This is a genomic window from Acidovorax sp. GW821-FHT11A03, assembly GCF_058809075.1.
Genome location: NZ_JBXASG010000001.1, coordinates 1 through 111,744 on the forward strand (window position 1 = coordinate 1; position 111,744 = coordinate 111,744).

General features: G+C 67.8%; 101 protein-coding genes, 2 tRNA genes, 1 pseudogene and 1 riboswitch. Of the genes and pseudogenes, 42 read left to right on the forward strand and 62 right to left on the reverse strand.

The window, feature by feature from the left end; translation table 11 throughout:
• A pseudogene (locus tag AC1RVY_RS00005) lies at nt 1-325 on the forward strand (methyl-accepting chemotaxis protein); the annotation flags it as partial.
• A gap of 58 nt (nt 326-383) precedes the next feature.
• Here the strand turns inward: AC1RVY_RS00005 and AC1RVY_RS00010 are convergent.
• Nucleotides 384-1,643, reverse strand: a complete 1,260-nt coding sequence (locus AC1RVY_RS00010) for a GNAT family N-acetyltransferase (protein WP_218294488.1) — start codon at nt 1,641-1,643, stop codon at nt 384-386.
• 80 nt (nt 1,644-1,723) lie between these two features.
• On the opposite strand from AC1RVY_RS00010, the gene AC1RVY_RS00015 reads away from it, so the two are divergent.
• Together AC1RVY_RS00015 and AC1RVY_RS00020 are read left to right on the forward strand one after the other, a co-directional pair.
• Nucleotides 1,724-3,382, forward strand: a complete 1,659-nt coding sequence (locus AC1RVY_RS00015; protein WP_492804740.1) for an NAD+ synthase — start codon at nt 1,724-1,726, stop codon at nt 3,380-3,382.
• 55 nt (nt 3,383-3,437) lie between these two features.
• A complete protein-coding gene (locus AC1RVY_RS00020; RefSeq protein WP_218294490.1) occupies nt 3,438-3,776 on the forward strand; it encodes a P-II family nitrogen regulator in 339 nt (112 codons plus the stop codon).
• A 226-nt stretch (nt 3,777-4,002) separates the two neighbouring features.
• Here the strand turns inward: AC1RVY_RS00020 and AC1RVY_RS00025 are convergent, their stop codons facing one another.
• The 6 genes from AC1RVY_RS00025 to AC1RVY_RS00050 are packed head-to-tail and all read right to left on the reverse strand — an operon-like array spanning nt 4,003 to nt 7,600.
• Entirely contained in the window at nt 4,003-4,596 is a 594-nt protein-coding gene (locus AC1RVY_RS00025; protein ID WP_218294491.1) for an LOG family protein, read from the reverse strand.
• On the reverse strand, nt 4,589-4,999 hold the full coding sequence (locus AC1RVY_RS00030; protein WP_218294492.1) for a diacylglycerol kinase: 411 nt from the start codon (nt 4,997-4,999) through the stop codon (nt 4,589-4,591). The genes AC1RVY_RS00025 and AC1RVY_RS00030 overlap by 8 nt, the downstream gene beginning before the upstream one ends.
• Nucleotides 5,000-5,057: 58 nt before the next feature.
• Nucleotides 5,058-5,612 carry an RDD family protein gene (locus AC1RVY_RS00035; protein WP_369642751.1) on the reverse strand — a complete coding sequence of 185 codons (555 nt, stop codon included), beginning with the start codon at nt 5,610-5,612 and terminating at the stop codon, nt 5,058-5,060.
• A gap of 52 nt (nt 5,613-5,664) precedes the next feature.
• Entirely contained in the window at nt 5,665-6,555 is an 891-nt protein-coding gene (locus AC1RVY_RS00040) for a DUF3106 domain-containing protein (protein ID WP_218340963.1), read from the reverse strand.
• 20 nt (nt 6,556-6,575) lie between these two features.
• Nucleotides 6,576-7,034 (reverse strand): DUF3619 family protein, encoded by a 459-nt coding sequence (locus AC1RVY_RS00045; protein ID WP_218294495.1) that lies wholly within the window; start codon nt 7,032-7,034, stop codon nt 6,576-6,578.
• Nucleotides 7,031-7,600, reverse strand: coding sequence for an RNA polymerase sigma factor (locus AC1RVY_RS00050; protein ID WP_218294496.1), 570 nt, complete (start codon nt 7,598-7,600; stop codon nt 7,031-7,033). Before AC1RVY_RS00050 ends, AC1RVY_RS00045 begins: the two co-directional genes overlap by 4 nt.
• Nucleotides 7,601-7,894: 294 nt before the next feature.
• On the opposite strand from AC1RVY_RS00050, the gene AC1RVY_RS00055 reads away from it, so the two are divergent.
• The 6 genes from AC1RVY_RS00055 to pbpG all read left to right on the forward strand — a co-directional run bounded on the left by AC1RVY_RS00055 (nt 7,895) and on the right by pbpG (nt 15,470).
• A complete protein-coding gene (locus tag AC1RVY_RS00055) occupies nt 7,895-9,688 on the forward strand; it encodes an acetolactate synthase 3 catalytic subunit (RefSeq protein ID WP_218294497.1) in 1,794 nt (597 codons plus the stop codon).
• Between the two features lie 143 nt (nt 9,689-9,831).
• The gene (ilvN, locus tag AC1RVY_RS00060) at nt 9,832-10,323 is read left to right on the forward strand and encodes an acetolactate synthase small subunit (RefSeq protein WP_492804743.1); all 492 of its coding nucleotides are present in this window, start codon (nt 9,832-9,834) and stop codon (nt 10,321-10,323) included.
• A 79-nt stretch (nt 10,324-10,402) separates the two neighbouring features.
• Complete coding sequence (ilvC, locus tag AC1RVY_RS00065; protein ID WP_218294499.1) at nt 10,403-11,419, forward strand: ketol-acid reductoisomerase; 1,017 nt, start codon at nt 10,403-10,405, stop codon at nt 11,417-11,419.
• A 273-nt stretch (nt 11,420-11,692) separates the two neighbouring features.
• The gene (gene pssA, locus AC1RVY_RS00070; RefSeq protein WP_218294500.1) at nt 11,693-12,526 is read left to right on the forward strand and encodes a CDP-diacylglycerol--serine O-phosphatidyltransferase; all 834 of its coding nucleotides are present in this window, start codon (nt 11,693-11,695) and stop codon (nt 12,524-12,526) included.
• 209 nt (nt 12,527-12,735) lie between these two features.
• Nucleotides 12,736-14,274, forward strand: coding sequence for a 2-isopropylmalate synthase (locus AC1RVY_RS00075; RefSeq protein ID WP_218340965.1), 1,539 nt, complete (start codon nt 12,736-12,738; stop codon nt 14,272-14,274).
• Between the two features lie 116 nt (nt 14,275-14,390).
• A complete protein-coding gene (pbpG, locus tag AC1RVY_RS00080; protein WP_218294502.1) occupies nt 14,391-15,470 on the forward strand; it encodes a D-alanyl-D-alanine endopeptidase in 1,080 nt (359 codons plus the stop codon).
• Between the two features lie 149 nt (nt 15,471-15,619).
• On the opposite strand, the gene AC1RVY_RS00085 is transcribed toward pbpG, so the two are convergent.
• From AC1RVY_RS00085 to AC1RVY_RS00110, 6 genes are all read right to left on the reverse strand, one after another.
• Nucleotides 15,620-16,450 carry an IclR family transcriptional regulator gene (locus tag AC1RVY_RS00085; protein WP_218294503.1) on the reverse strand — a complete coding sequence of 277 codons (831 nt, stop codon included), beginning with the start codon at nt 16,448-16,450 and terminating at the stop codon, nt 15,620-15,622.
• A gap of 56 nt (nt 16,451-16,506) precedes the next feature.
• Nucleotides 16,507-17,265, reverse strand: coding sequence for an arginyltransferase (locus tag AC1RVY_RS00090; protein WP_492804745.1), 759 nt, complete (start codon nt 17,263-17,265; stop codon nt 16,507-16,509).
• Complete coding sequence (gene aat / locus AC1RVY_RS00095; protein WP_218294505.1) at nt 17,262-18,017, reverse strand: leucyl/phenylalanyl-tRNA--protein transferase; 756 nt, start codon at nt 18,015-18,017, stop codon at nt 17,262-17,264. The genes AC1RVY_RS00090 and aat overlap by 4 nt, the downstream gene beginning before the upstream one ends.
• Nucleotides 18,018-18,149: 132 nt before the next feature.
• A tRNA-Asn gene (locus tag AC1RVY_RS00100) sits at nt 18,150-18,225 on the reverse strand.
• 51 nt (nt 18,226-18,276) lie between these two features.
• Nucleotides 18,277-18,352, reverse strand: a tRNA-Asn gene (locus AC1RVY_RS00105).
• 125 nt (nt 18,353-18,477) lie between these two features.
• Entirely contained in the window at nt 18,478-18,900 is a 423-nt protein-coding gene (locus AC1RVY_RS00110) for a YbaN family protein (RefSeq protein WP_369642748.1), read from the reverse strand.
• A gap of 102 nt (nt 18,901-19,002) precedes the next feature.
• Between AC1RVY_RS00110 and def the strand changes: the two genes are divergently transcribed.
• A complete protein-coding gene (gene def / locus AC1RVY_RS00115; protein ID WP_218294564.1) occupies nt 19,003-19,542 on the forward strand; it encodes a peptide deformylase in 540 nt (179 codons plus the stop codon).
• 27 nt (nt 19,543-19,569) lie between these two features.
• Here def and AC1RVY_RS00120 read toward each other — a convergent pair whose 3' ends face one another.
• The 3 genes from AC1RVY_RS00120 to map all read right to left on the reverse strand — a co-directional run bounded on the left by AC1RVY_RS00120 (nt 19,570) and on the right by map (nt 23,848).
• Nucleotides 19,570-20,007 (reverse strand): universal stress protein, encoded by a 438-nt coding sequence (locus AC1RVY_RS00120; protein ID WP_218294565.1) that lies wholly within the window; start codon nt 20,005-20,007, stop codon nt 19,570-19,572.
• Between the two features lie 334 nt (nt 20,008-20,341).
• Nucleotides 20,342-22,933 (reverse strand): [protein-PII] uridylyltransferase, encoded by a 2,592-nt coding sequence (locus AC1RVY_RS00125; RefSeq protein WP_369642747.1) that lies wholly within the window; start codon nt 22,931-22,933, stop codon nt 20,342-20,344.
• 99 nt (nt 22,934-23,032) lie between these two features.
• Entirely contained in the window at nt 23,033-23,848 is an 816-nt protein-coding gene (gene map / locus AC1RVY_RS00130) for a type I methionyl aminopeptidase (RefSeq protein ID WP_492804748.1), read from the reverse strand.
• A gap of 159 nt (nt 23,849-24,007) precedes the next feature.
• On the opposite strand from map, the gene purL reads away from it, so the two are divergent.
• Entirely contained in the window at nt 24,008-28,015 is a 4,008-nt protein-coding gene (purL, locus tag AC1RVY_RS00135) for a phosphoribosylformylglycinamidine synthase (RefSeq protein ID WP_492804749.1), read from the forward strand.
• A 204-nt stretch (nt 28,016-28,219) separates the two neighbouring features.
• Here purL and AC1RVY_RS00140 read toward each other — a convergent pair whose 3' ends face one another.
• Nucleotides 28,220-28,909 carry a class I SAM-dependent methyltransferase gene (locus AC1RVY_RS00140; protein ID WP_492804750.1) on the reverse strand — a complete coding sequence of 230 codons (690 nt, stop codon included), beginning with the start codon at nt 28,907-28,909 and terminating at the stop codon, nt 28,220-28,222.
• A gap of 248 nt (nt 28,910-29,157) precedes the next feature.
• Between AC1RVY_RS00140 and AC1RVY_RS00145 the strand changes: the two genes are divergently transcribed.
• Together AC1RVY_RS00145 and AC1RVY_RS00150 are read left to right on the forward strand one after the other, a co-directional pair.
• The gene (locus AC1RVY_RS00145; protein WP_218294570.1) at nt 29,158-30,147 is read left to right on the forward strand and encodes a DUF808 domain-containing protein; all 990 of its coding nucleotides are present in this window, start codon (nt 29,158-29,160) and stop codon (nt 30,145-30,147) included.
• 136 nt (nt 30,148-30,283) lie between these two features.
• Nucleotides 30,284-30,874, forward strand: coding sequence for an OmpW/AlkL family protein (locus AC1RVY_RS00150; protein ID WP_218294571.1), 591 nt, complete (start codon nt 30,284-30,286; stop codon nt 30,872-30,874).
• A gap of 125 nt (nt 30,875-30,999) precedes the next feature.
• On the opposite strand, the gene AC1RVY_RS00155 is transcribed toward AC1RVY_RS00150, so the two are convergent.
• A complete protein-coding gene (locus AC1RVY_RS00155) occupies nt 31,000-31,632 on the reverse strand; it encodes a LysE family translocator (RefSeq protein ID WP_492804751.1) in 633 nt (210 codons plus the stop codon).
• Nucleotides 31,629-31,877: a DUF1272 domain-containing protein gene (locus AC1RVY_RS00160; RefSeq protein ID WP_218340971.1), complete on the reverse strand. Its 249-nt coding sequence runs from the start codon at nt 31,875-31,877 to the stop codon at nt 31,629-31,631. The genes AC1RVY_RS00155 and AC1RVY_RS00160 overlap by 4 nt, the downstream gene beginning before the upstream one ends.
• A gap of 327 nt (nt 31,878-32,204) precedes the next feature.
• Between AC1RVY_RS00160 and egtD the strand changes: the two genes are divergently transcribed.
• Both egtD and egtB read left to right on the forward strand, forming a co-directional pair.
• Nucleotides 32,205-33,125: an L-histidine N(alpha)-methyltransferase gene (egtD, locus tag AC1RVY_RS00165; RefSeq protein ID WP_218340972.1), complete on the forward strand. Its 921-nt coding sequence runs from the start codon at nt 32,205-32,207 to the stop codon at nt 33,123-33,125.
• A gap of 8 nt (nt 33,126-33,133) precedes the next feature.
• Nucleotides 33,134-34,369, forward strand: a complete 1,236-nt coding sequence (egtB, locus tag AC1RVY_RS00170) for an ergothioneine biosynthesis protein EgtB (RefSeq protein ID WP_492804752.1) — start codon at nt 33,134-33,136, stop codon at nt 34,367-34,369.
• A gap of 27 nt (nt 34,370-34,396) precedes the next feature.
• Here egtB and AC1RVY_RS00175 read toward each other — a convergent pair whose 3' ends face one another.
• From AC1RVY_RS00175 to AC1RVY_RS00190, 4 genes are all read right to left on the reverse strand, one after another.
• Nucleotides 34,397-34,846, reverse strand: coding sequence for an energy transducer TonB (locus AC1RVY_RS00175; protein WP_218294576.1), 450 nt, complete (start codon nt 34,844-34,846; stop codon nt 34,397-34,399).
• Nucleotides 34,847-34,931: 85 nt separating this feature from the next.
• Nucleotides 34,932-36,215 carry an O-acetylhomoserine aminocarboxypropyltransferase/cysteine synthase family protein gene (locus tag AC1RVY_RS00180; protein WP_492804755.1) on the reverse strand — a complete coding sequence of 428 codons (1,284 nt, stop codon included), beginning with the start codon at nt 36,213-36,215 and terminating at the stop codon, nt 34,932-34,934.
• A gap of 168 nt (nt 36,216-36,383) precedes the next feature.
• Complete coding sequence (locus AC1RVY_RS00185; protein ID WP_492804757.1) at nt 36,384-39,077, reverse strand: cation-translocating P-type ATPase; 2,694 nt, start codon at nt 39,075-39,077, stop codon at nt 36,384-36,386.
• Between the two features lie 55 nt (nt 39,078-39,132).
• Complete coding sequence (locus AC1RVY_RS00190; protein ID WP_492804759.1) at nt 39,133-41,136, reverse strand: peptidase U32 family protein; 2,004 nt, start codon at nt 41,134-41,136, stop codon at nt 39,133-39,135.
• Between the two features lie 222 nt (nt 41,137-41,358).
• Here AC1RVY_RS00190 and AC1RVY_RS00195 point away from each other — a divergent pair, with 222 nt between their 5' ends.
• From AC1RVY_RS00195 to AC1RVY_RS00215, 5 genes are all read left to right on the forward strand, one after another.
• Nucleotides 41,359-42,033: a hypothetical protein gene (locus AC1RVY_RS00195; protein WP_492804760.1), complete on the forward strand. Its 675-nt coding sequence runs from the start codon at nt 41,359-41,361 to the stop codon at nt 42,031-42,033.
• A gap of 200 nt (nt 42,034-42,233) precedes the next feature.
• On the forward strand, nt 42,234-43,406 hold the full coding sequence (locus AC1RVY_RS00200) for a branched-chain amino acid ABC transporter substrate-binding protein (protein WP_492804761.1): 1,173 nt from the start codon (nt 42,234-42,236) through the stop codon (nt 43,404-43,406).
• 161 nt (nt 43,407-43,567) lie between these two features.
• Nucleotides 43,568-43,822 (forward strand): hypothetical protein, encoded by a 255-nt coding sequence (locus AC1RVY_RS00205; protein ID WP_218294581.1) that lies wholly within the window; start codon nt 43,568-43,570, stop codon nt 43,820-43,822.
• A gap of 59 nt (nt 43,823-43,881) precedes the next feature.
• Nucleotides 43,882-45,297 carry a tRNA adenosine(34) deaminase TadA gene (gene tadA, locus AC1RVY_RS00210; RefSeq protein WP_492804763.1) on the forward strand — a complete coding sequence of 472 codons (1,416 nt, stop codon included), beginning with the start codon at nt 43,882-43,884 and terminating at the stop codon, nt 45,295-45,297.
• Between the two features lie 58 nt (nt 45,298-45,355).
• The gene (locus AC1RVY_RS00215; protein WP_492804765.1) at nt 45,356-46,354 is read left to right on the forward strand and encodes an LD-carboxypeptidase; all 999 of its coding nucleotides are present in this window, start codon (nt 45,356-45,358) and stop codon (nt 46,352-46,354) included.
• Nucleotides 46,355-46,465: 111 nt separating this feature from the next.
• Here AC1RVY_RS00215 and AC1RVY_RS00220 read toward each other — a convergent pair whose 3' ends face one another.
• Nucleotides 46,466-46,834, reverse strand: a complete 369-nt coding sequence (locus tag AC1RVY_RS00220) for a hypothetical protein (RefSeq protein WP_369642735.1) — start codon at nt 46,832-46,834, stop codon at nt 46,466-46,468.
• Nucleotides 46,835-47,181: 347 nt separating this feature from the next.
• Between AC1RVY_RS00220 and AC1RVY_RS00225 the strand changes: the two genes are divergently transcribed.
• From AC1RVY_RS00225 to AC1RVY_RS00235, 3 genes are all read left to right on the forward strand, one after another.
• Nucleotides 47,182-48,111, forward strand: a complete 930-nt coding sequence (locus tag AC1RVY_RS00225) for an adenylate/guanylate cyclase domain-containing protein (RefSeq protein WP_218294584.1) — start codon at nt 47,182-47,184, stop codon at nt 48,109-48,111.
• A 118-nt stretch (nt 48,112-48,229) separates the two neighbouring features.
• A complete protein-coding gene (locus AC1RVY_RS00230) occupies nt 48,230-50,812 on the forward strand; it encodes a penicillin acylase family protein (RefSeq protein ID WP_492804768.1) in 2,583 nt (860 codons plus the stop codon).
• Nucleotides 50,813-50,835: 23 nt separating this feature from the next.
• Entirely contained in the window at nt 50,836-51,849 is a 1,014-nt protein-coding gene (locus tag AC1RVY_RS00235) for an asparaginase (protein WP_492804769.1), read from the forward strand.
• Between the two features lie 76 nt (nt 51,850-51,925).
• Here the strand turns inward: AC1RVY_RS00235 and AC1RVY_RS00240 are convergent, their stop codons facing one another.
• Nucleotides 51,926-52,567 carry a hypothetical protein gene (locus tag AC1RVY_RS00240; protein WP_218340981.1) on the reverse strand — a complete coding sequence of 214 codons (642 nt, stop codon included), beginning with the start codon at nt 52,565-52,567 and terminating at the stop codon, nt 51,926-51,928.
• Nucleotides 52,568-52,795: 228 nt separating this feature from the next.
• Between AC1RVY_RS00240 and AC1RVY_RS00245 the strand changes: the two genes are divergently transcribed.
• Complete coding sequence (locus tag AC1RVY_RS00245) at nt 52,796-53,527, forward strand: hypothetical protein (RefSeq protein WP_492804771.1); 732 nt, start codon at nt 52,796-52,798, stop codon at nt 53,525-53,527.
• A 239-nt stretch (nt 53,528-53,766) separates the two neighbouring features.
• Here AC1RVY_RS00245 and AC1RVY_RS00250 read toward each other — a convergent pair whose 3' ends face one another.
• From AC1RVY_RS00250 to AC1RVY_RS00270, 5 genes are all read right to left on the reverse strand, one after another.
• Nucleotides 53,767-55,041: an acyl-CoA dehydrogenase family protein gene (locus AC1RVY_RS00250; RefSeq protein ID WP_218294589.1), complete on the reverse strand. Its 1,275-nt coding sequence runs from the start codon at nt 55,039-55,041 to the stop codon at nt 53,767-53,769.
• Nucleotides 55,042-55,074: 33 nt separating this feature from the next.
• Complete coding sequence (locus AC1RVY_RS00255; RefSeq protein WP_492804774.1) at nt 55,075-56,160, reverse strand: phosphotransferase; 1,086 nt, start codon at nt 56,158-56,160, stop codon at nt 55,075-55,077.
• Between the two features lie 23 nt (nt 56,161-56,183).
• Entirely contained in the window at nt 56,184-56,903 is a 720-nt protein-coding gene (locus AC1RVY_RS00260) for a Crp/Fnr family transcriptional regulator (RefSeq protein WP_218294591.1), read from the reverse strand.
• 193 nt (nt 56,904-57,096) lie between these two features.
• Nucleotides 57,097-57,876, reverse strand: a complete 780-nt coding sequence (locus AC1RVY_RS00265; protein ID WP_218340984.1) for an oxepin-CoA hydrolase, alternative type — start codon at nt 57,874-57,876, stop codon at nt 57,097-57,099.
• 132 nt (nt 57,877-58,008) lie between these two features.
• Nucleotides 58,009-59,529 carry a 3-hydroxyacyl-CoA dehydrogenase gene (locus AC1RVY_RS00270; RefSeq protein WP_492804776.1) on the reverse strand — a complete coding sequence of 507 codons (1,521 nt, stop codon included), beginning with the start codon at nt 59,527-59,529 and terminating at the stop codon, nt 58,009-58,011.
• A gap of 72 nt (nt 59,530-59,601) precedes the next feature.
• Between AC1RVY_RS00270 and AC1RVY_RS00275 the strand changes: the two genes are divergently transcribed.
• Nucleotides 59,602-61,803, forward strand: a complete 2,202-nt coding sequence (locus AC1RVY_RS00275) for a hypothetical protein (RefSeq protein ID WP_492804778.1) — start codon at nt 59,602-59,604, stop codon at nt 61,801-61,803.
• Between the two features lie 39 nt (nt 61,804-61,842).
• Here the strand turns inward: AC1RVY_RS00275 and thiE are convergent, their stop codons facing one another.
• From thiE to AC1RVY_RS00295, 4 genes are all read right to left on the reverse strand, one after another.
• A complete protein-coding gene (thiE, locus tag AC1RVY_RS00280) occupies nt 61,843-62,745 on the reverse strand; it encodes a thiamine phosphate synthase (RefSeq protein ID WP_492805357.1) in 903 nt (300 codons plus the stop codon).
• Nucleotides 62,738-63,550 carry a thiazole synthase gene (locus AC1RVY_RS00285; protein ID WP_492804779.1) on the reverse strand — a complete coding sequence of 271 codons (813 nt, stop codon included), beginning with the start codon at nt 63,548-63,550 and terminating at the stop codon, nt 62,738-62,740. The genes thiE and AC1RVY_RS00285 overlap by 8 nt, the downstream gene beginning before the upstream one ends.
• 83 nt (nt 63,551-63,633) lie before the next feature.
• Nucleotides 63,634-63,831: a sulfur carrier protein ThiS gene (gene thiS / locus AC1RVY_RS00290; protein WP_057272784.1), complete on the reverse strand. Its 198-nt coding sequence runs from the start codon at nt 63,829-63,831 to the stop codon at nt 63,634-63,636.
• Nucleotides 63,828-64,952 carry an FAD-dependent oxidoreductase gene (locus AC1RVY_RS00295; RefSeq protein ID WP_218294596.1) on the reverse strand — a complete coding sequence of 375 codons (1,125 nt, stop codon included), beginning with the start codon at nt 64,950-64,952 and terminating at the stop codon, nt 63,828-63,830. The genes thiS and AC1RVY_RS00295 overlap by 4 nt, the downstream gene beginning before the upstream one ends.
• Nucleotides 64,953-65,239: 287 nt before the next feature.
• Here AC1RVY_RS00295 and thiD point away from each other — a divergent pair, with 287 nt between their 5' ends.
• Nucleotides 65,240-66,088 carry a bifunctional hydroxymethylpyrimidine kinase/phosphomethylpyrimidine kinase gene (gene thiD / locus AC1RVY_RS00300; RefSeq protein ID WP_369642727.1) on the forward strand — a complete coding sequence of 283 codons (849 nt, stop codon included), beginning with the start codon at nt 65,240-65,242 and terminating at the stop codon, nt 66,086-66,088.
• Between the two features lie 68 nt (nt 66,089-66,156).
• Here the strand turns inward: thiD and AC1RVY_RS00305 are convergent, their stop codons facing one another.
• The 13 genes from AC1RVY_RS00305 to AC1RVY_RS00365 form a co-directional block, all read right to left on the reverse strand.
• On the reverse strand, nt 66,157-67,437 hold the full coding sequence (locus AC1RVY_RS00305) for a purine-cytosine permease family protein (RefSeq protein ID WP_492245499.1): 1,281 nt from the start codon (nt 67,435-67,437) through the stop codon (nt 66,157-66,159).
• Between the two features lie 72 nt (nt 67,438-67,509).
• A riboswitch (TPP riboswitch) is annotated at nt 67,510-67,614 on the reverse strand.
• 36 nt (nt 67,615-67,650) lie between these two features.
• Entirely contained in the window at nt 67,651-68,532 is an 882-nt protein-coding gene (locus AC1RVY_RS00310) for a GyrI-like domain-containing protein (protein WP_492804781.1), read from the reverse strand.
• Nucleotides 68,533-68,544: 12 nt separating this feature from the next.
• Nucleotides 68,545-68,904: a nuclear transport factor 2 family protein gene (locus AC1RVY_RS00315; RefSeq protein WP_492804783.1), complete on the reverse strand. Its 360-nt coding sequence runs from the start codon at nt 68,902-68,904 to the stop codon at nt 68,545-68,547.
• Between the two features lie 126 nt (nt 68,905-69,030).
• Nucleotides 69,031-70,086: an NAD(P)/FAD-dependent oxidoreductase gene (locus AC1RVY_RS00320; protein WP_492804785.1), complete on the reverse strand. Its 1,056-nt coding sequence runs from the start codon at nt 70,084-70,086 to the stop codon at nt 69,031-69,033.
• Between the two features lie 124 nt (nt 70,087-70,210).
• Entirely contained in the window at nt 70,211-70,540 is a 330-nt protein-coding gene (gene fdxA / locus AC1RVY_RS00325; RefSeq protein ID WP_055393870.1) for a ferredoxin FdxA, read from the reverse strand.
• Between the two features lie 113 nt (nt 70,541-70,653).
• Complete coding sequence (locus AC1RVY_RS00330; protein ID WP_369642723.1) at nt 70,654-72,021, reverse strand: sulfate adenylyltransferase subunit 1; 1,368 nt, start codon at nt 72,019-72,021, stop codon at nt 70,654-70,656.
• Nucleotides 72,021-72,986, reverse strand: coding sequence for a sulfate adenylyltransferase subunit CysD (cysD, locus tag AC1RVY_RS00335; protein ID WP_492804788.1), 966 nt, complete (start codon nt 72,984-72,986; stop codon nt 72,021-72,023). Before cysD ends, AC1RVY_RS00330 begins: the two co-directional genes overlap by 1 nt.
• Before the next feature lie 162 nt (nt 72,987-73,148).
• Nucleotides 73,149-73,772, reverse strand: coding sequence for a phosphoadenosine phosphosulfate reductase domain-containing protein (locus AC1RVY_RS00340; protein WP_218340993.1), 624 nt, complete (start codon nt 73,770-73,772; stop codon nt 73,149-73,151).
• Between the two features lie 44 nt (nt 73,773-73,816).
• Nucleotides 73,817-74,206, reverse strand: coding sequence for a DUF934 domain-containing protein (locus AC1RVY_RS00345; RefSeq protein WP_218294605.1), 390 nt, complete (start codon nt 74,204-74,206; stop codon nt 73,817-73,819).
• Between the two features lie 29 nt (nt 74,207-74,235).
• On the reverse strand, nt 74,236-76,023 hold the full coding sequence (locus AC1RVY_RS00350; protein WP_492804789.1) for a nitrite/sulfite reductase: 1,788 nt from the start codon (nt 76,021-76,023) through the stop codon (nt 74,236-74,238).
• Nucleotides 76,024-76,033: 10 nt separating this feature from the next.
• Nucleotides 76,034-76,837, reverse strand: a complete 804-nt coding sequence (locus AC1RVY_RS00355) for a sulfite exporter TauE/SafE family protein (RefSeq protein ID WP_492804791.1) — start codon at nt 76,835-76,837, stop codon at nt 76,034-76,036.
• 146 nt (nt 76,838-76,983) lie between these two features.
• Nucleotides 76,984-78,897, reverse strand: a complete 1,914-nt coding sequence (gene mnmC / locus AC1RVY_RS00360) for a bifunctional tRNA (5-methylaminomethyl-2-thiouridine)(34)-methyltransferase MnmC2/FAD-dependent 5-carboxymethylaminomethyl-2-thiouridine(34) oxidoreductase MnmC1 (protein WP_492805358.1) — start codon at nt 78,895-78,897, stop codon at nt 76,984-76,986.
• Between the two features lie 270 nt (nt 78,898-79,167).
• Nucleotides 79,168-79,443 (reverse strand): oxidative damage protection protein, encoded by a 276-nt coding sequence (locus AC1RVY_RS00365; RefSeq protein WP_218294608.1) that lies wholly within the window; start codon nt 79,441-79,443, stop codon nt 79,168-79,170.
• Nucleotides 79,444-79,609: 166 nt separating this feature from the next.
• On the opposite strand from AC1RVY_RS00365, the gene AC1RVY_RS00370 reads away from it, so the two are divergent.
• From AC1RVY_RS00370 to AC1RVY_RS00445, 16 genes are all read left to right on the forward strand, one after another.
• Entirely contained in the window at nt 79,610-80,635 is a 1,026-nt protein-coding gene (locus tag AC1RVY_RS00370) for a sulfate ABC transporter substrate-binding protein (RefSeq protein ID WP_492804792.1), read from the forward strand.
• Nucleotides 80,636-80,748: 113 nt separating this feature from the next.
• Nucleotides 80,749-81,339 (forward strand): NADPH-dependent FMN reductase, encoded by a 591-nt coding sequence (ssuE, locus tag AC1RVY_RS00375; protein WP_218294609.1) that lies wholly within the window; start codon nt 80,749-80,751, stop codon nt 81,337-81,339.
• Between the two features lie 257 nt (nt 81,340-81,596).
• Complete coding sequence (locus AC1RVY_RS00380) at nt 81,597-82,553, forward strand: sulfonate ABC transporter substrate-binding protein (RefSeq protein ID WP_492805360.1); 957 nt, start codon at nt 81,597-81,599, stop codon at nt 82,551-82,553.
• Between the two features lie 43 nt (nt 82,554-82,596).
• Nucleotides 82,597-83,553 carry a sulfonate ABC transporter substrate-binding protein gene (locus tag AC1RVY_RS00385; RefSeq protein WP_492804794.1) on the forward strand — a complete coding sequence of 319 codons (957 nt, stop codon included), beginning with the start codon at nt 82,597-82,599 and terminating at the stop codon, nt 83,551-83,553.
• Between the two features lie 172 nt (nt 83,554-83,725).
• The gene (locus AC1RVY_RS00390) at nt 83,726-83,947 is read left to right on the forward strand and encodes a hypothetical protein (protein ID WP_492253426.1); all 222 of its coding nucleotides are present in this window, start codon (nt 83,726-83,728) and stop codon (nt 83,945-83,947) included.
• A gap of 26 nt (nt 83,948-83,973) precedes the next feature.
• Nucleotides 83,974-85,137 (forward strand): FMNH2-dependent alkanesulfonate monooxygenase, encoded by a 1,164-nt coding sequence (gene ssuD, locus AC1RVY_RS00395; protein WP_492804796.1) that lies wholly within the window; start codon nt 83,974-83,976, stop codon nt 85,135-85,137.
• A gap of 23 nt (nt 85,138-85,160) precedes the next feature.
• Entirely contained in the window at nt 85,161-85,535 is a 375-nt protein-coding gene (locus tag AC1RVY_RS00400) for a VOC family protein (protein WP_218294613.1), read from the forward strand.
• Nucleotides 85,532-86,404 carry an aliphatic sulfonate ABC transporter permease SsuC gene (gene ssuC / locus AC1RVY_RS00405; RefSeq protein WP_492804798.1) on the forward strand — a complete coding sequence of 291 codons (873 nt, stop codon included), beginning with the start codon at nt 85,532-85,534 and terminating at the stop codon, nt 86,402-86,404. The genes AC1RVY_RS00400 and ssuC overlap by 4 nt, the downstream gene beginning before the upstream one ends.
• Before the next feature lie 186 nt (nt 86,405-86,590).
• Nucleotides 86,591-87,562 carry an aliphatic sulfonate ABC transporter substrate-binding protein gene (locus AC1RVY_RS00410; RefSeq protein ID WP_492804799.1) on the forward strand — a complete coding sequence of 324 codons (972 nt, stop codon included), beginning with the start codon at nt 86,591-86,593 and terminating at the stop codon, nt 87,560-87,562.
• A 4-nt stretch (nt 87,563-87,566) separates the two neighbouring features.
• Nucleotides 87,567-88,379: an ATP-binding cassette domain-containing protein gene (locus AC1RVY_RS00415; RefSeq protein WP_218341002.1), complete on the forward strand. Its 813-nt coding sequence runs from the start codon at nt 87,567-87,569 to the stop codon at nt 88,377-88,379.
• A gap of 85 nt (nt 88,380-88,464) precedes the next feature.
• Complete coding sequence (locus tag AC1RVY_RS00420; protein ID WP_007857120.1) at nt 88,465-88,680, forward strand: TOBE domain-containing protein; 216 nt, start codon at nt 88,465-88,467, stop codon at nt 88,678-88,680.
• A 234-nt stretch (nt 88,681-88,914) separates the two neighbouring features.
• Nucleotides 88,915-89,571 (forward strand): TetR/AcrR family transcriptional regulator, encoded by a 657-nt coding sequence (locus AC1RVY_RS00425; protein ID WP_492804801.1) that lies wholly within the window; start codon nt 88,915-88,917, stop codon nt 89,569-89,571.
• 106 nt (nt 89,572-89,677) lie between these two features.
• The gene (locus AC1RVY_RS00430; RefSeq protein WP_492804803.1) at nt 89,678-90,679 is read left to right on the forward strand and encodes an NADP-dependent oxidoreductase; all 1,002 of its coding nucleotides are present in this window, start codon (nt 89,678-89,680) and stop codon (nt 90,677-90,679) included.
• An 89-nt stretch (nt 90,680-90,768) separates the two neighbouring features.
• Complete coding sequence (locus AC1RVY_RS00435) at nt 90,769-91,476, forward strand: SDR family oxidoreductase (protein ID WP_218294619.1); 708 nt, start codon at nt 90,769-90,771, stop codon at nt 91,474-91,476.
• A 350-nt stretch (nt 91,477-91,826) separates the two neighbouring features.
• Nucleotides 91,827-92,042 carry a TOBE domain-containing protein gene (locus tag AC1RVY_RS00440; RefSeq protein ID WP_492804805.1) on the forward strand — a complete coding sequence of 72 codons (216 nt, stop codon included), beginning with the start codon at nt 91,827-91,829 and terminating at the stop codon, nt 92,040-92,042.
• Nucleotides 92,043-92,257: 215 nt separating this feature from the next.
• Entirely contained in the window at nt 92,258-93,223 is a 966-nt protein-coding gene (locus AC1RVY_RS00445; RefSeq protein ID WP_218294620.1) for a CysB family HTH-type transcriptional regulator, read from the forward strand.
• A 37-nt stretch (nt 93,224-93,260) separates the two neighbouring features.
• On the opposite strand, the gene AC1RVY_RS00450 is transcribed toward AC1RVY_RS00445, so the two are convergent.
• From AC1RVY_RS00450 to AC1RVY_RS00520, 15 genes are all read right to left on the reverse strand, one after another.
• Nucleotides 93,261-93,797 carry a hypothetical protein gene (locus AC1RVY_RS00450; protein ID WP_492244910.1) on the reverse strand — a complete coding sequence of 179 codons (537 nt, stop codon included), beginning with the start codon at nt 93,795-93,797 and terminating at the stop codon, nt 93,261-93,263.
• A gap of 71 nt (nt 93,798-93,868) precedes the next feature.
• A complete protein-coding gene (locus tag AC1RVY_RS00455; RefSeq protein WP_492804808.1) occupies nt 93,869-96,226 on the reverse strand; it encodes an ATP-dependent DNA helicase in 2,358 nt (785 codons plus the stop codon).
• A complete protein-coding gene (locus AC1RVY_RS00460) occupies nt 96,223-97,044 on the reverse strand; it encodes a hypothetical protein (RefSeq protein ID WP_492804810.1) in 822 nt (273 codons plus the stop codon). The genes AC1RVY_RS00455 and AC1RVY_RS00460 overlap by 4 nt, the downstream gene beginning before the upstream one ends.
• Before the next feature lie 96 nt (nt 97,045-97,140).
• Entirely contained in the window at nt 97,141-98,289 is a 1,149-nt protein-coding gene (gene dgoD / locus AC1RVY_RS00465) for a galactonate dehydratase (RefSeq protein WP_218341009.1), read from the reverse strand.
• Complete coding sequence (locus tag AC1RVY_RS00470; RefSeq protein ID WP_492804812.1) at nt 98,286-98,975, reverse strand: 2-dehydro-3-deoxy-6-phosphogalactonate aldolase; 690 nt, start codon at nt 98,973-98,975, stop codon at nt 98,286-98,288. Before AC1RVY_RS00470 ends, dgoD begins: the two co-directional genes overlap by 4 nt.
• Entirely contained in the window at nt 98,972-100,018 is a 1,047-nt protein-coding gene (locus AC1RVY_RS00475; RefSeq protein WP_492804814.1) for a 2-dehydro-3-deoxygalactonokinase, read from the reverse strand. The genes AC1RVY_RS00470 and AC1RVY_RS00475 overlap by 4 nt, the downstream gene beginning before the upstream one ends.
• A gap of 7 nt (nt 100,019-100,025) precedes the next feature.
• Entirely contained in the window at nt 100,026-100,964 is a 939-nt protein-coding gene (locus AC1RVY_RS00480) for a dihydrodipicolinate synthase family protein (protein ID WP_492804816.1), read from the reverse strand.
• A gap of 109 nt (nt 100,965-101,073) precedes the next feature.
• A complete protein-coding gene (locus tag AC1RVY_RS00485; RefSeq protein WP_492244905.1) occupies nt 101,074-102,807 on the reverse strand; it encodes an IlvD/Edd family dehydratase in 1,734 nt (577 codons plus the stop codon).
• A gap of 35 nt (nt 102,808-102,842) precedes the next feature.
• Nucleotides 102,843-103,895, reverse strand: a complete 1,053-nt coding sequence (gene yjfF, locus AC1RVY_RS00490; RefSeq protein ID WP_492804819.1) for a galactofuranose ABC transporter, permease protein YjfF — start codon at nt 103,893-103,895, stop codon at nt 102,843-102,845.
• Nucleotides 103,892-104,944 carry an ABC transporter permease gene (locus tag AC1RVY_RS00495; protein WP_492804821.1) on the reverse strand — a complete coding sequence of 351 codons (1,053 nt, stop codon included), beginning with the start codon at nt 104,942-104,944 and terminating at the stop codon, nt 103,892-103,894. The genes yjfF and AC1RVY_RS00495 overlap by 4 nt, the downstream gene beginning before the upstream one ends.
• Nucleotides 104,937-106,472 carry a sugar ABC transporter ATP-binding protein gene (locus tag AC1RVY_RS00500; protein ID WP_492804823.1) on the reverse strand — a complete coding sequence of 512 codons (1,536 nt, stop codon included), beginning with the start codon at nt 106,470-106,472 and terminating at the stop codon, nt 104,937-104,939. The genes AC1RVY_RS00495 and AC1RVY_RS00500 overlap by 8 nt, the downstream gene beginning before the upstream one ends.
• Nucleotides 106,473-106,477: 5 nt before the next feature.
• On the reverse strand, nt 106,478-107,713 hold the full coding sequence (gene mmsB, locus AC1RVY_RS00505; RefSeq protein WP_492804825.1) for a multiple monosaccharide ABC transporter permease: 1,236 nt from the start codon (nt 107,711-107,713) through the stop codon (nt 106,478-106,480).
• Between the two features lie 177 nt (nt 107,714-107,890).
• A complete protein-coding gene (gene mmsA, locus AC1RVY_RS00510) occupies nt 107,891-109,402 on the reverse strand; it encodes a multiple monosaccharide ABC transporter ATP-binding protein (RefSeq protein WP_492804827.1) in 1,512 nt (503 codons plus the stop codon).
• A 109-nt stretch (nt 109,403-109,511) separates the two neighbouring features.
• Nucleotides 109,512-110,582: a multiple monosaccharide ABC transporter substrate-binding protein gene (chvE, locus tag AC1RVY_RS00515; RefSeq protein WP_492804829.1), complete on the reverse strand. Its 1,071-nt coding sequence runs from the start codon at nt 110,580-110,582 to the stop codon at nt 109,512-109,514.
• A gap of 140 nt (nt 110,583-110,722) precedes the next feature.
• Nucleotides 110,723-111,688, reverse strand: coding sequence for an ABC transporter substrate-binding protein (locus AC1RVY_RS00520; RefSeq protein WP_369642702.1), 966 nt, complete (start codon nt 111,686-111,688; stop codon nt 110,723-110,725).
• Between the last annotated feature and the right edge of the window lie 56 nt (nt 111,689-111,744).

Here is a 111,744-nt window from a genome sequence, read left to right on the forward strand (position 1 = left end):
CCAGGTGACGCAGCAGAACGCGGCCCTGGTGGAGGAAATGGCCGCGGCCGCCAGCAGCCTGAGCCAGCAGGCCCAGGCGCTGGTGGGCGCGGTGGCGGTGTTCAAGCTCTCGTCCGACCAGTCCCGGCCCGTGGCCGCCGCTGCTGCCGCCGCCGTCGCGGCGCCGCCCCGGCCCGCCCTGCGGGCGGCGGGTGCCGCGATGCGCCCCGCCGGCGGCAAGGCGGCCCCCGCCGCGCGGCCACCTTCCATCGCGGCGGCCAGGCCGAAGGCGCCCGCACCGCAGCCCGTGGCGGCGGGCGCGGAGGATGACTGGGAGAGCTTCTGACACGCGCCCGGGCTGGAAGGGGCCGGAAGGAGACGGGGCTGGGGCTGCGGCCTTTCCCTCAGCCCGTGCCGGCGCCGTGCGGAGCCAAGGCGGCCCTGGCCTCAGCCCCCGGCGGCGCCTGCCTGAATGGGCTGCGCTCCTGCAGTTCGTCCAGGTAGTGCTGGACGCCTTCGCTTTCGCGCGCCAGGAACCGCTCCACCGCTTCGGCGAAGGCCGGGTGCGCCAGCCAGTGGGCACTGGTGGCCTGCACCGGCAGCAGCGCGCGGGCCATCTTGTGTTCACCCTGGGCACCGCCTTCAAAGCGCCGCGCGCCGTGTTCGATGCACCACTGCAGGGGCTGGTAGTAGCAGGCCTCGAAATGCAGGCAGTCCACGCGCTCCAGCGCCCCCCAGTAGCGGCCATACGCCACGGGTTCATGGGCGTTTGGGCCGCTGGCGCTTGATGAATCCGCGCCGACAGCTATCAGACTGCTGGCAATGGGCCGCCCGTTGCGTTCGGCGATGAAAAGCAGCCAGGCGCCGGGCAGCTGCGCGGCCATGCGCGCGAAGAAGTCGCGCGTGAGGTAGGGCGGGTTGCCGTGCTCGAGGTAGGTGCGCTCGTAGCAGCGGTAGAAGAAATCCCAGTCCGCCTGCGGGATGTCCGTGCCGCGCGCCCACCGGAACGTAACGCCCGCATCGGCCACGCGGCGGCGTTCCTGGCGGATCTTCTTGCGTTTTTCCTGGGACAGGCTGGCGAGGAATTCGTCGAAGCTGCGGTAGCCGTCCCCGCCGCCGGGCGCGGGAGCCTGGTTCTTCCAGTGGAATTGCACGGTGTGCCGCAGCATCAGGTCGCGCCCCGCGCAGGTCCGCGCGTCGTCGTCGCTGGCAAACAGCACATGCACGGAAGAGACGTTTTCCTCCCCGCACCACTGGCACACGGCCTGCACCAGCAGCGCGCGCGTGGCCTCGTCGCGCGCCATCAGGCGCGTACCGGGCACGGGCGTGAAAGGCACGGCCACGACGGCCTTGGGGTAGTACGGCACGCCGTGCTGCTCATACGCGCTGGCCCACGCCCAGTCGAACACATACTCTCCGTACGAATGGCTCTTGAGGTACAGGGGGCAGGCCGCGATCAGCGTGCCGTCCTCCCACAGGGTCATGAACCGGGGGGCCCAGCCGGTGCGTGGCGTGGCGCTGCCGCTTTCGTGCAGGGCGGCCAGGTATTCGTGCCGCATGAAGGGCGTGGGGTGGCTTTGCCGGGCGAGCAGGGCGTTCCAGGCGTCGGCCCCGACGTCGAGCGGGGATGCGAGTACGCGGGCGATAATGGCGGCTTCAGCCATGCGATCCCCCGCTCCACCCCCGGTGCCGCGGGTCCGCAGTGGCGGTATTCAACCTGGCCGCAGGGGCCGATTCCAGTTCCATGACGCTCTCCATTTGCACTGCGCAGCTCAACTTTGTCGTGGGCGACATGCCCCAGAACGCGCAGAAGATCATTGCCGCGGCCCGCGAAGCCCATGCCCGGGGTGCCCGGCTGCTGCTCACGCCCGAACTCGCCATCTGTGGCTATGCCGCCGAAGACCTGTTCCTGCGCCCGGCCTTCATCGCGGCCTGCGATGATGCCGTGAAAACCGTGGCCCGCGAGACGGCAGGGTTGAAAGGCCTGGCCATCGTGCTGGGCCATCCGCAGGCGGTGTCGCCCGATGCGCCTGCGTTCAGCGCCTGCCTCAATGCCGCCAGCGTGCTGCGCGAGGGCCGCATCGAGCAGACCTACGCCAAGCGCGAGCTGCCCAACTACCAGGTGTTCGACGAGCGCCGCTACTTCGTGGCGGGCAGCGCGCCCTGCGTGTTCGAGGTGGAGGGCGTGCGGGTGGGCCTGCTGGTCTGCGAGGACGCCTGGTTCGCCGCGCCGGCGCACGATGCGGCGGCCGCGGGCGCGCAGCTGCTGGCGGTCATCAATGCATCGCCCTTCCACCTGGGCAAGAGCGCCGAACGCGAGCAGACCATGCGCGAACGCGTGGCCGAGACCGGCCTGCCGCTGGTGTACGCCCACCTGGTGGGCGGGCAGGACGAGGTGGTGTTCGAGGGCCGCTCTTTCGCGCTCAACGCCGACGGCTCGGTGGCTGGTCGTGGTCCTGGGTTTGAAGAAAAACTGGTCTTTGCGCAAGTCCAGAAAGCGCAGGATGCTATCAAAATTGAAGCAGACATCGCGCCGGAGAAAAGCCTGGAGGCGGACCTGTGGGACGCCCTGGTGCTGGGGGTGCGGGACTATGTGGGCAAGAACGGATTTCCGGGCGCGCTGCTGGGGCTCTCGGGCGGCATCGACTCGGCCCTGGTGCTGGCCATTGCCGTGGACGCGCTGGGCGCCGACAAGGTGCGCACGGTGATGATGCCGTCGCCCTACACGGCCGACATCAGCTGGATCGATGCGCGCGACATGGCTGCCCGCCTGGGCGTGCGCTACGACGAGATCTCCATCAAGCCGCAGTTCGAGGCCTTCAAGGCCGCGCTGGCGAGCGACTTCGCGGGTCTGGCCGAGGACACCACCGAGGAAAATCTGCAGGCGCGCATCCGGGGCACGCTGCTCATGGCGCTGTCCAACAAGTTCGGCGCCATCGTGCTCACCACGGGCAACAAGAGCGAGATGTCCACGGGCTACTGCACGCTGTATGGCGACATGGCGGGTGGCTTCGCGGTGATCAAGGACGTGGCCAAGACACGGGTGTTCGACCTGGCGCGCTGGCGCAACGCCAACGATCCGTACGGCACGGGCGCCAGTCCCATTCCCGAGCGCATCATCACCCGCCCGCCCAGCGCCGAGCTACGCCCCGACCAGAAAGACCAGGACAGCCTGCCGCCCTACGAAGTGCTGGACGCCATCGTGGCGCGCTACATGGAGAACGATGAGCCCATCGAGTCCATCATCGCCAGCGGTTTTGCGCGCGCCGATGTGGAGCGTGTGACGCGCCTCATCAAGCTCAACGAGTACAAGCGCCGCCAGGCTCCCGTAGGGATTCGCGTCACGCGCCGCAGCTTCGGCAAGGACTGGCGTTACCCTATCACCAGCAAATTCAGGGCGTGACGCTTCCGCGCTGCGCTTTCAGCCCCCATTTTTTGCATCCTCCAGGAGACCCGCCATGAAAATGATCACCGCCGTCATCAAGCCCTTCAAGCTCGAAGAAGTCCGCGAAGCCCTGGCTGAATGTGGCGTGACCGGCCTCACCGTGACCGAGGTGAAGGGCTTTGGCCGCCAGAAGGGACACACCGAGCTGTACCGGGGCGCTGAATACGTGGTGGACTTCCTGCCCAAGGTGAAGGTCGAGGTCGTCGTGAAGAGCGAAGACGTGGACCGCTGCGTGGATGCCATCGTGAGCGTCGCGCGCACGGGCAAGATCGGCGACGGCAAGATCTTCGTCACCTCGGTGGAGCGCGTGGTGCGCATCCGCACCGGCGACCTGGACGACGCCGCGGTCTGAGGGGTCGCGCCCGCCTGGCCGGGGCCGCACGGGCTCCCGCAAGGAAAAGGCACGCAAGACACACAAGGACAAGGCACGCAAGACACACAAGGACAAGGCACGCAAGACACACAAGGACAAGGCACAAAGCGAAAGGGGCGGAAAACCGCCCCTTTCGCTTTTGTTTTGTTGTGTGGGTGCCGGCAGCGCGATGCGGGGGTGACCCCGTACCCGCGCGGCCCGGCCGTCAGATCACGGCACGCAGCGGCACCGGCGCCTGACCGGGGCCGGCGGACTGCACCAGCGTGCGCAGCAGCGCATCGGCGTCGGCGGACGCATGCAGCAGTCCCATCTGCCATTCGCCCATGAAGCCGCTGGCCACGCTGTGGTCCAGGAAGCCCATCAGCGCGTCGTAGTAGCCCGCGACATTGAGCAGGCCCAGCGGCTTGTCGTGGTAGCCCAGCTGGCGCCAGGTCCACACCTCGAACAGCTCTTCGAAGGTGCCGATGCCGCCGGGCAGGGCTAGGAAGGCGTCGCTGCGCTCGGCCATCATCGCCTTGCGCTCGTGCATGGTCTGCACGATGTGAAGCTCGTCGCACAGGCGGTTGGCCAGCTCCTTGTCCACCAGCGCCTGCGGAATCACGCCCACCACGCGCCCGCCCGCCACGCGGGTGGCCTCGGCCACCGTGCCCATCAGTCCGCTGCGCCCACCGCCATACACCAGCTGCCCGCCACGTTGGCCGATCCACTGGCCCACGGCCTTGGCGGCCTGGGCGAAGGCCGGGTTCTCGCCAGGGCGCGAGCCGCAGTACACACACACTGAAAATGCCGGTTCAACCATGGAAGATCCTCTGAAAAACAGCCGCGCCCCAGATGCCCATGCACAGCAGCAGCGCCAGCAGCACGGCGGCGCTGCCCATGTCCTTGGCGCGTTTTGAAAGGTCGTGCCATTCGGGGCCGATGCGGTCGATGGCGGTCTCGATGCCAGTGTTGAGCAGCTCCACGATCATCACGATCACCACGGAGCCTGCCAGCAGCGCCACCTCCACCCAGCTGCGCCCCAGCCACAGCGACAGGGGCAGCAGCACCATGGCGGCAATGGCCTCCTGGCGGAACGCCTTTTCGTTCCAGCCCGCGCGCAGGCCTTCCAGCGAATAGCCGGCGGCGTGCCAGATGCGGTTCAGGCCCGAGCGGGCTTTCTGGGGGTTGGCGGGCGCGACGGGCTGCGGCGGAGATAGGGACATGGTCCGGGCATTGTCTCGCACCCGCGTGACAGCTGGCACGGCGAAGGGGTGGCGGGGGCTACTTTTTTGGCAGCTCGAAGTGCACCAGGCGGGTGCCGGCCAGCGCGTCATGCCAGAACTGCCGCTGGGGATGAAACCGGCTCAGGATGGCCCAGATGGCGACCCAGCCGAACAGCAGCACCAGCACCTCGAGGGCGGGCACGCCGAACAGGTAGGCGGCCAGCGGCGGCAGGAACCAGACCCAGCTGAGCAGGTAGCGCAGCAGGGCGCGCGCCTGGGTGATGGGGCGCCCTGCGGTGTCCACCACGCGGATGAGCCAGGTCTTCTGGGCCAGGGTCTGGCCCTTGGCCCAGAACCAGGTGAAATAGATGCCAAACACCACGAACAGGAAGGCCTGCAGGGCATGCCGGTTGTCCAGCGCGTGGCGGGTCTGGCTCAGGGTGCCGAACAGGTAGCCTGCGATGAAGACCACCCCGAACATCAGCATGCCCTCGTACAGCCAGCACGCCATGCGGCGCCACAGGTTGGGCGTCGTCGCGCCGATGCCGGCGGCTGAAGGCGCAGGGGAGGCGGGGGCGGCCGGCGGCGTGCGGGCGGGAGGGGAGGCGGTCATTCCAGGGGGCGAAAGCGAGGCAGGAGCAAGGCGGGAAAGGCCGGCCGGCGGTCTACTGAGGATACAGGCCGGAATTGTCGGGTGTGACGATGGGAGCCGGGGCGGCGGGTGCTTCCGCGGAGCCTGCGCCCAGCGGTGCCAGCGCCGCCGGAACCGCCACGGGCACCGAGATGGGCGCGGTCTCCACCACCGTGGAGGCCGGATTCTGCGTGGGCACGCCCGATGCGGGTGGCGCCGCGGGCGTCACCGGCGCTGCCACGCGCGGGAGGCTGTGGTCCAGCACGGGGGGAATCTTGGGCGCATTCGGACGGCTGGGGTTGGCCTGCGTGGCCGCTGGCACCTGGGCCAGTTTCTTGGGCGACACGGGCCGCAGCGCCGTGGCGGCGCCCTTGGGCTTGGGCGCCGCACGGGCCGCCAGCGCGCGTTTTTCTTCCTCGGACAGGGCCAGGTAGGCCTCCCACTGGGCGCGCTTGTCGTCGGGGGCGAGGCGATTGGTGACCGCGTAGTTCAACCGGGCCTGGTTGCGCTGCTGGGCACTCAGGCTGGCCCAGTCCGCCATGCGGTCGTGGAACTTGGCCTGTTCTTCCTCGGGGAGCGCGGAGAAATTGGCCGCCAGCGCGAGCCAGCGGCGTTTTTGCGCCTCGCTGATCAGCGCCCAACGCTCTGCGAGCGGGTACAGCGCCAGCTTCTGGGGCGTGGTCAAGGTCTCCCAGCCCGGACCGGTCTCGACCTGCGGCACCATCGAGGTGCCATGGCGCGTGGGCGAGCGCGCGTTGTTGGGGCTGGCCACGGCCGCTTCCGCGCCGGCGGGCAGCAGGGTGCCGGGTGCCATGCGCATCTGCACCAGCACCTGGCCACCCACCGCCGCGAGCACGCCCAAGAGCGCCAAAGCCAGCACGAAGGCTGGCAGGGCGGGGGAAGCGTCAGAAGGGCTTGGGTGCATGCAGTACGGTGTCGGGCAGCTCAGTTCGGCTGCGCGGAGGTCTTGAGAAATTGTACGAAGCCCGGGTCTGCGTAGGCTGCGGGTGGCAGATCATCGGTCAGCAGCGCGGCATCCACCTCGGCCACGTCATTGGCACTGCTTTCGTCCTGGGCAATGTTGATCACGACCAGGCCCACCACCAGGGCCATCAGGGGAACGGCGGAAACCAGCGCACTCCACCAGCCACCGCCTTCACTGCCGCCGCGGCCCAGCGTGGCGCTGCCGCCCGCGCCGTGGATGACGGCCGCAGGGGCCGCCAGGCGCACCGGCACGATGTCTTTCTTGCGCTTGGCCAGCGCCTGCACGCGCGAGGCGCGCAGCCGCTCGGAAATGTCATAAGGCAATTCGGCGGTGCCGCTGGACAACCGCGACGCGACGCGCAGCGCAAAGCGCTCTGCCGCAGCTTCTGCCTGTGTCGATGGGGTCTGTACAGTGTTCATGGCTCGATTCCTTTGGCCTTCAGTGCCTTGCTGAGGGTTTGTATGGCACGAAAACAGTGCGTCTTGACACTGCCTTCGGAGCAGCCCATGGCGGCCGCCGTTTCTGCAACATCCATTTCTTCCCAGTAACGCATGAGGAACGCTTCCCGTTGACGTGGCGGAAGCTCGGCGATTTCAGCCTCGATACCGTGGAAGATCTGCGCCCGGCGGGTCAGATCCTCGGCGCTCTCCGCCCGTTCTCCACCATCCGGTCCTGAATACGCCTCCAGCAGATCAAAATCCATGCCATCTTCGCCGGGGCCCTCGAAGTCGCTCATGCTCGAAAACAGTGCATTGCGGGTCTTCTGGCGCCGGAACCAGTCCAGGGTGCAGTTGGACAGGATCCGCTGGTACAGCATGGGCAGCTCCGCCGCCGGCTTGTCGCCGTAGTGCTCCGCCAGCTTGAGCATGCTGTCCTGCACGATGTCGAGCGCCGCTTCCTCATTGCGAACGTGGTAGACCGAACGCTTGAAAGCGCGCTTTTCTACACTTTTGAGGAAGTCGGAGAGTTCTTGTTCGGTTGCCAAGACGGGTCAGCCCGGGAGGGGATCGGTGCCGGTGAGAGCGCAAAAATGTGGCTATCCGGCACGTGGAGCCTTTGATTATCGCATCCGCCGGGGTTTTTTTAGGCTGCCTGCGGTTTTACATGTGTTGCAGTGCGATAATCGCTGCTGCAATTCAAAAGGCAAACGGGTCACGGTCCGGCGCGGCAATCATCCCGCCCATGTCCTTGGCCTCAAGTTCCAAGCTGGCTTCACAAGAGCGCGTGCGAGGGGCACCCAAGGTTTTTCGTCAGAGAAATTCACAAAGGTTGATCGATCATGGAAATCTCCAAGGCTGAACTCACTTCAGCTGCCGCTGCCACGCAGGGCAATGCTTCTCCCAATTCCGGCTCGCAGGACCTCATGGGTTCCGAGATCCTCATCAAGTCGCTCCAGGCCGAGAACGTCCAGTACATCTGGGGCTATCCTGGCGGCGCCGTCCTCTATATCTACGACGCGCTCTACAAGCAAGACACCATCCAGCACGTGCTGGTGCGCCACGAACAGGCCGCCGTGCACGCCGCCGACGGCTATGCGCGCGCCACCGGCGAAGTCGGCGTGGCCCTGGTCACTTCGGGCCCCGGCCTGACCAATGCGGTCACCGGCATCGCCACGGCGTACATGGATTCGATCCCCATGGTGATCATCTCCGGCCAGGTGCCCACGCCCGCCATCGGGCTGGACGCCTTCCAGGAGTGCGACACGGTCGGTATCACCCGCCCCATCGTCAAGCACAACTTCCTCGTCAAGGACCCGCGCGATCTGGCCATGACGATGAAGAAGGCCTTCCACATCGCCCGCACCGGCCGCCCCGGCCCCGTGGTGGTGGACGTGCCCAAGGACGTTTCGTTCAAGAAGGTGCCCTACAGCGGCTACCCGCAGTCGGTGGAAATGCGCTCGTACAACCCCGTGCGCAAGGGCCACGGCGGCCAGATCCGCAAGGCGCTGCAGTTGCTGCTGGCTGCCAAGCGCCCCTACATCTACACCGGCGGCGGCGTGCTGCTGGGCAATGCCACCAATGAGCTGCGCACGCTGGTGGACATGCTGGGCTATCCGGTCACCAACACGCTGATGGGCCTGGGCGCCTATCCCGCGTCGGACCGCAAGTTCCTGGGCATGCTGGGCATGCACGGCACCATCGAGGCCAACAACGCGATGCAGAACTGCGACGTGCTGCTGGCCGTGGGCGCGCGCTTCGACGACCGCGTGATCGGCAACCCCAAGCATTTCGCGCAGAACGACCGCAAGATCATCCACGTGGACATCGACCCGTCGAGCATCTCCAAGCGCGTGAAGGTGGACATCCCGATCGTCGGCGACGTGAAGGACGTGCTCACCGAGCTGATCTCCATGATCCGCGAGAGCAGCACGCGCCCTGACGCAGGTGCTCTGGCCGCCTGGTGGGACACCATCGAAGGCTGGCGCAAGCGCGATTGCCTCAAGTACAGCATGGGCAGCAGCGACGTCATCAAGCCACAGTATGTGGTCGAGACGCTGTGGAACATGACCAAGGATGCGGACACCTACATCACGTCCGACGTGGGCCAGCACCAGATGTGGGCCGCGCAGTACTACCGTTTCGACGAGCCGCGCCGCTGGATCAATTCGGGCGGCCTGGGCACCATGGGCGTGGGCATTCCCTACGCCATGGGCATCAAGCTGGCCAAGCCGGACTCCGAGGTCTTCTGCATCACGGGCGAAGGCTCGGTGCAGATGAACATCCAGGAGCTGTCCACCTGCCTGCAGTACAACACGCCGATCAAGATCTGCTCGCTGAACAACCGCTACCTGGGCATGGTGCGCCAGTGGCAGGAGATCGAGTACTCCGGCCGCTACAGCCACAGCTACATGGACGCGCTGCCCAACTTCGTGAAGCTGGCCGAGGCCTACGGCCATGTGGGCATGCTCATCGAGCATCCCAAGGACGTGGAGCCCGCGCTGCGCGAAGCCCGCAAGCTCAAGGACCGCACGGTGTTCATGGACTTCCGCACCGACCCCACCGAGAACGTGTTCCCGATGGTGCAGGCCGGCAAGGGCATCACCGAAATGCTGCTGGGGTCGGAAGACCTTTAAGCAAAATCGGGCTCCAGCGCTTGATTGGCAAGCGCAAGCAGCTATCAATTTGATAGCTATCACTTTTTGACGAATCTATTGCCTGCCAAGCCCGTGCATTACCGTGCACGGGGGAGGGCAGCGAAAAGAGGAATCTCTTCATCATGAAACACATCATTGCCGTTCTGCTGGAAAACGAACCCGGCGCGCTCTCGCGCGTGGTGGGCCTGTTCTCCGCCCGTGGCTACAACATCGAATCGCTCACCGTGGCGCCCACCGAGGATCCATCGCTCTCGCGCATGACGATCCAGACCACGGGCTCCGACGACGTGATCGAGCAGATCACCAAGCACCTGAACCGCCTCATCGAGGTGGTCAAGGTGGTCGACCTCACCGAAGGCGCCTACACCGAGCGCGAGCTCATGATGGTGAAGGTGCGCGCCGTGGGCAAGGAGCGCGAGGAGATGAAGCGCATGGCCGACATCTTCCGTGGCCGCATCATCGACGTGACCGAGAAGAGCTACACCATCGAGCTCACCGGCGACCAGGCCAAGAACGATGCCTTCCTGCAGGCCATCGACCGCACGGCCATCCTGGAAACCGTGCGCACCGGTGCCAGCGGCATCGGCCGAGGCGAACGCATCCTGCGTGTCTGAAAAGGCGCCTGAGCGCTTTCCAGGACAATACCCCGTTTTATTTTTCAACCCGAACAACGCATTTCAACCGGAGCAACCCATGAAAGTTTTCTACGACAAAGACTGTGACCTGAGCCTGATCAAGGGCAAGACCGTTGCCATCATCGGCTACGGCTCGCAGGGCCACGCCCATGCACAGAACCTGAACGACAGCGGCGTGAAGGTGGTGGTCGGCCTGCGCAAGGGCGGTGCCTCGTGGGACAAGGTTGGCAAGGCCGGCCTGAACGTGATGGAAGTGAACGACGCCGTCAAGGCCGCCGACGTGGTCATGATCCTGCTGCCCGACGAGCAGATCGCCGAGGTCTACACCAACAACGTGGCCCCGAACATCAAGCAGGGCGCCTCGCTGGCCTTTGCCCACGGCTTCAACGTGCACTACAACCAGGTCGTGCCCCGTGCCGACCTGGACGTGTGGATGGTCGCTCCCAAGGCCCCTGGCCACACCGTGCGCAACACCTACACCCAGGGCGGCGGCGTGCCCCACCTGGTGGCCGTGCACCAGGACAAGTCCGGCAAGGCCCGCGACCTGGCCCTGTCGTACGCCATGGCCAATGGTGGCGGCAAGGCCGGCATCATCGAGACCAACTTCAAGGAAGAAACCGAGACCGACCTGTTCGGCGAGCAGGCCGTGCTGTGCGGCGGCGCCGTCGAGCTGATCAAGATGGGCTATGAAACCCTGGTCGAAGCCGGCTATGCCCCCGAGATGGCCTACTTCGAATGCCTGCACGAACTCAAGCTCATCGTGGACCTGATCTACGAAGGCGGCATCGCCAACATGAACTACTCGATCTCGAACAACGCCGAGTACGGCGAGTACGTGACCGGCCCCGAAGTGATCAACGAGCAGTCGCGCGCCGCCATGCGCAATGCCTTGAAGCGCATCCAGAACGGCGACTACGCCAAGATGTTCATCCAGGAAGGCCGCCTGAACTACCCGAGCATGACGGCCCGCCGCCGCAACACCGCCGACCACAGCATCGAAGTGGTGGGCGGCAAGCTGCGCGCCATGATGCCCTGGATCGCCAAGAACAAGCTGGTCGACCAGACCCGCAACTGATCTCCTGTGCGAAGCACGAAAAGGCCACTTCACAGTGGCCTTTTTTGTTGCCGGGCCACCCCCTGGCGCAAAGCCCGCCCGCTGCTTGGGCGCGCGCTCACCTGTGCCGGGGGCTGGGGCGCTTCCTTTGGCGGGACGCCGTGTTGGCAGGCGCTACACTGCGGCCTTCGCCTTTTGCGCGTGCGGCGCGCCGCCTGTTCCGTGGGTCAGGGTTGAAAACTATAAATTTAATAGCAGCTTGCGCAATATAGGCAAGCGCTGGAGGTCTATCTGATGCATGACGGCAATGAATCCACCGACAACCCCGGTGTGATGGTGCGCAAGCGGCGCAAAGGCATCTACATCCTGCCCAACCTGTTCACGCTGGCGGCCCTGTTCGGTGGTTTCTATTCGATCGTGATGGCCATGAACGGCCGGTTCGACATGGCGGCGGTGGGCGTCTTCTGCGCCATGGTGCTGGACAGCCTGGACGGGCGCGTGGCGCGCATGACCAATACGCAGAGCGCGTTTGGCGAGCAGATGGATTCGCTGTCCGACATGGTCTCGTTTGGGGCGGCGCCCGCGCTGATCGCCTATGAGTGGTCGCTCCAGGGCCTGGGCCGCTGGGGCTGGATCGCCGCGTTCGTGTACTGCGCCTGCGCGGCCTTGCGCCTTGCGCGCTTCAATGTGAATACCAGCGTGGTGGACAAGCGCTACTTCCAGGGACTGCCTTCGCCAGCCGCCGCCGCCCTGGTGGCCGGCTTCATCTGGCTCATGACGGAGCTGGGGGTGCATCCGGGAGAAGACCTGTGGCTGACCTGGACGCAGACCACCTGGGTCATGTTCGCCTTCACGCTGTATGCGGGACTCACCATGGTGACCAACGTGCCGTTCTACAGCTTCAAGGACGTGCAGATGAAGAAGAGCGTGCCCTTTGCCGCCATCGTGCTGATAGCGCTGGGCATCGCGGTCATCAACATTCATCCCCCCATCGTGCTTTTCGGCGTGTTCGTCTGCTATGGGCTGAGCGGCTACGGCGTCTATGCCTGGCGCAAGGCCAAGGGCCAGCACAGCAGCGTGATCAGCACGTCGACCGATGAACCCGATGAGCGCGGACTCCACAAGTGACCACGGCGGCGGGTCGTGACTTGTGCTACATTGCATCGCATGAACACGTTTGCACTGGCCCTACTGCTACCTCCCCACGGGCGGAGACAGTAAGCGCACGCGCACACTTTTTCCACACAGGCCCGTATGCACCCGCAGCGGGCCTTTTGTTTTGGGCGCCAGATTTTTGACGTTGCGGGAACCCCACCCACCGATACCAGGAGAACAACATGGCTGACAAACTGATCATTTTCGACACCACCTTGCGCGATGGCGAGCAATCCCCCGGCGCCTCGATGACCAAGGACGAGAAGCTGCGCATCGCGCGCCAGCTCGAGCGCCTGAAGGTGGACGTGATCGAAGCCGGTTTCGCGGCCAGCTCCAACGGCGACTTCGAAGCCGTGCAGGCCATCGCCAATGCGATCAGGGAATCGACCATCTGCTCGCTGTCGCGCGCCAACGACCGCGACATCGCGCGCGCGGCGGAGGCCCTGGCGGGCGCCAACAGCGCGCGCATCCATACCTTCATCGCCACGAGCCCGCTGCACATGGAGAAGAAGCTGCGCATGACGCCCGAGCAGGTGCTGGAGCAGGCCAAGCAGTCGGTGCGTTTCGCCCGCAACCTGGTGGCCGACATCGAGTTCAGCCCCGAGGATGGCTACCGCAGCGATCCCGATTTCCTGTGCCGGGTGCTGGAGGCCGTGATCGCGGAAGGCGCCACCACCATCAACGTGCCCGACACCGTGGGCTACGCCATCCCCGAGCTCTATGGCAACTTCATCAAGACGCTGCGCGAGCGCATCCCCAACAGCGACAAGGCCGTCTGGTCCGTGCACTGCCACAACGACCTGGGCATGGCGGTGGCCAACTCGCTCGCTGGCGTGAAGATCGGCGGTGCGCGCCAGGTGGAGTGCACGATCAACGGCCTGGGCGAGCGCGCGGGCAACTGCTCGCTCGAAGAGGTGGTGATGGCGGTCAAGACCCGCCGGGACTATTTCAACCTCGACCTCAACATCGACACGCAGCACATCGTGGCCGCCAGCCGCATGGTCAGCCAGACCACCGGTTTCGTGGTGCAGCCCAACAAGGCCGTGGTGGGCGCCAACGCGTTCGCACATGCCTCGGGCATCCACCAGGATGGCGTGCTCAAGGCGCGCGACACCTACGAGATCATGCGCGCCGAGGACGTGGGCTGGAGCGCCAACAAGATCGTGCTGGGCAAGCTGAGCGGCCGCAATGCCTTCAAGCAGCGCCTGCAGGAACTGGGCGTGAGCCTGGAGAGCGAAACCGAGGTCAATACGGCGTTCACCCGCTTCAAGGAGTTGGCGGACCGCAAGAGCGAAATCTTCGATGAGGACATCCTGGCGCTGGTCAGCGACGAGAGCGTGACCAGCGAGAAGGAGCAGTACGGCTTTGTCTCCCTTTTCCAGCAGAGCGAAACGGGTGAGCACCCCCGCGCGCGCATCGTCTTCACGGTCGACGGCCATGAGGTGCGCGGCGAATCCGAAGGCAACGGCCCCGTGGACGCCTCGCTCAAGGCCATTGAATCGCACGTCAAGAGCGGGGCGGAGATGGTGCTGTACTCGGTCAATGCCATCAGCGGCTCGACCGAGAGCCAGGGCGAGGTCACGGTGCGCCTGCAAAACAGCGGCCGCGTGGTCAATGGCGTGGGCGCGGATCCGGACATCGTGGTGGCTTCGGCCAAGGCATACCTCAGCGCGCTGAACAAGTTACAAAGTAAAGCTGACCGGGTGGCTGCACAAGGCTGAATGAACAATTTATAATTTCATTCACTTTCTCGGAAAGTCGCGCAAGGCATTGATCTTGCGCGACTTTTTTTGATTCTGTACACTGCTCAACACCTATTACCGTTTGGAGCACTTTGATGCACCATCGCCACCGCGCCGCAGTGAGCCGTTTCTTTCAAATTTTGAGCGTTGTCGCCGTGAGCGCCGTCCTGGCTGCCCCGGCCGCGCACGCAGGCGAGCGCAAGAAAGCCTCGGACAAAAAACAGCAGATCAGCACGGCCACTGCCAAACGGGGCGTTGCGCCCCGCAAGGTGGCTGCTGCCTCCACCAGGGCCGTGCGCGTGACGGCCAAGACCTCCAAGGCCGCCACCCGCGTGGCGTTCGTGCCGGCCAAGCAGTCCTTCGGGCAGATGGCGGGCCTGCACGAGGTCAACGATCCATTGGATCTGAAGTCGAGTGTGGCCCTGGTCATCGACCAGGACACGCACGAGGTCCTGCTGAGCAAGAATGACCATGCGGTGCTGCCCATCGCGTCCCTGACCAAGCTCATGACCGGGATGCTCATTTCCCAGGCCAAGCTGCCGATGGATGAACCGATCACCATCACGCAGGACGACGTCGATACGGAAAAGGGCAGCCGCTCGCGCCTGACGGTGGGTTCCACGCTGACCCGGGGCGAGATGCTGCATCTGGCCCTCATGTCCAGCGAGAACCGGGCTGCGCATGCGCTGGGCCGTACCTATCCTGGTGGCCTGGAGGCTTTCGTGGCGCAGATGAACGCCAAGGCCCGTTTGCTGGGCATGACCGACACCCGCTATGTGGAGCCCACGGGGCTGTCGAGCCGCAACCAGTCCAGCGCCCGGGACCTGGCCACCTTGGTGAATGTGGCGCACAGCGATCCCTTGCTGCGCGAGCTGTCCACGTCTCCGGGCTATGAGGTGGCCGTGGGCCCGAGAACGCTGCAGTACAACAATACCAACGGGCTGGTAAAGAACCCCACCTGGGATATCGGACTGCAAAAGACGGGCTATATCTCCGAGGCGGGCCGCTGCCTTGTGATGCAGACGCAGATCGCCGGGCGCAAGCTCATCATGGTGTTTCTGGATTCCGCGGGCAAGTTCAGCCGGCTGGGGGATGCGGAGCGCGTGCGCCACTGGGTGGAGTCGATGCCATCCCTGGCGACCCCGTTGCAGGCCCGGGCCGGAAGCAATGGCTAGCCGATAGCGGCAGCTAGCTTCCCTCGCCAGCGGCCCCGCCGGGGCCGTGGTGCCATCGAAGCGCATTGATCATCCATGGGCCGACCAGGCATTGCCCGCCTGTGTCGGCTTTTTCATGCGTGGTGGCTTCTGGGGTCGTGGTGCGCCGCTCAGCGAAGGCCTGCACGCAAGCCGGCTTCGCTGGATGCCGATGCCTCGGTGCTGGTGGGTACGTGGCCCAGCGCGAGCGAGATCTCGTTGGCCGTGGCTTGCAATTTGGGCAGCCACCCTTCGTCCAGCCGGTCCGCCGGGGCCGATATCGACAGACCCGCCACCAGCTTGCCCTGGTCGTCATAGACGCCGGCGGCCATGCAGCGCACGCCCAGCTCCAGTTCCTCGTTGTCGCGGGCAATCCCGTACTGCCGTGCCTTGGCGAGTTCGCGCTCAAGGTTGGGCAGCTGGGTGATGCTGTTGCGCGTGTGTCCCGCCAGCCCGGTGCGCGTGGCGTAGGCCCGCACGCGCTGGGGATCGTCCAGGGCCAGGAAGAGCTTGCCCGTCGATGTCAGGTGCAGGGGGGCGCGCCCGCCGATGGCGCGTACCACCTGCATGCCCGAGCGCTCGCTGTAGGCGCGCTCCACGTAGACAATCTCATCCCCCTGCCGCATGCTCAGATTGACCGGTTGCTGGATCAGCTTGTGCAGGTTGCGCATGGGGGTCAGGGCGGCATCGCGCACGCTCAGGCGCGCCTTGACGAGGTTGCCTAGTTCCAGCAGGCGCATGCCCAGCCGGTAGCTGCCGGATTCCGGCCGGTCCACGAAGCGGCCGATCGTGAGGTCGTTCAAGATGCGGTGCGTGGTGGAGGGGTGCAGCCCCGTCTTCTCGCTGATTTCCTTGAGGGAGATCGCCTCCTCGCGCGACGCCAGCACATCGATCAGCGTAAACATGCGTTCAAGCACCTGAACGCTGGGTTTGGCAGGAATGCTGGGATCGATTTTTTTCATGGGCGGCGATGCAATGAGGGCCGCAGCATTTTATCTTGTGAAATTCAATCCTGCATTCAGGCGCCTTGTTCCGCATGGCGGCCGGCGCGGTGCCACGCGCCATCGGTGCGGACTTCGTGGGGGTGAAAGCGGGCCTTGTAGTTCATCTTGGGGCTGGCTTCGATCCAGTAGCCCAGATAGACATGGGGGAGCCCCAGGGAGCGCGCCTGCGCGATCTGCCACATCACGTTGTAGGTGCCGTAGCTGCAGTGGGGCTCGGGCTCGTAGAAGGTGTAGACCGCGGAAAGCCCGTCGTCGAGCACATCCAGGATGGATACCATCTTGAGCGCGCCGGGCTCGCCGCTGGCATCCGTTTCGCGGAACTCCACGAGGCGCGAATTCACCCGGCTTTGCAGCAGGAACTGGGTGTACTGGTCGATGCTGTCATGGTCCATGCCGCCGCCCGCGTGGCGGCCATTCTGGTAGCGCAGGTAGAGCTGGTAGTGCTCGGGCACGAAGCACAGGCGCAGCACGCGCGCCTGCAGGCCGCCATGTCGAACGGTCGCTCGCCGCTGGCTTCGATCGGGTTGGAACTCATTCACGAGCACGCGCAGCGGAGTGCAGGCCTGGCAGCCATCGCAGTAGGGACGGTAGGTGAACATGCCGCTGCGCCGGAACCCCTTGGCGACGAGGTCGGAATACATGTCGCTCTGAATCAGGTGGCTGGGCGTGGCCACCTGCGACCGAGCCTGTCTGTCCGGCAGGTAGCTGCAGGGGTAGGGGGCTGTCGCATAGAACTGCAGGGTTTGCAGTGGAAGGTCGTTGAGTTGCGTCATGCCGTGGACACGGTGGAGGGCAGCAGCCCGTTCCAGTATACGGGGTCGAAGGCCCAGGGCGGTGGCGGAAGGTGCTGGGTCTTCTGGATCTCGGCCAGGAACTGCGCGCGGGGAATCTCCCGGGCTCCCAGGGAGGCGAGGTGGCGCGTGTTCTGCTGGCAGTCGATCATCGCAACGCCGTGGTGGCGGCACAGGCCCACCAGGGCCGCGAGCGCGATCTTCGATGCGTCCGTGGCGTGGGCGAACATCGATTCGCCGAACACTGCCTGGCCGAGGGCCACGCAGTACAGGCCGCCCACCAGCCGTCCTTCAACCCAGGTCTCGACGCTGTGGGCATACCCTGCCGCATGGAGGCGGATGTAGGCTTCGATCATCTCGGGCACGATCCAGGTGCCCACTTGGCCATCGCGTTCCTTGGTGGCGCAGGCCGTGATGACTTCCCGGAAAGCATGGTCCACGCGGATCTGGCAGGCTGCATCGGTGCGGAATGCCTGCAGCGTCCTGCGCAGGGAGCGGTGCAGCCTGAACTCCGCGGTGGGCAGCACCATGCGGGGATCGGGGGCCCACCACAGGATGGGCTGCCCCGGGCCGTACCAGGGAAAGGTGCCCTGGGCGTATGCCGCCCGCAACTGCGCCACCGCCAGCGCGCCACCTGCCGCCAGGAGCCCGGGTGCGGGGTCCTGCGGTCCCCATGCGGTCGCGGGATGCGGCAGACGGTCTTCGGGTTCCAGCCAGGGCAATTGCGGGGGCATGGGATGGTGCGCGGGTAAACAACAACAACGACAAGGAGACTGGCTTATTGTCCGGCAACCCGGGCGTGCGCGGCGCGGATGAAGCCGGCGACAAAAAAGCCCACCATGCGTGGGCATGGTGGGCTTTCTGAGTGGCTCCTCGACCTGGGCTCGAACCAGGGACCTACGGATTAACAGTCCGGCGCTCTACCGACTGAGCTATCGAGGAATGATCGGTATGTAAAAGGCCCCGCGTACACATGCAGGGCCTGCAAATTCTTGGCTCCTCGACCTGGGCTCGAACCAGGGACCTACGGATTAACAGTCCGGCGCTCTACCGACTGAGCTATCGAGGAACAAGACTTAGATTATATACATAAAAATTGGGCTCCAGCCGCTTCGCGGATGTGCCTGACGATTTGCATGGTGCCCCGGCCGGGAGTGCGGGGCGCATGCCTGGCTGTCGATGCTGCCCATTCGCTCACTGCGGCTCGGGCCTGCGCCACAGCCAGGCCAGCACGCACGCCATGCAGGTGATGGCGAGCACGGCGATCCAGGTGCGCGTGCCCGTCGCAAACAGCACGATCCCACTCAGCGCCATGAGGCACGTGGCGCTCCATTTGGCGCGCCGGCTCACGCAGCCTCCCTGGGCCCAGTTGCGCAAGAGCGGGCCGAACAGGCGGTGGTTCCAGAGCCAGCGGTACAGCCGGGGCGAACTGCGGGCCGCAGCCCATGCGGCCATGAGAATGAACACCGTGGTGGGCAGCCCGGGAACGATGACGCCGATGATGCCCATCGCCAGGCACGCCACGGCAAAGACCAGCAGCAGCCAGCGGGCGGGCCATGGCAAGGGGCGCAGGGGCGGGGCCGTGTCGGTGGAGGCCTGGTCTGGAGGAGAGTCCATGCCGGTATTGTGAATGGGCGCGGCCGCTGCGCGGCGCGCCGACACGCGCTATGCTGCCGCAGGCTGGCGCGCGCCAGCCGCTTTCGCAGAAATTTCACACCGATGACCATCCACACCATCCTGAAGATGGGCGATCCGCGCCTGCTGCGCGTTGCCCAGCCCGTGACTGCATTCGATACAGACGATCTTCATCTTCTGGTGCGGGACATGTTCGACACCATGCGCTCCGTCAATGGGGCGGGGCTTGCCGCGCCGCAGATCGGCGTGGATCTGCAGCTCGTGATCTTTGGCTCCGGCGAACGCAATCCGCGCTACCCCGAGCGCCCGGTGATTCCTCCCACCGTCCTGCTCAATCCCGTCATCACGCCGCTGGGCGATGAAGAAGAGGAGGACTGGGAAGGCTGCCTTTCCGTGCCGGGGCTGCGCGGCAAGGTCCCCCGGTGGGCGCGCATCCGCTACACGGGGTTCGATCCTTACGGCGACCGCATAGACCGCACGGTGGACGGCTTTCATGCCCGTGTGGTGCAGCACGAGTGCGACCACCTCGTTGGCAAGCTGTACCCGATGCGGGTGCGCGATTTCACGCAGTTCGGCTTCACGGAAGTGCTCTTCCCCGACATTAGCGCCGCCGAGGACGACTGACGGGCGGAACCAGCGCCCGCTTTGGGGTCAACGGTGCACGAGCACCGGGATCTTGCTGTGCGTGAGGACCTTGAGGGTCTCGCTTCCCAGCAGGATGCCCTGGAGGCCGCGGCGGCCATGCGAGGCCATCAGGATCAGGTCGCAGCCCTGCGCGTGCGCGGCGTCGATGATGGCTTCGTACGGATGGTCGCTGATGCTGGTCAGGGTGTCGCATGGCACGCTGTACTGTGCCGCGGTCTCCCGGATGTAGTTCAGGACCTCCTCGGCCCTCGCCCGGGCCTGGTCTTCCTGGCTCTTGCGCGTGTGTTCCAGCATGGCGGTGTGGTACGCAAGTGCATGGAATTCGGGCAGGGCATAAAAGCCGGTGACCTTGGCGTGGGCTTCGCGGGCAAAGCGCATGCCGCGCAGGATGGCCGCTTCCGACAGCGCCGTACCGTCGGAGGGCATCAGGATGTGCTTGTACATGCTGGCTCCTTGGGGGCTGCGTGGGCAGTCCCGGCAGGGCGCCGGGTCGCCTGCCCGGGTGCGGTGGCGCAACGCGGCTGGCAGGCACCGTGGGCGCCATGAACGCGCCACATGCATGTGGCTGTTATAGGCTCAAGATGGGCGCAAGGCAAGCGCTAGCCTTGGCGCACTTCAGCATTCGGCAACAGGGGGAAATGCGCCCTGGCGCTTGATTGGCATGCGATGGATGCTATCAATGGAATAGCATCTTGGCGCGCAGCCTTCTCGTGAGGGGATCCACTGCCCGCCCGGAGGCCGGAGACGGGATGCGGTAGGCCGCTAGTCAGTCAGTCAGTCAGTCAGCCAGCTCGCGCAGCAGTTCGGTTTCGATCTCGATCTGGCGTGCATTGTTCTGCAGTTCGGGGCCCTGGACCAGGAAGGTGTCTTCGACACGTTCGCCCAGGGTGCTGACCTTGGCCAACTGCACGCTCAGGTGGTGCTGCGCCAGGATGCGCGCCACCAGGTACAGCAGGCCCGCACGGTCGCTGGCGGAGATGGCCAGCAGCCAGCGCTGCGCCTTTTCGTCGGGGCGCAGCGTGACGCGCGGGGCCACCGGAAAGCTCTTCACGCGGCGTGACACCCGCCGGCGCGCGGGTTCGGGCAGCGGCCCGCCCGCCTCGATCACGCGCACCAGGTCGCTTTCGACCATATGGGTCAGTTCGCGGTAGTGCCCCGCCTGCGACGAGGCCACCACCTGGAAGGTGTCGAGCGCATAGCCGTTGTTCGCGGTGTGCACGCGCGCATCCAGGATGCTGAAGCCCGCGCGGTCGAAATAGCCGCAGATGCGCGCGAACAGGTCCGCCTGGTCGGCGGCATACACCATCACCTGCAGGCCATCGCCCGCCAGCGACTGGCGCGCGCGCACCACGGGCCTGGCCGTGCCCACATGGCGCGACAGGTGGCGCGTGTGCCAGGCGATGTCCGCCGCTTCGTGGCGCATGAAGTAGCTCACATCCAGCGTGGCCCACAGGGCCTTGTGGGCCTCGAAGGGCAGGGCGCTCAGGGCCAGCAGCACCAGCGCCTCGCGCTTGCGCGCTTCGATCTCGGCGGCGGCATCCGGCGCCCGGCCACCCAGCGTGCGCAGCGTGGCGCGGTACAGGTCTTCGAGGAGCTTGCCCTTCCAGGCGTTCCAGACCTTGGGGCTGGTGCCCCGGATATCGGCCACCGTGAGCAGGTACAGCGCGGTCAGGTAGCGTTCGTTGCCCACGCGCTGGGCGAATGCCGCGATCACGTCCGGGTCGGAGAGGTCCTCCTTCTGGGCGATCCGGCTCATCGACAGGTGTTCGCTGACCAGGAACTCGATGAGCCTGGCGTCTTCACGGTCCACGCCATGCTGGCGGCAGAAGCGCCGCACCTCGACGGCGCCGATCTGCGAATGGTCGCCGCCGCGGCCCTTGCCGATGTCGTGGAACAGCGCCGCGACGTACAGGATCCACGGCTTGTCCCACCCGCCCGCGAGCTGCGAGCAGAACGGGTATTCGTGCGCGTGCTCGGCCATGAAGAAACGGCGCACGTTGCGCAGCACCATGAGGATGTGCTGGTCGACCGTGTACACATGGAACAGGTCGTGCTGCATCTGCCCCACGATGCCCCGGAAGACCCACAGGTAGCGCCCGAGCACCGAGGTCTGGTTCATGAGGCGCATGGCATGCGTGATGCCCGAGGGCTGCTGCAGGATGCGCATGAAGTTGGCGCGATTGACCGGGTCGCGGCGGAACGCTCCGTCCATCACGCCGCGTGCGTTGTACAGCGCGCGCAGCGTGCGCGCCGACAGGTCCTTGAGCCCCACGGTGGTCTGGTAGAGCAGGAAGGTTTCGAGGATGGCGTGCGGGTCGCGCTCGTACAGGTCGTCGCTGGCCACCTCGATCAGGCCGGCCTTCTCGAAGAAGCGCTCGTTGATGGGGCGCGGCTCGTGGGTCGAGGGGTTCAGGCGTTCCTCGATGTTCAGCAGCAGGATCTGGCTGAGCTGCGACACGGCCTTGGCCGCCCAGTAGTAGCGCCGCATCAGGCTTTCGCTGGCGCGCATGGGCAGGCGCGAGCCGTCGGGCGCCTGCGAGCGGTAGCCGAAGGACTCGGCCACGGCGGTCTGCAGGTCGAACACCAGGCGGTCCTCATGCCGCCCGGCGGCTGCATGCAGGCGCGCGCGGATGAGGCAGAGCACTGCCTCGTTGCGCTCGATCTGGCGCACCTCGAAGGCGGTGGCCATGCCGCTGGCGGCCAGTTCCTTCCAGTTGCGGCCCAGGCCCGCGGCCTGCGCCACCCACAGGATCATCTGCAGGTCGCGCAGCCCGCCGGGCGACTCCTTGCAGTTGGGCTCCAGCGAGTAGGGCGTGTTCTCGTACTTGTTGTGGCGCTGGCGCATCTCCAGCGTCTTGGCTACCAGGAAGGCCTGCGGGTTCATCTGCAGGCGGTACTGGCGCTGGAATTCGGCGAACAGCGCCGCGTTGCCGCACACCAGGCGCGATTCGAGCAACGATGTCTGCACGGTGACATCGCCCGCGCTTTCGGCCAGGCATTCGGCCACGGTGCGTACGCTGGAGCCGATCTCCAGGCCCGCATCCCAGCAGCTGCCGATGAAGCCCTCCAGCCGCGTGCGCAGCTCGCTGCCGGCCTCGGGGGCGCTTCCATCGGGCATCAGCAGCAGGACGTCGACATCCGAATAGGGGAAAAGCTGGTCGCGCCCGAAGCCCCCCACGGCCACCAGCGCCATGTCCGCTGGGAGCTGCGCCCGCTGCCACAGCGTGTGCAGCAGGGCGCCGGCCAGCGTGGAGAGCTTGCGCAGCAGCACGCGGATGCCACGCGTGGAGGCGCCCGTGGCCTGCAGGGCGGCGAGCAGGGCGGCTTTGTCGCTGCGGTAGGCGTCCCGCAGGGCATGGAGTTCGGTCATGGTCGTGGTGCGCGCGGATAAGGTGCCATGAAAAAAGCCATGCAAGAGTTGTGCGAGCCAGTGTGAATGCCGGTCGCGCAGGCGTTGCCGGGCCGGCCGTCAGGTGGCCGTGGCCGTCACGAAGGCGGGCAGCGCGGGCGAGCCGGCCGACAGGGTCATCACCTCATAGCCCGTCTCGGTCACCAGCACGGTGTGTTCCCACTGCGCCGACAGGCTGTGGTCCTTGGTCACGATGGTCCAGCCGTCGTTGCCGAACTCCTTCACCTCGCGGCGGCCGGCGTTGATCATGGGCTCGATCGTGAAGACCATGCCGGGCACCAGTTCTTCCAGCGTGCCGGGGCGGCCGTAGTGCAGCACCTGGGGTTCTTCGTGGAATTTCTGGCCGATGCCGTGGCCGCAGAACTCGCGCACGATGGAGAAACCCTGGCCTTCGGCGAATTTCTGGATGGCGTGACCCACGTCGCCCAGGTGGGCGCCAGGCTTCACCTGCAGGATGCCGTGCCACATGGCGTCGAAGGTGATCGCGCACAGGCGCTTGGCGGCAATGGAGCACTCGCCGATCTGGTACATGCGGCTGTTGTCGCCGTACCAGCCGTCCTTGGTGATCACGGTCACGTCCACGTTGACGATGTCGCCCTTCTTGAGCGGCTTGTCGTTGGGGATGCCGTGGCACACCACATGGTTGACCGAGGTGCACAGCGAGGCGGGGTAGGGCGGGTAGCCGGGCGGCTGGTAGCCCACGGTGGCCGAGATGGTGCCCTGCTGGGCCATGCATTCGGCACCCAGGCGGTCGATTTCCTTGGTGGTGATGCCGGGCTTGATGTGGGGGGCGACGTAGTCCAGCACTTCGGAGGCCAGGCGGCACGCGAGGCGCATGCCGGCAATGTCTTCTGCGCTTTTGATGGTGATGCTCATGGCGTAATTATCCCATCGCCCCCCGCCGGCTGCTTGGAGGCGGGCGGCGGCCCTGGTCCGCCCGGTAAAATGCCGGGCTGTCCACCCACATGCCCAGGCCAGAGCCCGGGCCCGGGTCGGCGCCTCGACCGTACCCCTCACACCCAACAGGCCGCTACCGTGACCTTGCACATGACCACGCTGGCGGGCGGCAACGCCCTCAGCACCTTCCGCGCCCAGCAACTCCAACCCGCCCTGGAGGCCATCCACCCCAAGATCAGCGGCATTGCAGCGCGCTTCGTGCACCTTGTCGCCACCGACGCGCCCCCCACGCCCGCCGACCATGAGCGCCTGGCCGCCCTGCTGACCTATGGCGACCCCTATGCGGGCCCCGCCGAGGGCACCGCCATCATCGTCACCCCCCGCCTGGGCACGCTGTCGCCCTGGGCGTCCAAGGCGACCGACATCGCCCGCAACTGCGGCATCGCCATCCGCCGCGTGGAGCGCATCACCGAATACCGCATCAGCCTCAAGGCCGGCCTGCTGGGCAAGGCGCCCGAGCTGACGGCCGAGCAACTGGCCCAGGTGGCCGCCCTGCTGCACGACCGCATGACCGAGTCCGTGGTGGCCGACCGCGCCGCCGCCGCCGCGCTGTTCACCGAACTGCAGCCCGCGCCCATGGAGCACGTCAACGTGCTCGGCGGCGGCCGCGCCGCGCTGGAGGCGGCCAACACCCGTTTCGGCCTGGCCCTGGCCGACGACGAGATCGACTACCTGGTCAACGCCTTCACGGGCCTGGCGCGCAACCCCACCGACGTGGAGCTGATGATGTTCGCCCAGGCCAACAGCGAACACTGCCGCCACAAGATCTTCAACGCCCAGTTCACCATCGACGGCGTGGCGCAGGACAAATCGCTGTTCGGCATGATCCGCAACACCCACCAGCTGGCGCCCCAGCACACGGTGATCGCGTATTCGGACAACGCCTCGGTCATGGAAGGCGGCGAGGTCGAGCGGTTCGTGGCCAAAATGGCCTCTACCGCTGATTCAGCGGGCGCTACCAGCTATCAAAAAAGTAGCGCCACCCAGCACGTGCTGATGAAGGTGGAAACGCACAACCACCCCACCGCCATCTCTCCCTTCCCGGGCGCATCCACCGGCGCGGGTGGCGAGATCCGCGACGAAGGCGCCACCGGGCGGGGCTCCAAGCCCAAGGCCGGCCTCACGGGGTTCACCGTGTCCAAGCTCTGGGGCAGCACGGTCGGCAAGCCCGAGCACATCGCCAGCCCGCTGCAGATCATGGTGGAAGGGCCCCTGGGTGGCGCGGCGTTCAACAACGAATTCGGCCGTCCCAACCTGGCGGGCTACTTCCGCGAGTACGAGCAGGAAGTCGCTGGCGTGCAGCGCGGCTACCACAAGCCCATCATGATCGCCGGCGGCGTGGGCGTGATCGACGCGGGCCTGACGACAAAGATCGAGTTCCCCGCTGGCTCGCTGCTCATCCAGCTGGGCGGCCCGGGCATGCGCATCGGCATGGGCGGCAGTGCCGCCAGCTCCATGGCCAGCGGCACCAACGCCGCCGAACTGGACTTCGACTCCGTGCAGCGCGGCAACCCCGAGATCGAGCGCCGCGCCCAGGAGGTCATCAACCACTGCTGGGCGCAGGGCGCCGCCAACCCCATCCTCGCCATCCACGACGTGGGTGCGGGCGGCCTCTCGAACGCCTTCCCCGAGCTCACGAACGACGCCGGCCGTGGCGCTCGCTTCGACCTGCGCGCCGTGCCGCTCGAAGAATCGGGCATGGCGCCCAAGGAAATCTGGAGCAACGAAAGCCAGGAGCGCTACGTGCTGGCCATCGCGCCCGAGTCGTTGCCGCTGTTCAAGGCGTTCTGCGAGCGCGAGCGCTGCCCCTTCGCCGTGATCGGCACGGCCACCGAGGAACGCCAGCTGGTGCTGCAGGACACCGCCGTGGAGGCGGGCGACCAGAAGCTGCCGGTGGACATGCCCATGAACGTGCTGCTGGGCAAGCCGCCCAAGATGCACCGCGACGTGGCCACGGTGCAGCGCCAGTTCGCGCCCATCGACCTGACCGGCGTCCCGCTGCAAAAGGCCGTGATCGACGTGCTGGCCCATCCCACGGTGGCGTCCAAGCGTTTTCTCATCACCATCGGCGACCGCACCGTGGGTGGCCTGTCGCACCGCGACCAGATGGTCGGCCCCTGGCAGGTGCCGGTGGCGGACTGCGCGGTGACGCTGGCCGACTACAAGGGCTTTGCGGGCGAGGCGATGAGCATGGGCGAGCGCACGCCGCTGGCCGCGATCAACGCACCCGCATCGGGCCGCATGGCCGTGGCCGAGGCCATCACCAACCTGCTGGCGGCGCCCATCGAGCTGCCGCGTGTGAAGCTGTCCGCCAACTGGATGGCCGCGTGTGGCGAGCCCGGCGAAGACGCTGCCTTGTACGAGACCGTGAAGGCCGTGGGCATGGAGCTGTGCCCGGCGCTGGGCGTCTCCATCCCCGTGGGCAAGGACAGCCTGTCGATGCGCACGCAGTGGAACGACGGCAGCGACAAGAAAAAGGTCACGTCCCCCGTGAGCCTGATCGTGAGCGCGTTCGCGTCGCTCTCCGACGTGCGCGGCACGCTCACGCCCCAGCTCGATGCCACCGAGGATGACACCACCCTGGTGCTGATCGATCTGGGCAAGGGCCAGAACCGCATGGGCGGCAGCATCCTGGGCCAGACGCTGGAACAAAGCGGCGACGTGGTGCCCGACGTGGACGATCCGCAGGACCTGGTGAACCTGGTCAACGCCGTGAACGCGCTGCGCGCCAAGGGCCATGTCCTGGCCTACCACGACCGCAGCGACGGCGGCCTGCTGGCGGCGGCGGCCGAGATGGCCTTTGCGGGCCATGTGGGCGTGGCGCTCAATGTGGACATGCTCGTGACCGAAGGCGACGGCATCAGCGACAGCCGCATGGAGACCGGGGATGCCAAGAACTGGGCGCAGCAGGTCAGCGCACGCCGTGAAGAACTCACGCTCAAGGCCTTGTTCAACGAAGAACTGGGCGTGCTGCTGCAGGTGCGCACCGCAGAGCGCAACGATGTGATGCAGGTGCTGCGCGAGCACGGCCTGTCCAGATTCAGCCACTTCGTCGGCAAGACGCGTCCGCAATCGTCGAGCATCGACGCCGGCAAGGGCGAGCTGCAGGTCTGGCGCGATGCCAAGGCCGTGTTCAGCGCCAAGCTCACCGACCTGCACCAGGTGTGGGATGCCGTGAGCTGGAAAATCTGCCAGCAGCGCGACAACCCCGCGACCGCGGACTCCGAGCACGCCGCCGCGGGCGCGGCCGCCGACCCCGGGATGCACGTGCACCTCACGTTCGACGCGGCCGACAACGTGGCGGCGCCGTTCCTGAACCTGGCCAAACCCCGGGTCGCGATCCTGCGCGAGCAGGGCGTCAATTCGCACATCGAGATGGCCTACACCTTCACCGAGGCCGGCTTCGAGGCCTACGACGTGCACATGACCGACCTGCAGACCGGCCGCGTCAAGCTCGAAGACTTCAAGGGCGTGGTCGCCTGCGGCGGCTTCAGCTACGGCGACACGCTGGGGGCCGGCATCGGCTGGGCGCGCAGCATCACCTTCAACCCCGTGCTGGCCGAGCAGTTCCAGGGCTTCTTCGGCCGCACCGACACCTTTGGCCTCGGGGTGTGCAACGGATGCCAGATGTTTGCCGAGCTGGCGGACATCATCCCGGGCGCGCAGGACTGGCCACGCTTCACCACCAACCAGAGCGAGCGCTTCGAGGCCCGCCTGTCGATGGTGGAGGTGCTGGAGTCTCCCAGCCTGTTCTTCGCGGGCATGGCGGGCAGCCGCCTGCCGATCGCCGTGGCGCACGGCGAGGGCTATGCCAACTTCAAGTACCGCGGCAACGCCGGCGCGGCCATCGCCGCGATGCGTTTCGTGGACAACCAAGGCGCGCCCACCGAGCAATACCCGTTCAACCCGAACGGCAGCACGGGTGGCATGACCGGCGTGACCACGGCGGACGGCCGTTTCACGGCCATCATGCCGCACCCCGAGCGCGTGTTCCGCAACGTGCAGATGAGCTGGACCTCGGGCGATCGCAGCGAACTCAGTCCCTGGATGCGCATCTGGCGCAATGCCCGCAAGTGGGTGGGGTGACGTAGCACATCCTGCGGAGTCGCTTCGCGCCTTCCCCCTTCTCTCAATGGCTTGCCATGCGGGAAGGGGCGCAGCCGGTGCACGCCCGCAAAGCGCCGCATACGCAGCTTGGCGGCCCTTGCACGGCCGCACGGGCGTTTGGGCTGCGCGGGCCCGGCGGGCTGCTGGCGGCGCTGTCGCGCCGGGCTGCCCGGCAAGTCCTGCTCAGGCCACTGCAGGGGCGCGCTGATACACCAGCAGCCGCCCTTTGTACGCCGGAACATCGGCCAGCGCGGGGTGGTCCAGGCGCTCTTCCACCACGTCAAAACGCAGCGCGGCCATCTGCTTGCTGAAGGCGGAGCGGTTGCCGCGGTTGGGGTCCACGATCCAGATCTGCGCGCTTTCGGTCGCGTGGCGGTCGAGGAAGTTGGCCAGGCTGCCTCGTGCGTCGCGCTCGTACAGGACGTCGCTGCCCATGATGAGGTCGAACCGGCCTTGCACATCGGCGCAGGTGTCGGTCAAGTCGGCTCCCCATTGCCCGGTGCGGTACTTGAGCGGCGACATGCCGTTGAGCCGCACGTTCTCCAGCAGGAAGGCCGATGCCAGGGGGTGGCAGTCGCTGGCGGTCACGTCCACGCCGCGCCGGTGACACACCAGGCTGGCCAGGGCCAGGCCGCAGCCGATCTCCAGCACGCGCTCACCGCTTCGCAGGGGGCGGCTGGCCATGCGGTGCGCCAGCTGGGCCCCCGATGGCCACAGCAGGCCGAACAGCGGCCAGGCGGCGGAAGATATGCCCAGCGCTTCGGCGGCACCCTCTGGGTCGGAAAACTGCTGCTTGTCCAGGAGCGAGCGGATGATCAGGTCTGCCGCGCCGGTGATGGCGATGTCTTCTTGCTTGGTCAGGTAGCCGGGCATGGCATGGGCGTGAAGCCCGTGCAGGGGGACAAGCCCCGGGGACCCCAAAGTGGTGGGTGAGGGCGCGAGTATGCGCCTTGCGCGCCGCAGCCCCCATGGCGGACCGCGAGGAGGGCACGGCGACGGCCTGCGCAAAAGGCTCCCGGGGCCGGGGGGCGGGCGCAAACGAAGACCGTGCGTTGCTATAGTCCAGCCCACGCGCGGCGGCACGCATGCCGCCTTTTCCATTGCTATCTCAAGGACTTCCCATGGCCTCTGGCAGCCTGCTTGCCCTGTTGGACGACATCGCCACCATCCTCGACGACGTGGCCCTGATGACCAAGGTGGCCGCCAAGAAGAGCGCGGCCATGGCGGACGACGTCTCGGTCATGACGAAGGTGGCCGCCCAGAAGACGGCCGGCGTGTTGGGCGACGACCTGGCCCTCAATGCCCAGCAGGTCACGGGGGTGCGCGCCGAGCGCGAGATTCCGGTGGTGTGGGCCGTGGCCAAGGGGTCGTTCATCAACAAGGTGATCCTGGTGCCCGCGGCCTTGCTGATCAGCGCGTTCGCGCCCTGGGCCGTGACGCCGCTGCTCATGATTGGCGGTGCCTTCCTGTGCTTTGAAGGCTTTGAAAAAGTGGCCCACAAGCTGCTGCACGCCCCCCACGAAGACGCCGCCGAGCATGAAAGCCATGTGCTGGCCAATGCCAACCCCGCGGTGGACCTGGTGGCGTTCGAGAAGGACAAGATCAAGGGCGCGGTGCGCACCGACTTCATCCTGTCGGCAGAGATCATCGCCATCACGCTGGGGACCGTGGCGTCGGCGCCGTTTGTGCAGCAGGTCACCGTGCTGTCGGGCATCGCGGTCATCATGACCATCGGCGTATATGGCCTGGTGGCCGGCATCGTCAAGCTCGACGACCTGGGCCTGTGGCTGAACGGCAAGGCCAGCGCCCTGGCCAGGGCGGTGGGCTCGGGCATCCTGCGGGCCGCGCCGTGGCTCATGAAGGGCCTGTCCGTGGCGGGCACCGCCGCCATGTTCCTCGTGGGCGGCGGCATCCTGGTGCATGGCGTGCCCGCGCTGCACCATGCGGTGGATGCCGCTGGCGAGGCCGCCGCGCAATGGCCGGTGGGCGCCCTCTGGCATGTGCTGGTGCCCAACCTGCTCAACGCGGTGGTCGGCATCGTGGCGGGAGGCTTGGTGCTCGCAGCCGTCACGCTGGTGCAGCGCCTGCGCGGGAAATCCGCCGCGCATTGACAAGGGCAGGCCGTTTTTCTTGATGTATGTCTAAGGGTTAATACGAGGGGCTTGAGATAGGGCAAGGCCGGTCGAGGGGCATGGCGGTTCAATGGATGCACGGGGGTCGTCCCCGTCCAACCGATGTGAAATCACCATGAAAAAGAACCTGCTGGCAGTAGCCGCCCTCTGCGCCCTGGCTTCCGGCGCCGCCCTGGCGCAACAGGCTGAAGGACCCTGGATGGTCCGCGCGCGCGCCGTGCACCTGGACAGTGCCAACAAGGACAGCACGCCCCTGGGCCTGACCATCAACGACAAGACCATCCCCGAAGTCGATGTCACGTACTTCTTCAACAAGAACATCGCGGCCGAACTGATCCTGACCGTGCCGCAAAAGCACACGCTGAGCGCCTCCGGCACGGCCATCGGCTCGCTCAAGCACCTGCCGCCCACGCTGCTGCTGCAATACCACTTCGATGCGCCCGGCTTCAAGCCCTATGTGGGCGCGGGCCTGAACTACACGCGCTTTTCCGGCGTGAAGCTGCCCGCCGGCGTGGACATTGACCGCAACAGCTTCGGCCCCGCGCTGCAGGTGGGCGTGGACATTCCGCTGCAGAAGAATCTGTACCTCAACTTCGACCTGAAGAAGGTCTTCATCAAGACCGACGTGACGGCAGGCGGCGCCAAGCTGGGCACCTTCAAGGCAGACCCCGTGCTGGTGGGCGTGGGCCTGGGCTGGAGGTTCTAGCCAGGCTCCCCCTGAGGCGCTTCGCGCCTTCCCCCAGAGGGGGACGCCTGCGGTGGACCGGCAAAGCCGGATCCACGGTGGCGCTCGCGTTGACGGTGCGCCAGTTTTCATCGGCTATGACGGATCTACGTCCGTCGGTAGAAGGCCAGCGATCCGGCCAGGGCCAGCAGCGCGCCGCTGCAGCAGCGGTCCAGCCACAGCACCGCGCGGCGGTGCCGCAGCTTGACGGCGCGCGCCCCGATGGCGGCGTAGGCCAGCATCACGGCGAAGTCCAGGCCCGCGAACACGGCTGCAATGGCGGCGTACTGCGGCCATTGTGGTGCGCTGGCATCGATGAATTGCGGCATCAGCGCCGAGCAGAACAGGTATCCCTTGGGGTTGGTCACCGCGACCAGGAAAGAGCGCGTGAAGATGCCGCGCGGCGTGGCCGCAGGCCCGGCGGCCGCGCCGTCCGCTGCGGCCAGGTCCAGCCCACCCTGCGAGCGCAGCAGCCGCAAACCCAGCCAGGCCAGGTAGGCCGCGCCCAGCCACTTCACCACCGAAAACCAGAACTCGGACGTCGCCAGCAGCGCGCCCAGGCCCAGCGCCACGGCACCGACCAGCACAAAATCCGACGCCACGGCGCCCAGCATGCCGGGCAGCGACCGGCGCACGCCATAGCGCGATCCGTTGGCCAGCGCCAGCAGCACCGTGGGGCCGGGCGTGGCGATGGCCACCAGGGCCACCAGCGAGAAGACCAGCAGGGTGGCGAGCGTCATGCCATCACCCCGCAGCCCTGGGGCTTGAGCACCCGCTCGGTGGATGCGGGGTATTTCGCCAGCCTGGAGGCGGGCCGGCGCGGGCGCTGCACGAGGTCGCCCCCGCAGTTGGGGCACACGTGGCCCAGCCGGGCGCCGGCGCAGTCGCTGCAGAACGTGCACTCGAAGGTGCAGATGCGCGCGTTGGTGGCATCGGGCGGCAGGTCCTTGTCGCAGCATTCGCAGTTGGGGCGCATCTGAAGCATGGCAGGGTCCTTGTGAGAAGTCCGTGGGAAGGGCGAGCGTATGCCGGGCGCGCGCCGTTCACAAGGTACAGATGGACCCGTACCGGGCAGTACACCCCGCCCGCGGCGGCCCCTGGCGGCTGCGCCGCCGGCTTCCGCACCCGAAGGCCCGCCCGCGCCATGGGGATTTGGCCTACACACGGCGCCATCGGCTCGGCTCACAATGGCGGATGCGGTGGGGCTTCGCGCCCTTGCCTGGGTACGTGGCAGCCTGGCGGGCATTGGGCTCCCGGGACGGCCCCGTCGGACAGAACCAGCGGCATTGCCGCGCAAGACGTTTCAAGACCCATGCCTTTGCCCAGCCCCAACGACGACATCACGCGTGGCCTGAACCAGCGGCCCGCGAGCATTTCCCCCAAGTATTTCTACGACCAGCACGGCTCGCAGCTGTTCGAGGAAATCACCCGCCTGCCCGAGTACTACCCCACGCGCACCGAAACCGCCCTCATGCAGCAGCATGCGGCCGACATCGCGCAGGCCGTGGGCACGGGGCGCACGCTGGTGGAGCTGGGGGCTGGCAACTGCCAGAAGGCGCGCACGCTGTGCCGGCTGGTGCAGCCCGCGTGCTTCGTCGGCGTGGATATCTCGGCGGACTTCCTGCAGGCGGCGGTGCGGGGCCTGCGCGACGATTTTCCGGGGCTGGACGCGCGGGCCGTGGGCGGCGACATGACCCAGGGCGTGGCCCTGCCCGAGGACATTCCGCGCACGGGACGGCTGGTGTTCTACCCGGGCTCGTCCATCGGCAACTTCGACCCGCCGCACGCGCTGGATTTGCTGGCCCACATGCGCGAGCTGATCGACGATGACGGCGGCCTGCTCATCGGCATCGACCTGCCCAAGGACGTGGAGGTGCTGGAAGCGGCCTACGACGACGCCGCCGGCGTGACCGCCGCCTTCAACCGCAATGTGCTGCGGCATGTGAATCGATTGATCGGCAGCGATTTCGATGTGGACCAGTGGCGGCACCGGGCGTTCTTCAACCCGGGCGAGTCGCGCATCGAGATGCACCTGGAAGCGATGGCTGACTCCGAGGTGCGCTGGCCCGGTGGCGGGCGCAGGTTCGACCAGGGCGAACGCATCCACACCGAAAACAGCTACAAGTACCCGCTGCACGTGTTCACCGACATGCTGGCGCGCGCAGGCTTCTCGCAGGCCCAGGCGTGGACGGACGACCGTGGCTGGTTTGCCGTGGTGCACGCCAGACCCTGAGGGCCCGTATGACCGATATGGATTTTTGCTCCCCGCTCGCCGTGCTGCTGTCGCGCTACGGGGCCGTGCGGGATCACACCGTGGCCTTGGTGGCACCGCTGTCGGCCGAGGACTGCGGCGCGCAGTCCATGCCCGATGCCAGCCCGGCCAAATGGCACCTGGCGCACACCACCTGGTTCTTCGAGACCTTTGTGCTCGAGCCGAACGAGCCGGGCTTCGCGCCCTTCGAGCCCGCGTTCCGCGTGCTGTTCAATTCCTACTACAACGGCGTGGGCGCCAAGCACCCGCGCCCGCAGCGGGGGCTGCTGACGCGCCCGCCGCTGGACGAGGTGCTGGCCTACCGCGCCGATGTGGACCGGCGGATGGCGCGCCTGGTGCCCGCCGTGCTGCAGAACGCCGCGCTGTGTGCGCTGATCGAGCTGGGCCTGCAGCACGAGCAGCAGCACCAGGAACTGCTGGTGACGGACGTCAAGCACCTGCTGTCGTGCAACCCTGTGCATCCCGCCTATGGCGCCGCCGTGGTGCCCGTCGGCGACCAGGCGCTCGTGCCGGCGGCCAAGCCCCTGGGCTGGCGGCATCTGGAAGGCGGGCTGGTGGAGGTGGGCCATGGCGGAGACGGCTTCGCCTTCGACAACGAAAGCCCTCGCCACCGCGCCTACCTGGCGCCGTACGCACTGGCCTCGCGGCTGGTGACCAACGCGGAATGGATGGCCTTCGTGGAAGGTGGGGGCTACGACAACCCCGCCCACTGGCTGGCCGAAGGCTGGGACTGGCGCGTGGCGCAGGGGCTTCGGCACCCCTTGTACTGGCACCGGCGGGACGACGGCGCCTGGCACGAGTTCACCCTGGCGGGCCTGCGGCCCGTGCAGAGCGCGATGCCGGTTGTGCACCTGTCGTACTACGAAGCGGACGCCTATGCGCGCTGGGTGGGCGCACGCCTGCCCACGGAAGCCGAATGGGAGCATGCCGCGCAGACCGCAGGGACAACTGGCGCGCATGGCCTGGAGCAGCTGTTCGGCGCGGCCTGGCAATGGACGCAGTCGAGCTACGCCGCCTACCCAGGCTTTCGCACGGCCGACGGCGCCGTGGGCGAGTACAACGGCAAGTTCATGGTCAACCAGTACGTGCTGCGCGGCAGCTCCTGCGCCACGCCGCCCGGGCATGCGCGCAGCACCTACCGCAACTTCTTCCCGGCCACGGCCCGCTGGCAGTACACGGGTGTGCGGCTGGCTCGTGACGCATGAGCGGCTTTGCGGCGGTATCTGGCGCGCTCAGGGTTCCATGCGGAAGGTGTGCTGCAGCACCAGGCGGGCGGGCTCCCCATTGCGCAGCAGCGGCGCAAATTTCCAGCGGCGCACCGCATCGATCGCCGGCTTGTGCAGCGCATCCTCCCCCGTTCCCGACAGCACGCGCGCGGTGCCGACCAGCCCGCTGGGCATGATCTCGAACGACACCGTCACATCGCCGCGCGCTTTGAGCGAGGTGTCATTCAGGAGGAAGGACGGGTAGCGCGGCAGCGGTGCCTCCAGCAGCGTCAAAGGCGCATCCAGCGGAGGCGAAACCTGCTTTTGCAGCAGTTGCTCGTCCTCCTTCTGGCGGAAGCTGGTGACGTGGGATTCGGTCACATCCACTCCGCGCGGCGGGATGGATGATGTGGAGCTGCAGCCGGCCAGAATCAGCAGGCCGAGAGTGACCGGGGCAAGAGGGGATAGGCGGGACATGGCGATCTTGAATCAGGGAGCGCCCCGCGATTCGCGGGGCAGGTCCTCCAGTATCCCGCAACTGGCGCCGGCTGTTGCCGTACGCTCAGACAGCCTCGAGTGCCTGCACCAGGTCGGCCTGCAGATCATCGACGTGCTCGATGCCCACCGACAGCCGCACCATGCTCTCGCTCACCCCCGCCTTGGCCAGCTCTTCGGGGTTGAGCTGGCGGTGCGTGGTCGATGCGGGGTGCGTGGCCAGCGATTTCGCGTCGCCGATGTTCACCAGGCGGGTGAAGAGCTGCAGCGCGTCGATGAAGCGTGCACCGGCAGCCCGCGGGTCCGCATCGGTGCTCTTGAGCCCGAAGCTCAGGATGCCGGATGCCTTGCCGCCGGATTGCCGCTGCACCAGCGCGTGGTCCGGGTGGTCTGGCAGGCCCGCGTAGCGCACCCATTCCACCTTGGGGTGGCTTTGCAGGTACTTCGCCAGCGCCAGCGTGTTCTCGCAGATGCGGTCCATGCGCAGGGCCAGGGTTTCGATGCCTTGCAGGATCAGGAAGGCGCTTTGCGGCGACAGCGCCGCGCCCGTGTTGCGCAGCGGCACCACACGCGCGCGGCCGATGAAGGCGGCGGGGCCCAGCGCCTCGGTGTAGACCACGCCGTGGTAGCTCACATCGGGCTCGTTCAGGCGCGGGAAGCGGGCCTTGTGCTCGGCCCACGGGAACTTGCCGCTGTCCACGATGGCGCCGCCCACGCTGTTGCCGTGGCCGCCCAGGTACTTGGTGAGCGAATGCACCACGATGTCGGCGCCGTGCTCGATGGGGCGCAGCAGGTAGGGGCTGGGCACGGTGTTGTCCACGATCAGCGGCACGCCGTGGTCATGCGCCACCTTGGCGATGGCTGCGATGTCGGTCACGTTGCCCAGCGGGTTGCCGATGGACTCGATGAAGATCGCCTTGGTGCGCGCGTCGATGTGCTGCGCGAAGCTGGCCGGGTCGCGCGGGTCGGCAAAGCGGGTGGTGATGCCCTGCTGCGGCAGGGTGTGGGCAAACAGGTTGTAGGTGCCGCCATACAGCGTGCTGGCCGACACAATGTTGTCGCCTGTCTCGGCAATGGTCTGGATGGCATAGGTGATGGCCGCCATGCCCGAGGCCACGGCCAGCGCGGCGATGCCGCCTTCGAGCGCCGCGACGCGCTTTTCGAGCACGTCGGTGGTGGGGTTCATGATGCGGGTGTAGATGTTGCCCGGCACCTTCAAATCGAACAGGTCGGCGCCATGCTGGGCGCTGTCAAACGCGTAGGCCACCGTCTGGTAGATGGGCACGGCCACGGCCTTGGTGGTGGGGTCGGGGCTGTAGCCAGCGTGTACGGCCAGGGTCTCGATTCTCATGAAGGCTGTCTCTTTCGTTGAAGGGAAGGGAGTGGCACCACCGGGCTCCACGCATGGCTGGGCGTTGCCGATGTGCCGATGGCGCGGGCCATTCTGGCACTGCTGGCCCGTGGCGTCATCGAATCGTTGGCTATGTGCTTATGACGTTCTTGTGCGCCGTGGGCTCTTTCAGTCAGAAGGCTCGTCCATGGCGCTGTCCATGGGCTCTGGGGTGGTGCGCCGGGCCTGCTGGCTGCGGCGCCAGGCCTTCTCGATTTCCACCACTACCAGTACCACCAGCGCGGCGCCAACGCACACAGCCAGCTCGCCCAGGCTCAGCGGCTCGGTGCGGAAGATGGGGTTGAGCCAGGGCACGTAGATGGTGGCCATCTGCAGCGCAAAGGTGAGCAGCACGGCGTAGAGCAGCGGGCGGTTGCTCAGCAGGCCCAGGCGCCAGATGGGTTCGGATTCGGAGCGGATGGCGATGACATGCGCCATCTGCGCGAGCGTGAGCACGGTGAACACCATGGTCTGCCAGTGCGCGTGGCCGGTGTGCAGGGCCCAGGCCTGCACCGCCAGGCACAGCCCGCCGATGAGCAGGCCCACGCCCAATATGTGCTGCCACATGCCATGGGCAAACAGGCTTTCGCGCGGCGCGCGGGGCGGGCGCTGCATGATGCCGCGCTCGGCCGGTTCGGCCGCCAGCGCCAGGCCGGGCAGGCCGTCTGTGACCAGGTTGACCCACAGGATGTGGATGGGCAGCAACGGAATGGGCAGCAGCAACAGCGGCGCGAGGAAGATGGTCCAGATCTCGCCCGAGTTGCCCGTCATCGCGTAGCGCACGAACTTGCGGATGTTGTCGTAGATGCGGCGGCCCTCGCGCACGGCCGCGACGATGGTGGCGAAGTTGTCGTCCAGCAGCACCAGGCTCGAGGCCTCGCGCGCCACGTCGGTGCCGCCCTGGCCCATGGCCACGCCGATGTCGGCGCGCTTGAGCGCCGGGGCATCGTTCACGCCATCGCCCGTCATGGCCACAAAGTGGCCCTGGGCCTGCAGCGCCTCGACGATGCGGATCTTCTGCGCCGGGTCCACGCGGGCGTACACCTGCACCTGCTCCACCTTCGCCCGCAGCGCGGCGTCGTCGAGCGTGGCCAGGTCGGCGCCGGTAAGCACCGGGGCATCGCTACGCTTCACAATGCCCAGGCGGTGCGCAATGGCGCGCGCAGTGGCGGGGTGGTCGCCCGTGATCATCACCGGCGTGATGCCCGCGCTGATGCAGTCGCGGACCGCGGCCTGGGCCTCGGCGCGCGGCGGGTCGATGAGGGCGATCAGGCCCAGCAGCTCCAGCTGGTTTTCCACCGCGTCGATGTCGTTGGTGTCGGGCAGGCGGGCGTGGCTGCGGCGCGCCAGGGCCAGCACCCGCAGGCCCTGTGCGGCAAGCTGCTGGGCGGCGGCGAGGACCTTGGCGGTGTCCAGTGCGGCAGCGCCGTCGGGCGTCCAGTGGGCGGTGCACCGGGGCAAGACCGACTCCGGCGCACCCTTGGTGTAGGCCACGTAGCCGTCCGCCACGCGGTGGAAGGTGGTCATGCGCTTGCGGTCGGAGTCGAACGGCTGCTCCTGCACGCGAGGGAACTCGATGTCGAGCAGGGCCTTGTCCATCCCGCCGGAGCGGGCTGCCAGCACCAGTGCGGTTTCGGTGGGGTCCCCCAGCCACTGCGTGCCTGGGGCGTCGCCATCGCTTCGCGCCTGTAGCGTGGCGTCGTTGCACAGCGCGGCGGCGCGCAAGGCCTCGGCATGGGCGGGGCCGGGCAGGGGGTCGCCGGGCACCCAGCGCACACCGTGGGCCAGCAGCAGCTCGGCATGCATGCGGTTTTGCGTGAGCGTGCCGGTCTTGTCCGAGCAGATGGTGGTGACCGAGCCCAGGGTCTCCACCGATGGCAGGCGCCGCACCAGCGCATGCACGGCCACCATGCGGCGCGCGCCCAGAGCCAGCAGCACCGTGACCACGGCAGGCAGGGCCTCGGGGATGGCGGCCACGGCCAGACTGATGGCGGTGAGGGCCATCAGCAGCGGCGCCTCGCCGCGCAGCACACCCACCACAAAGATCACGAGGCAGATGCCCAGCACCGCCAGCGCCAGCCGTTTGCCAAAGGCTGCGAGGCGCAACTGCAGCGGCGTGCTGCGGTCGCCGGTGTCGAGCAGCGTGGCCACCTTGCCCAGCTCGGTGTGCATGCCGGTGGCCACCACCAGGCCACGCGCCCGGCCGTGGGTGGCGGTGGTGCCCTTGAAGGCCATGTTGGTGCGGTCGCCCAGCGCGCCCACGTCCTCGGCCGCCAGGGCTTCGGTCTGCTTGGCCACGGTGACGGACTCGCCCGTGAGGGCGGATTCATCCACCTGCAGCTGCGCAATCTCGATCAGCCGCAGATCGGCCGGGATCTGGTTGCCAGCCTCCAGCAGCACGATGTCACCCGGCACCAGCGCCCTGGCGGGCACCACCTGCACGGCTCCGCTGCGCAGCACCGTGGCGTGCGCCGCCGCCAGCTGGCGCAGCGCGGCCATGGCCTGGTCGGCGCGCCAGGCCTGCACAAAGCCGATGACGGCGTTGAGCACCACGATGACGAGGATGACCAGCGTGTCGGTGACCTCGCCCACCAGGCCCGAGATGACGGCCGCACCCAGCAGCACCAGCACCATGAAGTCCTTGAACTGGTCGGCCAGCAGGCGCCACCAGGGGCGGTCTTGCCCTGCCGCCAGTTCGTTGGCTCCGTGGATGGCGCTGCGGCGCAGGGCTTCGTCGGCGTGCAGGCCTGCGTCAGGGTTGACGCCATGGGCCTGGGCCACGGCCTCGGTGGGGTGCAGGTGCGGGGCGGTGGATGGGGACATGCGGCGATCGGTGAGACGGGCCGCACGCCCGCGCAAGGACTTCTTCGGCCTTGCCTTAGTGCGCGACTTGCGGCCGGGCTTTGTAGAACTGGAGCGGGGCTTCCGGCACCTGGTTCAGCACCTGGCGCTTGATCTTGCCCACCACGTGCATTTCACAGGGCTTGCAGTCAAAGCGCAAGGTCAGCTTTTCCTTGCCGTTGATCAACATCAAGGGTTCGGCCTTGATGGTGCCCTGCACACCCGTCACGCCCTTGGCCTGCTTGGGGCAGAGGCTCATGCTGAAGCGCACGCAGTGCTTGGTGATCATGAGGCTGACTTCGCCTTCTTCCTCGTGCGCCTCGTAGGCCGCATCGATCACCTTGACGCCGTGGCGCACGTAAAAATCGTGCGCCTTGTGGTTGAACACGTTGCCCAGAAAGCTCAGCGTGTCCTCGGGGTAGGGCGCTGGCGGCTCGATGGGCGTGGCGCGCTGCAGGCGCTCGAAGTTGCGCGCGCGGTTCGCTTCCAGGTCGGCCAGCGCATCGCGGCGCAGCGCGTTGAGCACCGAGGCGGGCACGAACCAGGGCTCAGTCAGTTGCAGCGCAATGTCGTGAACCGCGAAGATGGTGGCGCCGAAGCGGCCCAGTTGCTCGCGCAGGCTGGCTTCGGCCTTGGCGGCATCGGTGGCAGGCTGGCGCGGCTGCTGCACATCAGTACAGCCCACGTTGCCATCCTCGTCGGTCAGCATCAGGCTGAAGCCGCAAGGCGTTTCGCTCAGGTGCGCCCACAGGCCGATGCGGCGGTCGCTGGACTTTTTCTCCAGCGTGCGCACCCAGTCCATGTCGCGGTTGCGGTTGACCTCGGTGCCCTTGCGCAGGTCCTTGAAGCCTTCCATCGGGTCCTTGGGGTACACGCGCCACTGGCCCACGCTGCGCGCGGACACGGGCTCGGCCACGTTGATGGCCATGCCCACCAGCTCCTTGTGCAGGTCGTAGTAGCACAGGCCGTCGCCGTTGTGCAGCACGGTGGCGGGGTCGCTCACCTCCAGTTCCACGAAGTCGGGGCCTACCTTGGTCACCCAGCCGATGGCCTGGCCCGGGTTCTTGGGGGTGTCGAACGCGCCGATGTCTTCCTTGCGGCCGGTCACGAAGTAGTCGGTGAACTCGCGGTTGAAGTTCTGCAGCGGGTCGGGCGTGAAGGTGAAGGTGGTCTGCCCGCTCGATGACCGGCCCAGTGGCCGACCTTGCGCCTCGCGCTCTTCCAGGATCTCGTCGATCAGCGTGCGGTAGTGGGCGGTGATGTTCTTCACATAGCCCATGTCCTTGTAGCGCCCTTCGATCTTGAAGCTGCGCACGCCGGCGTCGATGAGCGCGCGCAGGTTGTCGCTCTGGTTGTTGTCCTTCATGGAGAGCACGTGCTTGTCGTGCGCGATGAAGCGGCCCTGCGCGTCGGTCACTTGGTAGGGCAGGCGGCAGGCCTGGCTGCAGTCGCCCCGGTTGGCGCTGCGGCCGGTCTGCGCATGGCTGATGTTGCACTGGCCGCTGTAGGCCACGCACAGCGCGCCGTGGATGAAGAACTCGATGTTGGCGCGGCCTGGGGCATCCACCGGCCCCAGCGCCTTGTGCACGGCGGCGATCTGCTGCACCGTGAGCTCGCGCGCCAGCACGATCTGCGAGAGGCCCGCGTCCTGCAGAAAGCGCGCCTTTTCGGGCGTGCGGATGTCGGTCTGGGTGCTGGCGTGCAGCTGGATGGGCGGCAGGTCGATTTCGAGCAGGCCCATGTCCTGGATGATGAGTGCATCGGCCCCGGCCTCGTACACCTGCCAGGCCATTTTGCGCGCGGCCTCCAGTTCGTCGTCGCGCAGGATGGTGTTGAGCGTGATGAAGATGCGGCTGTTGAAGCGGTGCGCGTGTTTCACCAGGCGCTCGATGTCGCGGATGTCGTTGCCCGCGCTGGCGCGTGCGCCAAAGGCCGGGCCGCCGATGTAGACGGCGTCGGCGCCGTGGTTGACGGCTTCGATGCCGATGTCGGCATCGCGCGCGGGCGAGAGCAGTTCGAGCTGGTGGGGCAGGAGGGACATGGGGCGTGATTATTTCAGTTTCGCCATGCCGTGGAGCATCCCTCGGGTATCGGATGCCGCAGCTTTTGGTAACCATGTGGAGAGGCTGCGGGCTGCCGTGGTCTGGTACAACGGGCGCAGCGTGCGAGGCCAGGCGCCATGCCACGGCCCGTGCAGCGCGCGTTTTTTTCCAACCCGGCTGGCATCGCCAGCCGCCACTCAGCACCCAGTGAAAGGACTCTGATGAGCACCTCCCGCGTGAAGAAGCCCACCCAGCTCAGCCTGGCGATCAATGACCTCGACTTCTGTTACCTGCCGCCCCGGCTCAGCCCGTCTCCCACACGGCACAACGATATGGTCTGCACGGTCGACTGTTCGTGGTTCTTTTCCGAAGGTGCCAACCACATGGTGTTCGCGCTGGACTGCACCGGCGGGCAGGGCAGCTACAACCCCCACTGCGGCCCGATTTACCGCCATGGCCAGAACCTGTGGGCCGAGGCCCGGGGCTTCATCATCTTTGCAGATGGCACCGTGATGGCCGAGCGATGGAACGGCACGGCCATGCCAGGGCTGGTGACGGTGGTCAATACCTCCGGAGCCACGTTCAACCCCGCACTCCATCCCGTCTTCACCCTCCGCATCCAGGCCGGCTACCGGGCAGGTGGGTTTGCCGATCGGATGCGCATCGCCATCCACCAGGGTATTGCTGCCAATGGTCCCATTCTGTTCGAAGGCGAGGTGGCCGGAACCGGATGGGGCTGGGACTGGACGGGCTCGCACAAGATCGCGATCGCGGGCATCGGGCCGCATTTCGTGACCCCCAACGACACGGGCTGTGTGGAAGAACGCGTACCCCGTGATGCACCGGACGCCATCCTGCCGTTCGTCAATTTCAAGCTGCGGATGGTGAATGGCTGACCCCGCGGGGGGGGGCTGGGCCGGCCAGCGGGGAGCCTGGCGAACCAACTCCGGCCATTAGCCGATTTAATGCCCCACCAAATTGCTATGTCTGCATAGCAATTGCCTGAAAAAGGGAGTGAGGGTGGCTAGGATGCGGTCCAGGCCGCCCCAAAATGGTGCGTCCGATCTCGCCCCTGCCACTCCTGGAGACTTTTACCGTGCTTCGTGCTTCCCGTCTGCGTCGTCCCCTCTCTTTCCCCCTGTCCCTGGTGCAGTTTGCCGCTGTGTCCGCGTGTGTCGCCGCTGCCGGCGCCGCCGCAGCGCAGGACGTGCAAACCGTCAAGATCGCCCACGCGGGTCCGGTGTCGGGCGGCATCGCCCACATCGGCAAGGACACCGAGAACGGCGTGCGCCTGGCGGTGGACGACCTGAACGCCCAGAACCTGGTCATCGGCGGCAAGAAGATCAAGTTCGAGCTGGCGGCCGAAGACGATGCCGGCGACCCGCGCCAGGCCACGGCCGTGGCGCAAAAGCTGTGCGACCAGAAGGTGGCGGGCGTGGTCGGCCACCTGCAGTCGGGCACGTCCATTCCTGCGGCGGCCGTCTATGACAAGTGCGGCGTGCCCCACATCACCGCCGCCGCCACCAACCCGGACCTGACCAAGCCCGGCTACAAGACCACCTACCGCCTGATCGCCAACGACAACGCGTTGGGCGCGGCGCTGGCACTGTTCTCGGCCGACCACTTGAAGCTCAAGAGCGTGGCCATCATCGACGACCGCACCGCGTATGGCCAGGGCGTGGCCTCGGTGTTCAAGGCCACCGCCCTGCAAAAGGGCCTGAAGGTGGTGGGCGAGGAATTCACCAACGACAAGGCCACCGACTTCATGGCCATCCTCACGGCCATCAAGAACAAGAAGCCCGACGCGATCTTCTACGGCGGCCTGGACGCGCAGGCCGGCCCCATGCTGCGCCAGATGGAGCAGCTGGGCCTGGGCAACGTGAAGTTCTTCGGCGGCGATGCGCTGTGCACCGAGAAGCTGCCCGAGCTGTCGGGCAAGAGCCCTGCGCTCAAGAACGTGACCTGCGCCACGGGCGGCGCCTCGGTCGACAAGATGCAGGGCGGGGCGGACTGGAAGAAGCGCTACGACGCCAAGTTCCCCGGCCAGTTCCAGATCTACAGCCCGTACGCCTACGACGCGGCCATGGTGCTGGCCGATGCGATGAAGCGCGCCAACTCGGTGGACCCCAAGGTGTACATCCCCTTCATCGGCAAGACCGAGTACAAGGGCGTGACCGCCAACATCGCCTTCACGGCCAAGGGCGAGCTGACCACGCCCGCCGTGACGCTGTACACCTACAAGGACGGCAACCGCGTGGCGCTCAACTGAGCACCGCGGGCACGGCCCGCCACCGCTACGGCCGCCCCGCGCGGCCGTTTTTCATGGGGGTGCCCACGGCGGTTTGCCATTACAGTCGGGCCGGTAGCAAGCCGGGCAGGGCGGTCCCGCCGGCTGTGGTCCGGGCACCCCGCCCGCCAAGGAGTCTTTTCATGCGTGCTGTAGTAGGTCTGGCCGGGCTGGTGGTGGCGCTGGCTGTGGTGGGTGTCCTTGCCAGAAAGCAGCTGTCCGCCGTCCGCACGCCCGTGCCGTCGCTGCAGACAGCAGCGCCGGCCGGCGGTGCCCCGGCTTCGGCGGCGCAGCCGGCCACGGTGCGCGACCAGAGCCAGCAGATCCAGCAGCAGGTCAAGCAGCAGATGGAAGGCCTGATGCAGCAGGCGCGGCCCATCCCGGACGATGAGAAATAGGATGAAATGGGCTGCTGGCGCTTATCCTTCAAGCGCTGGTAGCTATTATTTGTATAGCAATGAATCCTGACCAAGACGCGCACTGGATGCGCCTGGCCCTGGCCGAGGCGCAAGTCGCCGTGCGCGCCGGCGAGGTGCCCGTGGGGGCCATCGTGGTCAAGGATGGCCAGGTGATCGCCACCGGCCGCAACGCGCCGGTCGAGGGGCACGACCCCACGGCCCACGCCGAGATCGTGGCCCTGCGCGCGGCGGCGCGGCGGCTGGGCAACTACCGGTTGGACGGCTGCAGCCTGTATGTCACGCTGGAGCCGTGTGCCATGTGCAGCGGTGCCATGCTGCATGCGCGCCTGGCGCGCGTGGTGTACGGCGCCGCAGATCCCAAGACGGGTGCGGCGGGCTCGGTGCTGAACCTGTTTGGCCATGCCGAGCTGAACCACCAGACCCAGGTGCGGGGCGGGGTGCTGGCCGACGAGTGCGGCGGCCTGCTCAGCGGCTTCTTCCGGCAGCGCCGCCATCAACAACGCACCGAGGCACTGGCCCGCCATCCGCTGCGCGACGACGCCCTGCGCACGCCCGATGCCGCCTTCGCGGATCTGCCCGGCTACCCCTGGGCGCCGCGCTACCTGAGCGACCTGCCCAGCCTGGCCGGCTTGCGTTTGCACTACCTGGACGAAGGCCCGCAGGACGCGCCGCGCACCTGGCTGTGCCTGCACGGCAACCCGGCCTGGAGCTACCTGTACCGGCGCATGCTGCCCGTGTTCCTCTCGGCCGGGGACCGCGTGGTCGCGCCCGACCTGATCGGCTTTGGCAAGAGCGACAAGCCCAAGAAAGAGTCGGCGCACCAGTTCGAATGGCACCGCCAGGTGCTGCTGGAACTCATCGGGCGGCTGGACCTGCGCAACGTGGTGCTGGTGGTGCAGGACTGGGGCGGCATCCTGGGCCTGACGCTGCCCATGGCCTGCCCCGAGCGGTTTGCGGGCCTGCTGGTGATGAACACCGTGCTGGCCACGGGTGATGCGCCGCTGCCCGCCGGATTCCTCGATTGGCGTGCGATGTGCCGCGACAAGCCGCTGTATGGCGTGGGGCGCCTGCTGGCGCGCGGCAACCCGCACCTGGCCGGGGCGGAGTGTGCCGCCTACGACGCGCCGTTCCCCGACAAGGGCTACCGCGCCGCGCTGCGCGCCTTTCCTGAACGCGTGCCGGCATCGGAGGATGCGCCGGGGGCCGCGCTGTCGCGCCAGGCGCGTGATTTCTGGCAGCAGCGGTGGCAGGGCCGGAGCCTGATGTTCATTGGCGCCAAGGACCCGGTGCTCGGGCCCGCCACCATGCGCGATCTGCACCGCCACATTCGCGGCTGCCCCGCGCCCACCGTGCTGGCCGACGCCGGGCACTTCGTGCAGGAGCATGGCGAGCCGATCGCGCGGCAGGCTGTGGAATACTTCTCGTTTCCCGGCGCCGGCCGTGCCACCGGCTGACATGGCGCCGGACGGACTCTCTTTTTGACGGAGCAGGCCCCTTCATGGCCTGAGCGCTTTGCAAGACCATTCACACGATCATCCCGGTCACGACCATTCCCAGTGCAGCCACGACCACGGCCCCAAGCACATCTACATCTATTCGCCGTCGAGCGCCGTGCAGGACAAGGCCGCCTTCAAGCGCGGCCTCGCCCGGCTGAAGGCCCTGGGCCATGAGGTCGAGGTGGATGCGGACGCCCTGGCCGTGCACACCCGCTTCGCGGGCGACGACGCCACCCGCCTGGCCGCCATCCACCGTGCCGCGGCCAGCGGCGCCGATGTGGCGCTGATCTCGCGCGGCGGCTACGGGCTGTCGCGCATCCTGCCGGGCATCCGCTACAAGGCGGTGGCCAAGGCGATCGCGGGCGGCACGCGCTTCGTGGGCGTGAGCGACTTCACCGCCTTCCAGACCGCGCTGCTGGCCAAGACGGGCGCCACGTCATGGGCCGGCCCTTCGCTGGGCGCCGACTTTGGCGTGGCCGGCGAGCCCGACGACATCATGGAGGCCTGCTTCGACGATTTGCTGACCGGCCATGGCGAAGGCACGGGCTGGCGCATGAACAATGAAAAGCCCGACGCCGCCACGGGCAAGCCGGCCGTCCCCAATGTCTACGTGAAAAGCGCCACGCTGTGGGGCGGCAACCTGGCGGTGCTGGCTTCGCTGGTGGGCACGCCGTACCTGCCGGCCATCAAGGGTGGCGTGCTGTTCCTGGAAGACGTGCACGAGCACCCCTACCGCATCGAGCGCATGCTCACCCAGCTGCTGCACGCCGGCGTGCTGGCCCAGCAGAAGGCCGTGGTGCTGGGGCAGTTCACCAACTTCAAGCTCGCGCCGCACGACAAGGGCTACAAGCTGCAGTCGGTGGTGGACTGGCTGCGCACGCAGATCAAGGCGCCCGTGCTCACGAACCTGCCCTTCGGCCATGTGGCGACCAAGGTGCTGCTGCCCGTGGGGGGCACGGTATCGCTGTCGGTGGAAGGGCGGGATGCGCTGATCTACTGGGGACACCAGCACTGATTCGGTGCTGCCTTCAATCGCCTGCCTCTGGATTCCTGCCCGCTGGGCTCAGGGGATGCCGGGCGGCATGGCATCCGCAGCGGCGGGTGTCCGCCTGGGCTGGGGCTCGGGTCAGGCGTTGCCGGGCGGGGGCTGGGCCGGGCGCAGTGCACGTGGCAACTGGCCCTGGAACAGGGGGGTGACCTGGTCGATCACGCCCCGCGCTCCGGTTTCGCCGCGCAAGGGCACGAGCGTGCTGAAGAGATCGGTGCGCAGGTACCACAACGCTTCGATGTCGCCGGCGTAGCGCAGGCGCATGTTCATGCGCGCCACCTCGCAACCGCTCATGCCCGCCAGGCTTTGCAGCATGGCCCGGCGTACCTCCTCCAGCCCGTGGTCGCGCACCCAGGCCGTCGATGACGGCTTGTCACGGCCCAGAAGGTCGTGAAGGTTGTTGCGGAGATTGGGCTTGTTCCAGCGCATGGAGGGAGGCGGACGCATTTTTTGTAACAGGGTCGGCCAAATTAAGCGGGAGCGAGGCGCCACGCAAGGGGCGCGCTACTGTTTTTGCGTAAAGACAACAGACGCACCTTGTTTGTTGCGAACTTTTACGTGTTTGTTGATTTTTTTGGGATGGGCGGCAAATCGCGGGTGGCAACCGCCGCCATGTACCGCCCGGCCCACGAAATTCACTTTGCCTGGGGCACCTCCGCGGCGCCGTCAGGTCCCGGGTGGCGCCATCGGACGCCTGGCGGCGCCGGGCAACGATTCTTGACGCTTTCATGGGTGCGCCGCCAGGGCGCTTGCACTAAACTGATTCACATGATGTTACCAATAGGCCGGTGTCCATGAGCGTGCTGTCGACGATGGTCTTTGCGGACATCTCGGGCAGCACCGCCTTGTATGAAGCGCTGGGTAATGAGCGCGCCACCGAGGCGGTGACCCAGGTCACGCAATGGATCAGCGACACCATCCAGACGCACGGGGGGCGGGTGGTCAAGAAGCTGGGCGACGGGGTGCTGGGCGTTTTTGGCGATGCCGCCAGCGCCGTATCCGCCATGGCGGCCATGCTGCGCGAGCACAAGGCCCGCCAGGAGCGCTGGCCCCAGCCCTTGCGCATGGAGGTGCGCGTTGGCGTGGCCAGCGGCGAAGTGGTGGACGTGGATGGCGACTGCTATGGCGATGCCGTCAACGTTGCCTCCCGGCTGTGCGAGCGGGCCGGCCCGGCCGAGATCTGGGCCACCGAGACCACCGTGCTGCTGGCGGGGGCCGCGCCGGATGTCTGGTACCGCAAGCTGGGCATGATGGACATTCGCGGCAAGGCCGAGCTGCTGATGCTCTACCACGTGGAGTGGCGCGAGGACGAGGCGCCCGACTCCCTCACCATGCAGGCTTCCCTTGTCAGCAACTTTGCGCCGGCAGACTCGATCCTGGGGCATATCCAGTTCTCGTGGCACGGCGTGGACCGCACCTTCACCTCGTCCGACGCCCCCGTCCTGGTGGGGCGGGCGCTGCACGCCCAGCTGTGCGTCGACGATCCGCGCGTCTCGCGCCTGCATGCGCGCATCGACTGGCGCAACAGCGGCTTCGTCCTGACGGACATGAGCAGCTTTGGAACCTGGGTGCGGTTCGAGGGCAGCGATTCGCCCGTGCGGCTGCGGCGCGATGCCTGCATCCTGCATGGCACCGGGCACATCGCGCTGGGCGTTTCCTTCACGGAGCCCAGTGCGCCGACCATGAGCTTCCACGTGGCCGGAGGCAGCGTGCGCCTGCGCTGACGGGCTGCGCGAGGGACTTCCGCCATGGGGCTGCCCGGGCGCCGGGCACCTCCTTCGGGCCGGTCGCGGCCCGGGCGATACGGACACACGACACACCCAACAACAGGAGACAACAAAGATGGCATGGATGAAGCGGACGGCCCTGGGGCTGGTGGCGGCGGCGCTGCTGGCAGGCGCGGGCGCGGCGGTGTATGTGCAGCGGAGCTTTGCGAAACTCGACGGCGAACTGGGCGTGGCGGGGCTGGGCAGCGCGGTACAGGTGCGGCGCGATGGGGCCGACGTGGCCCACATCCAGGCGCGCACGCCGCAGGACGCCTGGTTCGCGATGGGGTATGTGCACGCGCAGGAGCGCACCTGGCAACTGGAGTTCAACCGCCGGGTCATGCATGGCCAGCTGTCGGAGGTCTTCGGCCCCGCGACGCTCGAAACCGACAAGCTGATGCGCGCTCTGGACATCATGGGCGCGGCCCGGCGCCAGTACGCAGGCCTGCCGCCCTATGCCAAGGAGGCCTTGCAAGCCTACAGCAAGGGCATCCACGCGTTCCACCTGAAACGGCCCCAGGCCCTGCCCCCCGAATTCCATGTGCTCGGCGTCCAGCCCGGCGGCGCGGCGGGCGCGGTGTGGGAGCCCGAGGACAGCGTGGGCTGGGCGCTGATGATGGCGCTGGACCTGGGCGGCAACTGGGGAACGGAATTCGCGCGCCTGTCGGTCGCGCGGACGCTGGACACCGACCGCCTGTGGCAATTGATGCCACCCTATCCGGGCGAGAAGCCGGCCGCATCGGCCGACCTCGCCGCGCTGTACCGGCAGCTTGGGGTGTACCGCGCGGCTGGCGCGGGCTCCACGGCGGCCGGGCCGGGCGGTGCCGACGGGCTGGCGGCGGCCAGCAGGGCAGCCCGCCGCAAGGACGAAGGCCTGCTGTCGCGGCAGATCAGCGCCGGCATGCTGGCCTGGGCCGATGAATTGACGCGCAACGCGGGCACCAATGAAGGCAAGGGCAGCAACAACTGGGTGCTGGCGGGAACCCGCACCGTCAGCGGCAAGCCGCTGCTGGCCAACGACCCGCACCTGGGGCTGTCGGCCCCGGCCATCTGGTACTTCGCCGGCATGCAGGCGCCCGCCGGCACCGCGTCGGACGGCACGCCCATCGCCGCCATCGATGCCGTGGGGGCCACCTTGCCCGGCCTGCCATTCGTGGTGCTGGGGCGCACCGACCGCGTGGCCTGGGGCTTCACCAACACGGGGCCGGACGTGCAGGACCTGTACCTGGAGCAGATCAACCCGGCCGATGCGGCGCAGTACCGCACGCCAGAAGGCTGGGCGCCCTTCACGGTGCGCAGCGAAACCATCCGCGTCAAGGGCGGGGCCGACGTGCAGCTGGCGCTGCGCAGCACCCGCCATGGGCCGGTGCTGAGCGACGTGCAGAAGTCGCACGCCGAGGTGCTGGACCTGGGCAAGTACGTGCTCGCGCTGCGCTGGAGCGCGCTGGACGCTGACAACCAGACCGTGCTGGCGGGCTTGAAGACCAACCAGGCCAAGAGCGTGGACGAACTCTTCGAGGGGCTGGCGCACTACCACTCGCCCATGCAGAGCGTGGTGGCCGCCGACGACCAGGGCCACATCCGCTTCAAGGCGGCGGGGCGCGTGCCGCTGCGCGATGCCGCCAACGACATCCGCGGCGTGGCCCCGTCCCCCGGCTGGGATGCGCGCTACGACTGGAAGGGCTGGCTGCCCTACGAACAAACCCCGCAGGACGATGGCAAAGGCAGCGCAGATGGCGCCCAAGGCGCCAGGGGCTGGATCGCCACGGCCAACCAGCGCGTGACGGCGCCGGACTACCCGCACTTCCTCACGCAGGACTGGGCCTTGCCCTACCGCTACGAGCGCATCGCGCAGCTCATCGAGGCCACCGAAAAACACGACGCGGCCAGCATGCAGGCCATCCACCGCGATGTGACCTCGCTGGCCACGCGCCGCCTGCTGCCCCACCTGCAACAGGCGCAGTCCGCACACGCGCTGGCGGCCGCCGCCCAGAAAGAGCTGCAAGGCTTTGACGGCGTGATGGACGCGGGCAAGGCCGCGCCGCTGATCTTCGTGGCCTGGACGGACGAACTCGCGCGCGGCCTCATCATTCCACGCATCGGTGAAGACCGCTTCACCGCGACCTATGGCAAGCGCGACTACCGCGCGGCGCTCGAAGGCATCCTGGAGCGCAACGACACCTGGTGGTGCCAGCCCGCATCGTGTGCCGGGCAATCTGCCGCTGCCCTGGGCCGCGCGCTCGACCGCCTGCAGGCAGCCTATGGGGCGGACCCGGCCCGGTGGCGCTGGGGCACGGCGCACCCCGCGCTCAGCGTGCACCGGCCCTTTGGCAACGTGCCCGCGCTGGCGCGTTTCTTCGATGTGAGCGTGCCTTCGCATGGCGATGCGTACACCGTGAACGTGGGGCAGTACAACGCGGGCGAGGCCACGGGCCCGTATGTGAACCGCCATGCGGCCTCGCTGCGCGCGGTGTATGACCTGGCCGACCTGGAGCAGTCGCGCTTCATCTACCAGACGGGCCAGAGCGGCCTCGTGTTCTCGCCGCGCTACCGCGACATGAGCACCACGTGGGCCGAGACCGGCTACCGCGCGCTGCAGCGCCAGCCCGCGCGCTGGGTGCACGCGCTGACGCTGACCCCCGCAACCCCCGCGCAGTGACGCGCGCCGCGAGGAGCCACGCCATGGGTTTTGTTCCGTTGATCGAAGTCACCCGGGGCGGCCTGGCCGAGTGCCAGCACTGGGGCGCCGTGGCCGTGGCCCACCGCGAAGGCCGGGTGCTGGCGCAGGTGGGCGACCCGTACACGGTCACCTTCACGCGCTCCACCATCAAGGCATTCCAGGCGCTGCCCTTCATGCAGGCGGGTGGCGCACGGGCGCTTGGCTGGGGGCCGGGCGAACTGGCGCTGCTGTGCGCCAGCCACAACGGCGAACCCATGCATGTGGAGCAGGTGGACCGCATGCTGGGCAGCGTGGACCAGGACTACCGCGCGTTGCGCTGCGGCTGCCACCGGCCTCTGTTTGCCGAGCTGGGGCTCGGTTCGTTGCCCGAAGGTTTTGTGCCCGACGAGCGCCACAACAACTGCAGCGGCAAACACGCCGGTTTTGTCGCGCACTGCGTGCGACAGGGGTTGCCGCTGGACGGCCACCTGGACCCGGCCCATCCGCTGCAGGTGGCGATCCGGGAGCATGTCGCGAAGGCAGTGGGGCTCGCACCCCATCAGCTGGCCATGGGCATCGACGGCTGCTCCGCCCCCAACTACGCCATGCCCCTGGCACACCTGGCGCGGGGTTATGCGCGGCTGGCGGGCGGCGCGCCGGATACCGACCTGCACGAGAGCCTGACCGCGCTGGCCGATGCCATGGTCGCGCGGCCCGAGCTGGGCTCGGGCACCGGACGGCACGACCTGGACTTCATGCGCGCAGGGCAGGGCGACTGGGTGTCCAAGACCGGGGCCGACGGCGTGCAGGTGGTGGGCAGCCGCAGCCGGGGCGAAGCCTTCGCGCTCAAGGTCATGGACGGCAACATGGTGGCGCAGGTGGCGGCGGCGGTGGAGGTGATGGACCAGCTCGGCTGGCTCGACACCCGCCAGCGCGAAGCGCTGGCCCCGCGCCGGTCCGCGCGCATCGCCAACGCCAAGGGGCTGCAGGTGGGCGAGCGGAAGGCGGTGTTCAGGCTGGAGCCGGCCGGCGGCTGAAGACCGGGCACGGGGCAAAGCCGGGCCCCGCGCGGCGCCTGTTCAACGGAATTTGATAAAAAATGCCTCCAGCGCACTACTGGTAAGCGCTGGCGGCTACAAAAATAGTAGCAAACGGCTCCGTATCCGGCAGCACATAGATCACGCCGCGCGACTGGCCGAAAAGCGGCGCGATGAACTGGTTGTAGAACGCCTCGGGCGCATTCACGCAGCCGTAGCTGATGCGCTTGTCCTGCGCGCCCTGGCTGGCCAGGCGCTGGTGGCGGCGCTCGGCGGCGCTCACGCTGCGCACCCGGTGCAGCGACACGGCGGCGTCGTAGTCGATCCAGACGATGTCGTCGCCCTTGAGGTTGCGCCCGGGCTCGGTGACGAAGCGGCCCGCGGGCGTGGTGCGCTCTTCGGGGCGGATCTGCGACAGCGGCCGCTGGCCGATGTCGGGGGCGGACCGGTCGCCCAGCGCCGCACCCAGCAGCACTGGCGCGCTGCCCAGCCATTGCCCCCGGGCCGAGAACACATGGATGCGGGCGGCGGGCTTGTCGATCACGGCAAAAGGCAGGCCCTGGTGGTCGGCGGTGTCGGTGGCCCAGCGCACCAACCGGCGCGCCGTGGGCGAGGCATCCTTGGGCAATTCCGCAGCGCCGACGGGCAGGGTGGCCAGCACACAAGAAGCAGCCAGGGCGGTCAGCGCGAACCGGCGGTTCGCAGTCACAAAAAACATGTCTTCATCCAAAAAAGCGTGCTCATACGCACCGCCGCCGACACTGGCGCGCTGGAGGCCCGTGCACCCGTGGATCTGGCTTCGCCAGTCCACCGGGTGCGTCCCCGTCGGGGGAAGGCGCCATCGGGCGGCTCAGGGTGCTTCCGCCAGGGGGCTTCCTTCCCCCGCCAATGCCCTCAATAATGCCTGCACCCGCGACTCTTGCGAAGCTCCTGCTTCGTCCCTGCAATGTTCGACCGCCTCCGCAAAGCATTCAGCGCATCCGGCAGTTCCGCGTCCACCCCGGGCCGGCCGGTGACCAACCGCGACGTATCCCGCTGGGCGGCCGGCCAGCGGCTGGCGATCGTGGCGCATGCGACCGACGGGCATTTCGACCTGGGCGGCGATATCCACGGCCACCCCTGGCGGCTGGAATGCGGCGCGCCCACGCGCGACTATGTGCAGGGCCTGGAGCTGCGCGGCCGCGCCGACGTGGGCGCCGACCCGGATGCCGCGGTGATGGTGATCAACCGGCCCTTGCAGGAGGTGCTGGAGGGCACCGCCTACGACGCCATCACGGACACATTGCAGACCGCCGTGAGCAGCAGCCTGCCCGAGGAAATGCGCTGGCTTTCGATGTACGAGGAAATGTCCTGGCCCGGCCTGCCCGCGTCGTTCCGCGAGCATTTCACCGTGGTGTCCGAGCGCATCGAGCTGGCCCAGCGCTGGATCCATGCGCCCGTGGTCTCGCAGCTGCTCAACGCGGTGGAAGGCGAGGGCGGCGCCGAGCGGGCGAAATCGCCGCTGGTGCTGATGCTGGCGCGGGGCCGCGTCTATCTGCGCATGGAACACACGCAGCGCAGCCTGGCCGAGATCGCGCATGCCAAGCAGCTGCTGCTGGTGGCGGGGCAGGCCGCGCTGCAGAACCTGCCGCCCATGTCGGTGGCAGGGCCGGACGACGAGCCGGGCATTGCCGGGTAGCGTTGCAAGCGCCCGCCAAACGAAAACGGGGCCAGTGGCCCCGTTGTTCATGGTGCGGCATGAACCCCCCCCGCAAAACTGGCGCGCTCCAGGCGAGTGCACCGTGGAGCTGGTGTCGCCAGGCCACCGGGTGTGTCCCCCTCCCGCGTGCTACGCGAGCGAGGGGCTGAGTGCCGCGGCTCCCCGCATGCCTGCGCACGCTGGGACGGCAGCAAAGAGCGGTCGCCTCTGGCGGAGCTTCATCCTCCGCGCGTGATGGGCACGCCCGCGTCGCGGCCGTAGGTGCCGTACTTGCCCAGCTCCCACTTGGCGATCGCGTTGCGGTGCACCTCGTCGGGGCCGTCGGCAAAGCGCAGCGTGCGCGCATTGGCATAGGCATAGGCCAGCGGGAAGTCATCGCACATGCCGCCACCGCCATGCACCTGCATGGCCCAGTCGATCACCTGGCAGGCCATGCTGGGCGCCACCACCTTGATCATCGCGATCTCGGTCTTGGCGACCTTGTTGCCGGCCACGTCCATGAGCCAGGCGGCCTTGAGCGTGAGCAGGCGCGCCATGTCGATCTTGCAGCGGGCCTCGGCGATGCGCTCCTGCGTCACGGTCTGCTGGGCCACGGTCTTGCCGAAGGCCGTGCGCGACGAGGCGCGCTTGCACATCAGCTCCAGCGCACGCTCGGCCAGCCCGATGAGGCGCATGCAGTGGTGGATGCGCCCGGGGCCCAGGCGGCCCTGGGCGATCTCGAAGCCACGGCCCTCGCCCAGCAGGATGTTGGAGACGGGCACACGCACGTTCTCGAAGGTCATCTCGACGTGGCCATGGGGCGCGTCGTCGTAGCCAAACACATTGAGCGGGCGAATGACGGTGATGCCCTTGGCGTCAGCCGGCACGAGCACCATGCTCTGCTGCGAATGGCGAGGGGCATCGGGGTCGGTCTTGCCCATGGTGACGAACACCGCGCAGCGTGGATCGGCTGCGCCGGAGATCCACCACTTGCGGCCGTTGATGACGTATTCGTCGCCCTGGCGCTCGATGCGCGTTTCGATGTTGGTGGCGTCGCTGGATGCCACGGCCGGCTCGGTCATGGCAAAGGCCGAGCGGATCTTGCCCTCGAGCAGCGGCTTGAGCCAGCGGGCCTTGTTGGCGTCGTCGCCGTAGCGCGCAATGGTCTCCATGTTGCCGGTGTCGGGCGCCGAGCAGTTGAACACCTCGCTGGCCCATGGCACGCGGCCCATGATCTCGGCCAGCGGGGCGTATTCCTGGTTGGTCAGGCCCGCGCCGTCGTATCCGGAGGCCGCCGCGCTGTCCACCGGCAGGAACAGGTTCCACAGGCCTGCCGCCTGGGCCTTGGGCTTGAGGTCCTCGATGGTCTTGAGCGCGCTCCAGCGCTTGCCCGCCGCCGTGTTGGCCGCCAGCTCGGCGGAGTAGGTGGCTTCGTTCGGATAGACGTGGTCATCCATGAACTGGAGCAGCCTGGCCTGCAGTTCCTTGGTTTTGGGCGAGTAGTCAAAGTCCATGGGTTTCTTCTCCGTTGGTAATCGTGGGGCGCCTCATCCCCGCTGCGCGAACGACCAGGCCAGCTCGGCCATCGGCCGTGCCGTGTCGCCCGAGGCCTTGGCCTGCGCGCTGGAGGCGGTGCCCGCCTCCACCCGCTTGGCGATGCCCTGCAGGATGGCGGCGATGCGGAACATGTTGTAGGCGAGGTAGAAGTTCCAGTCGGCGCGCAGCGCCTCGGGCGTGGCGATGCCGGTGCGCTCGCAGTAGCGGCGGATGTAGCTGTCTTCGCCGGGGATGCCCAGGGCCGCGAGGTCCTGCCCGGCAATGCCCCGGCCCATGGCGGCGGGGATGTGCCAGCTCATGCAGTGGTAGCTGAAGTCGGCCAGCGGGTGGCCCAGGGTGGACAGCTCCCAGTCGAGCACGGCGATCACGCGGGGCTCGGTGGGGTGGAACATGAGGTTGTCCAGCCGGTAGTCGCCGTGCACGATGGACACGTGGCCTTCATCGCGTGCGCTCGCCGGCATGTGGGCGGGCAGCCATTCCATGAGCTTGTCCATCTCGGGAATGGGCTGGGTGATGGAGGCCACGTACTGCTTGCTCCAGCGGCCGATCTGGCGGTCGAAATAGTTGCCCGGCTTGCCATAGCCGGCCAGGCCCCGGTCGGCGAACTTCACGGTGTGCAGCGCAGAGATCACGCGGTTCATCTCGTCGTAGATGGCGCCGCGCTCGGCGGGCGACATGCCGGGCAGCGACTGGTCCCACAGCACGCGGCCCTGCATGCACTCCATCACGTAGAAGGCGCGGCCGATGACCGACTCGTCCTCGCACAGCACGTGCATGCGGGGCACGGGCACGTCGGTGCCATGCAGGCCGCTCATCACCGCGAATTCGCGCTCGATGGCGTGGGCCGATGGCAGCAGCCTGGCCACGGGGCCGGGCTTGGAGCGCATCACGTAGTGGGCGCTGGGGGTGATGAGCTTGTAGGTGGGGTTGGACTGCCCGCCCTTGAACATCTCCACCGTCAGGGGGCCGGCAAAGCCTTCCATGTTCTGCGTGAGCCAGGCTGTCAGCGCGCCGATGTCGAACGCGTGCTGGTCGGAGACGGGACGGGTGCCAACGAAATGGTCAAAGTTGCTCATGGACGGGGCGAGGGTTCGGTCAGTCAGTTGTCGGTTTCAGCAATGCGCATGAGGGCGTCGCGATCGCGCACCACCAGGCCGCCCGGCTCGATGCGGATGGCGTCCTCGCGCTCCATGGCCTTGAGCTCCTGGTTCACCCGCTGGCGCGATGCGCCCAGCAGCTGCGCCAGTTCTTCCTGCGCCAGCTGCAGGCCGATGCGCATCTCGCTGCCGTCCGACAGGCTGGGAATGCCGTAGCTGCGCACCAGGTGCACGAGCTGCTTGGCCAGCCGCGCGCGCAGCGGCAGGGTGTTGAGGTCTTCCACCAGGCCGTAGAGCTGGCGGATGCGCCGCGCATGCAGGCGCAGCATGGCTTCGTAGAACTCGGTATGCGCCGCGAGGATCTTGCGGAAGTCGGCCTTGGCCACGCACAGGATCGTGGTGTCGCCGTGCGCATAGGCATCGTGCGTGCGCCGGTCCCCGTCGAAGATCGCCACGTCGCCGAACCAGATGCCCGGCTCCACATAGGTCAGCGTGATCTGCTTGCCCGAGATGGAGGTGGAGCTCACCCGCACCGCGCCGCGCGCGCACGCAATCCACTCCTCGGGCGGGTCGCCGCGCGCGGCGATGAGGCCGCCGTCCTTGAAGCGTTTGACGTATGCACATCGCAGGATGTCGTGGCGTAGTGAAGGTGAGAGGGAAGAAAACCAGCGACCTGAGTTGATCGCTTCACGTTCTTCGATAGTAAGAATCGGGTCGTCCATGGTCTGTCTTTTGTGTGACTGGAAACAGGCCCATTGTCGCGTCAGGGACCTTCGCGCAGCGTCAGGGTTGTCACCTGCGTGTCTGCAGCAGGCCCGCCATGCAAAAGCCCCTGGGTGCTTGGCGGCATCCCAGGGGCTTCATCGTGGATGGTGGTGGCCGTCGGCGTGCGGTCACCGCCGGCAGCGTGCGGGGCTATTCGTAGCGGGGCACACGCTTTTCAAGGAACGCGGTGATGCCCACGCCGCCGTTGGCATGGTGCAGGTTGGTCACGAAATGATTGCGCTCCTGGCCCAGGTGGTGGGTGAGGCTTGCATGGGGTGCTTCATTGATCAGCTCCTTGATGCTGGCCAGCGCATTCGGCGCACGCGCATTGAGCTGCTCGGCCAGGGCGAGCGCGGCATCGAGTGCGCCCCCAGTTTCGGCAAGGCGGTTGACCACGCCCAGCGCGTGCAGGCGCTCGGCGCCAATCCGGTCGCCACACATCAGGATCTCCGTGGCCACCTGGCGGGGCAGGGCATGCACCAGGCTCCAGCTCGCGCCGCCGTCCGGAGACAGGGCCACGTTGCTGTAGGCCATCACGAACACGGCATTGCGCGCGGACACGATGAAGTCGCAGGCCAGCGCCAGCGAGAAGCCGGCACCGGCGGCGGCCCCCTCCACCGCGGCGATCACGGGCTTGGGATAGGTGCGGATGGTCTCGATCCAGTTGTGCAGCCCCTCGATGCTCTGGGCCTGCACCTCCGGGTCCTGCTGGCGGTTGGCCAGCAGGCGCTGCAGGTTGCCTCCCGAACAGAACATGCCGTCCGCGCCCGTGATGACCACGCTGCGGATGTCGGGGCTGCTTTCGGCCACGCCCAGCGCCTCCACGCCCGCCGCGTACATCGCAGGGTCGATGGCATTGCGCCGTTCGGGATTGCGAAGGGTCAGGATCAGGGTCTGGCCCTGGCTGGTGCTCTGGAGTTCTGCGGGCATGTGCGTGGGTTACCTTGTGAAGGGCTGCGGACGGTTCACGTGGGGGTGTGCAGTCGGTCTGGAAGCAGGGCCCGTGCGGTGCGCGCGGCCGGCGCCAGCGGCCGCCGCGCCCCGCAAGGAGTCTTCATTCATTCATTCCTCCACATGCGTGAGGCTCAGGCCGATCGCGCCGCGCCGGCGCAGCCAGGGGCTGGGGCGGTAGCGGGTGTCGCCATAGACGGTCTGCATGTTGAACAGCACTTCCAGGATGTTGGTGGGACCCCAGCGGTCGCCCATGGCCAAAGGCCCCAGCGGATAGCCCAGGCCCAGCGTGACGGCGGTTTCCAGGTCCTTGGGGGAGCAGATGCCTTGCTGGCAGATGTCGCTGGCGATGTTCACGATGGTGGCCACCACGCGCTGCGTGACGAAGCCGCCGCTGTCGCGGATCACGCTCACCGCCTTGCCGTCGCGGGCGAACAGCGCATGCGCCGCGTTGCGGATGTCCACGCGCGTGGCCGGGTTGGTCGCCAGCACGCGGCGCCTGGTGGCGGCATCGTCGATCAGCATGTCGATGCCGATGGTGCGGGCCGGGTCCAGGCGCTCGACCACGGCGACGGTGGTCACGTCAAAGCCCAGCGGCGCGACGAGCGTGATGGCCTGGGGCGAGGGCGATGGGCCGGTTTCGATGGTGGCGCCCAGGTCCTTCAGCAGCTGGTACAGCTCGGCGCGCCGTGCCGCGCGGGGCGACACCCATACCGGGGGAAGGTCGGTCACCACCGGGGGCGGTGCCTCTGCGGGGATTTGCGCCACGCCCTCCACGTAGCGGTAAAAACCTTCTCCCACCTTCTTGCCCACCACGCCGCCGGCCAGGCGCTGCGCGGTGATCACGCTGGGGCGAAAACGCGGCTCGTCGTAGTACTGGCGGTAGATGGATTCCATCACCGGGTGCGACACGTCCAGCGCGGTGAGGTCCATCAGCTCGAACGGGCCGAGCTTGAAACCCACCTGGTCGCGCAGGATGCGGTCGATGGTGGCGAAGTCGGCCACGCCTTCGCCCACGATGCGCAGGGCCTCCGTGCCGAAGCCGCGCCCCGCATGGTTCACGATGAAACCCGGGGTGTCCTGCGCCTGAACGGGGGTGTGGCCCATCTCTTTGGCATAGGCCGCCAGGGCGGTGCAAATCGCGGGGTCGGTCTTGAGGCCCGCGATGACCTCGACAACCTTCATCAACGGCACCGGATTGAAGAAGTGAAAACCCGCCAGCCGCTGCGGGCGCTGGAGCGCCGCCCCAATCGCGGTCACGGACAGGGACGAGGTGTTGGTGGCCAGCACGGCATCGCTGCGCACCACGGACTGCAGTTCGGCAAACAGCTTCTGCTTCACATCCAGCCGCTCGACGATGGCTTCGATCACCAGGTCACACGCGGCCAGATCGGCCACTGCCTGCACCGGGTGCAGCCGCGCAGCGAGGGCCGTGGCTTGATCGGCATCAATGCGCCCTTTGGCGACCAGCTTGCTCCATTGGTCTTGGAGCGCCGCCTGGGCGGCCTGGGCGGCGCCTGGGGTTGCGTCGAGCAGAAAAACCTGGCTGCCGGCCTGCGCGGCGATCTGTGCAATGCCCCGACCCATGGCGCCGGTGCCCACGATTGCGATGTTGGGAAACTGAATTTTCATAGCGCCATTATGGCTGTGGCGTTGCGTGGGACTTATGTGCAAGAATGGGCTGCGCCAAAAACAGAATTTATTGTGAAAATCCGTAACACCATTTTTGGGACCGGTCTGTGGGTGGTTGCTGCGGGCGCCTCGGCACTTTCGCTGGGAGGCAGCAGAGGCACGGTGGTGTTGGGTGCACCGGTGGATCTGTCGTTCGATGTGCAGCCCGATCCAGGCACGGACGTGGCCTCTTCCTGTGTGACGGCGCAGCTGAAGGCGGGGGATACGCCGGTTGGCGATGCCAGGGTGCGTGTCGTGCCCCTGCCCGACATGCGCGGACGTTCACCGGCCGTGCGGGTGCAGGCGGCCATCGCGGTGGATGAGCCTGTGTTGCTGGTCACCTTGTCGGCGGGATGCACGGGCAAGGTCACGCGCACCTACACTTTTCTTGCGGAACTTCCCGTCACGATGGCCCGGTCGGCGGCGCCGATCGATGTCGCGCGGCTGCCTTCTTTCCCCGAAGGTGGCGCGGAAGCCCCCGGTGCGTCCCCGGGCGCGGCGGGCCAGCGAGCGGCCAGGCCGGCAGCACCCGCGGCGGCACCTTCTGCACCATTGCCTTCCGCGATCCGGCCCGCCACGGCACCGCCTCCTGCCGGCGCGGCGGAGCCCGTTTCCCGCAGTGCGCCCGCACGGCAGCCAGCGCGCGGCACGGCACGGCCCCCGGCCAGCGCCGCGTTGCCCCCGGCCAAGGGCACGGCGCAGGTGGCAAGGCCGGCGGACCAGGCCCGGCTCGTGGTCGAGCCGCTCGATATCTGGGTGGACCGGCCGGTGGCATTGCGTTCATCGCCCGGGCTGCTGGCCCTTCCTTTGGAGCAAGCCTCCGCGCAGCGCACCGAGGCCGCTGTCGTGTGGAAGGCGCTGAATGCCCAGCCGGATGATGCCCGCCAGGACAGCGGCCGGCTCAAGGCGCTGGAGAACGATGTGGCCACGCTGCGTGCGCAGGCGGCCCGCGACCGGGCCAGCGCGGCGCAGTTGCAGCAGCAGCTGGAACTGGCCGAGAACGACAGATTCCCGGCCACGGTGGTGTATGTGCTGGGCGGCTTGCTGTTGCTGGCATTGCTGCTCGCGGCGTGGACATGGACGCGCTTGCGCAGCGCCTCCGACAAGGCGGTGCGCGCGTGGCGCGATTCCGTGGCGGCGCTGGGCGGGCGCGATGCGATGGCCGCGCACGAAGCCGCCCTGGGCCTTGCGCCCCATCCGGGCGATGCCTGGCTGTCGTCCGGCGAATCCCCGGCTTCCGAAGCGGCGGCAGTGGCTTCCACCGCAACTGTGGCGCCCGGGCCCGCCTTCGTGGCCACCGCCCCCGTGCCGAGTGCGCCCGCGCCGCTGCCGGCCAGCCCGCCCCCCGCTGCAGCACCGCCCCAGCCCGTGCTGCACATCGTCAGCCCCGAAGAGCTCTTCGACATTCAGCAGCAGGCCGAGTTCTTCATTTCGGTGGGGGAGCACCAGCAGGCCATCGAGGTGCTCAAGAAGCACATCGCCGAGCGGGGCGATACCTCGCCCCTGGCGTATCTGGAGCTTCTGCGGCTTTATCACACGCTGAGCCGGGTGGAGGAGTTCTCGCAACTGCGCGCCCAGTTCATGCGCTCGTTCAATGCGCAGGTGCCCGAATTTACCGGCTTCCACCGCACCGGCCGCATGCTCTATCACTACACCGATGCGCTGGCGGAGATCGAGGCCGAATGGACCTCTCCGTCCGTGCTCTGGCTGCTGGAGAAATTGCTGTTCCGGCAGGACGGCGCCGTGTCGGTGGAGCCGTTTGATCTGGCGGCCTACGACGACCTGCTGCTGCTGCTGGCCATCGCGCAGACCACCCCGGCAAGCGCCCGGGGCGCGCCGGCGCCCCGCAAGCGCACCACGCCACTGGCCGAGCCGCGTGTCGACGCGCAGGTGCTGGCAGCGCCGCCCGTGGCGCCGGCAAGCACAGCGGGGGGCGGCCTGCCGCTGGATTCGCTGTCCGCGAGCCTGGAGTTCGATCTGGGCGAAATGCCTTCGGCCACAGGATGGCCGCCGCAGGAACTGGCGGCCACCGCGCCTTCCATGCCCGACGCTGACACCCGGGGTGCGCCGCTGGACCTCGATCTCTCGGAGCCGCCCCACCTGACGCTCAGCGATTTGCCACCCGTGCCCGTGACCGCGCCACCGTCCTCGGGCCAGGCGGTGGGCTTCGGCATGGACAACGATCTGGTGGAGCTGCGGCTGGAGCTGGAGCAGAAGAAGGCCGACCGCAGCTAGGCCGCGGCGGCGCGCCCTCCGGCCCCCTCGGGCCTGGCCTTACTCCATCATCCCGCGCATGAGCTGCGCGGCCGCGGCTTCGGGGTCGGAGGCATTGACGATGGCCCGCACGACGGCGATGGACCCCACGCCCGTGGCGCGCACCTGGGCAAACTGCTCCGCCCCGATGCCGCCAATGGCCACCTGCGGGTAGTGGCGCAGCAGGCGCGCATAGGCACCCAGCCGGCCCACGCCCTGTGGCGCCGTGGCCATCTTCTTGAGGGTGGTGGGAAACACGGCACCCATGGCAATGTAGCTGGGCCCCACGGCATCTGCGCGCACCATTTCCGCGTAGCCATGGGTGCTGACCCCCAGGCGCAGGCCCGAAGCGCGCAGCGCCTGAAGCTCGTCGGGGGCCAGTGCATCCAGGTCTTCCTGGCCCAGGTGGATGCCGTAGGCGCCCGCCTGGATGGCCACGCGCCAATGGTCATTGATGAACAGCAGGGCGCCCGTGCCCTCGACCGCCTGCACGGCGGCGTGGACCTCCTGCGCAATCGCGTGCTCGTCGGCGGATTTGAAGCGCAGTTGCACCGTGGGCACGCCCGCGCGGGCCATGCGGCCCACCCAGCCGGCATCCGGCAGCACGGCGTACAGGCCCAGCCTTTCCGGGCAGGGGGCGAACGCATCGGCGCGCGGCCGGGGCACCAGGCCAAAGTCCTGTGGCTCGTCGGGCCACTGGGCTGGCTGGAAGGCGCCCGTGCGCAGGCTCTGCGCCAGCCAGGCCTGGGCCAGGCATTCCGCGTCGTGGGCAATGAAGCCCAGCGTGCTGCAGGCCTGCAGGGCTGCCAGGTAGGCGGGTTCCTGCCGCGTGGGCTCCGGGACAGGCTCGGCGCCAAAGCCCGCGAAGGTGGGGGCGTGGTGCGCAAGAAGGGCCTGCACCATGGCGCTGGTGTCGTCACGCATGTTGTTCATGGTGCCAGAAGGGGGTGCCGAGCACGGGTGTGCTGGGCTGGGCGGCCTCCTGCGCCGCCATGGCACCGGCCTTGCGCGCGGCACGCCCGGCATTCACGGCGTCGGCGAACGCGCCCGCCATGGCCACCGGGTCCTGCGCCAGGGCCACGGCGGTGTTCAGCAGCACGCCGTCATAGCCCCATTCCATCACCTGGCAGGCATGCGACGGCAGGCCTAGGCCCGCATCCACGAGCATGGGTACGTCGAGGCGCTCGCGCAGCATCTGCAGTGCATAGGGGTTCACGGGGCCACGCCCGGTGCCGATGGGCGCTGCCCAGGGCATGACGGCCTGGCAGCCCACATCGACGAGCCGCTGGCACAGCACCAGGTCTTCCGTGCAGTACGGCAGCACCTGAAAACCTTCCTTGATGAGGTGTTCCGCCACGCCTACCAGGTTCAGCGTGTCGGGCTGCAGCGTGTAGTCGTCGCCGATCAGCTCCAGCTTGATCCACGGTGTGTTGAACACCTCGCGCGCCATCTGCGCGGTGGTGATGGCCTCTTGCGCGCTGTGGCAGCCGGCGGTGTTGGGCAGCACGGGCACGTTGAGCTTGCGCAGCAGCTCCCAGAAGCTGCTGCCGCTTTCGGCCGGGTTGCTGCCCTGGCGGCGCAACGACGCAGTGACCATGGCGGGCTGCGCGCGCAGCACGGCGGCTTCGAGCACCGCAGGGGATGGGTAGCGCGAGGTGCCCAGCAGCAGGCGGCTGGCGAACTGTTGGCCGTACAGCACCAGGGGGTCTTGGGGCGTCGAGGTGGTCATGAATTTACTATCTTTTTAATAGCTGCTAGCGCTTTGTGGATAAGCACCAAGGGCCAATTTGTCTCAAGAAAGAAGGCCGGGGGTCAGCCCCCCGTCACGGGCGAGATGATTTCCACGCGGTCGCCGGGCTGCAGGGCCTGCGCGGCGTAGCGGGTGTTGGGCACAAAGTGGGTGTTCACGGCCACCGCAAACGGAGGGCGTGCCGCGATGGCGGCCACGGCATCGGCCACGGTGGCCCCTTCGGGCAGTTCATGCGGGATCTGGTTGATGGAGATGTTCATGCGAAGGCAGCGGCCGCGCTGGACTGGGAGGCGGGTTTCAGGTCCAGCGCGAGGTCAAAACGTTGCGAAAGCTGCGATTGTCCCGCGTTCAGCACTTCCAGCGTCACATCCAGCATCGCCGGCGCGATCATGAAGCCGTGGCGGTACAGGCCATTGATCTCCAGCACGCCCCGGCGCGGCTGGCGGATGGCGGGCAGGTTGTCGGGCAGCGTGGGGCGGCACTGCGTGGCCAGCTCCAGGATGCGGCCTTCCGCGAAGCCGGGGTGCACGGCGTAGGCGGCGGAGAGCAGCTCCAGCGTCGATCGCACGCTGGCGGGCGAGACGTCGTCCGATTCGATCTCGGTCGCGCCGATCACGAACAGATGGTCTTGTTTGGGCGCGATGTAGATCGGGTAGCGCGGGTGCACCAGCCGCGTGGGGCGCTGCAGCGTGACATCCGGTGCGTGGATGCGCACCACCTCGCCCCGCACACCCCGCAACGCGGGCCATTGGGCCCTGGCACCGAGGCCGCGGCAGTCCAGCACCCAGTCGGGCTGGCCGGGGGCGCCGGGCGCAAAGGCCTCGGGCGACCGGGGCGCGTGCCAGTGCGCGCGCACGGACAGCCGCTGCATTTCCACCACCAGGGCTGCCAGCAGCTGCCGGTTGTCGAGCTGGCCTTCACCGGGCAGGTACAGCCCCTGCGCAAAGCGCTGCGCCAGCGTGGGCTCCGCCTGGGCCAGCGCGGCGCCGTCGAGCTTTTGCAGCGCGGGCAGCTCGGGCACCGTGTGCTGGTTGGCCTCCAGCTGGCGCGTGAGCCGCTGGGCTTCGGCCGCGTCCTGCCGGTGCCACACGATGAGCGTGCCGGCCTGCTGGAAGAACACGGGCTCGGCCAGCGCCGCCAGCAGCTGCGGCCAGCGGGTGAGGGCATGGTGGCCCATGCGCACCACGCCGGGCTCGGTGATGGCCGATTCGGCCAGCGGCGCCAGCATGGCGGCGGCCACGGTCGCGGCCGAATGCTCGGCGGCCGGGCTGCCCGCGTCGTAGATGTCCACACGGTGCCCCTGGCGCGCCAGCTCCACCGCCAGCAATCGGCCCATGAGGCCCGCGCCCAGAATGGCAAAAGAAGAGGGTTGAAGTGGCATAAGTCCGTCTGTCTGTCTGTGTGTTGGCTGGCAACCATGGACAAAACGGGGGGCAGGGCCGCTCTTGGAAACTCCCCACGCCAGCATGACCTGGATCGGGTAGCGGGGCCAGTACGCGCCGCGCGGTGCGCAGTGTTCTGTGGTGCCCCAGGGTATTTCTCAGTCGCGCACCCAAGAACCTGTTCAGTTCTCGGCCGCGGGACACCCCTGTTTCGTCCGGAAAAATCAATTACAGCACAACCCGCGGCAGCTCTTTTTGCGCTAACGCATAGGCCATAATTTTTGCCATGACTTCATTGATTCCCCCGACCTCCGCAGCACGCCGCTATGTGCGCGTGCTTTCCATCGCCGGTTCCGACAGCGGCGGCGGGGCGGGCATCCAGGCCGACCTCAAGACCTTCAGCGCCCTGGGCTGCTACGGCATGACGGCCATCACCGCCATCACGGCCCAGAACACCTGCGGAGTCACGGGCATCCACGGCATTCCGCCCGAGATGCTCAAGGCCCAGATCGATGCCGTGGTGCAGGACATCGGCGTGGACGCGGTCAAGATCGGCATGCTGCATTCGCCCGAAGTGGTGCGCGTGGTGGCCGATGCCATCCGCACCTACCAGCTGCCGCACGTGGTGCTCGACCCGGTGATGGTGGCCACCAGCGGCGACCGGCTCATCGCCGCGGAAACCGTGAACGTGCTGGTGCAGGAGCTGTTTCCGCTGGCCGAGGTGATCACCCCCAACCTGGACGAGGCCGGCTGGCTGCTGGGGCGCACGATCGAGGGCGTGGATGCGCTGGCAGCTGCGGTGGACGGGCTGCTGGCCCTGGGCGCCCCGGCGGCGCTGCTCAAGGGCGGCCACCTGCCCGGAGACTGGGTGGTGGATGTCCTGGCCACACGCGGCGGCGTGCGGCAGCGGCTGGAGTCCGCACGCATTGCCACGCCCAACGGGCACGGCACGGGCTGCACCCTGTCATCGGCCATCGCGGCACACCTGGCGCGGGGCCTGCCCTTGCAGCAGGCGGTGGAGCGCGCGCGTGCCTACATTCTGGGCGCCATCGCCGCAGGGGCCGATGTGACCACCGGCCGTGGCCATGGCCCGCTCAACCACGGCCATGCGCCCGTGGCGCAGCTGGTGCTTTAAAGGTTTGATTGTTTTTGGCCTCTGGCGCTTATCCAGTAAGCGCTATATGCTCACAATTCAATAGCGATTCAACGCACCCGTGGCCGTGTGGCCCAGGCCAGCACAAAGCTGAACGCCAGCGCCGGCAGCGCCGAGCCCGCGCCCGGTACCACCTGCGGAGCCAGGTGGTAGACGGCAATCCCCACCAGCCAGATCGCCACCGGGGCCGCATTCACCCGGCGTGCCGCAGCGAGCAGCGCGGGTGCGTTGGCGCCAAAGGCCAGCCGCCCCAGGATCACGCCGAACAGCGGCACGAACACCGAGCTGAGCAGCAGCAAAAATGGCTCCAGGCTGTGCATGGGCAGCACCAGCGCGAGGCCGGTACACACCGCAGCCATGGCCAGGCCCCACTTGCGCACGCCCCAGCGTGGCAGCAGGCTGTGTGCCGACACCGCGCCCGAATACGTGTCGCCATAGGCGTTGTCCACCTCGTCGATCAGGATCAGCGACAGCGCGATCAGCCCGCCCTGGGCCAGCAACAGGGCCTGCACCAGATCCTTGCTGGGCAGCGTCAGCGCCACCAGCACACCGAGCGTGTAGCACCACATGTTGGCCAGCGCGTAGCCGAGCCACGTGCCGCGCAATGCGGAGCCGCCGTTCTTGCCGTGGCGCGCATAGTCGGCCACCAGCGGCAGCCACGAGATGGGCATGGCGATCACCAGGTCCAGCGCGGGCAGCACGCCCATGCCGCCTTCGCCCTTGCGCGTCCACAGCGCTTCAAAACCCTGGGCCTGCGCCAGCGACAGGAACTGCCACGACAGCCACAGCAGCGACAGCACCACCAGCGGCAGCGCCACGCGCGCGATCACCTTGCGCACCAGCTGCACCATCGATCCGCTGATGAGCAGCATCACCACGCCGCCCCACAGCAGCGTGGCCAGCACGGGCCAATGCGCGCCGGCCATGGTGCCGGACTGCTGGCCGATGGCCACCGTGGCGTCGCGCATCACCACCAGCTCGAACGTGCCCCAGCCGACCAGCTGCACGATGTTCAAAATGATCGGCAGGCTGGCGAACGTGCGGCCATAGACGGCATGCATCAGCCCGGCGCTGGCCAGGCCGCTGTCGCAGCCCAGCTTGGCCACCCAGCCCAGCAGGCCCGCGCCCACGATGGAGCCGCAGACGATGGCGATCAGCGCCTCTTGCGTGCCCAGCGCGGGCATCAGGTAGGCGCCCACCTGCATGACCAGCAGGCCCACGCCCAGGCTGAACCAGAGCGAGGCGTGGTCGTGCCACTGGAAGACGCGGCGGTCGGGGGAGACGGGGGCCAGCGCTTCGTTGGTGGCGGGCGCGGCGGGGGATGAGGACATGGCAGGCTCCGTGGCAGTACAGAGCAGGGGCGGCCCGCCAGCGCACCCCAAAGTCATTTCATTCTGGGCTGTGCCGAGGCGGACGTGCTTCCCTGCGCGAGGATGATCTCAATCAGGTTCAAAGGGACTCTCTCAGTCGGTTCCGGTGGCCCGGTCCCGACACCCCTAGCGTGGGCGTTCCAGAAGGAACGCGGGGCCATTGTAGTGGGGCGCTCAGGGCGCGGGGCGGGCGATGGGGATCGCGTAGTGCATCACCGAGTCGCCGGACGTCGGGTGGTACTGGGCACCGTAGATTTCCAGATCCGGCCCCAGGGTGTGCGATGGGCCCGCCGACAGCAGCCAGCTGGAGTAGATGTAGTTCACCGTCGCATCGACATTCTGCGCAGGGCCCCGGTGGGTGAAGCGCGCATAGGTCGATGCGGGGATTTCCATGGCCACCATGCCCGGTGGCAAGGCGCCGGGGCCCTTCACCTCGATGCAGGCCAGGTAGCGCAGCGCTTCCGTGTGGGGCCCCGCCGGTGCCACGACGCCATAGCAGACCCCGGGCACGGTGTTCGCAATCTCGCCCAGCCGGGGCAGGAATTTCGCCCACAGGGGCGGCAGCTTCTGGCCCAGGTTGTTCTTTTCGGAATCGATGCCGTAGTAGTCCGTGGGCAGCCCGACCAGCTGCATGGCGGGCTGCTCCTCTATGTCGGGTGCCAGGGAGATGTTGTGGTGAACGTGCGCGAGGTAGCTTTCGTCAAACCGGATCTTGCGCACGAACAGCGAGCGGTTGCCCATCTTGCGGTACTGCGACGGCGTGAGCCGAAAGCAATCCCGGAACGCGCGCGTGAAGCTTTCCTGCGTCTCGTACCCGGACGCCAGCGCAATGTCGAGCACGCTCAGCCGCGTGCTGGTCAACTGCTCCAGCGCCCGCGAGAACCGGCGCGAGCGGATGTAGGTCTTCAGGGTTTCGTTGGTCAGCGCCTTGAAGATCCGCTGGAAGTGCCACTGGCTCATCCCGGCGGCCCGCGCCACCTCGGAAAGCTGGATGTCGGATTCGAGATGGGCTTCGATGAAATCGATGCCCTCCTGGATTTGCCGCAGATAAAGCACGGTGGAGTCCGTTCAAGGGGTTTCAAAGAAACCGGTCATCGCAACCAGGCGATTCTGGTCGTTGTACCGGCCGTAGCTCACGCCTTCCCCGATCACCTGCCCGCTGCCATCCACCATGTTCCATTTGGCGATGCTCTGCTGGTTGTGGCTGGCGAAATAGTGGGTCACGAAATGCCCGCCGGGGACCTGACTGTGAAAGCTGTCCATGTAGGCCGTCAATTGGTCCCAGCCATGGGCGGTGGCCAGCGGGTCGTTGTAGGTGCAGGCGGGGTCGAGGGACTGGGCAAAAAGGGCTGTGCGGTCCGCGGCCGAGTCGGTCTTCCACGACGCGGTGTACGTGTCCCAGATGGATTGAAGGGGTTGTTGGCTCATGGTGTGCTCCTGATGGGTGAATGGAGACGCCATCGTGCCGGGCGCTTGCGCGCCTTTTGGACATTTTGTGCTTATTTGTGGGCGCGCCGTTCGGGCACGGCATGGTGGTGCCCTGATCCGCCTGGACTACGTGCTGGCGGCAGGCGCAGAGGCCGGCGCCACACCCAGCAGCTGGTGCAGCCGTGGGCTCGTGGTGGTGTATTGCAGCGCCACCTTGTCGCCCTTGAGCGCCTCGGCGGCGCCAAAGGCCGCCAGCGTGGCTTCGTGGAAGCCGCACAGGATGAGCTTGCGTTTGCCGGGGTAGGTGTTGATGTCGCCCACGGCGTGGATGCCGGGCACGCTGGTGCGGAAGGCCTCGGTGTCCACCACGAGTTGCTTGCGCTCCAGGGCGATGCCCCAGTCGGCGATGGGCCCGAGCCGGGGAGAGATGCCGAGCACGGCCACCAGCACGTCGAGCGGCAGGGCGCGGCTGCTGCCATCGGCGTCCACCACCTGCAAGGCGGTCAGCTGGTCGCCAGCGGTCTCAATGCCGGTGATCTGCGCGGCCTCGACGTGGATGTGGCCCGCATCGCGCAGTTGCTGCAGGCGCTGCAGCAGGGCATCCGGGGCCTGGAACACATCGCGGCGGTGCAGCAGGCTCACGCGGGCGGCCTGGCCTTGTTCGGCCAGTTCCACGGCGCGGGCCACGGCGGGCTCGTCGCCGCCGTGCACGACCACATGGCGCCCGGCCACGTGGGCCGTGGAGGGCAGGTTCTGGTAGTGGACCTGGGTGCCCACAAAGCGCTCGATGCCGTCCACCTTGAGCGTGCGCGGCACAAAGGCGCCCACGCCTGCGGCAATGAACACGCTGCGGGCCAGCAGCTGCACACCTTGCGAGGTTTCGACCAGCAGGCGCCCATCGGCCTGCACGGTGAGTGCGGACACCAGCGTGCCCAGGTGCCACTGGGTCTTGAACGGCGCAATCTGCTGAAGCAGCAAACCGGCCAGCTCGCGCCCGGTGCACACCGGGATGCCCGGGATGTCGTAGATGGGTTTGTCGCCGTACAGCTCGACGCACTGGCCACCCGCATGGGGCAGGGCGTCGATCAGGTGGGCGGTGATGCCTTGCAGGCCCAGCTGGAAGACCTGGAACAGGCCCACGGGACCCGCGCCGATGACGACGGCGTCGGTTTCTTGAATCATGCTCAAGCCACGCGCGCAGCGCCCGAAACTGGCGCTGCCAAAGACCTGTGCCACCGTGGAACTGGCTTTGCCAGGCCACTGGTGGCGTCCCCCTTGGGGGATGGCGCGAAGCGACTCAGGGAGGTCACTTGACCAGTTCGTTGACCTTGCCCGGCTTGCCGTTCCACTCGTCGGCGTCGGGCAGCGCGGGCTTGCGCTTGGTGATGCTCTTCCAGCCGTCGGCGAAGGCCAGGTCGGCATTGAGCTTGATGAAGGCGATCTGGTCGGCCGGCAGGTCTTCTTCGGCAAAGATGGCGTTGGCCGGGCACTCAGGGATGCAGACGGCGCAGTCGATGCACTCGTCGGGATCGATGACGAGCATGTTCGGGCCTTCGCGGAAGCAGTCCACGGGGCACACGTCCACACAATCGGTGTACTTGCACTTGATGCAGTTTTCGGAGACGACGTGGGTCATGACAAAGGTTGTGTGGGTCGGTGAAAACCCTCAATTTTAGAAGCTTTCACCGACCTTTGGTTACAGGGCCCCTTCCCCGGATGGGGTGACTTGGGGGGTGGCGCTGATCTGGATCAGTTGACCAGCACGGCGCCAGCGGTTTTGTGGCTCGCGGTGTCCACCAGGATCAGCGATCCGAGCACCCGGGCCTTGCCGAAGGCTGCGGCGGGGATCGGCTCCTGCAGCAGCAGGTCCACATGGCCGATGGCGTTGGGGTCGAGCTGCGTGGCGGCTTCCTCGGCCAGCGTGTGGATGTTGAGCTTGTGCACCACGGCCTTCACCTTGGCCTTGACCCAGCGGTGGCCGTGCAGCGCCCAGTACACGCGGCCGGCGACCAGGGGTTCGTCATCCATCCAGGCCACGGTGGTGCGCAGCTCGCGGCTGGCGGGCCATGCGGGCACGCTGGCCGGCGTGTCGAAGTCGTCCTCGGCGGGGGCGGTGGTGGCCGCGGGCGCGGCCAGAATCCAGTCGCCGCGCGAGACGTCCACCTCGCGGTCGAGGATGAAACCGGCGCTGGTGCCAGCGGGCACGTCGGTGGGGCGGCGGGCATGGTCCAGCACCTGGGCCACGGTGGCCAGCTGGCCGCTGGGGAAGATCTGCACCGGCGTGCCGGGGGTGACATTGCCCGAGGCCACACGGCCCCAGAACACGCGGCGGCCTTGGGATGTGTCGGACGAGGACGAGAACTTCTCGACCCACTGCACCGGGAAGGCCAGGGGCAGCGCCGTGTCGGGGGGCGTGTTGGGCAGGGCTTCGAGCACCTGCAGCAGCGTGGGGCCCTCGTAGCCGCACCAGCCCGCGTGGGCGTCCACCACGTTCCAGCCCTTGAGCGCCGACACGGGCACCGTCGCACGCACGGCGATGCCGGCGGCCTGGGCAAACGCCGCCAGCGCGCCCTGGATGTGCTTCCAGGCGAGCGCTGGGTCTTCCACCGCGTCGAGCTTGTTCACGGCGAACACCAGCGAATGCACGCGCAGCAGGTGGGCCAGCAGGCTGTGGCGGCGGGTTTGCGGCAGCAGGGCGAGGTCGGCGTTCTTCCAGTCGAGCTTGGTGGCATCGACCAGCACCACGGCCGCGTCGGCGCTGCTGGCGGCCGTGACCATGTTGCGGGTGTACTGCTCGTGGCCGGGCGCGTCGCCGATGATGAACTTGCGCTCTTCGGTGGCGAAGTAGCGGTAGGCCACGTCGATGGTGATGCCTTGCTCGCGCTCCGCGCTGAGGCCGTCGGTCAGCAGGGCCAGGTCGGTTTCGCCCTGGCGCTGTACGCCGGCAAGGTGGTCCTGCAGCACGGCCTTGCTGTCCACCAGCAGGCGGCCGATCAATGTGCTCTTGCCATCGTCCACCGAGCCGCAGGTGATGAACTTCAGGGCAGAAATGTGGTCATTTTGGCCGCCAGCGCTTGATGCATAAGCGCTAGTAGCTATCGAATTCATAGTGGTCATCAGAAGTACCCGTCTTTCTTGCGCTTTTCCATCGAGGCGTCGCTGGTCTTGTCATCCATGCGCGTCGCGCCGCGCTCGCTCACGTCGGCGGCCAGGGTCTCGATCACGATGTCGGCGGCCGTGGCCGCCGTGCTCTCCACCGGTGCGGTGCAGGTGATGTCGCCCACCGTGCGAAAACGCACGTCGCGCGTCTGCACCGTCTCGCCCTCGCGCGGCGGGGTCAGCTCGGTCACCGGCATCAGGAGGCCCTTGCGGTCCACCACCTGGCGCTTGTGCGTGTAGTAGATGCTGGGTAGCGCGATGCTCTCGCGGTCGATGTACTGCCACACGTCGAGTTCGGTCCAGTTGCTGATGGGGAACACGCGGAAGTGTTCGCCGGGCTGCAGGCGGGTGTTGAACAGGGTCCACAGCTCGGGGCGCTGGGCCTTGGGCTGCCACTGGCCGAAGCTGTCGCGGTGCGAGAAGATGCGCTCCTTGGCGCGGGCCTTTTCCTCGTCGCGGCGGGCGCCGCCGATGAGCGCGTCGAAGCGGAATTCCTCGATCGCTTCGAGCAGCGTGACCGACTGGTGCACGTTGCGCGATTCGCCGGGGTGGGCCAGGCGCACGGTGCCGCGCGCCATCGAGTCCTCGACGCTGCGCACGATGAGTTCGGCGCCCAGCTCCTTGGCGCGGAAGTCGCGGAAGTCCGTGACCTCGGGGAAGTTGTGGCCCGTGTCGATCATGAGCAGCGGGTAGGGAATGCCGCCGCCGCTGGCCTTGGTGCCAAACGCTTTTTCGGCGCACTTGAGCATGACCAGCGAATCCTTGCCGCCCGAGAACAGCAGGGTGGGGCGCTCGAAGGCGGCGGCGACTTCACGCAGGATGAAGATGGTTTCTTCTTCCAGCGCGTCCAGGTGCGAGTTGTTCAGGTGGTAGCTCATGTCGTTGTTCTGCAGCAGCTGCGCGGCATCGGTGCGGGCATTCATGGCGGGTTGCTTTCGGTCGTCGATTCAATGTCCGTGGCGTGCGCAACTGGCACGCCCGAGGCCAGTGCACCCGTGGAACCGGCTTTGCCGGGCCACCGGGTGCGTCCCCCTCCCGCGAAGCGAGAGAGGGGGAAGACGCGAAGCGGCTCAGGGGGTGTCATTTCAGTGCGCGATGTGCAGGCCGCACTCGCGGTTCTCTTCGCCCTTGGTCGGGTCCACATAATCGAAGTTGTTGGGCAGGCCGTGCTGGACGCAGTATTCGTGCAGATCCTTGGACGACCAGTGCAGCAGCGGCGCCACCTTGATCAGGCCGTCGGGGTTGATGCTCACCGGGTCCATCTGTGCGCGCACGGCGGTGTCGGTGGCGCGCAGCGCGGTGAACCAGACCTTGGGCGCGGTCTCGCGCAAGGCGCGGGCGAAGGGCTCGAGCTTCACTTCTTCGGTGAACGCGGCGTGGCGGGGGTCGTCCAGGGCAGGCGTTGCGCCCTCCACGGCCTCGCGGTGCGCGCGCGAGCGGCGCGGCAGGTAGATCTTGAGGTTCAGGCCCAGCTGCTGGGTCACCTCGTCGGCAAAGCGGTAGGTGGCTTCGGTGTTGTAGCCGTTGTCCATCCAGACCACCGGCACATCGGGGTTCACTGCGGACACCATGTGCAGGATCACCGCCTCGAACGGGCGGAAGTTGGTGGTGACGATGGGGCTCTGGCCCAGGCCCAGTGCCCAGGCGACGAGGCCTTCGGCGTTGCGGCCCAGGTCGGCATTGACGCGTGCGAGATCGAATTGGCTCATGGTGGGGTGCTCGTGGGTGTGCGTACCAGCGCTGCGGGCCTGGCTCAGGCGGCAGCCTTGTCGGCAAAGAGAGGCTGCGGGTGCACCGCGTCGCCCTGGTAGAAGCCGGGGAACATCTCGAACTGGCGTTGCGCGTCGGCCGGGTCCACGCCATCGCGCAGCACTGCCGACGAAAAGCCCGTGCGCTGCATCTGCACCAGCTGGTCGATCAGCACGTCGCCCGTGGCGCGGATGTCGCCCGCAAAGCCGCGGCGGCGGCGCAGCAAGAAGGCCTGGCTGAACGCGCGGCCATCGGTGAAGCTGGGGAAGTGCAGGTCCACGCGCTCGACGCCGTCGAGCGGCAGGGCCAGTGCATCGGCATCGTTGGCCAGCGCCACGGCGCGGGCATCGCCCTCTGCGGGAGGCTGGTGGTCTTGGGAGGCAAGAATTTTCATGGGTCTTATCAGGGCTTGGCGGCTGGCGATCAGGCCGTGGCCAGCTCTTCCTTGGCGGGGTGGCGGGCGGTCTTGGCGGCTTCCTTGAAGGGGTCCAGGCCGGTGCGGCGCACGGTGTTCTGAAAGCTCTCGCCGCTTTCGCGCAGGCTGCGGTAGGTGGTGAGCACGGCTTCGATCACATCGGGAACTTCGGCGGCCGAGAACGAAGGGCCGATCACCTTGCCGGCCACGGCGGCGCCCGACAGGTCGGAGCCGTCGGAGCCGCCGAGCGTGACCTGGTACCACTCCTTGCCGTCCTTGTCGACGCCCAGGATGCCGATGTGGCCGCTGTGGTGGTGGCCGCAGCTGTTGATGCAGCCGCTGATGTGCAGGTCGATCTCGCCGATGTCGTCGAGCTCGTCCAGATCCTGGTAGCGCTGGGTGATGGCCTCGGCGATCGGCAGCGAGCGGGCGTTGGCCAGCGCGCAGAAGTCGCCGCCGGGGCAGGCGATCATGTCGGTGAGCAGCTGCACGTTGGCGCTGGCCAAGCCCAGGGCCTTGGCCTCTTGCCACAGCTCGAACAGGCGGCTGGCATGCACCCAGGGCAGCACCACGTTCTGGTCGTGCGTCACGCGGGCTTCGCCGGCGGAATATTTGTCCACCAGGTCGGCCACGGCGATCAGCTGCTCGCTGGTCGCGTCGCCGGGCGACTGGCCGGGGCGCTTGAACGACAGCGTCACGGCGCGCAGCTGCGGGTTCTGGTGCGCGTGCACGTTGCGCTTGAGCCAGCGGCCAAACATCACATGCTCTGCCGCCTGTGCGTCCAGCGACGCCTGCAAGGCTGCGGGGGCCACGTCGACAATGTCGGCCAGCTTGGGTGGCACAAAGCAGGCCGCCACGCGGTCGAACTCGGCCTGGGGCACGGTGTGCGGGCCGCCGTCGATCTCCATGATCTGGCGGTACTCTTCTTCCACATCGTCGATGTACTGCTGGCCTTCGGACTTGACCAGGATCTTGATGCGGGCCTTGTACTTGTTGTCGCGGCGGCCGTGCTCGTTGTACACGCGCACGATGGCCTCGATGTAATTCATGATCTGATTCCAGGGCAGGAACTCGCGGATCACCGTGCCGATCACCGGCGTGCGGCCCATGCCGCCGCCCACGAACACCTTGAAGCCGATCTCGCCCGCCTCGTTCTTGACCAGGTGCAGGCCCACGTCGTGCCAGCCGGTGGCGGCGCGGTCGTCCTTGGCGCCGCTGATGGCGATCTTGAACTTGCGCGGCAGGAACGCGAACTCCGGGTGCAGCGTGGTCCACTGGCGGATGATTTCCGCGTAGGGGCGCGGGTCCACGATCTCATCCACGGCCACGCCGGCCAGTGCGTCGGTGGTGGTGTTGCGGATGCAGTTGCCGCTGGTCTGGATGCCGTGCATGTCCACGGTGGCCAGCAGGTCCATCACGTCGGCGCTCTTGGACAGCGGAATCCAGTTGAACTGCACATTGGTGCGCGTGGTGAAGTGGGCGCAGTTCTTGGGCAGGAAGGTGGTGCCCAGCAGGCCCTGGCCTTCCATGGCGGCCTTGAACACGGCCGCTTCGGGCTCGTCGTACTCGCGGGCGATGGTGGCCAGCACGCGCAGCTGGCGGCTGGCGATCTCGCCGTAGGGCACGGCCACGCGCAGCATGGGGGCGTAGCGCTGCACGTACCAGCCGTTTTGCAGGCGCAGGGGGCGGAAGTCGTCCTCGGCCAGTTTGCCAGCCTGCCAGCGGTTGAGCTGGTCGCGGAACTGGCGGGCGCGCTGCTTGACGAACGTCTTGTCGAAGGGTGTGTATTGATACATCGTGGACCAATCAGATCATTATTAATTTGGCGCCTGCCCAGGCCAGCAGGAGGGACAGCGCGGAGCGGATCAGGCGCTCGGGGGTGCGGGTGACCAGGCGCGAGCCCAGCCAGATGCCCGGCAACGAGCCAGCCAGCAATTGTGCAAGCAAAGGCCAGTCCACCGAACCCAGCGTGGCATGGCCCAGACCCGCCACCAGGGTCAATGGCACGGCATAGGCGATGTCGGCACCGATCACGCGGGGCAGGGGTAGCAGAGGGTAGACCAGCAGCAGCACCGTGACGCCGATGGCGCCCGCGCCCACCGAGGTGAAGGTGACCAGCGTGCCGATCACGGCGCCCAGCAGCACGGGCAGGCTCCAGTGGCGGGGGCGGGTGGATTGCTCGGAGCTGGCCTGGCGCTTGGCATGGTCGGCCGCCTGGCGCTGGCGCGAGAAGGCCACCACCTTGTACAGCGTGGCCGCGGCTGTCAACAGCAGCGCGAAACCGAGCGTGGTCGTCATGATGCGCTGCGCCTGGGCACTGGCGGGGCCCAGGACCTTGAGCGCCCACAGCGCCAGCAGCGCGGCCGGAATGCTGCCCGCGCACAGCTGGGCCACCACGCGCCAGGGCACCAGGCGCTGGCGCGCCATGCTCACGGTGCCGCCCATCTTGGTGAATGCGGCAAATAGCAGGTCGGTGCCGATGGCCAGGTGGGGCTTCACGCCGAAGAAAAAGATCAGCACGGGGGTCATCAGCGAGCCACCGCCGACCCCGGTCAGGCCCACGATGAACCCGACCGCAAAGCCTGCGAAGACAAACACCAATTCATGCATAGGGTGCGAATGTAGGATGCTCGCTTATGGATGCAAACTATTGTTTCGTCCTTCCAATATGCCTATTTGATTATAAGCAAGGATTGGCGCGGGCTTCCACGGGGTAAGCCGCCGTGATTCCCGGTCACGAAGCTGTTACAGGCCCGCTACAACCGTTCGCTGCCCAGCGCTTTGGCGAGTTTCGTGTCGATGGGAAGGGGTTCTCCCTGCAGGCGGGCGGCCAGCAGTTCGCCGCACAGAAGCGCCAGGGTCAGCCCACGCGCGCCCATCGCTGTGCAGGCCCAGAGCCCGGGCAGCGCCTCGGCGTCGACGGGGCCCACGATCGGTAGCCGGTCGGGCGCGGTGCAGCGCACGGCGGCCCAGGCGTGCAGGGGGCCGGGCGCAGCCTCCGCCGCCTGCGGTGCTGCGGCAAAGGCCGCGCGCAGCACCGGGGCCGTTTGGGGCAGCAGCGCCTGGAGCCTGGTCCAGTTGGCCGCGTGGGCCGCCTGGACGTCGGCCCCGGACGGAGGCAGGGTATCCACATCGCGCTCGAAGGTGGAGCCCATCACCCACGCAGCCGGGCCGCACGGGCCGTCACCCAGCGGAAAGCGGGGCACCAGGTTGCCGTTGCCATTCACGGGGAAAGGCACCCCGGGCCCGGGGCCTGCCTGGTGCTCGCCCCAGGACACCTGCCCGCGCACGGGCTGCAGGGGCCATCGGTGTTCCAGCAGCATCGCACTGCCCGCGCCCGCGGCAATGACGACGGTGGGCGCCTGGGCGAGCACCTGGCCCCGGTCGTCCAGCGCCTGCCAGACGGGCGCCGCGCCAGCGGCCCCCACACGCCGCAGGCGGGCCACCTCGCAGTGGCCCTGCCAGTGGATGCCGGGTTGCGCGAGCAGGGCGGCCGCCATGCGCGCGGGGCGTATCCAGCCCCCCTGGCTGTGCCAGCACGCGGTGGCTTCGCGGCCCAGGCCCGCGGCGGCCAGCGTTGCCGGCGGGGCCGGCTCGCTCCAGTCCACGCCGGGCCCCTGGCCCCAGCTGGCGGCCAGCCCGGGGGTGCCGTCGGTGCGGTGCTCCAGCACGCCGCAGGCCAACCAGTCGGTGCCTTCGCGCAGCAGCCATCGGGCTTGCTGCAGGGTGGTGCGCACGCCGCTGCGCGACAGGCGCGACAGCACGCTGTCGTCCGGCGACACATGGGGCGCGAACACCCCCGCCGGCAAGCCCGAGGCCCCGGCGGCGGGTTCCGCGGCGCTGTCCAGCACCCGCACCTGCCAGCCCCGGCGCGCCAGGCTGGCCGCGCTGGCCGCGCCGGCGATGCCCCCGCCGATCACGATGCAATCGCCGGGCAGCGCGGGTTCGGGCTGTGCGCGGGGGGCGGTGCGCGGCTCCCAGTGGGGGGCGTACTGGGCGTGCAGGTTGTCGCGCTTGGGCGGCACGCCCGGAACACGGGCCACCGCGAAGCCGCACTGGGTGAGCGCGTCGCGCACCGCGCGCGCGATGGTCCAGGTGGACAGGCGGGTGCCGCGCCGGCAGCAGCGTGCCACGGCCTTCAGGGTGTGCAGGTCCCAGATCCCGGGGTTGCGCTGCGGGCTGAAACCGTCGAGGTAGATGGAATCCACCGTCAGCTGCTGCTGGCGCAGCACGGTCTGTGTATCGCCCACACACAGCGTGAGCAGCACCCGGCCTCCGTCGAACCGCAGCCGGTGCACCCCGGGCAGCAGGCCCCACCATTGGCGATGAAGCTCCTGCGCCAAGGGGGCCAGCTCGGGGTGGGCCGTGGTGGCGCGCAGCAGGTCGGCCGCGCTCACGGGCCAGGCCTCGGTCGACACGAAGTGCAGCAGGGTGGGGCGTGCGGGGTCAGCCCGCCAGGCGGCCCAGGTCACCAGGAAGTTCAGCCCGAAGCCGAACCCCGTTTCCAGAATGCGCCATTGCGGCTGCCCCGCCCAGGCGCCAGGCAGGCCGCAGCCCTGCAGGAAAACGCGGCGGGCCTGGTCCAGGCCGCCATTTTCACTGTGGTAGCGGTCACCAAAACGGGGGCTGTAGGGGGTGCCGTCCGGCAGCCAGTCAACAGGCTCGGAGATGACGCACCCCCTGAGTCGCTTCGCGCCGTCCCCCTCTCTCACGCTTCGCGTGGGAGGGGGCCGCAGCCAGCGGCCTGGCAAATCCAGTTCCGCGGCTACCTCGTCCGGGCAGCGCCAGTTTCATGGGCTGCGGGTGGTCGGTAATGCTACGGAAAACTGACATGGAGGCTCATGCGCTCGGCGGGACGTAGCCCGCTGCGGCATCCGCACCACCGCCGAAAAAGTGGTTTTGGCGAAACCACTTTTTGCAGCGCTGCATTTCGCTGCGCTTCATTGCGCGCTGGGCGGGACATATCCCGCCGCGGCGTCTGCGCCACCGCCAAAGAAATGGTTTTCCATCTGGCGGGCCAGGTACTGGCGGGCACGCGCGTCGGCCAGATTGAGGCGGTTTTCATTGACCAGCATGGTCTGGTGCTTGAGCCAGCCTGCCCAGGCTTCCTTGCTCACGTTTTCCCAGATGCGTTTGCCCAGCTCGCCGGGGTAGGGCGGAAAGTCGAGGCCCTCTGCTTCCTTGCCGAGCTTGATGCATTGAACGGTGCGTGCCATGGGGTTCCTTGTTGATGGGTGGAGTCTGCCGCAGCGCAAAGGGCTGCTCAGATGATTTGGATATAAAGAACTGAAATCTCAGTAGTTCCAGTTTTGAAGAGGGTCTTCCAGAATGCGTTTCATCGGTGAGTTGCACCGTTTTGCATTCGAAAAAAAGAGGCTCCCTATGAACTTTCGCCGCGACTTTATCAAGTTTCCCTTCGCCGCCGCCCTGGCGGGGAGTTTGGCCCTGACGGCATTGCCGTCGTTTGCACAGTCTGTGACGCTGCTCAATGTGTCGTACGACCCGACGCGCGAGCTGTACGTGGACTTCAACCAGGCGTTCGCCAGGCACTGGAAAGCCAAGACCGGCCAGGACGTGACCGTCAAGCAAAGCCACGGCGGCTCGGGCAAGCAGGCGCGCTCCATCATCGACGGGCTGGACGCCGACGTGGCCACCCTGGCGCTGGCCGGCGACACCGACGCGTTGCACACCAACGGCGGCTGGATCCCCAAGGACTGGCAAAAGCGCCTGCCCCACAACAGCTCGCCCTACACCTCCACCATCGTGCTGGTGGTGCGCCAGGGCAACCCCAAGGGCATCAAGGACTGGGATGACCTCGTCAAGCCCGGCATCAGCGTGATCACGCCCAACCCCAAGACCTCGGGCGGCGCCCGCTGGAACTATCTGGCCGCCTGGGAGTTCGCCAAGCGCAAGAACGGGGGCAGCGACGCCAAGGCCAAGGACTTCGTGGCCAAGCTGTACGGCAACGTGCCCGTGCTGGACACCGGCGCGCGCGGCTCCACCATCACCTTCGCCCAGCGTAACCAGGGCGACGTGCTGATCGCCTGGGAGAACGAGGCCTACCTGCTGGAAAAGGAATTCGGCACCAAGTTCGACGTGATCGCGCCCTCGATCTCCATCCTGGCCGAGCCCGCCGTGACGGTGGTGGACAAGAACGTGGACAAGAAGGGCACGCGCGCCGTGGCCGAGGCCTACCTGCAGTACCTCTACACCGAAGAAGGCCAGGACATCGCCGGCAAGCACTTCTACCGCCCCGCCGTGTCCGACAAGGCCAAGGCCAAGTACGCCAAGCAGTTCCCCAAGCTGAACCTGTTCACCATCAACGACGCGTTCGGTGGCTGGGACAAGGCGGCCAAGGACCACTTTGCCGACAACGCCAGCTTCGACCAGATCTACACCAAAAAATAGGCTCACCCCGAAGCGGCCTTCGGCCGCCTCCCCTCAAGGGGCGCCACCCGTGGCCCGGCGAAGCCGGATCCACGGTGGCGCTGGTCAAGTCACGCCCTCTGGAAACACATTTCATGTCCGCTCTTCTCATCGCCGGCAGCCCCTCGGAGCGTTCCCGCTCCGCCGCCCTGCTGGACGCTGTCGCCCAGCGCCTGTCGGTGCGCGGCGCGCTGGTGGACCGCATCCATATCCGCGACCTGTCGCCCCAGGCCTTGCTGCTGGCCGACTTCGGCCATCCCACCGTGGTGGGCGCTGTCGACCAGGTGGCCCGGGCCAGCGTGCTGGTGGTGGCCACGCCGGTTTACAAGGCGGCCTACAGCGGCGTGCTCAAGGTGTTCCTGGACCTGCTGCCGCAGACGGCGCTCAAGGGCAAGATCGTGCTGCCCCTGGCCACCGGCGGCAGCCCGCACCACATGCTGGCGCTGGACTACGCGCTGCGCCCCGTGCTGCAGTCGCTGGGTGCCAAAAGCATCCTGCCGGGCATCTATGCCACCGATGCGCAGGTCACGCTGACGCCCGAGGGCGCCTACCACCTGAACGACGACATCGCCACGCGGCTGGACGATGCGGTCAACGTGCTCGTGACCGAGACGCTGCGCCCGTTCCCTGCCCAGGCCACGCGGTTCGCGCCGGTGCATTTCTCGCAGGTGCGATGTAGCGTCTGACGGGCCCCGCCCGCCCGCACATCCGCAGCGGTGGGGTGCCGCGGCCCGGCCGGGCTACCCCATTTCTCGTTTCCCTCTTTCGATGGCCCCGCTGCCCGCAGCGGTGGGCAGGGCGGAGCACTGCCCGGTTCAGACGCCCCCTTTTTTTCATGATTCAAAGGACATTCACCATGAGCACACTGACACGCGACGGCGCAGCCAGCTCAGACCGCGCCCACGATGCCCCGCCCGCCGGCGGGCTGGCCGCCCTGCGCAACATGTTCATCGGCTTCGTGGTCTTCACCGCGTTCGTGCTGATCGCCGCCTTCCTGCTGGCGCAGCCGGTGCATGCCCAGACCAGGGGCGAGCTGCGCATCGGCTATCAGAAGTCGGCCAGCCTGTTCGTGCTGCAAAAAGCGGCGGGCACGCTGGAGAAGAAGCTCGCTCCCCTGGGCTTCGGCGTGAAGTGGGTCGAGTTTCCGGCTGGCCCCCAGCTGCTGGAAGGCCTGAACGTGGGCGCCGTGGACGTGGGCTACGTGGGCGAGGCGCCGCCCATCTTCGGCCAGGCCGCTGGCGCCAAGTTCGTCTACTTCGGGCATGACCCCGCCGCGCCGCGCGCCGAGGCCATCCTGGTGGCCAAGGACTCGTCCATCAAGTCGGTGGCCGACCTCAAGGGCAAGAAGGTCGCGCTCAACAAGGGCAGCAACGTGCACTACCTGCTGGTCAGGCAGCTCGAGAAGAACGGCCTCAAGCTCTCCGACATCCAGCCCGTGTACCTGGCCCCGGCCGACGGCCGCGCCGCGTTCGAGAGCAAGAACGTGGACGCCTGGGTGATCTGGGACCCGTTCCAGGCCGCCGCCGAGAAAGCCACTGGCGCCCGCGTGCTGGCCGACGGCACGGGCGGCGTGGTCAACAACTACCAGTACTACCTGGGTGCCCGCGACTTCGTCACCAAGAACCCCAAGGTGATCGCGGCGCTGTTCGAGGACTCGGTGGCCCAAGGCATCTGGCTCAAGAAGAACCTGCGCCAGGCCGCAGAGCTGATCGCGCCGCTGCAAGGCCTGCCGGTGGACGTGGTCGAGCTGGCGCTGCAGCGCTACGAATTCAACGTCAAGCCCATCACGCCCGATGTGGCGGCCGACCAGCAAAAGATCGCCGACACGTTCTTCGAACTGAAGCTGATCCCCAAGGCCATCAAGGTGAGCGACGCCGTGATGCTCGGTGCGCAGCCCTGACGCTCTGGCCCGTTGCACACGCATTCATTCTCAGAAGAACACCATGACGACTTCGATCTCCCTGTCCCGCCGCCGCCTCGTCCAGGGTGCGGCCAGCGCCATCGCGCTGCCGGCCTTCGGTGCGTTGGCGCAAACCCCCGCCCGTGAGTTCCGCATCGGCCACCAGAAGGGCTTCCTGAGCCTGCTCAAGGGCCGGGGCACGCTGGAAAAGCGCCTGACACCGCTGGGTGTCTCCATCAAGTGGACCGAGTTCACGGCCGGCCCCGTGCAGCTGGAGGCACTGAACGTCGGCTCCATCGACTTCGGCGACGTGGGCGAAGCCCCCCCGATCTTCGCGCAGGCCGCGGGCGCCCCGCTGGCCTATGTGGCCGCCACCGTGCCCCGCCCCAAGGCCGAGAGCGTGCTGCTGCCCAAGGGCTCGCCCATCAAGACCGTGGCCGATCTCAAGGGCAAGAAAGTTGCACTCAACAAGGGCAGCAACGTGCATTACTTCCTGGTCAAGCTGCTGGAAAAGCACGGCCTGAAGTACAGCGATGTGAACGTGGCCTTTCTGCCGCCCGCCGATGCGCGTGCCGCTTTTGAAAAAGGCTCCGTGGACGCTTGGGTGATCTGGGACCCGTTTGCCGCTGCCGCCGAAAAGACGCTGGACGCCCGCCTGCTGGCCGACGCCACCGGCGTGGTGGGCAACCGCGCCTACTACTTCTCGTCGCTGCAGTACGCCGACAAGAACACCGACGTGCTGCGCATCGCCATCGAAGAGATCAACAAGATCGACATCTGGGCCAAGGTCAACCGCGACCTGCTGGCGGCCGAACTGGCCCCGCTGTTCGGCATCCCCAGGCCCGTGCTCGATTTGTCCACGTCGCGTGCCGAGTACGGCACGGGCCCGGTCACGCCCGAGATCCTGGCCGAACAGCAAAGGATCGCCGACACCTTCTTCGACTTGAAGCTGATTCCCCAGCGCATCCAGGTGCGCGACGTGGCGCGCTCGCCGTGGTAGGGGCCGGGGCGCACCCCCTGAGCCGCTTCGCGTCTTCCCCCTCTCCTACGGGAGGGGGACGCACCCGGTGGCCTGGCAGAGCCAGTTCCACGGGTGCACTGGCCTGGGCCGCGCCAGTTTTGAACGCCATGCGTCACACAGTCCGCCGCAATTGAAACCAAGGAGCCCTGACATGCCCAACGCTTTCGCAAACCCTGTCCACGACGCAGCACGCCGCGTGCTGCGCACCACGGCCAACGCCTGGCGCCTGAAGGCGCCGGCGCGCAGGCCGGTCCGCACGCGCAACCGTGTGCATGCCGGTGTGCGTGCCGATGTGGCGGCGGGGGGCATGCGGGCGTGTCCATTGCGTTTCGGCTTTTCGCTGGCGGGCTACGGCCTGGCCTTCTCCTATTGATGACCCCCACACGGCAAAGCGACACCATGAAAATCTACTGGTTCATCCCCACCCACGGCGACAGCCGCTACCTTGGCACGGCCAAGGGCGCACGCCAGCTCAGCCTCGAATACCTGCAGCAGGTGGCAGTGGCCGCCGACAGCCTGGGCTACGAAGGCGTGCTCATTCCCACCGGCCGCTCGTGCGAAGACCCGTGGGTGATCGCATCGAGCCTGCTGGCGGTCACGAAGAAGCTCAAGTTCCTGGTCGCGGTGCGCCCCGGCCTGCACCAGCCCGCGCTGGCCGCCCGCATGGCCGCCACCTTCGACCGCCTGTCGGGCGGGCGCTTGCTCATCAACCTGGTGACCGGTGGCGACCGGGCTGAGCTGGAAGGCGATGGCGTGTTCCTGGACCACGCCACGCGCTATGAGCAGTCGGCCGAGTTCATCCGCATCTGGCGCGAAATCCTCACGCGCAGCCACCGGGGCGAGACCTTCGACTACGAGGGCAAGCACCTGTCCGTCAAGGGCGCCAAGCTGCTGTTCCCGCCGCTGCAGGAGCCGCACCCTCCGGTGTACTTCGGCGGCTCGTCCGACGCAGCGCACGACCTGGCGGCCGAGCAGGTCGAGACCTACCTCACCTGGGGCGAGCCCCCCGCCGAGGTCGCCAAGAAGGTGGCCGACGTGCGCGCCAGGGCCGCCAAGCACGGCCGCACCGTGAAGTTCGGCATCCGCCTGCACGTCATCGTGCGCGAGACCGATGCGCAGGCCTGGGCCGCAGCCGAAGAACTCATCAGCCATGTGGACGACGAAACCGTGGCGCGCGCGCAGTCGGTCTTTGCGCGCATGGACTCCGAAGGCCAGCGCCGCATGGCCGCGCTGCATGCCGGGGGCGTGAAGCGCAGCCGCGCAGACCTGGAGATCAGCCCCAACCTGTGGGCCGGCGTGGGCCTGGTGCGCGGTGGCGCGGGCACTGCCCTGGTGGGCGACCCCGAGACGGTGGCCGCCCGCATCACCGAATACGCGAACCTGGGGCTCGACCACTTCGTGCTGTCGGGCTACCCGCACCTCGAAGAGGCCTACCGCTTTGCGGAGCTGGTGTTCCCGCTGCTGCCCGTGGGCGTGCGCGAGAAGCTCACCGGCGGCAATCCGCTGGGCCCGTTCGGCGAAACCGTGGCCAACGACTTCGTGCCACGCGCTTCGCAAAGCTGACCGCACCGACGAGGAGCCACGCCATGAGCATCCAGTCCATCAACCACGTGCAGCTGGCCTTTCCGGCCGGTGCCGAGGCGCCCATCCGGCGCTTCTATGCCAGCCTGCTGGGGCTGCCCGAAGTGCGCCTGCAGGCGGGCAACACGCTGCGCTTTGCGGCGGGCACCCAGCGCATCGACCTGGTGCCCACCGAGCACTGGCAGCCCGCGCCCGCGGTATCGCACCTGGCCTTCGAGGTGCAGGACCTGCCCGCATTGCGCCACCGCCTGCTGCAGGCCGAACTGGCGCTGGTGGAAAACCGCGCACTGCCCGGCTACCTGCGCTTTTACGTCAAGGACCCGGCGGGCAACCAGCTGGAGTTCTTGGAGCCTGACCACGAACCGGAAATCAACCCATGACACAGACAAAGACTGTCCGAGAGCTGCAGGTATCGCCCGTGGCCGACTCCGTCGATCTGCCGATCGAGAGTCCCTTGCTGCCCGCGCCGCTGGCCCGCTTCCTTGCCAGTGTTGCGCAGCGCCTGCTGCCCTGGGCCGTGCCCGTGGGGCTGATCGTGCTGTGGCAGATCGCGTCGTCGCAGGGATGGCTCTCCACCCGGGTGCTGCCCGCGCCCCTGGAGGTGATCAAGGCCGCCTGGACGTTGACCGTGTCGGGCGAGCTGTGGACCCATGTCAAGGTGAGCGCGGGCCGCGCGCTGGCGGGCCTGGCGATCGGCGGTGGCCTGGGCCTGCTGCTGGGCCTGCTCACGGGCTCGGTGCGCGTGTTCGAGACCTTGCTCGACTCCACCATCCAGATGGTGCGCAACATCCCCGCGCTGGCGCTGATTCCGCTGGTCATCCTGTGGTTCGGCATCGATGAGTCGGCCAAGCTGTTCCTCATCAGCGTGTCGGTGTTCTTCCCGATCTACCTCAACACCTTCCACGGCATCCGCAACGTGGACCCCGGTTTGATCGAGATGGGGCGCACCTACGGCCTCGGCCGCTGGCAGCTGTACAAGCAGATCATCCTGCCCGGTGCGCTCTCCAGCATCCTGGTGGGCCTGCGTTTCTCGCTGGGCCTGATGTGGGTGATCCTGATCGTGGCCGAGACCATCTCCGCGCAGGCGGGCATCGGCTACCTCACGATGAATGCGCGGGAGTTTCTGCAGACCGACATCGTGCTCGTGGGCATCCTGCTGTACGCGCTGCTGGGCAAGCTGGCCGATCTGTTCGCCAAGGGCCTGGAGCGCTACTGGCTGCGTTGGCATCCTGGGTATGCAACCCCCTGAGCCGATGCGCGGCTTCCTCCTTCTCTCTACGCGCTGCGCGCTAGGGGAAGGGGGGCGACACCGGCGCGGCGGCGGGGCGGCCCTTGCGCGGCGTCTCTCGCACCGGGCGCGCCAGTTGCAGGGGATGCGGCGATGCATCGGCCCCTGAGTTGCCAAGTTCCTCCTCATTTCAAGTTATCGACCACCATGACCACCCCTTTCCACATTCATCGGCGCACCATGCTGGGTGCCATCGCCGCGCTGTCGAGCGGCCTGGCCGCCGCGCAGGGCAAGCCTGAGACCCTGCAAACATTGCGCATAGGACTTCAAAAATCCTCCACCCTCACCACCATCCTGCGCACGCGCGGCACGCTGGAGCAGTTGCTCGCGCCGCTCAACGTCAAGGTGACGTGGCACGAGTTCACCAGTGGCCTGCCGCTGCTCGAAGCGCTGAACCTGGGCAACATCGATGTGAGCGCCGACGTGGCCGACACCGTGCCGGTGTTTGCCCAGGCAGCGGGCGCCAACCTCACTTTCGTGGCGCAGGAGTCGCCTTCGCCATCCGCCCAGGCCATCGTGGTGCGCGCCGACTCGCCCATCAAGACGGTTGCCGACCTCAAGGGCAAGAAGATCGGTTTTGCCAAGGCCGCTGGCGTGCACTTCTTGTTGATCGCCGCGCTGGAAAAGTCGGGCCTGGCGTTCAAGGACATCGAGCCCGCGTACCTGACCCCCGCCGATGGCCGCGCCGCCTTCGAGCGCGGCGCCATCGACGCCTGGGTGGTGTGGGACCCGTTCCTCGCTGCCGTGCAAAAGCAGTCCACTGTGCGGGTGCTGGCCGACGGGCGCGACCTGGCCTCCTACCAGCGCTACTACCTGGCAGGCACTTCGTTTGCCCAGGCGCGGCCCGACGTGCTGCGCGTGTTCTTCACCGAGCTGCAAAAGGCTGGCGTCTGGGTCAAGCAAAGCCCCAAAGACGCGGCCGCGCTGCTGGCACCCGTGTGGGGGCTGGATGCGGGCGTGATCGAGCTGGCCAACAGCCGCCGCAGCTACGAGGTGGGCGCCGTGGTGCCCGCAGCCCTCACCGAACAACAACGCATCGCGGATGCCTTCTTTGCCGAAAAGCTGTTGCCCAAGCGCGTGAACGCGCTGGACGTGCCGCTGTTCAAGACCGGAGCCTGACACCATGACCCAGACGACCCACACCCCCGCCGCGCAAGGCGTGCGCCTGGAAGTGCGCGGCGTGGACAAGCGCTACGGTGCGCGCGACGTGCTCAAGAAGACCGAACTCGTGATCGAGCCCGGCCAGTTCGTGGCCATCGTGGGCCGCAGCGGCTGCGGCAAGAGCACGCTGCTGCGCCTGGTGGCCGGGCTCGAATCCGTCTCGGGCGGCGCGATCCGCCTGGACGGCAAGGACGTGGCCGGGCTGAGCGACGACACCCGCATCATGTTCCAGGACTCGCGCCTGCTGCCCTGGAAGCGAGTGGCCGACAACGTGGCCCTGGGCCTGCCGCCTGCGCGGCGCGGCGCCGCCGCCGATGTGCTGGCGCGCGTGGGCCTGGGTGACCGCCTGACCGAGTGGCCAGCACGCCTGTCCGGCGGCCAGCGCCAGCGCGTGGCCCTGGCCCGCGCCCTGGTGCACAACCCGCGCCTGCTGCTGCTCGACGAGCCCCTGGGCGCGCTCGATGCGCTGACCCGCATCGAGATGCACCGCCTCATCGAAGGCCTGTGGCGCAGCAGCGGCTTCACCGCGCTGCTCGTGACCCACGATGTGCAGGAGGCCGTGGCCCTGGCCGACCGCGTGATCCTGATCGAGGACGGCCAGATCGCGCTGGACCAGCGCATCGACCTGCCACGCCCGCGATCGCACGGCGACGCTGCCTTTGCCGCCATTGAAAAACGCATCCTGGACCGCGTGCTGCAAAAGCCCGACGGCGAGCCGGCGCACGAAGCGCCGTGGCCCGGCGTGCCTGCGCATGGTCTGCGCTGGGCGGTGTAGCCGTTTCTGGCGCCTGCTGCCTTTCATTGCTTTCTTTCTTCTGTCATTCCTTTCTTCGCCCTACGGCCCCATCAAGGAGAACCCCATGTCCATCCAAGCCATCAACGTCCGTAACCAGTTCAAGGGCAAAGTCCGCGAGATCGTGCGCGGCGATGTCGTCTCCGAGGTCGATGTGGAAACCCCCTGGGGCATCGTCACGTCGGTCATCACCACGCGCTCGGTGGACGAGCTGGCGTTGGTCGTGGGCTCCGACGTGGTGGCGCTGGTCAAGTCGACCGAGGTGTCCATCGCCAAGCTGTGAGTGGATGTGAGAGAAATATGCCCTTACCGCTTGCTGGTAGGGCGCAAGGCGCTATAAAAAATGTAGTGTTTGTAGATGGACTATGCAGCGCCGGTCACGGCGGCCTTTCGCTCCTCAGGCCCTTTCGCAGGGCCTGAGTCTCTGGTGTCGAGGGGGCAGGGGGCTTGGGTGGATGGGACCTCGCAGAAGCAGCGGCGCAGACGGCCGGGATTGCGACACAGAGTGACATGTCGTATGATGCGCATCATGTCAAAGTCCTCGCCCCATTCCAGAGCCGCCGCCAAGGAGGCCACGCACGAGCGCATCGTGTCGGTGGCCTCGCGCGCGATCCGGCGCCAGGGGTACCACGGCACGGGCGTGGCGGACATCATGAAAGAGGCGGGCCTGACGCACGGCGCCTTCTACGCGCACTTCGACTCCCGCGAGGCCATGCTGGCCGAGGCGGCCGCCAAGGCGTGCACGGAATCCGCAGCGCTGGCGGCCGGTGCCGCGGCCGGCGAGCCGTCGCCCCGCGCGCTGGCCGCCATGCTCTCGGCCTATCTGTCGCGCCAGCATGTCGAGAGCGTCGAGATGGGCTGCCCGCTGGTCGCCCTGGGCTCGGAGACATCGCGCCAGGCGCCCGAGGTGCGCCGCGTGGCCACCCGGCACATCAAGGAAATGGTCGACCTCATCGCGCGCCAGTCGCCGCAATGGGGGCAGCCCGGTACGCACGAGCAGGCGCTGGTCACCATGGCCACCATGGTGGGCGCCCTGGTGCTGGCCCGCGCGGTGGACGAGCCCGCGCTGTCGGACAGCCTGCGCGAGGCCGCGCTCAAGTACCTGACGCAGCTGACGAATTCGACGCACGCTGCAGACTCTGCGCCTGCCACGCCGCCCGGCGCGCCCGGCTGACTCCCCCAGTAGCGCGCTTTTTTTTGCCTTTACATATGATGATCATCATGCGAATTTGCTTGCGAGCTGCACGGTTCTGCGCTTTGCCCCTCACCCAGGATGCCCCATGAAAGCCTTTGTCCTCGACCGCTATGCCAAAAAGGCCGCGCTGCGGCTTGCCGATATGCCCGCCCCGGATCTGCGCGACGACGAGGTGCTGGTCTCCGTGCATGCGGCGGGAATCAACCAGCTGGACTCGAAGATCCGCGACGGTGAGTTCAAGCTCATCCTGCCCTACAAGATGCCCCTCGTCCTCGGGCATGACGTGGCGGGCGTGGTGGTCAGCGTGGGGCCGTGTGTGCGGCAGTTCAAGCCCGGCGACGAGGTCTACGCCCGGGCCGACGATTTCCGCATCGGCGCCTTTGCAGAACTCATCGCCGTCAAGGAGTCCTCGCTGGCGCTCAAGCCCCGGGGCCTGACGATGGAAGAGGCGGCGTCGATCCCGCTGGTGGGCCTCACGGCCTGGCAGGCGCTGGTGGAAAAGGCGCAGCTGAAAAAAGGCCAGAAGGTCTTCATCCAGGCGGGGTCCGGCGGGGTGGGCACCTTTGCCATCCAGCTGGCCAGGCACCTGGGTGCCACCGTCGCCACCACGGCCAGCGCGGGCAATGCGGCGCTGGTCCAAAGCCTGGGCGCCGACGTCGTCATCGACTACAAGACGCAGGACTTCGAAGAGGTGCTGCGCGACTACGACGTCGTGCTGCACAGCCAGGACGGCAAGGCGCTGGCCAAGTCGCTGCGCGTGCTCAAGCCCGGCGGCCAGGTCGTCTCGATCTCCGGCCCGCCCGACCCGGCATTCGGCCAGACCCTTCGCGCGCCCGGCTTGGTGCGGCTGGTGATGCGCCTGCTGAGCGCGGGCACCCGGCGGCGCGCCAAAGCGCTGGGCGTGGGCTACTCGTTCCTCTTCATGCGGGCACACGGTGCGCAGCTGCGGGAGATCACGCGCCTTGTCGAAGCGGGCGCCATCCGCCCGGTGGTCGACAAAGTCTTTCCGTTCAGCGCCACCAACGATGCCCTGGCCTATGTGGAAGCGGGCCGCGCCAAGGGCAAGGTCGTCATCAAGGTGGTGTGAGCCAGCAGGCCGCTGCACATCCCTTTTTCACACGCCGTCAGTCCCCACCCAACCTCCCATCCGTTCAACCTGTCCCTCTGGAGATTTCCATGAAGATCGAAAACGCTGTCGTCCTCATCACCGGTGCCAACCGCGGCATCGGCCTGGCATTTGCGCGCGAGCTGCTCGCCCGCGGCGCACGCAAGGTCTACGCCGGTGCGCGCGACCCCGCCACCATCACGCCCCAGCCCGGCGTGCAGGCCCTGCGCCTGGATGTCAACAACCCGGCCGATGTAGCGGCCGCTGTGGCAGCGGCGCCCGACGTGACACTGGTGATCAACAACGCCGGCATCGCCCAGCCCGGGGGCTTTCTGGCCGCCGACAGCGAAGAGGTCGCGCGCCGCCTCTTCGACACCAACTTCTTCTCCGTGCTGCGTGTCAGCAAGGCGTTCGCACCCATCCTCGCGGCCAACGGCGGCGGCGCGCTGCTCAATGTGCTGTCGGTGGCGTCGTGGGTCAACGGCGGCGAGCTGGCGGCATATTCGGCCAGCAAGTCCGCCGCCTGGTCGCTGACCAACGCGCTGCGCCACGAACTGGCGGCGCAAAAGACGCAGGTGCTGGGGCTGCACATGGCCTATGTCGATACCGACCTGACGCGCGGCTTCGACGTTCCCAAGTCGAGCCCGGAGCAGATCGTGCAGCGCGCGCTGGACGGCCTGGCGGCAGGCGCGGACGAAGTGCTGGCCGATGAACTCACGCAGCACGTCAAGCTGTCGATGACGGCCACGCGGCCGAGCTACCTGCCGCAGCCCGCCTGAGACACCAGCGACTTCCCCGGCTGAACCGGCCGCTCCCATTCGCCCCGCCAGATCGAAAGGTCTGGCGGGGCGGCTGCGTTTTGCAGCGGCCATCGGGTGGGGCGGCCCGAACAACGGTGCACTCCCAGGGCCCGTGCTTATGCCGTGGCGGCTGCAACTCATGCCCCACACATCTAAGTCAAAGCTTATGAGTAATGACCATTTATTCGTATAAGAAACTTAATTTACATTGCTTCTGGTTGTTTAGTTTTGTGGGTGCGTAGCGGGTGACCCCGCGCGACCGATCGTTGTCGAAGCCCGCCACCGCCAAGTGCCTGCCCATTCTTTTTCCATCTTCCAGGAGCCTTTCCATGTCCATCCAAGCCATCAACGTCCGCAACCAGTTCAAGGGCAAAGTGCGCGAAATCATTCGCGGCGACATCGTCTCCGAAGTCGATGTCGAAACCCCCTGGGGCATCGTCACGTCGGTCATCACCACCCGCTCGGTGGACGACCTGGCCCTGGTCGTGGGCTCCGACGTGGTGGCGCTGGTCAAGTCCACCGAAGTGTCCATCGCCAAGCTGTGATCCGGATTTGATGAAAATGGGCCGCCGGCGCTTTCTGGTAAAGCGCTGGCAGCTATTGAAAATATAGCGAACGCCTGTTTGCGCAGGGAGGCCGGCGAGGCGCGTGCACCGGTTCGGTTCAGGCCGGGCGACGAGGTCTGCGCGCGGCGGGCCGATTTCCGCGCGGGTGGCCATGCCGAGCGGGCCGCCCCGCCCATCCATCTCTACAGGGACCCATGAATTTTCAGCAACTGCGCTCCGTGCGCGAAGCCGTGCGCCGGGGCTTCAACCTCACCGAGGTGGCCAACATGCTGCATACCTCGCAACCCGGCGTGAGCCGGCAGATCCGCGAACTGGAAGAAGAACTGGGCGTGGAGATTTTCGTGCGCGCGGGCAAGCGCCTCACGGGCCTGACCCCGCCGGGCGCAGTCCTGCTGCCCACGGTGGAGCGTCTGCTGCTCGAAGCCGACAACCTCAAGCGCGCGGGGCAGGATTTCAGCGACAGCGCGCAGGGCCGCCTGTCGGTGGCGGCCACGCACTCGCAGGCGCGCTACGCGCTGCCGCAGGTGGTGCGCGACTTCCGTGCGCTGTTTCCGCAGGTGTCGCTGCACCTGCACCAGGGCTCGCCGCGCCAGGTGGCCGAGATGCTGCTCAGTGGCGAGGCCGATATCGGCGTCGCCACCGAAGCGCTCGCGGGCTATGACGCGCTGGTCACGCTGCCGTGCTACCGCTGGACGCACAGCATCGTCGTGCCGCCCGGCCACCCGCTGCTGGAGTTGCAGGCGCCGGTCACGCTGGAGCAGCTTGCGCAGCACCCCATCATCACCTACGAGCTGGGCTACACGGGCCGCGCGCACATCGACGAAGCGTTTGCCCGCGAAGGCATCGCGCCCGACATCGTGCTGACGGCCATGGACGCCGACGTGATCAAGACCTATGTGGAGCTGGGCATGGGCGTGGGCATCGTGGCATCGATCGCGGTGGACGCCGAGCGCGACCGCCACCTGCGGCTCATCGACGCGGGCCATCTGTTCGAGGTCAACCTCACGCGGCTGGGCCTGCGCAGGGGCGCCTGGCTGCGCGGCTACGCCTATCACTTCATCGAGAGCTTCGTGCCCACGCTCACGCGCGAGGCGGTGGAGAAGGCCGTGCAGCAAGGCGCGCAAGGGGCGGGCGAGCTTTCGGAGCCGGTGGACCGCTGACGCGGGGCCCGCGGCACCAGCCCACGGGGCGCGGCCGTCAGCGCGGCAGGCAGCCCGCCATGCCCTGGCCGGGCGCGGACACATCGGCCAGTGTGAGGGCCACCGTGGCGTCGTCCCGCCCCGGCGTCTTGGTCAGGCGCGAGCCATTGTTCCACCGCCACTGCCGGCCGTCGAAGCTGTAGATGAACGTGTGCGTGCGGTTGGACACCAGGTGGGCGGGCGTGAGTGTGATGGCCTGGGCGTCGGCCTCCGACGCGGCGGCGGCCCGGGCCTCGTTGTCCTTGACCACGATCTTGCCCACATAGGGGGTGATGGCGGATTCGGTGCGTGTGAGCTCATGCTGCACCTGGGCGGGGCTGTGGCCGAGCTTGATCCATGGGCCGGCGCCCAGGCGCTGCACGGCGGGCGTGCGCCCGGCCAGGAACCCGGTGCACGATGCGACGATGGCGTCAAACCCCGCCTGGGCCGCGCTGGCCGGGGCTGCCGGGGTGGCACCCGAGCCCGAAGGCCTGTCGCAGCCCGCCAGGGCGATGGTGAGGAGCAGAACCAGGGGGACGCGCAAGGGGAGGGACATGGGATGTGTGGCGGGCGGGATGCACTGGGGCCATTGTGAGCCGCGCGGAGGCCGCCGGGGCTTGACCGGGATCAAGTCTTTGCATTGCCCGCGTGGGCGGCGTCCAACCCGGCGCGGCGGGGCGCCCCGCACACCCACCAGCCTGGCAGCAGCGCTTGCACGGCGTCCCGGCCATAGCGGTCGTCCATCAGGTGCACCACGCCCTCGTCGGTGGGGGTGCGGATCACGCGCCCGGCCGCCTGCACCACCTTCTGCAGGCCGGGGTAAAGATAGGTGTAGTCGTAGCCCGCCCCGAACAGGGTTTGCATGCGCTGGCGGATCTGCTCGTTGACGGGGTTGACCTGGGGCAGGCCCAGCGTGGCCAGGAAGGCGCCGATGAGGCGCTGGCCCGGCAGGTCGATGCCCTCGGCGAAGGCGCCGCCCAGCACCGCGAAGGCGATGCCCTGGCTGGTGTCGGTGAAGCGATCGAGGAACTGCCGCTGCTCCGCTTCCAGCATGCGGCGCGACTGGCACCAGTGGGGTACCTCGGGGTGGCATTGCGCAAACAGCGCCGCCGCCTGCTGCAGGTAGTCGTAGCTGCTGAAGAACGCGAGGTAGTTGCCCGGCCGCGCGTGGAACTGCCGCGCCATCAGCGCCACGATGGGAGGCAGCGACGCGCCCCGGTCCGCGTAGCGGGTGGAGATGTGCCGTGCCACCCGCACCTGCAGTTGCGCGGCCTGGAACGGGGACTCGACATCGATCCAGCAATGCCCGGCGGGCAGCCCCAGCAAATCGGCGTAGTAGCGCGCGGGCTGCAGCGTGGCCGAGAAGAGCGTGCTGGTGTGTGCTGCTTCCAGCCGGGGCTGCAGGAAGGGCGCGGGCACCACGTTGCGGATGCAGACCAGCGATTCGCCCGGCGTGGGCGCCTTGCCGCCCGGGGCCGCAGCGGGCCGCGTGATGTCCACCAGCGAATGCGCATCCAGCAGCTCGGCCATGCGCACCACGTGCAGGGCATCGAAGTAGAAGGCCTGCAGCGCCGGATCGGGCTGCGCCGGCTGGTCGGCGAAGTGTTCGGTGAGCGTGCTGCCGCACTGCTGCAGCGCGGCCAGCAGCTTGTCGGGGAAAGCCTCCAGCACGGCATAGCCGCCGGTTTGCGCCTTGTCCAGCGCCACCCAGCAGCGGCGCACCTTGTCCAGAGCCTTCTTCACGGGGGCATGGCGCGCGGCGGTGGCGCTGCGGCGGGCCTCGGCCAGCGCGGCGGGGCGCAGCTCGGCGGTGTACATCTTGCGGCCTCGCTCGACGAGGTTGTGCGCCTCGTCCACCAGCAGCGCCGCGCGCCAGCCATTGGCCTGGGCCAGGCCGTGCAGCAGCCCGCCCATGTCGAAGTAGTAGTTGTAGTCGCCCACCACCACGTCGGCCCAGCGCGCCAGCTCCTGGCTCAGGTAGTAGGGGCAGACCTGGTGCTGCAGGGCGGCCTCGCGCACGCGCGCCTGGTGCAGTGCCACCCGCTGATCCGCGCCGCCGTCCGATGGCTGCAGCGCGGCGGCGCGTGCGGCGGGCAGGCGGTCGTAGAAGCCCTGGGCCAGCGGGCAGGATTCGCCGTGGCAGGCCTTGTCGGGGTGCTCGCAGGCCTTGTCGCGCGCCACCAGTTCCAGCACGCGCAGCGGCAGGGCGGGGGCGCTGCCACACAGGCGCGAGAGGGTGTCCAGGGCCGTCTGCCGCCCCGAGGTCTTGGCGGCGAGGAAGAACACCTTGTCCAGCCGCTGCGCGGGCACCGCCTTGAGCAGCGGAAACAGAGTGCCCATGGTCTTGCCGATGCCCGTGGGCGCCTGGGCCAGCAGGCAGCGGCCAGCGGAGGCGGCCTTGTAGACGGCTTCCGCCAGGGGGCGCTGGCCGGTGCGAAAGCCGCCGAACGGGAAGGCCAGTGCCGTGAGCGCCGCGTCCCGCGCGGCGCGGTGCGCCACCTGCGCCTCGGCCCAGGCGATGAAGCGCTCGCACTGCGCCTCGAAATGCCGCTGCAGCTCGGAGGCGGCATGGCGTTCGGTGAACACCGTCTCCTGCTGGCTGCCGATGTCGAAGTAGACCAGCGCCAGGTCGATGTGGGCCAGGCCTTCCTGCGCGCACAGCAGCCAGCCGTAGATGCGCGCCTGGGCCCAGTGCAGCGCGCGGTGCGAGGCGGGCTGGCGGTCGAGCCGGCCCTTGAAGGTCTTGACCTCGTCGAGCCGGCCATGCTCGGGGTCGAAGCCATCGGCCCGGCCGCGCACGCGCAGGCCCTTGTAGCTGCCAGCCAGCGCCACCTCGGCGCGGTAGCCCGCGCCCCGGCGCGCGGCGGCCACCGCATGGCCGGCCATGCCTTCCAGCGCCGTGGGGGCGGGCGTGAAGCGCAGGTCCAGGTCGCCCTGCTTGGCGGTGAACTCGCACAGCTCGCGCACCGCCACGGTGTAGGTCATGGCATGTCCGCGGGAGGCAGTTCGCCAGCACCGGGCTCGCCCAGGTGGGCCTGTGCCGTCTCGTCCTCGCCGCGCAGCGGCGTGGCCTTGCACAAGGCCATCCACACCGCGAAGGGCAGGGTGCAGCTCGCATGGCGCGCGGGGCGCAACAGCTCGAAGCGGCCATCGTCCAGCCCGCCATGCAGCACCCAGATGCCGAAGTGTTCGGGAATCTCGTCGGGCTCAGCCACGCCGGCCGGGAACACGTAGTAGCATTCCTCGCACAGCCACTGGTAGGCTTGGCGCTTGGCATCGTGGCGCAGGTCCGACAGCAGATCGGATCGGCTGTACTTGATCTCGTGCACCATGGGCTGCAGGTAGGCCGGCACGCTGGTATTGCGCACCGAGAACAGGTCCGGCCGCGCCATGCGCCAGACCTTGGCTGCGGTGCGGCTGGCGGGCGTGTCTTCGCTCCACAGCGGGCTGCTGGTGGCCGGGATGGGGGCAGGGGCTTCGGGCACAGCCCCGTCGATCACGGCGCGCAGCGACAGCTCACGCCAGACGATGCGGCCCGAGGCCAGCAGGTGCCCGGCAAACTTCTGGCCCAGGCGGTCGTGCGCGCTCAACGCCCGCGCGCCACGCTGGCGCGCCTGTGCCAGGGTGCGGATACCTTCCTCGGTCAGGCGCAGCGTCTCGCAGCCTTCGGGCGAGGTGTGCAGCACCACCAGCTGCGCGGCCAGCAGGTCAATTTCCAGCGCATCCTTGCACGGCCAGCCCGCCGAACGCCAGATCTGCATCAGGCGCGCGCGGTGAAAGCGGGTGAGGGTGAGCGGTGTCATGGCACAAGGATAAAACACTGATTGTAATTACAGTGTTATGCCCGGGCGCCACCTGCTTTCCGGACGCTCGGTACACCCCGGCCGGCATGCGGCCCGTCACCATTCGGCGAAGCTGCCGTCGCGGTGGCGCCACACGGGGTTGCGCCAGCGGTGGCCTTCGGACGCGCGTTCGCGCACATACGCCTCGTTGACCTCAATGCCCAGGCCGGGGCCCTGGGGAATGGCCACCATGCCGTCCTCGTACGCGAACACCTCGCCGTTGGACACGTAGTCGAGCAGGTCGTTGCTGGCGTTGTAGTGGATGCCCAGGCTCTGCTCCTGGATGAAGGCGTTGTAGCAGACGCCGTCGAGCTGCAGGTTGGCCGCCAGCGCGATCGGCCCCAGGGGGCAGTGCAGGGCCAGGGCCACGTCGTAGGCCTCGGCCATGGTGGCGATCTTGCGCGTCTCGGTGATGCCGCCCGAGTGCGAGGGGTCGGGCTGGATGATGTCCACATAGCCCTCGGACAGCACGCGTTTGAAATCCCAGCGCGAGTACAGCCGCTCGCCCAGCGCGATGGGGGTGGACGAGAGGTGCGCCAGCTCCTTCAGGGCCTCGTAGTGCTCGCTGAGCACGGGCTCCTCGATGAACATCAGCCTGTAGGGTTCGAGCTCCTTGAACAGCACCTTGGCCATGGGCTTGTGCACGCGGCCATGGAAGTCCACGCCGATGCCCACGTTGGGCCCCACCGCCTCGCGCACGGCGGCCACGTTCTGCAGGCATTTCTCGACCTTGTCGAAGCTGTCCACGTACTGCATTTCCTCGGTGCCGTTCATCTTCACCGCGGTGAAGCCGCGCTCCACGGCGGCCTTGGCCGCCGCCGCGGTCTCGCTGGGCCGGTCGCCGCCGATCCAGCTGTAGACCTTGATGCGCTCGCGCACGCAGCCGCCCAGCAGCTCGGACACGGGCACGCCCAGGGCCTTGCCCTTGATGTCCCACAGCGCCTGGTCGATGCCCGCCAGCGCACTCATGTGGATGCCGCCGCCGCGGTAGAAACCGCCGCGGTAGAGCACCGTCCAGTGGTCCTCGATGTGGCGCGGGTCCTTGCCGATCAGGTAGTCGCCCAGTTCCTCGACGGCGGCGGCCACGGTGTGGGCCCGGCCTTCGAGCACGGGCTCGCCCCAGCCGACGATGCCTTCGTCGGTCTCGATTTTCAGGAAGCACCAGCGTGGTGGCACCAGGAATGTGGTCAGTCGGGTGATCTTCATGGGGCAGGATGCAAAGCGGAAGTGGAAGAGGCGGCGGAGGACGCGCCGCCGTAGGCGCCGCGCCAGGCCTGGATGAAGGCCGCGGCCTGGCGGGCCACGTCGGGCGCGGTGTCCCCCGGACGGTAGAGGGCCGAGCCCAGGCCGAAGCCGCTGGCCCCGGCTGCCGCGTAGGTGGCAATGGCCTCGGGCACGATGCCGCCCACGGGCACCAGCGCCATGGGCGGGGTGATCACGGCGCGCCAGGCCTTGAGCACATGCGGGGGCAGGGCTTCGGCCGGAAAGAGCTTGAGCATGTTGGCGCCCGCCGCCAGCGCGGCATAGGCCTCGGTCAGCGTGGCCACGCCGGGCGCGCACGCCATGCCGGCCGCGCGTGCGGTGCGGATCACTTGGGGGTCGCTGTGGGGCATGACGATGATCTGCCCGCCTGCCGCCGCCACATCGGCACAGGCCTCGGGCGTGAGCACCGTGCCTGCGCCCACCAGGCAGTCGGCGGGCAGCGCGTCGCGCAGCGCGCGGATGCTGGCCAGGGGCTCGGGGGAGTTGAGCGGCACCTCGATGATGCGAAACCCCGCGTCGTACAGCGCATGGCCAATGGCCACCACCTCATGGGGCTGCACGCCGCGCAGGATGGCGATCAGGCCGCAGTGCTGCATGGTGTTGAAGAGGTTCTTGTCGATGGGGTTCATGCGGCTTGGCTCCTGGGGGATGGTGTTTGCTGTGCGCCAGGGGTAACCAGCCCGGCTGCCAGCGCGATCTGCCACAAGCCAGTGACCGTGGCTTGGGCGGCAATAGTGGGCGGCGCGAAGCCGCAGGCCTGCAGGGCGATGGCGTAGCGGCGGCACAGGTCGGCCTCGCCGCACAGCACCAGCGGGAGGGGGGCGGGGCCGGTGGGCGGGTGCAGGCGCGCCAGGCTGGCGATCTCGTGGCCGATGAGGATGCCCGAGAGGTAGTCCGCCTGTGCCGTGGCGGGCAGTGCGCCGGTCAGGCCCAGCGTGCGCGTGCTGAAGATGTGCGACAGCAGGCCCGGGGCGGCATCGCTGCCGCGCGCCACCTGCAGGCCTTGCGCGAATGCGGCGTCGTCGGGATCGGCCGGGGCCTGCATCGTCCGGCCCAGGATGGTGTGGCCGCGCAGTACGGCAAACACTTCGCCCGTCATGAAGGTGTGGAACCGATCGATGCTGCGCCGGGTGCCGTCTCTCTGCGCCACCACCCACTTGCTGTGCGTGCCCGGCAGGCCCACGAGCAGCGGGCCTTGGCCCGCCAGGGCGGCATCGGCCAGCACGCCCAGCACCTGCGTCTCTTCGCCGCGCATCACATTGGGCAGGCCGGAGCGCTGCAGCAGCCCGGGCACGATGTGCAAGGGTGCGGCGTTGCCACGCTGCACCACGGCCAGCCCGCGCGCCAGGTCGTCCAGCGAGGTGGGGGTGTCGATGTAGCGGGCTTCGCGCCAGCCCTGTGCGCTGCCCACCATGCCGCAGGCCAGCACGGCTGCCGAGGGCAGGGCGGCCAGCCAGTCGCCGCAGGCGTCCTGCAATGCGCGCTCGAAGGCCATGCCGGGCTCCGCGTCGGCCTGCGCGGCGGGGGGCGGGGGCAGGTTCATGATGCCCCAGGGGCGGCCGCGCTGTTCCAGCACCTGCCCGCCGGCACCCAGGCGGAAGGCGCGCAGCGAGCTGGTGCCCCAGTCCAGGGCCACCAGGCGGGTGTCCGAGAGGTTGGCGGTGTCGGCCATGGCGCGCTTACCGGTCCCAGCGCAGCACTAGCGGGTCCAGCCGGCGCGCGATGTCGATGAGGCCCCTGCGTACTTCAGGGTGCATGGCCGGGAAGGGGTGGCGGCCGGCCTCGCAGGCGATCACGCCGCCTTCCTTCATGAGCGCCTTGGCGGTGAGGATGCCGCCCTGGCGGTTCTCGTGGTTGATGAGCGGCAGCCAGCGCTGGTAGAGCGCGAAGGCCTGGTCCATGTCGCCCTGGCGGTGGGCTTCGATGATGGGGCGGATGCCGTCGGGGAAGGCGCCGCCCGTCATCGCGCCGGTGGCACCGGCATCCAGGTCGGCCAGCAGGGTGATGGCCTCTTCGCCGTCCCATGGGCCTTCGATGGCCGCACCGCCCAGGCGGATCAGCTCGCGCAGCTTGCTGGCGGCGCCGGGCACCTCGATCTTGAAGTAGGCCAGGTGCTCGATCTCCTGCGCCATGCGCGCGAGGAACGGGGCCGACAGCACGGTGCCGCTGGCGGGCGCGTCCTGCACCATGATCGGGATGCCGATCGCATCGGACACGCGGGCATAGAACTCGTAGATCTGCGCCTCGGGCACGCGGAAAGTGGCGCCGTGGTAGGGCGGCATGACCATCACCATGGCGGCGCCCATGTCCTGCGCGGCGCGGCTGCGCTCGGCGCACACGCGGGTGCCGTAGTGGGTGGTGGTGACGATGACCGGTACACGGCCTGCCACATGCTCCAGCGATGTGCGGGTGATGACTTCGCGCTCGGCGTCCGATAACGAGAACTGCTCGGAGAAGTTGGCCAGGATGCAGACGCCGTCCACACCGGCATCGATCATGAAGTCAAGGCAGCGCTTCTGGCTGTCGAGGTCGAGCGTGCCGTCTTCATGGAAGGTGGTGGGCACCACGGGGAAGATGCCTCGGTAGCGAGGGTTCTGGAGGGAATGGGTGGCTGGCATGGCGGAGGAAAGGTGGAAATTTGAGTGGAATACGGCTCTGGCGCTTGTCTATCAAGCGCTAATTGCTATAAAATATGTAGCATTCCAACGAACTGGTTAGCCGCCGGCATCAGTGAGAGTGGCGAGGGACGGCGGCGCCACGGCAGCCGACGAGGAAGTCGAAGTCGCAGCCATCGTCCGCCTGCAGTACATGGTCCACATACAGACGCTGGTAACCGCCGCGCCCGCCGTTGTCGGTGCTCGCCAATGCGGCCAGGCGTGCCGCCAGTTCATCGTCGCTGATGTCCAGGTGCAGGCGGCCCTGCTCGCAGTCCAGCTCGATGAAGTCGCCGTCGCGCACGGCGGCCAGCGGGCCACCCGCGGCGGCCTCGGGCGCCACGTGAAGCACCACGGTGCCGTAGGCCGTGCCGCTCATGCGCGCGTCGGAGATGCGCACCATGTCCTTCACGCCCTGGCGCAGCAGCTTGGGCGGCAGGCCCATGTTGCCCACCTCGGCCATGCCGGGGTAGCCCTTGGGGCCGCAGTTTTTCATCACCATCACGCAGCTGGCGTCGATGTCCAGGTCTTCGTCGACGATGCGCTCCTTGTAGTGCTCCAGGTTCTCGAACACCACGGCGCGGCCGCGGTGCTTGAGCAGCTCGGGCGATGCGGCCGAGGGCTTGAGCACCGCGCCGCGCGGCGACAGGTTGCCGCGCAGGATGCAGATGCCGCCGTCGGCGATCAGCGGGTTGTCGATCGGGCGGATCACCTCGTCGTTGTACTGCGGCGCCTCACGCACGTTGTCCCACAGGCTCTTGCCGTTGACGGTGAGGGCGTCGGGGTGCGGCAGCAGCCCGTTCTCGCCCAGGCGGCGCAGCACGGCGGGCAGGCCACCGGCATAGTAGAACTCTTCCATCAGGAAGCGGCCCGAGGGCTGCAGGTCCACCAGGGTGGGCGTGCCGCGGCCGATGCGCGTCCAGTCCTCCAGGTCCAGCGGCACGCCGATGCGGCCGGCGATGGCCTTCAGGTGGATCACGGCATTGGTCGAGCCGCCGATGGCGGCATTGGTGCGGATGGCGTTCTCGAAGGCCTCGCGCGTGAGGATCTTCGAGAGCGTGAGCCCCTCGTGCGCCATCTCCACGATGCGCCGGCCCGACATGTGGGCCAGCACGTAGCGGCGCGAATCCACGGCCGGGATGGCCGCGTTGTGCGGCAGCGAGGTGCCCAGCGACTCGGCCATGCACGCCATGGTGCTGGCCGTGCCCATGGTGTTGCAGGTGCCGGCCGAGCGCGACATGCCGGCTTCGGCCGCGAAGAACTGGTGCTCGTTGATTTCGCCGGCCTTCAGCGATTCGTGCAGCCGCCACACGGCCGTGCCCGAACCGATGTCCTTGCCGTCGAGCTTGCCGTTGAGCATGGGCCCGCCCGTGACCACGATGGCCGGCACGTCGCAGCTGGCCGCGCCCATCAGCAGAGCCGGGGTGGTCTTGTCGCAGCCGACGAGCAGCACCACCGCGTCGATGGGGTTGCCGCGGATGGCTTCCTCCACGTCCATGCTGGCCAGGTTGCGCGTGAGCATGGCCGTGGGGCGCAGGTTGGATTCGCCGTTGGAGAACACCGGGAACTCGACCGGGAAGCCGCCCGCCTCGTAGATGCCGCGCTTGACGTGCTCGGCGATCTTGCGAAAGTGCGCGTTGCAGGGCGTGAGCTCGGACCAGGTGTTGCAGATGCCGATGATGGGGCGGCCGTCGAACTCATGGTCGGGGATGCCCTGGTTCTTCATCCAGCTGCGGTACATGAAGCCGTTCTTGTCGGCGGTGCCGAACCATTCGGCGGAGCGGAGCTTGCGCGGGGAGGAGGTCATGCTGTTGTGGTTCTGGGAGAGGTGATTCGTGGAATTCAGGAAGGCTTGCCGCTGCGGTGCGTGAGCAGGCGCTGCAGCAGGCAGAAGACGAAGAGCAGCACGCCGACGACGATGCGCGTCCACCACGAGCTGAGCGTGCCGTCGAAGGAAATCAGGGTCTGGATGATTCCGAGCATCAGCACGCCGAACAGCGTGCCGGCCACATAGCCCACGCCGCCCGTGAGCAGGGTGCCGCCGATGACCACGGCGGCGATGGCGTCGAGTTCCATGCCCGTGGCGTGCAGGCCATAGCCCGAGAGCATGTAGAAGGTGAACACCACGCCGGCCAGTGCCGAGCAGAAGCCCGAGAGCGTGTACACGCCGATCACCGTGGCGCGCACCGGCAGGCCCATGAGAACGGCCGAATGCTCGTTGCCGCCCACGGCGTACACGTTGCGGCCGAACGGTGTGCAGTGCGCGACGAAGATGGCGGCCAGCAGCACCGCCATGGCGATCAGTGCGCCCAGCGAGAGCGAGGCACCCTCCCACAACTCCAGGCGCCACTGCGCCATCTCGGAATACGCCTCGTCGGCCATGCTGATCGAGTCGATGCTGATCAGATAGCACAGGCCGCGCGCGAGGAACATGCCCGCCAGCGTCACGATGAAGGGCTGCAGCCGAAAGCGCTCGATCAGAAAGCCCATGAAAGCCCCGAACACCGTGCCCATGATCAGCACCAGCGGGATGGCGGTGAGCGGGCTCCAGTGGTGGTGCTCCACCAGGCTGGCCAGCACCATGGTGGTCAGCGCCACCACCGAACCCACCGACAGGTCGATGCCCCCCGAGAGGATCACGAAGGTCATGCCCACCGCGACGATGATCAGAAAGGCGTTGTCGATCAGCAGGTTGAGGAACACCTGGGCCGAGAAGAAGCCGGTGTAGAGCACCGAGCCCGCCGTGGCCATGGCCAGGAACAGTGCGATGGTGGCCGCCAGCGGCAGGTACTTGGGGTTCAGGCGCATGCGGGCAGGGATGGTTGGGCGTGCTGGCGCGGTGGCGGGCGTGGCGCTGGGTGCCACATCCAGGGCGGGGTTGTGTCCGCCGCTCATGACAACGCTCCCCCGGCCGCGGGCCGGCGCACCAGGGCGCCGACCTGGGTGCGGAAGTCGGGCGACTGCAGCAGCATCACGATGAACACCACCACGGCCTTGACCACCAGGTTGATTTCGGGCGGCACGCCCAGCGAATAGATGGCATAGGTCAGCGTCTGGATGATGAGCGCGCCGATCACGCTGCCCACCAGGCTGAAGCGCCCGCCGGTCAGTGCCGTGCCGCCCAGCGTGACGGCCAGGATGGCGTCGAGCTCCAGCATCTGGCCGGCATTGTTGGCGTCCGCGCTCTTCACGTTGGAGCTGATCAGCAGGCCTGCGATGCCCGCGCACACGCCGCAGAAGGCGTAGGCCGCGACGACCAGGCGGCGCGACTGCACGCCGGCCACGCGCGCCGCCGTCGGGTTGATGCCCACGGCCTGGATGAACAGGCCCAGTGCCGTGCGCGTGACCGCCAGGTACAGCCCGGCAAACACGGCGGCCAGCACGAACAGCGAAAACGGCAGGCCCAGCAGGTAGCCCCCGCCCAGGAAGAAGAAGGGCGCGTAGTAGATGGTGATGATCTGCCCGTCGGTGATCAGCTGGGCGATGCCCCGGCCGGCCACCATGAGGATTAGCGTGGCGATGATGGGCTGCATGCCCACCTTGGCCACCAGCAGGCCGTTCCACAGCCCGCACAGCAGTGCCGCGCCAATGGCGCCGGCAATCGCCAGCGGCAGGGGAAAGCGGCTTTCGGTGCCCGAGACCGAGCCGCCGATCATCCAGGCACCCACGGCGGCGGCGATGGCCACCACCGCACCCACCGAGATGTCGATGCCGCGCGTGGCGATCACCATGGTCATGCCCAGCGACACCAGCGCCAGCGGTGCCGCGCGGTTGAGGATGTCGACCAGGCTGCCGTAGAAGTGGCCGTCGCGCCACTCGATGTGCAGGAAGCTGGCGTTGAACGCCGTGTTCACGGCTAGCAGCAGGGCCAGCGTGACCAGCGGCCAGGTGAGCCGGTGGCGCAGCGCGGCGGCGAGCAGGGAAGGGGTGGGTGCGTCAGGCATTTTCGGCGGCAATCAGTTCGTACACGGCTTCTTCGCTGCTGCCGGCAGGCAGCTCGCCGACCTTGCGGCGGTCACGCAGCACCACGATGCGGTGCGCCACGCGCACCACCTCGCTCATTTCGGAGGAGATGAAGACCACGGCCATTCCGGCCTCGGCCAGGCGCAGGATCTGTTCCATGATTTCCTGCTTGGCGGCCACGTCGATGCCGCGCGTGGGCTCGTCCAGGATCAACAGGCGCGGCTCGATGGCCATCCAGCGCGCCAGGATCGCCTTTTGCTGGTTGCCGCCCGAAAGCAGCGCGATGGGCGTGTCCACGCTGCTGGTCTTGATGCCCAGGAGCTTGACGTAGCGCTCGGCGATCGCCGTCTGCTCGGCGCGCGACAGAAAGCGCCCCATGCCCATGCGCGCCTGCAGCGCGAGGGCGATGTTCTCGCGCACCGAGAGCTCGGCCACGATGCCATCGGTCTTGCGCTCCTCGGGGCACAGGGCCAGGCCCTCGCGGATCGCGTCCATGGGGTTGGCGAAGGCCACTGCCTTGCCGTCGATGCGCAGCACGCCGCGGTCGGGCACCTGCAGGCCGAACAGCAGGCGCGCCAGTTCGGTGCGGCCCGAGCCCAGCAGGCCCGCCAGGCCCACCACCTCGCCGGCCCGCACCTTGAGGTCCAGGGGCTGCAACTGGCCGCTCTGGCCCAGGCCCTCGGCCTGCAGCAGGGCAGTGCTTGCGCCATCGAACCGCGGCGAAACAGGCGGTTCGGTGGACTGCGCGGCCAGCTCGCGCCCCAGCATGGCATTGATCAGCGCCTGCGCCGGCAGGTCGGCCGCCGCCCATTCGCCCACCCAGGCGCCGTTGCGCAGCACCGTGATGCGGTCCGACACGGCGTACACCTGGTTCAGGAAGTGCGTCACAAAGACGATGGCCAGGCCCTCGCCGCGCAGGCGGCGCAGCACCTCGAAGAGCTTTTGCACCTCGTCGTCGTCCAGGCTGGAGGTGGGCTCGTCCAGGATCAGCACCTTGGCCTCGATGCTCAACGCCCGGGCGATGGCCACCAGCTGCTGCACGGCCACCGGGTAGTCCGAGAGCAGGCGCGTGACGTCGATGGACAGGCCGATGCGCGCCACCAGTTCGCGCGCACGCTGGTGCAGCGTGGCCCAGTCGATGCGAAAGCCCTGGGCGATGCCGCAGCGCGGGTAGCGGCCGGCAAAGATGTTCTCGGCCACCGACAGGTTGGGGCAGAGGTTGACCTCCTGGTACACCGTGCTGATGCCCAGGCGCTGGGCGGCCAGCGGCGAATCGGGCCACACGGCCTGACCGGCCAGGCGCATCTGGCCGCCGCTGGCTTCGAGCACGCCGGTGAGAACCTTGATCAGCGTGGACTTGCCCGCGCCGTTCTGGCCCATGAGGGCGTGGATCTCGCCCGGGAAAAGCCTGAGCTGCACGTCGCGCAGCACGGGGATGCCCGAGAAGTGCTTGTGGATGCCTGTGAGCTCCAGCACGGGAGCCAGGGTGTGACCGGCGGCCGAGTCCATGGGCGTCAGGCCTTGTTCTTGTTGTAGACGTCGACCAGCACGGCGGCGAGCAGCACCACGCCCTTGATGACCTGCTGGTAGTCGATGCCGATGCCCAGGATGGACATGCCGTTGTTCATCACCCCCATCACGAAGGCGCCGATGACCGCGCCCATGACCTTGCCCACGCCGCCCGAGGCCGATGCGCCGCCGATGAAACACGCCGCAATCACGTCCAGCTCAAAACCCAGGCCCGCCTTGGGCGTGGCGGTGTTGAGCCGCGCTGCAAACACCAGTCCGGCCAGGGCCGCGAGCACGCCCATGTTGATGAAGGCATACAGCGTGAGCCGCTCGGTCTTGATGCCCGAAAGCCTGGCGGCCTTTTCGTTGCCCCCCATGGCGTAGATGCGGCGGCCAATGGTGGTGCGGCTGGTGACGAAGTCGAACAGCACGATCAGCAGCGCCATCACGATGAGCACGTTGGGCAGGCCCTTGTACGAGGCCAGCAGGTAGCTGAAGTACACCAGCAGCGCGGCAAACACGGCGGTGCGGGCCAGGAAGAACGCGGTGGGCTCCACATGCACGCCGTGGCGCAATCGGTTGGCGCGGGCGCGCAGGCCGGCCACCACCAGCGCGGCGGCCACGGCCACGCCCAGCAGCAGCGACGTGAGCTTGAGGCCTTCCACGCTGAACAGGTCGGGCATGAAGCCCGAGCTCAGCATCTGGAAAGCTTCAGGAAACGGCCCCACCGACTGCCCTGCCAGCAGCGCCAGCGCCAGGCCCTTGAACACCAGCATGCCGGCCAGCGTGACGATGAACGACGGGATCCGCGAGAACGCGACGAACCAGCCCTGCACCGCGCCAATGAGGCCGCCGCAGGCCAGGCAGGCCAGCGTGGCGGGCACGAAGTGCCACTGGTACTGCACCATCAGCACGGCAGCCAGCGCCCCGATGAAGCCGCACACCGACCCCACCGACAAATCGATGTGCCCCGCCACGATCACCAGCAGCATACCCAACGCCATGATGACGATGTAGCTGTTTTGCAGCACCAGGTTGGTGAGGTTGAGCGGCTGCATCAGCGTGCCGTCCGTCATGTACTGGAAGAAGCCCATGATGGCGACCAGCGTGATGAGCATGCCGTACTCGCGCAGGTTGTGCTTGGCGTGGTCCAGCAGCGAACGGCTGGGGCGCGCGGGCGCACCCGGTGCAGGCGCGGCCGCAGCGGAGGCGGTGGGGGAGGAAGTGGTTGTCTGGCTCATATCGTTTGTCTTTTACTTGCGCTCGTTTCGCTGTTTAGCCTTGGGCCTCTGAGACTGGCGCGATCCAGGCCAGTGCACCCGTGGAACTGGCGTTGCAAGGCCACCGGGTGCGTCCCCCTCCCGCGTCGCGCAGCGAGGCGAGACAGGGGGAAGGCGCGAAGCGGCTCAGGGGGAGCTTCATCGCACTATCACTCGCATGATCTTTTCCTGCGATGCTTCGGCCGTGGGCATCTCGGCCACGAAGCGCCCTTCGTTCATCACGTACAGGCGGTCGGTGATGCCCAGCAGCTCCGGCATCTCCGACGAGATCACGATCACGCACTTGCCCTCGGCCGCCAGCTGGGCGATGAGGGTATAGATCTCGTACTTGGCGCCCACGTCGATGCCGCGTGTGGGCTCGTCGAGGATGAGCACTTCGGGGTTGGTGAAGAGCCACTTACTCAGCACCACCTTCTGCTGGTTGCCGCCCGAGAGATTCAGCGTCTTCTGGTCCACGCCCGAGCAGCGGATGCGCAGCTTCTCGCGGTAGTTCTGCGCCACGCGGTGCTCCTGCCCGCCGTCGATCACGGTGGCGGTGGACACGCCGCCCAGGTTGGCCAGCGACACGTTGAACTGGATGTCCTCGCTGAGCACCAGGCCGTTGCCTTTGCGGTCTTCGGTGACATAGGCCAGGCCATGGGCCACGGCCTTTTCCACGGTGCTCACATCGATGGGGCGGCCGTGGAGCAGCACCTGGCCGCTGATGCGCTCGCCCCACGAGCGGCCAAAGATGCTCATGGCCAGCTCGGTGCGGCCCGCGCCCATCAGGCCCGCAATGCCCACGATCTCGCCCTTGCGCACCTGCAGGTTGATGCCCTTGATGAAGGCGCGGTCCGGGCGCTGGGGGTGCCAGGCATGCCAGTCGCGCACCTCGAAAACGGTCTCGCCGATGCGGGGCTCGCGCGGCGGGTAGCGGTCGGCCATCTCGCGGCCGACCATGGCCTTGATCACCCGGTCTTCGCTGACCGGGGCGGCGCCGCAGTCCATGGTCTCGACGGTGCTGCCGTCGCGCAGCACGGTGATGGAGTCGGCCACGCGCGAGATTTCATTGAGCTTGTGCGAGATGAGGATGCAGGTGATACCCTGGGCCTTGAGCTCCAGCAGCAGGTCCAGCAGCGCCTGACTGTCGTTCTCGTTCAGGCTGGCGGTGGGCTCGTCCAGGATCAACAGGCGCACCTGGCGCGACAGCGCCTTGGCGATCTCCACCAGCTGCTGCTTGCCCACGCCCAGGTGGGTGACCAGCGTCTCGGGGGATTCGCGCAGGCCCACCTTGTGCAGCAGCGCCTGCGTCTTGCTGTGCGCGGCCATCCAGTCGATGACGCCGTAGCGCGCGGTCTCGTTGCCCAGGAAGATGTTTTCGGCGATGGAGAGCAAAGGCACCAGCGCCAGCTCCTGGTGGATGATGATCACGCCCAGGTGTTCGCTGTCGCGGATGCCGCCGAACTGGCGTTCCTCGCCGTCGTAGACGATCTCGCCGCTGTAGCTGCCGTGCGGGTACACGCCGGAGAGCACCTTCATCAGCGTGGACTTGCCCGCGCCGTTCTCGCCGACGATGGCGTGGATCTCGCCGGCGCGCACTTTCAGGTTCACCTTGTTGAGGGCGACCACGCCGGGGAAGGTTTTGCGGATGTTCCGCATTTCAAGAATCATGGACTGGGCTCGTGCAAGAGGCGCTGCAGTGCGCGGCCTCTGTTGTCTCAAGGGGCCCTGGCGCTGGGGCGATGCGCTGCCGCCCCGGTGTGGTGCCAGGCCGCCTGGCTTACTTGACCTGCGATTCCTTGTAGTAGCCGCTGCCCACCAGGATGGCGTTCCAGTTGGATGCATCGACCGACACGGGCTTGAGCAGGTACGAGGGCACCACCTTCACGCCGTTGTTGTAGGTCTTGGTGTCGTTGATCTCGGGCTGCTTGCCCGACAGCGTGGCGTCCACCATGTTGGCCGCCACCTTGGCCAGCTCGCGCGTGTCCTTGAAGACGGTGGAGTACTGCTCGCCCTTCAGGATGGACTTGACCGAGGGCACCTCGGCGTCCTGGCCGCTGACCACGGGGCAAGGCTGCTGCGCGGTGCAGTAGCCCACGCCCTTCAAGGACGACAGGATGCCGATGGACAGACCGTCGTAGGGGGAGAGCACGGCATGCACCTTGTCCTTGCCGTAGTAGGCCGACAGCAGGTTGTCCATGCGCGCCTGGGCGACCGAGCCGTCCCAGCGCAGGGTGCCCACCTTGTTCATGCCCGTCTGCTTGCTGCGCACCACCAGCTTGCCGCTGTCGATGTACGGTTGCAGCACGCTCATCGCGCCGTCGTAGAAGAAGAAGGCGTTGTTGTCGTCGGGTGAGCCGCCGAAGAGTTCGATGTTGAACGGGCCCTTGCCCTGCTTCAGGCCGAGCTTGTCCACGATGGAGGTGGCCTGCAGCACACCGACCTGGAAGTTGTCGAACGTGGCGTAGTAGTCCACGTTCTTCGAGCCCTTGATCAGGCGGTCGTAGGCGATGACCTTGACACCCTTGTCGGCCGCGTTCTGTAGCACGCGCGAGAGGGTGGTGCCGTCGATGGAGGCGATCACCAGCACCTTGGCGCCCTTGGTGATCATGTTCTCGATCTGCGCGAGCTGGTTCGGGATGTCGTCGTCCGCGTACTGCAGATCGGTCTTGTAGCCGCGCTCCTTGAGCACCTTGACCATGTTGTCGCCATCGGCGATCCAGCGCGACGAGGACTTGGTGGGCATCGAGATGCCGATGCTGCCCTTGTCCTGGGCATGGACCAGTGGGGTCGCGCCCACGGCGGCCAGCGCCACGGTGGCCAGCACGGCCTTGAAAATTTCGCGCTTCATTTATCTGTCTCCAGGTTCTATGTTTTTTGATGTTGGCCTATGCCATGTCCGCTATCTGTGAAACTGGCGCGCCCCAGGCCAGTGCCGCCGCGCTGGCGCCTTCCCCCTGAGGGGGAAGGCGCGCAGCGACGCAGGGGGCATCAATATTTGCGCTTGGGGAACTCGGCGGCGGCCACTTCCATCGGGAAGATGCCTTCCTCGGTCACGATGCGCTTTTGCACCGCCTTGCCGGCCTTGATGTCCTTCACGGCCGTCATCAGCTGCGGGCCCAGCAGGGGGCTGCATTCCACGCTCACGTTGAGCTTGCCGGCGATCATGGCTTCGAAGGCGCCCTTGACCGCGTCGATGGAGATGATGGTGATGTCCTTGGCGGGCTTGAGGCCGGCTTCCTCGATGGCCTGGATCGCGCCGATGGCCATGTCGTCGTTGTGTGCGTAGAGCACGTTGATCTTCTTGCCCTCGGCCTTGAGGAAGGCTTCCATCACCTCCTTGCCCTTGGCGCGCGTGAAGTCACCGGTCTGCGAGCGCAGGATCTTGAACTTGGGGTCGGCCTTGACGATTTCCTCGAAGCCCTTCTTGCGGTCGATGGCCGGGGCCGAGCCCACGGTGCCCTGCAGCTCGACGATGTTGATGTCGCCCTTCTGGTCCTTCATCTTGTCCACCAGCCAGCGGCCGGCCTTGCGGCCTTCTTCCACGAAGTCCGAGCCCATGAAGGTCACGTACAGTGACTGGTCCTTGACGTTGACCGAGCGGTCGGTCAGCACCACCGGGATCTTGGCGGCCTTGGCTTCGCGCAGCACGTTCTCCCAGCCCGATTCGACCACGGGTGAGAAGGCGATCACGTCCACCTTCTGGGCGATGAAGGAGCGGATGGCCTTGATCTGGTTCTCCTGCTTTTGCTGGGCGTCGGAGAACTTGAGCTCGATGCCGGCCTCCTTGGCGGCGGACTTGATCGATTCGGTGTTGGCGGTGCGCCATTCGCTCTCGGCACCCACCTGGCTGAAGCCCAGCACGATGGGTTTCTGGGCCCAGGCGGCGCCCGGGAGCAGCCCGGCCACGGGGGCGCAGGCCAGGGCGGATACAAGGGTCCGGCGGTTCAGTTTCATCATTTGTCTCCTGTCTGTCTGTTGTTGACGCTGTTGTGGAAGAAAGAAATGCACTG

Bases quoted from the DNA above. Each gene is read 5' to 3' on its own strand.
- AC1RVY_RS00090 (WP_492804745.1), bottom strand. From the start codon at position 17,265: ATGACGCAACTCAACGACCTTCCACTGCAAACCCTGCAGTTCTATGCG.
- AC1RVY_RS00320 (WP_492804785.1), bottom strand. From the start codon at position 70,086: ATGATTCAAGAAACCGACGCCGTCGTCATCGGCGCGGGTCCCGTGGGC.
- AC1RVY_RS00425 (WP_492804801.1), top strand. From the start codon at position 88,915: ATGATGCGCATCATGTCAAAGTCCTCGCCCCATTCCAGAGCCGCCGCC.
- AC1RVY_RS00035 (WP_369642751.1), bottom strand. From the start codon at position 5,612: ATGACCGCCTCCCCTCCCGCCCGCACGCCGCCGGCCGCCCCCGCCTCC.
- AC1RVY_RS00190 (WP_492804759.1), bottom strand. From the start codon at position 41,136: ATGTCCCTCCTGCCCCACCAGCTCGAACTGCTCTCGCCCGCGCGCGAT.
- AC1RVY_RS00240 (WP_218340981.1), bottom strand. From the start codon at position 52,567: ATGTTTTTTGTGACTGCGAACCGCCGGTTCGCGCTGACCGCCCTGGCT.
- AC1RVY_RS00045 (WP_218294495.1), bottom strand. From the start codon at position 7,034: ATGAACACTGTACAGACCCCATCGACACAGGCAGAAGCTGCGGCAGAG.
- AC1RVY_RS00430 (WP_492804803.1), top strand. From the start codon at position 89,678: ATGAAAGCCTTTGTCCTCGACCGCTATGCCAAAAAGGCCGCGCTGCGG.
- AC1RVY_RS00350 (WP_492804789.1), bottom strand. From the start codon at position 76,023: ATGTATCAATACACACCCTTCGACAAGACGTTCGTCAAGCAGCGCGCC.
- AC1RVY_RS00305 (WP_492245499.1), bottom strand. From the start codon at position 67,437: ATGTCCTCATCCCCCGCCGCGCCCGCCACCAACGAAGCGCTGGCCCCC.
- chvE (WP_492804829.1), bottom strand. From the start codon at position 110,582: ATGAAGCGCGAAATTTTCAAGGCCGTGCTGGCCACCGTGGCGCTGGCC.
- AC1RVY_RS00295 (WP_218294596.1), bottom strand. From the start codon at position 64,952: ATGCCACTTCAACCCTCTTCTTTTGCCATTCTGGGCGCGGGCCTCATG.
- ilvN (WP_492804743.1), top strand. From the start codon at position 9,832: ATGAAACACATCATTGCCGTTCTGCTGGAAAACGAACCCGGCGCGCTC.
- thiE (WP_492805357.1), bottom strand. From the start codon at position 62,745: ATGCGTGACGACACCAGCGCCATGGTGCAGGCCCTTCTTGCGCACCAC.
- AC1RVY_RS00195 (WP_492804760.1), top strand. From the start codon at position 41,359: ATGAGCACCTCCCGCGTGAAGAAGCCCACCCAGCTCAGCCTGGCGATC.
- AC1RVY_RS00075 (WP_218340965.1), top strand. From the start codon at position 12,736: ATGGCTGACAAACTGATCATTTTCGACACCACCTTGCGCGATGGCGAG.
- AC1RVY_RS00025 (WP_218294491.1), bottom strand. From the start codon at position 4,596: ATGGTTGAACCGGCATTTTCAGTGTGTGTGTACTGCGGCTCGCGCCCT.
- AC1RVY_RS00010 (WP_218294488.1), bottom strand. From the start codon at position 1,643: ATGGCTGAAGCCGCCATTATCGCCCGCGTACTCGCATCCCCGCTCGAC.
- AC1RVY_RS00385 (WP_492804794.1), top strand. From the start codon at position 82,597: ATGACGACTTCGATCTCCCTGTCCCGCCGCCGCCTCGTCCAGGGTGCG.
- dgoD (WP_218341009.1), bottom strand. From the start codon at position 98,289: ATGAAGATCACCCGACTGACCACATTCCTGGTGCCACCACGCTGGTGC.
- AC1RVY_RS00345 (WP_218294605.1), bottom strand. From the start codon at position 74,206: ATGAAAATTCTTGCCTCCCAAGACCACCAGCCTCCCGCAGAGGGCGAT.
- aat (WP_218294505.1), bottom strand. From the start codon at position 18,017: ATGCCCCCGCAATTGCCCTGGCTGGAACCCGAAGACCGTCTGCCGCAT.
- pbpG (WP_218294502.1), top strand. From the start codon at position 14,391: ATGCACCATCGCCACCGCGCCGCAGTGAGCCGTTTCTTTCAAATTTTG.
- AC1RVY_RS00315 (WP_492804783.1), bottom strand. From the start codon at position 68,904: ATGAGCCAACAACCCCTTCAATCCATCTGGGACACGTACACCGCGTCG.
- AC1RVY_RS00355 (WP_492804791.1), bottom strand. From the start codon at position 76,837: ATGCATGAATTGGTGTTTGTCTTCGCAGGCTTTGCGGTCGGGTTCATC.
- AC1RVY_RS00410 (WP_492804799.1), top strand. From the start codon at position 86,591: ATGACCACCCCTTTCCACATTCATCGGCGCACCATGCTGGGTGCCATC.
- ssuE (WP_218294609.1), top strand. From the start codon at position 80,749: ATGTCCGCTCTTCTCATCGCCGGCAGCCCCTCGGAGCGTTCCCGCTCC.
- AC1RVY_RS00440 (WP_492804805.1), top strand. From the start codon at position 91,827: ATGTCCATCCAAGCCATCAACGTCCGCAACCAGTTCAAGGGCAAAGTG.
- AC1RVY_RS00420 (WP_007857120.1), top strand. From the start codon at position 88,465: ATGTCCATCCAAGCCATCAACGTCCGTAACCAGTTCAAGGGCAAAGTC.
- cysD (WP_492804788.1), bottom strand. From the start codon at position 72,986: ATGAATGCCCGCACCGATGCCGCGCAGCTGCTGCAGAACAACGACATG.
- AC1RVY_RS00120 (WP_218294565.1), bottom strand. From the start codon at position 20,007: ATGTACAAGCACATCCTGATGCCCTCCGACGGTACGGCGCTGTCGGAA.
- AC1RVY_RS00110 (WP_369642748.1), bottom strand. From the start codon at position 18,900: ATGGACTCTCCTCCAGACCAGGCCTCCACCGACACGGCCCCGCCCCTG.
- thiD (WP_369642727.1), top strand. From the start codon at position 65,240: ATGACTTCATTGATTCCCCCGACCTCCGCAGCACGCCGCTATGTGCGC.
- AC1RVY_RS00455 (WP_492804808.1), bottom strand. From the start codon at position 96,226: ATGACCTACACCGTGGCGGTGCGCGAGCTGTGCGAGTTCACCGCCAAG.
- AC1RVY_RS00370 (WP_492804792.1), top strand. From the start codon at position 79,610: ATGAACTTTCGCCGCGACTTTATCAAGTTTCCCTTCGCCGCCGCCCTG.
- AC1RVY_RS00205 (WP_218294581.1), top strand. From the start codon at position 43,568: ATGCGTGCTGTAGTAGGTCTGGCCGGGCTGGTGGTGGCGCTGGCTGTG.
- def (WP_218294564.1), top strand. From the start codon at position 19,003: ATGACCATCCACACCATCCTGAAGATGGGCGATCCGCGCCTGCTGCGC.
- thiS (WP_057272784.1), bottom strand. From the start codon at position 63,831: ATGAACATCTCCATCAACCAGATCCCGCATGAACTGCCCGAAGGGGCC.
- AC1RVY_RS00155 (WP_492804751.1), bottom strand. From the start codon at position 31,632: ATGACGCTCGCCACCCTGCTGGTCTTCTCGCTGGTGGCCCTGGTGGCC.
- AC1RVY_RS00085 (WP_218294503.1), bottom strand. From the start codon at position 16,450: ATGAAAAAAATCGATCCCAGCATTCCTGCCAAACCCAGCGTTCAGGTG.
- AC1RVY_RS00450 (WP_492244910.1), bottom strand. From the start codon at position 93,797: ATGTCCCTCCCCTTGCGCGTCCCCCTGGTTCTGCTCCTCACCATCGCC.
- AC1RVY_RS00445 (WP_218294620.1), top strand. From the start codon at position 92,258: ATGAATTTTCAGCAACTGCGCTCCGTGCGCGAAGCCGTGCGCCGGGGC.
- AC1RVY_RS00235 (WP_492804769.1), top strand. From the start codon at position 50,836: ATGGGTTTTGTTCCGTTGATCGAAGTCACCCGGGGCGGCCTGGCCGAG.
- AC1RVY_RS00500 (WP_492804823.1), bottom strand. From the start codon at position 106,472: ATGGACTCGGCCGCCGGTCACACCCTGGCTCCCGTGCTGGAGCTCACA.
- AC1RVY_RS00145 (WP_218294570.1), top strand. From the start codon at position 29,158: ATGGCCTCTGGCAGCCTGCTTGCCCTGTTGGACGACATCGCCACCATC.
- fdxA (WP_055393870.1), bottom strand. From the start codon at position 70,540: ATGACCCACGTCGTCTCCGAAAACTGCATCAAGTGCAAGTACACCGAT.
- egtD (WP_218340972.1), top strand. From the start codon at position 32,205: ATGCCTTTGCCCAGCCCCAACGACGACATCACGCGTGGCCTGAACCAG.
- AC1RVY_RS00485 (WP_492244905.1), bottom strand. From the start codon at position 102,807: ATGACCTCCTCCCCGCGCAAGCTCCGCTCCGCCGAATGGTTCGGCACC.
- ilvC (WP_218294499.1), top strand. From the start codon at position 10,403: ATGAAAGTTTTCTACGACAAAGACTGTGACCTGAGCCTGATCAAGGGC.
- mmsA (WP_492804827.1), bottom strand. From the start codon at position 109,402: ATGATTCTTGAAATGCGGAACATCCGCAAAACCTTCCCCGGCGTGGTC.
- AC1RVY_RS00020 (WP_218294490.1), top strand. From the start codon at position 3,438: ATGAAAATGATCACCGCCGTCATCAAGCCCTTCAAGCTCGAAGAAGTC.
- AC1RVY_RS00040 (WP_218340963.1), bottom strand. From the start codon at position 6,555: ATGCACCCAAGCCCTTCTGACGCTTCCCCCGCCCTGCCAGCCTTCGTG.
- AC1RVY_RS00175 (WP_218294576.1), bottom strand. From the start codon at position 34,846: ATGTCCCGCCTATCCCCTCTTGCCCCGGTCACTCTCGGCCTGCTGATT.
- AC1RVY_RS00470 (WP_492804812.1), bottom strand. From the start codon at position 98,975: ATGAACCCCATCGACAAGAACCTCTTCAACACCATGCAGCACTGCGGC.
- pssA (WP_218294500.1), top strand. From the start codon at position 11,693: ATGCATGACGGCAATGAATCCACCGACAACCCCGGTGTGATGGTGCGC.
- AC1RVY_RS00460 (WP_492804810.1), bottom strand. From the start codon at position 97,044: ATGACACCGCTCACCCTCACCCGCTTTCACCGCGCGCGCCTGATGCAG.
- AC1RVY_RS00220 (WP_369642735.1), bottom strand. From the start codon at position 46,834: ATGCGTCCGCCTCCCTCCATGCGCTGGAACAAGCCCAATCTCCGCAAC.
- AC1RVY_RS00180 (WP_492804755.1), bottom strand. From the start codon at position 36,215: ATGAGAATCGAGACCCTGGCCGTACACGCTGGCTACAGCCCCGACCCC.
- AC1RVY_RS00160 (WP_218340971.1), bottom strand. From the start codon at position 31,877: ATGCTTCAGATGCGCCCCAACTGCGAATGCTGCGACAAGGACCTGCCG.
- AC1RVY_RS00015 (WP_492804740.1), top strand. From the start codon at position 1,724: ATGACGCTCTCCATTTGCACTGCGCAGCTCAACTTTGTCGTGGGCGAC.
- mmsB (WP_492804825.1), bottom strand. From the start codon at position 107,713: ATGAGCCAGACAACCACTTCCTCCCCCACCGCCTCCGCTGCGGCCGCG.
- AC1RVY_RS00185 (WP_492804757.1), bottom strand. From the start codon at position 39,077: ATGTCCCCATCCACCGCCCCGCACCTGCACCCCACCGAGGCCGTGGCC.
- tadA (WP_492804763.1), top strand. From the start codon at position 43,882: ATGAATCCTGACCAAGACGCGCACTGGATGCGCCTGGCCCTGGCCGAG.
- AC1RVY_RS00150 (WP_218294571.1), top strand. From the start codon at position 30,284: ATGAAAAAGAACCTGCTGGCAGTAGCCGCCCTCTGCGCCCTGGCTTCC.
- AC1RVY_RS00265 (WP_218340984.1), bottom strand. From the start codon at position 57,876: ATGCCCGCAGAACTCCAGAGCACCAGCCAGGGCCAGACCCTGATCCTG.
- map (WP_492804748.1), bottom strand. From the start codon at position 23,848: ATGAGCATCACCATCAAAAGCGCAGAAGACATTGCCGGCATGCGCCTC.
- AC1RVY_RS00055 (WP_218294497.1), top strand. From the start codon at position 7,895: ATGGAAATCTCCAAGGCTGAACTCACTTCAGCTGCCGCTGCCACGCAG.
- AC1RVY_RS00255 (WP_492804774.1), bottom strand. From the start codon at position 56,160: ATGAGCAACTTTGACCATTTCGTTGGCACCCGTCCCGTCTCCGACCAG.
- AC1RVY_RS00125 (WP_369642747.1), bottom strand. From the start codon at position 22,933: ATGACCGAACTCCATGCCCTGCGGGACGCCTACCGCAGCGACAAAGCC.
- AC1RVY_RS00380 (WP_492805360.1), top strand. From the start codon at position 81,597: ATGTTCATCGGCTTCGTGGTCTTCACCGCGTTCGTGCTGATCGCCGCC.
- AC1RVY_RS00270 (WP_492804776.1), bottom strand. From the start codon at position 59,529: ATGAAAATTCAGTTTCCCAACATCGCAATCGTGGGCACCGGCGCCATG.
- AC1RVY_RS00230 (WP_492804768.1), top strand. From the start codon at position 48,230: ATGGCATGGATGAAGCGGACGGCCCTGGGGCTGGTGGCGGCGGCGCTG.
- AC1RVY_RS00415 (WP_218341002.1), top strand. From the start codon at position 87,567: ATGACCCAGACGACCCACACCCCCGCCGCGCAAGGCGTGCGCCTGGAA.
- AC1RVY_RS00225 (WP_218294584.1), top strand. From the start codon at position 47,182: ATGAGCGTGCTGTCGACGATGGTCTTTGCGGACATCTCGGGCAGCACC.
- ssuD (WP_492804796.1), top strand. From the start codon at position 83,974: ATGAAAATCTACTGGTTCATCCCCACCCACGGCGACAGCCGCTACCTT.
- AC1RVY_RS00365 (WP_218294608.1), bottom strand. From the start codon at position 79,443: ATGGCACGCACCGTTCAATGCATCAAGCTCGGCAAGGAAGCAGAGGGC.
- AC1RVY_RS00330 (WP_369642723.1), bottom strand. From the start codon at position 72,021: ATGACCACTATGAATTCGATAGCTACTAGCGCTTATGCATCAAGCGCT.
- AC1RVY_RS00030 (WP_218294492.1), bottom strand. From the start codon at position 4,999: ATGTCCCTATCTCCGCCGCAGCCCGTCGCGCCCGCCAACCCCCAGAAA.
- AC1RVY_RS00250 (WP_218294589.1), bottom strand. From the start codon at position 55,041: ATGGACTTTGACTACTCGCCCAAAACCAAGGAACTGCAGGCCAGGCTG.
- AC1RVY_RS00245 (WP_492804771.1), top strand. From the start codon at position 52,796: ATGTTCGACCGCCTCCGCAAAGCATTCAGCGCATCCGGCAGTTCCGCG.
- egtB (WP_492804752.1), top strand. From the start codon at position 33,134: ATGACCGATATGGATTTTTGCTCCCCGCTCGCCGTGCTGCTGTCGCGC.
- AC1RVY_RS00260 (WP_218294591.1), bottom strand. From the start codon at position 56,903: ATGGACGACCCGATTCTTACTATCGAAGAACGTGAAGCGATCAACTCA.
- ssuC (WP_492804798.1), top strand. From the start codon at position 85,532: ATGACACAGACAAAGACTGTCCGAGAGCTGCAGGTATCGCCCGTGGCC.
- AC1RVY_RS00390 (WP_492253426.1), top strand. From the start codon at position 83,726: ATGCCCAACGCTTTCGCAAACCCTGTCCACGACGCAGCACGCCGCGTG.
- AC1RVY_RS00480 (WP_492804816.1), bottom strand. From the start codon at position 100,964: ATGCCAGCCACCCATTCCCTCCAGAACCCTCGCTACCGAGGCATCTTC.
- AC1RVY_RS00520 (WP_369642702.1), bottom strand. From the start codon at position 111,688: ATGAAACTGAACCGCCGGACCCTTGTATCCGCCCTGGCCTGCGCCCCC.
- yjfF (WP_492804819.1), bottom strand. From the start codon at position 103,895: ATGAGCGGCGGACACAACCCCGCCCTGGATGTGGCACCCAGCGCCACG.
- AC1RVY_RS00435 (WP_218294619.1), top strand. From the start codon at position 90,769: ATGAAGATCGAAAACGCTGTCGTCCTCATCACCGGTGCCAACCGCGGC.
- AC1RVY_RS00285 (WP_492804779.1), bottom strand. From the start codon at position 63,550: ATGACCACCTCGACGCCCCAAGACCCCCTGGTGCTGTACGGCCAACAG.
- AC1RVY_RS00495 (WP_492804821.1), bottom strand. From the start codon at position 104,944: ATGCCTGACGCACCCACCCCTTCCCTGCTCGCCGCCGCGCTGCGCCAC.
- AC1RVY_RS00140 (WP_492804750.1), bottom strand. From the start codon at position 28,909: ATGCCCGGCTACCTGACCAAGCAAGAAGACATCGCCATCACCGGCGCG.
- AC1RVY_RS00340 (WP_218340993.1), bottom strand. From the start codon at position 73,772: ATGAGCCAATTCGATCTCGCACGCGTCAATGCCGACCTGGGCCGCAAC.
- AC1RVY_RS00400 (WP_218294613.1), top strand. From the start codon at position 85,161: ATGAGCATCCAGTCCATCAACCACGTGCAGCTGGCCTTTCCGGCCGGT.
- AC1RVY_RS00475 (WP_492804814.1), bottom strand. From the start codon at position 100,018: ATGGCCGACACCGCCAACCTCTCGGACACCCGCCTGGTGGCCCTGGAC.